At 50.2% G+C, this 115,343-nt stretch carries 97 protein-coding genes, 7 tRNA genes, 6 rRNA genes and 1 riboswitch (2 of these 111 cut by a window edge); of the genes, 48 read left to right on the forward strand and 62 right to left on the reverse strand.

Annotated elements, in window-relative coordinates:
- The 4 genes in view from K6Q96_RS15735 to K6Q96_RS15750 are tightly spaced (at most 29 nt apart) and all read left to right on the forward strand, a layout consistent with a single transcriptional unit that may run on beyond the window.
- On the forward strand, positions 1-130 hold the end of the coding sequence (locus K6Q96_RS15735; RefSeq protein ID WP_251876776.1) for a homogentisate 1,2-dioxygenase. The gene continues 1,010 nt to the left of window position 1, outside the view; the window shows 130 of its 1,140 coding nt (coding positions 1,011-1,140); its start codon lies beyond the left edge, outside the window; it ends in the stop codon at positions 128-130.
- 29 nt (positions 131-159) lie between these two features.
- Positions 160-1,140 carry a fumarylacetoacetate hydrolase family protein gene (locus tag K6Q96_RS15740; protein ID WP_251879662.1) on the forward strand — a complete coding sequence of 327 codons (981 nt, stop codon included), beginning with the start codon at positions 160-162 and terminating at the stop codon, positions 1,138-1,140.
- A 17-nt stretch (positions 1,141-1,157) separates the two neighbouring features.
- Positions 1,158-1,778: a maleylacetoacetate isomerase gene (gene maiA / locus K6Q96_RS15745; RefSeq protein WP_251876777.1), complete on the forward strand. Its 621-nt coding sequence runs from the start codon at positions 1,158-1,160 to the stop codon at positions 1,776-1,778.
- Between the two features lie 8 nt (positions 1,779-1,786).
- Entirely contained in the window at positions 1,787-3,742 is a 1,956-nt protein-coding gene (locus K6Q96_RS15750; protein ID WP_251876778.1) for an acetoacetate--CoA ligase, read from the forward strand.
- Positions 3,743-3,965: 223 nt separating this feature from the next.
- Here K6Q96_RS15750 and K6Q96_RS15755 read toward each other — a convergent pair whose 3' ends face one another.
- Positions 3,966-4,478, reverse strand: coding sequence for an FxsA family protein (locus K6Q96_RS15755; RefSeq protein ID WP_251876779.1), 513 nt, complete (start codon positions 4,476-4,478; stop codon positions 3,966-3,968).
- 418 nt (positions 4,479-4,896) lie between these two features.
- Here K6Q96_RS15755 and aspA point away from each other — a divergent pair, with 418 nt between their 5' ends.
- The 8 genes from aspA (at position 4,897) to K6Q96_RS15795 (ending at position 14,201) form a co-directional block, all read left to right on the forward strand.
- Positions 4,897-6,357 (forward strand): aspartate ammonia-lyase, encoded by a 1,461-nt coding sequence (gene aspA / locus K6Q96_RS15760; RefSeq protein ID WP_251876780.1) that lies wholly within the window; start codon positions 4,897-4,899, stop codon positions 6,355-6,357.
- A gap of 211 nt (positions 6,358-6,568) precedes the next feature.
- Positions 6,569-7,876: an anaerobic C4-dicarboxylate transporter gene (locus K6Q96_RS15765; protein ID WP_251876781.1), complete on the forward strand. Its 1,308-nt coding sequence runs from the start codon at positions 6,569-6,571 to the stop codon at positions 7,874-7,876.
- Between the two features lie 127 nt (positions 7,877-8,003).
- Positions 8,004-9,818, forward strand: a complete 1,815-nt coding sequence (locus tag K6Q96_RS15770) for a protein-disulfide reductase DsbD (protein ID WP_251876782.1) — start codon at positions 8,004-8,006, stop codon at positions 9,816-9,818.
- A gap of 135 nt (positions 9,819-9,953) precedes the next feature.
- Entirely contained in the window at positions 9,954-10,592 is a 639-nt protein-coding gene (locus tag K6Q96_RS15775) for a response regulator transcription factor (RefSeq protein WP_165018290.1), read from the forward strand.
- Positions 10,593-10,733: 141 nt separating this feature from the next.
- Entirely contained in the window at positions 10,734-11,366 is a 633-nt protein-coding gene (locus K6Q96_RS15780) for a MarC family protein (protein WP_251876783.1), read from the forward strand.
- A gap of 192 nt (positions 11,367-11,558) precedes the next feature.
- Positions 11,559-11,831 carry a DUF4212 domain-containing protein gene (locus K6Q96_RS15785; RefSeq protein WP_062710233.1) on the forward strand — a complete coding sequence of 91 codons (273 nt, stop codon included), beginning with the start codon at positions 11,559-11,561 and terminating at the stop codon, positions 11,829-11,831.
- A gap of 12 nt (positions 11,832-11,843) precedes the next feature.
- Entirely contained in the window at positions 11,844-13,571 is a 1,728-nt protein-coding gene (locus K6Q96_RS15790; protein ID WP_251876784.1) for a sodium:solute symporter family protein, read from the forward strand.
- 138 nt (positions 13,572-13,709) lie between these two features.
- Complete coding sequence (locus tag K6Q96_RS15795; protein ID WP_251876785.1) at positions 13,710-14,201, forward strand: hypothetical protein; 492 nt, start codon at positions 13,710-13,712, stop codon at positions 14,199-14,201.
- Between the two features lie 25 nt (positions 14,202-14,226).
- Here K6Q96_RS15795 and K6Q96_RS15800 read toward each other — a convergent pair whose 3' ends face one another.
- The 3 genes from K6Q96_RS15800 to K6Q96_RS15810 form a co-directional block, all read right to left on the reverse strand.
- Positions 14,227-14,445: a hypothetical protein gene (locus K6Q96_RS15800; RefSeq protein WP_251876786.1), complete on the reverse strand. Its 219-nt coding sequence runs from the start codon at positions 14,443-14,445 to the stop codon at positions 14,227-14,229.
- Position 14,446: 1 nt separating this feature from the next.
- Entirely contained in the window at positions 14,447-17,896 is a 3,450-nt protein-coding gene (locus K6Q96_RS15805) for a PAS domain-containing hybrid sensor histidine kinase/response regulator (protein WP_251876787.1), read from the reverse strand.
- A 109-nt stretch (positions 17,897-18,005) separates the two neighbouring features.
- Positions 18,006-19,172: a 3-phenylpropionate MFS transporter gene (locus tag K6Q96_RS15810; protein WP_251876788.1), complete on the reverse strand. Its 1,167-nt coding sequence runs from the start codon at positions 19,170-19,172 to the stop codon at positions 18,006-18,008.
- A gap of 183 nt (positions 19,173-19,355) precedes the next feature.
- Here K6Q96_RS15810 and K6Q96_RS15815 point away from each other — a divergent pair, with 183 nt between their 5' ends.
- The 3 genes from K6Q96_RS15815 to acs all read left to right on the forward strand — a co-directional run bounded on the left by K6Q96_RS15815 (position 19,356) and on the right by acs (position 23,966).
- Positions 19,356-21,158, forward strand: a complete 1,803-nt coding sequence (locus tag K6Q96_RS15815; RefSeq protein ID WP_251876789.1) for a DUF294 nucleotidyltransferase-like domain-containing protein — start codon at positions 19,356-19,358, stop codon at positions 21,156-21,158.
- Between the two features lies 1 nt (position 21,159).
- A complete protein-coding gene (locus K6Q96_RS15820) occupies positions 21,160-21,780 on the forward strand; it encodes a 3'-5' exonuclease (protein WP_251876790.1) in 621 nt (206 codons plus the stop codon).
- 236 nt (positions 21,781-22,016) lie between these two features.
- A complete protein-coding gene (gene acs, locus K6Q96_RS15825; RefSeq protein ID WP_251876791.1) occupies positions 22,017-23,966 on the forward strand; it encodes an acetate--CoA ligase in 1,950 nt (649 codons plus the stop codon).
- Positions 23,967-23,993: 27 nt separating this feature from the next.
- Here acs and K6Q96_RS15830 read toward each other — a convergent pair whose 3' ends face one another.
- Complete coding sequence (locus K6Q96_RS15830) at positions 23,994-24,554, reverse strand: cytochrome b (protein WP_251876792.1); 561 nt, start codon at positions 24,552-24,554, stop codon at positions 23,994-23,996.
- Positions 24,555-25,194: 640 nt separating this feature from the next.
- Between K6Q96_RS15830 and aroQ the strand changes: the two genes are divergently transcribed.
- The 9 genes from aroQ to K6Q96_RS15875 all read left to right on the forward strand — a co-directional run bounded on the left by aroQ (position 25,195) and on the right by K6Q96_RS15875 (position 33,161).
- Positions 25,195-25,650, forward strand: a complete 456-nt coding sequence (gene aroQ, locus K6Q96_RS15835) for a type II 3-dehydroquinate dehydratase (protein ID WP_039850575.1) — start codon at positions 25,195-25,197, stop codon at positions 25,648-25,650.
- A gap of 26 nt (positions 25,651-25,676) precedes the next feature.
- Positions 25,677-26,141: an acetyl-CoA carboxylase biotin carboxyl carrier protein gene (gene accB / locus K6Q96_RS15840; RefSeq protein WP_046303621.1), complete on the forward strand. Its 465-nt coding sequence runs from the start codon at positions 25,677-25,679 to the stop codon at positions 26,139-26,141.
- A gap of 12 nt (positions 26,142-26,153) precedes the next feature.
- Positions 26,154-27,500, forward strand: coding sequence for an acetyl-CoA carboxylase biotin carboxylase subunit (accC, locus tag K6Q96_RS15845; RefSeq protein ID WP_002542000.1), 1,347 nt, complete (start codon positions 26,154-26,156; stop codon positions 27,498-27,500).
- A 152-nt stretch (positions 27,501-27,652) separates the two neighbouring features.
- Positions 27,653-27,934, forward strand: a complete 282-nt coding sequence (locus K6Q96_RS15850; RefSeq protein ID WP_251876793.1) for a YhdT family protein — start codon at positions 27,653-27,655, stop codon at positions 27,932-27,934.
- Positions 27,927-29,381, forward strand: a complete 1,455-nt coding sequence (gene panF, locus K6Q96_RS15855) for a sodium/pantothenate symporter (protein ID WP_251876794.1) — start codon at positions 27,927-27,929, stop codon at positions 29,379-29,381. Before K6Q96_RS15850 ends, panF begins: the two co-directional genes overlap by 8 nt.
- 126 nt (positions 29,382-29,507) lie before the next feature.
- The gene (prmA, locus tag K6Q96_RS15860; protein ID WP_251876795.1) at positions 29,508-30,392 is read left to right on the forward strand and encodes a 50S ribosomal protein L11 methyltransferase; all 885 of its coding nucleotides are present in this window, start codon (positions 29,508-29,510) and stop codon (positions 30,390-30,392) included.
- Positions 30,393-30,539: 147 nt separating this feature from the next.
- Complete coding sequence (gene dusB / locus K6Q96_RS15865; RefSeq protein ID WP_251879663.1) at positions 30,540-31,505, forward strand: tRNA dihydrouridine synthase DusB; 966 nt, start codon at positions 30,540-30,542, stop codon at positions 31,503-31,505.
- A gap of 22 nt (positions 31,506-31,527) precedes the next feature.
- Positions 31,528-31,824: a DNA-binding transcriptional regulator Fis gene (gene fis, locus K6Q96_RS15870; RefSeq protein WP_002542007.1), complete on the forward strand. Its 297-nt coding sequence runs from the start codon at positions 31,528-31,530 to the stop codon at positions 31,822-31,824.
- 182 nt (positions 31,825-32,006) lie between these two features.
- Positions 32,007-33,161: a glycosyltransferase family 4 protein gene (locus K6Q96_RS15875; RefSeq protein WP_251876796.1), complete on the forward strand. Its 1,155-nt coding sequence runs from the start codon at positions 32,007-32,009 to the stop codon at positions 33,159-33,161.
- Positions 33,162-33,217: 56 nt separating this feature from the next.
- Here K6Q96_RS15875 and K6Q96_RS15880 read toward each other — a convergent pair whose 3' ends face one another.
- Positions 33,218-33,523: a carboxymuconolactone decarboxylase family protein gene (locus tag K6Q96_RS15880; protein ID WP_062710280.1), complete on the reverse strand. Its 306-nt coding sequence runs from the start codon at positions 33,521-33,523 to the stop codon at positions 33,218-33,220.
- Between the two features lie 135 nt (positions 33,524-33,658).
- Complete coding sequence (gene ppnP / locus K6Q96_RS15885) at positions 33,659-33,937, reverse strand: pyrimidine/purine nucleoside phosphorylase (protein ID WP_251876797.1); 279 nt, start codon at positions 33,935-33,937, stop codon at positions 33,659-33,661.
- A 255-nt stretch (positions 33,938-34,192) separates the two neighbouring features.
- On the opposite strand from ppnP, the gene tpx reads away from it, so the two are divergent.
- Positions 34,193-34,696 (forward strand): thiol peroxidase, encoded by a 504-nt coding sequence (tpx, locus tag K6Q96_RS15890; protein ID WP_251876798.1) that lies wholly within the window; start codon positions 34,193-34,195, stop codon positions 34,694-34,696.
- Between the two features lie 58 nt (positions 34,697-34,754).
- Here the strand turns inward: tpx and zntR are convergent, their stop codons facing one another.
- Entirely contained in the window at positions 34,755-35,165 is a 411-nt protein-coding gene (gene zntR / locus K6Q96_RS15895; protein ID WP_251876799.1) for a Zn(2+)-responsive transcriptional regulator, read from the reverse strand.
- A 179-nt stretch (positions 35,166-35,344) separates the two neighbouring features.
- Between zntR and purH the strand changes: the two genes are divergently transcribed.
- On the forward strand, positions 35,345-36,937 hold the full coding sequence (gene purH / locus K6Q96_RS15900) for a bifunctional phosphoribosylaminoimidazolecarboxamide formyltransferase/IMP cyclohydrolase (RefSeq protein ID WP_251879664.1): 1,593 nt from the start codon (positions 35,345-35,347) through the stop codon (positions 36,935-36,937).
- 53 nt (positions 36,938-36,990) lie between these two features.
- Entirely contained in the window at positions 36,991-38,280 is a 1,290-nt protein-coding gene (gene purD / locus K6Q96_RS15905; RefSeq protein WP_251876800.1) for a phosphoribosylamine--glycine ligase, read from the forward strand.
- 78 nt (positions 38,281-38,358) lie between these two features.
- On the opposite strand, the gene K6Q96_RS15910 is transcribed toward purD, so the two are convergent.
- Both K6Q96_RS15910 and hupA read right to left on the reverse strand, forming a co-directional pair.
- Positions 38,359-39,039: a DUF1481 domain-containing protein gene (locus K6Q96_RS15910; RefSeq protein ID WP_251876801.1), complete on the reverse strand. Its 681-nt coding sequence runs from the start codon at positions 39,037-39,039 to the stop codon at positions 38,359-38,361.
- A gap of 41 nt (positions 39,040-39,080) precedes the next feature.
- A complete protein-coding gene (gene hupA / locus K6Q96_RS15915) occupies positions 39,081-39,353 on the reverse strand; it encodes a nucleoid-associated protein HU-alpha (RefSeq protein ID WP_002542017.1) in 273 nt (90 codons plus the stop codon).
- Positions 39,354-39,588: 235 nt separating this feature from the next.
- Here hupA and K6Q96_RS15920 point away from each other — a divergent pair, with 235 nt between their 5' ends.
- Positions 39,589-40,767 carry a hemolysin family protein gene (locus K6Q96_RS15920; RefSeq protein ID WP_251876802.1) on the forward strand — a complete coding sequence of 393 codons (1,179 nt, stop codon included), beginning with the start codon at positions 39,589-39,591 and terminating at the stop codon, positions 40,765-40,767.
- Between the two features lie 61 nt (positions 40,768-40,828).
- On the opposite strand, the gene K6Q96_RS15925 is transcribed toward K6Q96_RS15920, so the two are convergent.
- Positions 40,829-41,416: a YjaG family protein gene (locus K6Q96_RS15925; RefSeq protein WP_251876803.1), complete on the reverse strand. Its 588-nt coding sequence runs from the start codon at positions 41,414-41,416 to the stop codon at positions 40,829-40,831.
- Between the two features lie 93 nt (positions 41,417-41,509).
- Here K6Q96_RS15925 and K6Q96_RS15930 point away from each other — a divergent pair, with 93 nt between their 5' ends.
- Positions 41,510-42,415, forward strand: a complete 906-nt coding sequence (locus tag K6Q96_RS15930) for a D-2-hydroxyacid dehydrogenase (RefSeq protein WP_251876804.1) — start codon at positions 41,510-41,512, stop codon at positions 42,413-42,415.
- Positions 42,415-42,999, forward strand: coding sequence for a uracil-DNA glycosylase family protein (locus tag K6Q96_RS15935; protein ID WP_251876805.1), 585 nt, complete (start codon positions 42,415-42,417; stop codon positions 42,997-42,999). Before K6Q96_RS15930 ends, K6Q96_RS15935 begins: the two co-directional genes overlap by 1 nt.
- 366 nt (positions 43,000-43,365) lie before the next feature.
- On the opposite strand, the gene hemE is transcribed toward K6Q96_RS15935, so the two are convergent.
- Together hemE and K6Q96_RS15945 are read right to left on the reverse strand one after the other, a co-directional pair.
- Positions 43,366-44,430 (reverse strand): uroporphyrinogen decarboxylase, encoded by a 1,065-nt coding sequence (gene hemE / locus K6Q96_RS15940; protein ID WP_251876806.1) that lies wholly within the window; start codon positions 44,428-44,430, stop codon positions 43,366-43,368.
- 231 nt (positions 44,431-44,661) lie between these two features.
- Positions 44,662-46,548 (reverse strand): sigma-54-dependent Fis family transcriptional regulator, encoded by a 1,887-nt coding sequence (locus tag K6Q96_RS15945; RefSeq protein ID WP_251876807.1) that lies wholly within the window; start codon positions 46,546-46,548, stop codon positions 44,662-44,664.
- 309 nt (positions 46,549-46,857) lie between these two features.
- Here K6Q96_RS15945 and K6Q96_RS15950 point away from each other — a divergent pair, with 309 nt between their 5' ends.
- The 4 genes from K6Q96_RS15950 to K6Q96_RS15965 are packed head-to-tail and all read left to right on the forward strand — an operon-like array spanning position 46,858 to position 51,024.
- A complete protein-coding gene (locus K6Q96_RS15950; protein ID WP_251876808.1) occupies positions 46,858-47,910 on the forward strand; it encodes an ATP-NAD kinase family protein in 1,053 nt (350 codons plus the stop codon).
- Positions 47,907-48,896 (forward strand): thiamine pyrophosphate-dependent dehydrogenase E1 component subunit alpha, encoded by a 990-nt coding sequence (locus K6Q96_RS15955; protein WP_251876809.1) that lies wholly within the window; start codon positions 47,907-47,909, stop codon positions 48,894-48,896. Before K6Q96_RS15950 ends, K6Q96_RS15955 begins: the two co-directional genes overlap by 4 nt.
- A 14-nt stretch (positions 48,897-48,910) precedes the next feature.
- Positions 48,911-49,924, forward strand: coding sequence for an alpha-ketoacid dehydrogenase subunit beta (locus K6Q96_RS15960; RefSeq protein ID WP_251879665.1), 1,014 nt, complete (start codon positions 48,911-48,913; stop codon positions 49,922-49,924).
- Positions 49,921-51,024: an acetoin dehydrogenase dihydrolipoyllysine-residue acetyltransferase subunit gene (locus K6Q96_RS15965; protein ID WP_251876810.1), complete on the forward strand. Its 1,104-nt coding sequence runs from the start codon at positions 49,921-49,923 to the stop codon at positions 51,022-51,024. Before K6Q96_RS15960 ends, K6Q96_RS15965 begins: the two co-directional genes overlap by 4 nt.
- Before the next feature lie 37 nt (positions 51,025-51,061).
- Here the strand turns inward: K6Q96_RS15965 and nudC are convergent, their stop codons facing one another.
- Complete coding sequence (gene nudC / locus K6Q96_RS15970) at positions 51,062-51,820, reverse strand: NAD(+) diphosphatase (RefSeq protein WP_251876811.1); 759 nt, start codon at positions 51,818-51,820, stop codon at positions 51,062-51,064.
- 142 nt (positions 51,821-51,962) lie between these two features.
- Here nudC and rsd point away from each other — a divergent pair, with 142 nt between their 5' ends.
- Positions 51,963-52,442, forward strand: coding sequence for a sigma D regulator (gene rsd / locus K6Q96_RS15975; RefSeq protein ID WP_251876812.1), 480 nt, complete (start codon positions 51,963-51,965; stop codon positions 52,440-52,442).
- A 223-nt stretch (positions 52,443-52,665) separates the two neighbouring features.
- Here rsd and rpoC read toward each other — a convergent pair whose 3' ends face one another.
- The 13 genes from rpoC to K6Q96_RS16040 all read right to left on the reverse strand — a co-directional run bounded on the left by rpoC (position 52,666) and on the right by K6Q96_RS16040 (position 66,515).
- Entirely contained in the window at positions 52,666-56,880 is a 4,215-nt protein-coding gene (gene rpoC, locus K6Q96_RS15980) for a DNA-directed RNA polymerase subunit beta' (RefSeq protein ID WP_251876813.1), read from the reverse strand.
- A gap of 142 nt (positions 56,881-57,022) precedes the next feature.
- Complete coding sequence (gene rpoB, locus K6Q96_RS15985) at positions 57,023-61,048, reverse strand: DNA-directed RNA polymerase subunit beta (RefSeq protein ID WP_251876814.1); 4,026 nt, start codon at positions 61,046-61,048, stop codon at positions 57,023-57,025.
- A 228-nt stretch (positions 61,049-61,276) separates the two neighbouring features.
- Positions 61,277-61,645 carry a 50S ribosomal protein L7/L12 gene (gene rplL / locus K6Q96_RS15990; RefSeq protein ID WP_251876815.1) on the reverse strand — a complete coding sequence of 123 codons (369 nt, stop codon included), beginning with the start codon at positions 61,643-61,645 and terminating at the stop codon, positions 61,277-61,279.
- A gap of 60 nt (positions 61,646-61,705) precedes the next feature.
- Complete coding sequence (rplJ, locus tag K6Q96_RS15995) at positions 61,706-62,194, reverse strand: 50S ribosomal protein L10 (RefSeq protein WP_002542041.1); 489 nt, start codon at positions 62,192-62,194, stop codon at positions 61,706-61,708.
- A gap of 233 nt (positions 62,195-62,427) precedes the next feature.
- Positions 62,428-63,132 (reverse strand): 50S ribosomal protein L1, encoded by a 705-nt coding sequence (gene rplA / locus K6Q96_RS16000; protein WP_251876816.1) that lies wholly within the window; start codon positions 63,130-63,132, stop codon positions 62,428-62,430.
- A gap of 4 nt (positions 63,133-63,136) precedes the next feature.
- Entirely contained in the window at positions 63,137-63,565 is a 429-nt protein-coding gene (rplK, locus tag K6Q96_RS16005; protein ID WP_002542045.1) for a 50S ribosomal protein L11, read from the reverse strand.
- A 124-nt stretch (positions 63,566-63,689) separates the two neighbouring features.
- Positions 63,690-64,235, reverse strand: a complete 546-nt coding sequence (gene nusG / locus K6Q96_RS16010; RefSeq protein WP_002542046.1) for a transcription termination/antitermination protein NusG — start codon at positions 64,233-64,235, stop codon at positions 63,690-63,692.
- 10 nt (positions 64,236-64,245) lie between these two features.
- Positions 64,246-64,617 (reverse strand): preprotein translocase subunit SecE, encoded by a 372-nt coding sequence (secE, locus tag K6Q96_RS16015; protein WP_002542047.1) that lies wholly within the window; start codon positions 64,615-64,617, stop codon positions 64,246-64,248.
- Between the two features lie 220 nt (positions 64,618-64,837).
- Positions 64,838-66,022, reverse strand: a complete 1,185-nt coding sequence (tuf, locus tag K6Q96_RS16020) for an elongation factor Tu (protein ID WP_251876817.1) — start codon at positions 66,020-66,022, stop codon at positions 64,838-64,840.
- A gap of 110 nt (positions 66,023-66,132) precedes the next feature.
- A tRNA-Thr gene (locus K6Q96_RS16025) sits at positions 66,133-66,208 on the reverse strand.
- Between the two features lie 10 nt (positions 66,209-66,218).
- Positions 66,219-66,293 (reverse strand) — tRNA-Gly (locus K6Q96_RS16030).
- A 40-nt stretch (positions 66,294-66,333) separates the two neighbouring features.
- A tRNA-Tyr gene (locus tag K6Q96_RS16035) sits at positions 66,334-66,418 on the reverse strand.
- A gap of 21 nt (positions 66,419-66,439) precedes the next feature.
- A tRNA-Thr gene (locus tag K6Q96_RS16040) sits at positions 66,440-66,515 on the reverse strand.
- A gap of 208 nt (positions 66,516-66,723) precedes the next feature.
- Here K6Q96_RS16040 and coaA point away from each other — a divergent pair.
- Positions 66,724-67,659 (forward strand): type I pantothenate kinase, encoded by a 936-nt coding sequence (gene coaA / locus K6Q96_RS16045; protein ID WP_251876818.1) that lies wholly within the window; start codon positions 66,724-66,726, stop codon positions 67,657-67,659.
- A 1-nt stretch (position 67,660) separates the two neighbouring features.
- Here coaA and birA read toward each other — a convergent pair whose 3' ends face one another.
- Positions 67,661-68,626 carry a bifunctional biotin--[acetyl-CoA-carboxylase] ligase/biotin operon repressor BirA gene (gene birA / locus K6Q96_RS16050; RefSeq protein ID WP_251876819.1) on the reverse strand — a complete coding sequence of 322 codons (966 nt, stop codon included), beginning with the start codon at positions 68,624-68,626 and terminating at the stop codon, positions 67,661-67,663.
- Positions 68,614-69,654, reverse strand: coding sequence for a UDP-N-acetylmuramate dehydrogenase (gene murB / locus K6Q96_RS16055; protein WP_251876820.1), 1,041 nt, complete (start codon positions 69,652-69,654; stop codon positions 68,614-68,616). Before murB ends, birA begins: the two co-directional genes overlap by 13 nt.
- 81 nt (positions 69,655-69,735) lie before the next feature.
- Between murB and K6Q96_RS16060 the strand changes: the two genes are divergently transcribed.
- The 3 genes from K6Q96_RS16060 to K6Q96_RS16070 all read left to right on the forward strand — a co-directional run bounded on the left by K6Q96_RS16060 (position 69,736) and on the right by K6Q96_RS16070 (position 72,262).
- Positions 69,736-70,173: a GNAT family N-acetyltransferase gene (locus K6Q96_RS16060; RefSeq protein ID WP_251876821.1), complete on the forward strand. Its 438-nt coding sequence runs from the start codon at positions 69,736-69,738 to the stop codon at positions 70,171-70,173.
- 108 nt (positions 70,174-70,281) lie between these two features.
- A complete protein-coding gene (gene pssA / locus K6Q96_RS16065) occupies positions 70,282-71,631 on the forward strand; it encodes a CDP-diacylglycerol--serine O-phosphatidyltransferase (protein WP_251876822.1) in 1,350 nt (449 codons plus the stop codon).
- A 10-nt stretch (positions 71,632-71,641) separates the two neighbouring features.
- On the forward strand, positions 71,642-72,262 hold the full coding sequence (locus tag K6Q96_RS16070) for a nicotinamidase (protein WP_251876823.1): 621 nt from the start codon (positions 71,642-71,644) through the stop codon (positions 72,260-72,262).
- 210 nt (positions 72,263-72,472) lie between these two features.
- Here the strand turns inward: K6Q96_RS16070 and rrf (K6Q96_RS16075) are convergent.
- The 9 genes from rrf (K6Q96_RS16075) to K6Q96_RS16115 all read right to left on the reverse strand — a co-directional run bounded on the left by rrf (K6Q96_RS16075) (position 72,473) and on the right by K6Q96_RS16115 (position 83,320).
- Positions 72,473-72,588: ribosomal RNA gene (gene rrf / locus K6Q96_RS16075) — 5S ribosomal RNA — on the reverse strand.
- Between the two features lie 92 nt (positions 72,589-72,680).
- A 23S ribosomal RNA gene (locus tag K6Q96_RS16080) occupies positions 72,681-75,568 on the reverse strand.
- A 296-nt stretch (positions 75,569-75,864) separates the two neighbouring features.
- Positions 75,865-75,940 (reverse strand) — tRNA-Glu (locus K6Q96_RS16085).
- Between the two features lie 62 nt (positions 75,941-76,002).
- Positions 76,003-77,555: ribosomal RNA gene (locus K6Q96_RS16090) — 16S ribosomal RNA — on the reverse strand.
- Positions 77,556-77,949: 394 nt separating this feature from the next.
- Positions 77,950-78,065, reverse strand: a 5S ribosomal RNA gene (gene rrf, locus K6Q96_RS16095).
- A 92-nt stretch (positions 78,066-78,157) separates the two neighbouring features.
- A 23S ribosomal RNA gene (locus K6Q96_RS16100) occupies positions 78,158-81,045 on the reverse strand.
- A gap of 314 nt (positions 81,046-81,359) precedes the next feature.
- Positions 81,360-81,435: transfer RNA gene (locus tag K6Q96_RS16105), tRNA-Ala, on the reverse strand.
- 104 nt (positions 81,436-81,539) lie between these two features.
- Positions 81,540-81,616 (reverse strand) — tRNA-Ile (locus K6Q96_RS16110).
- A gap of 151 nt (positions 81,617-81,767) precedes the next feature.
- Positions 81,768-83,320: ribosomal RNA gene (locus tag K6Q96_RS16115) — 16S ribosomal RNA — on the reverse strand.
- The 16S, 23S and 5S rRNA genes sit together here with 3 tRNA genes alongside, the layout of an rRNA operon.
- Before the next feature lie 720 nt (positions 83,321-84,040).
- On the opposite strand from K6Q96_RS16115, the gene K6Q96_RS16120 reads away from it, so the two are divergent.
- Entirely contained in the window at positions 84,041-84,490 is a 450-nt protein-coding gene (locus K6Q96_RS16120; protein WP_062667491.1) for an RNA recognition motif domain-containing protein, read from the forward strand.
- Here the strand turns inward: K6Q96_RS16120 and murI are convergent.
- The 4 genes from murI to K6Q96_RS16140 form a co-directional block, all read right to left on the reverse strand.
- Complete coding sequence (murI, locus tag K6Q96_RS16125) at positions 84,468-85,256, reverse strand: glutamate racemase (RefSeq protein ID WP_251876824.1); 789 nt, start codon at positions 85,254-85,256, stop codon at positions 84,468-84,470. The genes K6Q96_RS16120 and murI overlap by 23 nt on opposite strands.
- Before the next feature lie 65 nt (positions 85,257-85,321).
- A complete protein-coding gene (locus K6Q96_RS16130; protein WP_251876825.1) occupies positions 85,322-85,984 on the reverse strand; it encodes an adenine nucleotide alpha hydrolase in 663 nt (220 codons plus the stop codon).
- A gap of 48 nt (positions 85,985-86,032) precedes the next feature.
- A complete protein-coding gene (btuB, locus tag K6Q96_RS16135) occupies positions 86,033-87,844 on the reverse strand; it encodes a TonB-dependent vitamin B12 receptor (protein ID WP_251876826.1) in 1,812 nt (603 codons plus the stop codon).
- 47 nt (positions 87,845-87,891) lie between these two features.
- A riboswitch (cobalamin riboswitch) is annotated at positions 87,892-88,100 on the reverse strand.
- Positions 88,101-88,153: 53 nt separating this feature from the next.
- Entirely contained in the window at positions 88,154-88,681 is a 528-nt protein-coding gene (locus K6Q96_RS16140; protein WP_251876827.1) for an ATP--cob(I)alamin adenosyltransferase, read from the reverse strand.
- Between the two features lie 149 nt (positions 88,682-88,830).
- Between K6Q96_RS16140 and trmA the strand changes: the two genes are divergently transcribed.
- Complete coding sequence (trmA, locus tag K6Q96_RS16145; RefSeq protein ID WP_251876828.1) at positions 88,831-89,937, forward strand: tRNA (uridine(54)-C5)-methyltransferase TrmA; 1,107 nt, start codon at positions 88,831-88,833, stop codon at positions 89,935-89,937.
- A gap of 56 nt (positions 89,938-89,993) precedes the next feature.
- Here the strand turns inward: trmA and K6Q96_RS16150 are convergent, their stop codons facing one another.
- Together K6Q96_RS16150 and fabR are read right to left on the reverse strand one after the other, a co-directional pair.
- Complete coding sequence (locus K6Q96_RS16150; protein ID WP_251876829.1) at positions 89,994-90,377, reverse strand: YijD family membrane protein; 384 nt, start codon at positions 90,375-90,377, stop codon at positions 89,994-89,996.
- Positions 90,378-90,382: 5 nt separating this feature from the next.
- Positions 90,383-91,027 (reverse strand): HTH-type transcriptional repressor FabR, encoded by a 645-nt coding sequence (fabR, locus tag K6Q96_RS16155; RefSeq protein ID WP_251876830.1) that lies wholly within the window; start codon positions 91,025-91,027, stop codon positions 90,383-90,385.
- Positions 91,028-91,287: 260 nt separating this feature from the next.
- Here fabR and sthA point away from each other — a divergent pair, with 260 nt between their 5' ends.
- Complete coding sequence (sthA, locus tag K6Q96_RS16160; RefSeq protein WP_062708773.1) at positions 91,288-92,703, forward strand: Si-specific NAD(P)(+) transhydrogenase; 1,416 nt, start codon at positions 91,288-91,290, stop codon at positions 92,701-92,703.
- Between the two features lie 74 nt (positions 92,704-92,777).
- On the opposite strand, the gene cysQ is transcribed toward sthA, so the two are convergent.
- The 14 genes from cysQ to gspC all read right to left on the reverse strand — a co-directional run bounded on the left by cysQ (position 92,778) and on the right by gspC (position 105,386).
- Positions 92,778-93,593, reverse strand: a complete 816-nt coding sequence (cysQ, locus tag K6Q96_RS16165; protein ID WP_046305057.1) for a 3'(2'),5'-bisphosphate nucleotidase CysQ — start codon at positions 93,591-93,593, stop codon at positions 92,778-92,780.
- A gap of 62 nt (positions 93,594-93,655) precedes the next feature.
- Positions 93,656-94,207 carry an ADP compounds hydrolase NudE gene (nudE, locus tag K6Q96_RS16170; RefSeq protein ID WP_251876831.1) on the reverse strand — a complete coding sequence of 184 codons (552 nt, stop codon included), beginning with the start codon at positions 94,205-94,207 and terminating at the stop codon, positions 93,656-93,658.
- A gap of 21 nt (positions 94,208-94,228) precedes the next feature.
- Positions 94,229-94,978, reverse strand: a complete 750-nt coding sequence (locus K6Q96_RS16175; protein ID WP_251876832.1) for a type II secretion system protein N — start codon at positions 94,976-94,978, stop codon at positions 94,229-94,231.
- Between the two features lies 1 nt (position 94,979).
- Entirely contained in the window at positions 94,980-95,465 is a 486-nt protein-coding gene (locus K6Q96_RS16180; RefSeq protein WP_251876833.1) for a type II secretion system protein M, read from the reverse strand.
- Complete coding sequence (gene gspL / locus K6Q96_RS16185) at positions 95,462-96,667, reverse strand: type II secretion system protein GspL (protein ID WP_251876834.1); 1,206 nt, start codon at positions 96,665-96,667, stop codon at positions 95,462-95,464. The genes K6Q96_RS16180 and gspL overlap by 4 nt, the downstream gene beginning before the upstream one ends.
- Positions 96,639-97,649: a type II secretion system minor pseudopilin GspK gene (gene gspK, locus K6Q96_RS16190; RefSeq protein ID WP_434802172.1), complete on the reverse strand. Its 1,011-nt coding sequence runs from the start codon at positions 97,647-97,649 to the stop codon at positions 96,639-96,641. Before gspK ends, gspL begins: the two co-directional genes overlap by 29 nt.
- A complete protein-coding gene (gene gspJ / locus K6Q96_RS16195; protein ID WP_251876836.1) occupies positions 97,649-98,290 on the reverse strand; it encodes a type II secretion system minor pseudopilin GspJ in 642 nt (213 codons plus the stop codon). The genes gspK and gspJ overlap by 1 nt, the downstream gene beginning before the upstream one ends.
- Entirely contained in the window at positions 98,274-98,636 is a 363-nt protein-coding gene (gene gspI, locus K6Q96_RS16200; protein WP_062667462.1) for a type II secretion system minor pseudopilin GspI, read from the reverse strand. Before gspI ends, gspJ begins: the two co-directional genes overlap by 17 nt.
- On the reverse strand, positions 98,633-99,190 hold the full coding sequence (gene gspH, locus K6Q96_RS16205) for a type II secretion system minor pseudopilin GspH (protein WP_251876837.1): 558 nt from the start codon (positions 99,188-99,190) through the stop codon (positions 98,633-98,635). The genes gspI and gspH overlap by 4 nt, the downstream gene beginning before the upstream one ends.
- 3 nt (positions 99,191-99,193) lie before the next feature.
- Entirely contained in the window at positions 99,194-99,631 is a 438-nt protein-coding gene (gene gspG / locus K6Q96_RS16210; RefSeq protein WP_062667459.1) for a type II secretion system major pseudopilin GspG, read from the reverse strand.
- A 44-nt stretch (positions 99,632-99,675) separates the two neighbouring features.
- Positions 99,676-100,896: a type II secretion system inner membrane protein GspF gene (gspF, locus tag K6Q96_RS16215; protein ID WP_251876838.1), complete on the reverse strand. Its 1,221-nt coding sequence runs from the start codon at positions 100,894-100,896 to the stop codon at positions 99,676-99,678.
- Positions 100,896-102,419 carry a type II secretion system ATPase GspE gene (gene gspE, locus K6Q96_RS16220; protein WP_434802173.1) on the reverse strand — a complete coding sequence of 508 codons (1,524 nt, stop codon included), beginning with the start codon at positions 102,417-102,419 and terminating at the stop codon, positions 100,896-100,898. Before gspE ends, gspF begins: the two co-directional genes overlap by 1 nt.
- 10 nt (positions 102,420-102,429) lie before the next feature.
- A complete protein-coding gene (gene gspD, locus K6Q96_RS16225; RefSeq protein ID WP_251876839.1) occupies positions 102,430-104,448 on the reverse strand; it encodes a type II secretion system secretin GspD in 2,019 nt (672 codons plus the stop codon).
- A 23-nt stretch (positions 104,449-104,471) separates the two neighbouring features.
- Positions 104,472-105,386 (reverse strand): type II secretion system protein GspC, encoded by a 915-nt coding sequence (gene gspC, locus K6Q96_RS16230; RefSeq protein WP_251876840.1) that lies wholly within the window; start codon positions 105,384-105,386, stop codon positions 104,472-104,474.
- 275 nt (positions 105,387-105,661) lie between these two features.
- Between gspC and hslR the strand changes: the two genes are divergently transcribed.
- The 4 genes from hslR (at position 105,662) to K6Q96_RS16250 (ending at position 111,004) form a co-directional block, all read left to right on the forward strand.
- Positions 105,662-106,072: a ribosome-associated heat shock protein Hsp15 gene (gene hslR / locus K6Q96_RS16235; RefSeq protein WP_251876841.1), complete on the forward strand. Its 411-nt coding sequence runs from the start codon at positions 105,662-105,664 to the stop codon at positions 106,070-106,072.
- An 18-nt stretch (positions 106,073-106,090) separates the two neighbouring features.
- The gene (hslO, locus tag K6Q96_RS16240; RefSeq protein WP_251876842.1) at positions 106,091-106,966 is read left to right on the forward strand and encodes an Hsp33 family molecular chaperone HslO; all 876 of its coding nucleotides are present in this window, start codon (positions 106,091-106,093) and stop codon (positions 106,964-106,966) included.
- A gap of 311 nt (positions 106,967-107,277) precedes the next feature.
- Positions 107,278-108,909: a phosphoenolpyruvate carboxykinase (ATP) gene (gene pckA / locus K6Q96_RS16245; protein WP_251876843.1), complete on the forward strand. Its 1,632-nt coding sequence runs from the start codon at positions 107,278-107,280 to the stop codon at positions 108,907-108,909.
- A 205-nt stretch (positions 108,910-109,114) separates the two neighbouring features.
- Complete coding sequence (locus tag K6Q96_RS16250) at positions 109,115-111,004, forward strand: AsmA family protein (protein WP_251876844.1); 1,890 nt, start codon at positions 109,115-109,117, stop codon at positions 111,002-111,004.
- A 12-nt stretch (positions 111,005-111,016) separates the two neighbouring features.
- Here K6Q96_RS16250 and K6Q96_RS16255 read toward each other — a convergent pair whose 3' ends face one another.
- The 3 genes from K6Q96_RS16255 to K6Q96_RS16265 are packed head-to-tail and all read right to left on the reverse strand — an operon-like array spanning position 111,017 to position 113,344.
- Entirely contained in the window at positions 111,017-111,961 is a 945-nt protein-coding gene (locus K6Q96_RS16255) for a bifunctional GNAT family N-acetyltransferase/hotdog fold thioesterase (RefSeq protein ID WP_251876845.1), read from the reverse strand.
- A 33-nt stretch (positions 111,962-111,994) separates the two neighbouring features.
- On the reverse strand, positions 111,995-112,429 hold the full coding sequence (gene dtd, locus K6Q96_RS16260) for a D-aminoacyl-tRNA deacylase (protein WP_251876846.1): 435 nt from the start codon (positions 112,427-112,429) through the stop codon (positions 111,995-111,997).
- A gap of 21 nt (positions 112,430-112,450) precedes the next feature.
- Positions 112,451-113,344 (reverse strand): virulence factor BrkB family protein, encoded by an 894-nt coding sequence (locus K6Q96_RS16265; RefSeq protein ID WP_251876847.1) that lies wholly within the window; start codon positions 113,342-113,344, stop codon positions 112,451-112,453.
- A gap of 42 nt (positions 113,345-113,386) precedes the next feature.
- Here K6Q96_RS16265 and K6Q96_RS16270 point away from each other — a divergent pair, with 42 nt between their 5' ends.
- Positions 113,387-114,022 (forward strand): DUF2959 domain-containing protein, encoded by a 636-nt coding sequence (locus K6Q96_RS16270; RefSeq protein ID WP_251876848.1) that lies wholly within the window; start codon positions 113,387-113,389, stop codon positions 114,020-114,022.
- Positions 114,023-114,178: 156 nt separating this feature from the next.
- A complete protein-coding gene (locus K6Q96_RS16275; protein WP_251876849.1) occupies positions 114,179-114,427 on the forward strand; it encodes a GlsB/YeaQ/YmgE family stress response membrane protein in 249 nt (82 codons plus the stop codon).
- A 72-nt stretch (positions 114,428-114,499) separates the two neighbouring features.
- On the opposite strand, the gene typA is transcribed toward K6Q96_RS16275, so the two are convergent.
- On the reverse strand, positions 114,500-115,343 hold the final stretch of the coding sequence (typA, locus tag K6Q96_RS16280) for a translational GTPase TypA (RefSeq protein WP_251876850.1). It continues 986 nt past the right edge of the window; only the last 844 of its 1,830 coding nucleotides appear in the window; its start codon lies off the right edge, out of view; the stop codon is at positions 114,500-114,502.

Raw genomic sequence — 115,343 nt, forward strand, 5'->3', positions numbered from 1 at the left:
CAAAAAAGAAACTGATGAAGTCGCGGTGATGATTGATACCCGAATGCCGCTCGATTTGGGCGAGGCAGCGAAACAAACCGAGCTCGATGATTACGTCCTGTCCTGGCGCACACCGCCTCGTGGCGAATAGATCGCAGACATTAGATTAAGGAATAGATGATGAAACTGGCTTCCCTAAAACACCGCCGAGACGGAAAACTCATTCTGGTCTCACGTGATCTGACTCAGGCAGTAGATGCTTCTGATATTGCACTCACCCTACAGGATGCACTGGATGAGTGGGATACCCTCTCGCCGCTTTTACAGGCTCGCTATGACGCTTTGAATGATAATAATGTCGGCGAGCGCTTTCCTTTTAATCCCGCTGACTGTGAATCTCCTTTACCACGCGCATTCCAGTGGGCGGACGGCAGCGCTTACGTGAATCACGTCGAACTGGTGCGTAAAGCCCGTGGGGCGGACATGCCGGAAAGCTTCTGGACTGATCCTTTGATGTATCAGGGTGTTTCTGACAAATTTATCGGCCCACGCGATAGCATTGAACTTTGCGATGAAGCCTGGGGCTGTGATTTCGAAGCCGAAGTCGCCGTGATCACTGATGATGTCGCCATGGCGACGCCAAGTGAAAAGGCTGGTAGCCACATCAAACTACTGATGCTGGTGAATGACGTCTCGCTTCGAAACCTAATCCCAAGTGAGCTTGCCAAAGGATTTGGTTTCTTCCAATCCAAACCGGCCTCTTCATTCTCCCCTGTGGCGGTGACACCCGATGAGCTGGGTGAAAGTTGGCAGGAAAACAAAGTGCACCTGCCACTGGAAGTATTCCTCAATGGCGAACAATTCGGCGCACCCAATGCCGGCGTGGACATGACGTTTGATTTTGCAGAACTCGTTGCCCACGCAGCCAAAAGTCGTTATTTAAGCGCGGGCACTATTATTGGGTCAGGGACGGTATCAAACCTTGATCGATCAAAGGGTTCCTGTTGCATTGCAGAGAGACGAATGTTGGAAATTCTGGATCTTGGGTCACCGAAAACGCCGTTTCTACTCTATGGTGATAAGGTCAGTATCGAGATGCATGACAAGGAAGGTCGTTCAATCTTTGGCAAGATTGATCAGGAAGTTGTCCCGTATAGGTAATAAAGGGAACGCACGCAGTGAAGCTTTATGACTACAGTAAATCCTCGGCGTCATACCGTGTTCGCATTGCGCTGAATCTCAAGGGGCTGAATTATCAATCACAAGCCGTCTCTTTGCTGGACGGCGATCAACGTGGCGACAATTATCTGGCCCTGAACCCTACCGGGCTGGTACCGACACTGGTTGATAACGGTCAGGTTCTGACCCAGTCGCTGGCCATCATCGAGTATCTGGAGGAGGTCTACCCTTCTCCTTCGTTGTTGCCTGCGGACCATGCAGCCCGGGCGAAATGCCGTGCCCTTGCGCTCGACATTGCCTGCGACATCCATCCGCTCAACAACCTTCGGGTACTCAAACACCTCACCGGTTCCATGGGCCACAGTGAGGAAGAAAAACTGGACTGGTATTTGCACTGGCTGAAAGCCGGATTAGCGGCGGTCGAAAAAAAAGTGGAAAGCACACAAACGGATTTCTGCTGTGACGACATTCCCACCCTTGCTGATATTTGTCTGGTCCCTCAACTGTTTAACGCCCGCCGGTTTTCACTCGATCTGACTCCTTACCCGACACTGAAAGAAATAGAACAGCGCTGCCAAGGGTTACCCGCCTTTGAGCAAGCGCACCCAGACAATGTTTAGGAGACAGCATGTCAGAGCAGCCTCTTTGGCGACCCAGCGCATCGCGTATCGCCAATGCTAACCTCACTGACTTTATCAATGAGGTCAACAGACAGTACGCGCTAAGTCTGACCAACTACGACCAGCTTTATGACTGGTCGGTCAAACACAGTGAAGCATTTTGGGAAACACTGTGGACCTTTGCCAGCGTGGTCGGTGAACGCGGAGAGCGTGTTATCAGCCGCCCGGAAAACGACCCGAATAAAAACAGCATCTGGTTCCCGGATGCCGAAGTCAACTTTGCAGAAAACGTGATGCAATGGGTGAAAGACATGCCCAAAAAAGACGCCATCGTATTTTCTGGTGAAGACGAATCCGCAGTTCGTCTGTCATGGGCAGACCTTGAACATCAAGTCAGCTGCATCGCAGCCTACCTAAAAGAATGCGGCGTGGAAAACGGCGATGTAGTAGCAGGGTATCTGCCAAACATCGCAGAAACTGTGGTCGCCATGCTGGCGACGTCTTCCCTTGGGGCAATTTGGACCTCGACCTCGCCGGATTTTGGTATCGATAGCGTGCTCGACCGTTTCGGTCAGACTCAACCCAAAGTACTGTTCACCACCGATGCTTACCACTACAACGGCAAAACCCACGATAACCTAACCAAAGCGCGCGCGGTGCGTGAAGGCGTGGAAAACATCACCCACATGGTGGTGATCCCGTATGTAGGCGGCACAGCGCCCAACAGCGATGAAACCTGCTGGAAAGCCATCATTTCACAGCCAGCTGAGCCACTGACGTTTACCCGCGTGGGCTTTAACGAACCGATGTACGTATTGTATTCGTCTGGCACCACAGGCAAACCAAAGTGCATCATCCACAGTGTCGGTGGCATGTTGCTCAACCACCTTAAGGAGCACCAACTCCATTCTGACGTGAAATGCGGCGACAAGGTTTTTTACTTCACGACCTGTGGCTGGATGATGTGGAACTGGCTCGCCAGCGGCCTTTTAAGCGGCGCGACGCTGGTGCTGTTTGATGGTTCACCGTTTTATCCTGATGCCGGCGTACTCTGGCGTTTAACCGATGCACAAAAAGTGACACTTTTCGGCACGTCCGCCAAATACCTCGAAGCGCTGGAGAAGCAAGAATACAGCCCCATGGACGAACACAGCTTGTCGTCGCTCCGTGCACTTTGCTCAACTGGCTCAGTGCTGGCACCTGAGCAGTTCGACTGGACCTATAGCCATGTCAAACAAGACCTGCAACTGAGTTCCATCGCGGGCGGCACGGATATTTGTGGCTGTTTCGTGCTCGGTAGCCCGATTTCCCCCGTTTACCGCGGCCAAAGTCAGGTTCGAGGGCTGGGGCTGGATGTCGAAGTCTTCAACAATGAAGGCAATCCGGTTCAGGGTGAGAAAGGCGAATTGGTGTGCTGTAACAGCTTCCCCAATCAGCCGGTAGGATTTTGGAATGACAACGACGGCACCCGTTACCACAAGGCTTATTGGGACAAGATTGAAGATACCTGGTTCCATGGGGATTATGTCGAGCTCACCCACGAAGGCGGTATGGTGTTCTTCGGACGTTCAGACGCAATCCTCAATCCAGGTGGCGTGCGCATCGGTACCGCAGAGATTTACCGTCATGTGAATCAGCTTGATGAAGTGATCGACTCAGTCGTCATTGGACAGGATTGGATGAAGGATGTCCGCGTAGTACTGTTTGTAAAACTCAAGCCGGGTGTCGACCTCAACGACAATCTGGAGCGCAAAATTCGCAGCACTATCCGCACCAGTTGTACGCCGCGCCATGTGCCGGCAAAAATTATTCCTATCACAGACATTCCGCGCACCAAATCAGGAAAACTCGCCGAACTGGCAGTTCGCGATGTGGTTCATGGCCGCGCGGTCGCTCAGCTCAGCGCGCTGGATAACCCAGAATCGCTGGAACAATACAAAGAGCGTCCTGAGCTGCAGGAATAATACCAATCACAGTAAGTAGCTGTTCAGAAATAGCGCAGGAAAATGCTCGAGAACAAGGCGGAAAATTTCGATAAGTAGTTATTCTACAATCAAATTTTTCAACGCAGTTATCGAGCATTTTAACAAGCTAGGATGAGCAGATATTTACTACGATTGGTATAAGCCAAGCGCACAACGCAAAACGCCATCCTCAAGGATGGCGTTTTTCATGAATTCCATAGCATCAGTTCAAGCGATCGCGATCTTCATCTTTTCGCTGATATTCACCTTCGAAGGTGTTGCCACCATCATTCGAACCTTGGTGAGGACCGCGGTTAAACGGGTCTTGTCCACCAAATGGCCCCTGACCTGGTTGACCACCAAACCCTCTTTGAAACCCCGCCACTTTTACCTTACTCATAAACTGTTTTGCCAACCATGCTCGCGGCCAAGGCAATAACACAGCCATGCCCATAGCATCAGTCATAAAGCCTGGGGTCAGAAGCAGCACACCTGCCACTGCCAGCATCACACCTTCAATGATTTGCTGTGCTGGTAACTCGCCTTGATTCATGCGCTGCTGCACTGTCATTAAGGTTTGCAGTCCCTGACTGCGCACCAAGGAAGCCCCCACCACAGCGGTCAGTAAAATCAGCGCTACCGTAGGCCAAAGTCCCAACACGCCACCGACCTGAATAAACAGAGCAATTTCAATCACAGGGACGGTAATGAACATCAACAGCAAGATTGGAAACACAGCAAAACCTCATATTCGTGTCGAACCATCATAGTAACACTGGACTCAATGATTGCATCGACAGCGTCGTTATTTCCCCTCATTAAAGGAGATTGGTTCGTAGCTTGGTTTTAAACAATGTACGCGGATATTGTACAGAATTTAACTGTATCAATACTTTTCAACTTACAGATAAAACAATAGGAAACAAAGACAAACAAGCTGTCTAACGATCCGGATCACAGTTCTATGCAAATCGTTCCACTTTGGTTTGATTGGTGATCTTTCTCATGTTTTTACCGCAACGGAGGAGTAGAATCATCCAGCATAAACCGGGTGTAAAATATCGATCACCCAGCCAAAATCTCTGATGAATGGACTCTACAGCGAAATTATTGGCTACAGAATAACCAATATAAATTTCATTTAGGGCCAAATCATGTCTCAGACGATTGATTTCGAAAATAACCTGACCAACCCTCTTTTAGCGACCCGTATCGAGGAAGACTTGCTTGGCGAACGCCATGTGCCGTCTGATGCGTATTACGGTATTCATACCCTTCGCGCTGTTGAGAACTTCAATATCTCCCGTACCACGATTTCTGATGTACCAGAATTTGTGCGTGGCATGGTCTTCACCAAGAAAGCCGCTGCGATAGCGAACAAAGAGCTGGGTGTTATCCCTGCTGAAGTGGGCGACTACATTATCAAAGCATGTGATGCGATTCTGGAAACCGGCAAATGCATGGATCAATTTCCATCGGATGTTTACCAAGGCGGCGCAGGCACTTCCGTGAACATGAACGCGAACGAAGTGATCGCGAACCTGGCACTGGAACTGATGGGTAAAGAAAAGGGTGACTATGACGTTGTTAACCCTAACGACCACGTAAACAAGAGCCAGTCGACCAACTGCGCTTACCCGACCGGTTTCCGTATCGCGGTCTACAACAGCATCCTGCAGCTGATCGAATCCATCGATTACCTGCAAAACGAATTCAATGGTAAAGCAACCGAATTCAAAGGTGTGCTGAAAATGGGTCGTACCCAGCTTCAGGACGCAGTGCCTATGACAGTAGGTCAAGAATTCCACGCGTTTGCAGTGCTTCTGAAAGAAGAAGTGAAGAACCTGAAATACACCGCGGAACTGCTTCTTGAGGTGAATCTGGGCGCGACGGCGATCGGTACTGGCCTCAACGCTGCAGCAGGTTACCAACAGCTGGCAGTTCAGCGTCTGGCGGAAGTGACGGGACTGAACTGCACCCCAGCAGAAGACTTGATTGAAGCGACTTCTGACTGCGGTGCTTACGTGATGGTTCACGGCGCACTGAAGCGCTTAGCAGTGAAACTGTCGAAGATCTGTAACGACCTGCGTCTACTGTCTTCTGGTCCACGCGCGGGCTTCAACGAAATCAACCTGCCGCAAATGCAGGCGGGTTCTTCTATCATGCCAGCAAAAGTCAACCCGGTGATCCCAGAAGTGGTTAACCAAGTTTGCTTTAAGGTGATCGGTAACGACACCACGGTGACTTTCGCGGCGGAAGCCGGTCAGCTGCAGCTAAACGTGATGGAGCCAGTAATTGGTCAGGCGCTGTTCGAGTCTATCGAAATCCTGTCTAACGCCTGCGTAAACCTGGGTAAGAAGTGCATCAACGGCATCACGGTTAACAAAGAAGTCTGTGAAGCCTTCGTTTACAACTCCATCGGCATCGTCACTTACCTGAACCCGTTCATTGGCCACCACGAAGGTGACATCGTCGGTAAGATTTGTGCGGAAACCGGTAAGAGCGTCCGTGAAGTGGTCTTGGAAAGAGGATTACTGACGGAAGAGCAACTCGATGATATCTTCTCCGTCGAAAACTTGATGCATCCGCAATATAAAGCGAAGCGCTATAACTAAGCGTCGAAAGAATGGGTACTCACGATGAGTACCCTTTTTTAATTTTCTGCCCAGCTGTTTTGAACATCTGGGCTTTAAAGCCCAAACGTAGGTACTTTTTACATTCACTGCGCCCTAAAAACCCTAGTTTTTACAAGGCAATGAACCCCAAGAGACAGTGACTCCGTTTGGTTTTTATTTTTTGTATTAATAATCTGAACAGGAGTTACCTATGGTTGCAGTGGAGTTGTTCGTCGTTCTTGCGTTCATCTATCTGGGCGCACGGATTGGAGGTATTGGTATCGGCTTGGCCGGTGGCGCAGGTGTTGTTGCTCTGTCCTTATTCTTGGGAATGCCAACCTCGCAAAGCTATATCCCTATCGACGTTATCTTGATCATCATGTCTGTGATCACCGCAATTGCAGCGATGCAGGTTGCTGGCGGTATGGACTGGTTGGTTGAGAAAGCCGAAGATTTTCTTCGTAAGAATCCTAAACAAATTACCTTCTACGCACCGATCGTCACTTATCTGATGACGCTGATGGCGGGTACCGGCCACACTGCGTTCTCAACCCTTCCTGTCATTGCAGAAGTGGCGAAAGAGCAAGGCATTCGTCCATCACGCCCACTTTCTATCGCGGTTGTTGCCTCTCAAATCGCAATCACGGCATCTCCGATTTCTGCTGCTGTGGTGTTCTTTTCTGGCATCCTTGAACCACTGGGTATCGGTTACCTGACTCTGCTGGCTATCTGTATTCCAACCACGTTCGTTGCCTGTATGGCAGGCGCATTTGTGGCGAACTTCCTGGGTTGTGAGCTAAAAGACGATCCGGTTTACCAGGAGCGTCTGGAAAAAGGTCTGATCAAACTGCAGGGCACTACCAAGCGTGAAATCGCTCCTACCGCGAAGAAAGCAACATACATCTTCCTGGGTGCCATCGTGCTGGTCGTGGCTTACGCCGCAGCGATTTCCGGTTCAATCGGCCTGATTGAAAACCCAACGCTGGGTCGTAACGAAGCCATCATGACCTTCATGCTGGCGGCGGCGGCGCTGATTGTTGCAACTACCAAAATCGACGCATCGAAAATCGCATCTGCACCGACTTTCCGCTCAGGTATGACAGCGTGTGTGTGTGTACTGGGTGTGGCTTGGTTAGGTTCAACCTTTGTGAACGCGCACGTTGAAGGCATCAAAGAAGTCGCGGGCACCTTGCTGTCTGACTACCCATGGATGCTGGCTATGGTGCTGTTCTTTGCTTCGATGCTGCTCTACTCACAAGGTGCGACGACGGTTGCCCTGATGCCTGCGGCGCTGGCAATTGGCGTTGCCCCTATGACAGCGATTGCTTCATTTGCGGCAGTGAGTGCGCTGTTCGTTCTGCCAACTTACCCAACACTGTTGGCCGCGGTTGAAATGGACGATACAGGTTCAACCCGTATTGGTAATCTGGTCTTCAACCACCCGTTCTTCATTCCAGGCGTGGTCACCATCGCCACTGCTGTTGTGCTGGGCTTTGTGGTAGGCGGCATTGTGCTGTAAGCCAAAGTAAGACGATGAAAAAGGACGCTTTGGCGTCCTTTTTTATTATGCGATCTTCGTTGGAAACGAATTCGGGCTTTCCCGGTCTCAGTGATATAGTTCATTCAATTTTTAAGAAACCGTTTTGATGAAGGCTATGTCCAAAATAGGCTCACGACTTTTTGCGATTTTTGCGCTGGCGCTGATAAGTGCTCTTCCCGCCAAGGCGGAATTTACCCTTTTCAATTCTCCGATACCGGCAGCGGGTAGTGCGCCTGCGTTCGTTCCGGTGGATCAGGCTTTTCCTTTCAACTTTACCCAGCAAGGCGATCGGGTTTATCTCGATTGGCAGGTTCTGCCTGGGTACTACCTCTATCAGGACAAGATAGAAGTTATTCCCAGTGAAGACGCCAGAATTGGCGCGCTGGATATGCGTCAGGGACAGCCCTACGAAGACGAGTTCTTCGGTGAGGTCTCGATTTACAAAGAGCCGCTGACGGTGTCAGTTCCTTTGCTTGAAGCGACGGATAACTCGCTGCTGAGAGTGACCTACCAAGGCTGTGCAGAAGCGGGCTTCTGCTATCCGCCAGAAACCGTCACCGTCCCATTAATCGCAGTAGCCGCTGGCAGTGAAGCGCCACCAGCATCTGTTGTTAGCGCTCCTGTTGAACCCGCAAAGCCAGCCTCCTCTGGCTCAAGTTCGTCTTCCACAGAAGTGAGCAGCCTTGCCGATAACTGGTGGCAGCCTTTACTGTTTTTGGGCTTGGGCATTGGTTTGGCTTTCACGCCATGTGTACTGCCGATGTACCCGATTTTGACCGGTATCGTGTTGGGTGGCGGTAAGAAAACTCAGGGGCAGACCTTCCGACTCTCCATGCTTTATGTACAGGGTATGGCGCTGACTTACACCCTGCTAGGACTGGTTGTCGCCTCGGCTGGCTTACAATTTCAGGCAGCTTTCCAACACCCTTATGTGTTGATTGGCTTGAGTGCGCTCTTTGTGCTGCTGGCACTGTCGATGTTTGGCGTGTTTAACCTGCAACTTCCGGCCAGTCTTCAAACCAAACTAAGTGAAATCAGCAACCAGCAAAAAGGCGGAAGCAACCTTGGTGTATTCACCATGGGCGCGATTTCCGGGTTGATTTGCTCGCCATGCACCACAGCGCCGTTATCCGGAGCACTTTTGTATGTCGCTCAAAGCGGTGATCTGCTAACAGGCGCAGTTACACTCTACGCGCTCGCATTGGGTATGGGCATTCCGCTCATCATCGCAGCGATGTTTGGCAACAAACTACTACCAAAAGCTGGCGGCTGGATGGACAGAGTCAAAGTCTTCTTCGGTCTGGTGCTCTTGGCTGCGCCTATCTTCCTGCTGGAGCGTCTGCTGCCTGAAAGCGTCAGCGTATGGCTGTGGGCAGCATGGATGTTGGTATCACTGGGTTGGCTTTACCATATCAGCCGTACACTCCAACCTGGCAAGCTCGCTAGCGCACTCGGAATTATCGCGATCCTCGGCTTGAGTGGTGGTGCGGCTTACACTTATAACGCCGTATTTGCGCCTGCTGCGAAAGCCGAAGTGCCATCGGTCGAGTTCATTAAGATTGCTAATATCGACGATCTGAATCGAGAACTCGCGGCAGCCAAATCCGCAGGCAAACCAGTGATGCTGGATTTCTATGCCGACTGGTGTGTGGCGTGTAAGGAGTTTGAGAAGTACACCTTCCACGATGCGAACGTGGCACCGGAGCTGAAAAACTTCGTTTTGCTTCAGGCTGATGTGACGGCCAACCGCCCGCAAGACATCAAAATGCTAACTTCCCTTAACGTGCTGGGCTTACCCACTATCGATTTTTGGGATGCCAACGGGAATCCACTTCCTGATGCCCGTTTAACCGGATTTATGGAAGCTAAACCCTTCCTTTCCCATCTTGAGCAAAATCAGTTGATTAACAAACAAGGCTGATTGCACACAAACTTGATCGCCCCGACATTGCCCACAAATGACGGGGGATCAAGCTCTTACTTCCCACCTATGCAAATTGATCAATCCCTACCCCGGTGTTAGCGTTTTTGCTAAAGAGGTATTAACGAAATCGCCATGGACGCTCAATACACCATTGTCATCGCTGACGACCACCCTTTGTTTCGCAATGCACTGTTTCAATCTGTGCATATGGCGATCAGTGGTGCCAATTTGCTGGAAGCAGACTCATTAGACAGTCTGACTGCCCTGCTGGAAAAAGAACCCGACATTGATTTGTTGCTGCTGGATCTGAAAATGCCCGGCGCTAATGGCATGTCAGGTCTTATCCACCTTCGCGTCCAATACCCAGAGCTTCCCATCGTGGTGATTTCAGCCAGTGAAGAGGCCAGCGTAGTCCGTCAGGTGAAAGCCAATGGCGCGATAGGTTTTATTCCGAAATCCAGCGACATGCGCGAGTTGATAAACAGCCTCAACCACGTGCTTGAAGGCGAGACGTGCTTCCCTTCCGGGATTGATTTCAGTGATGACAGCGATGAAGAGTCACTGATGGATAAGATCTCTTCTCTCACACCACAACAATACAAAGTGCTCAACATGCTCAATGATGGTCTGCTGAACAAGCAGATTGCCTATGAGTTGGATGTGTCAGAGGCCACCATCAAAGCGCATATGACCGCGATCTTCCGCAAACTCGGGGTGAAAAACCGTACTCAGGCGGTCATCCTGCTGCAGCAAATGGAATCTGACGCCTAGCTTCTTTCCTCAACACTGTTTTGTGTTTTCATATCCGCCTTTCAGGCGCGGTTCAGCCAATACGTCTATAATCGCGCCTCATGGCTCGGCGCATGTCGAGCCCCGACTGACCTTCTCTTACCCACTATCAGGAGGCCAAGTTTGCTTAGCGCGCTTATCACTCAATTTGTTGTTCTCTGGGCTGTCATCGACCCGATTGGCTCAGTCCCCGTTTACCTCTCCCAAACCAGTCACATGACAGAAAAGCAGCGTCGTATCGTGGCATTTAAAGCCATTTTGATTGCGACCATGATTCTGCTGTTTTTCCTGGTGGCCGGGCAATTCCTGCTGGAAGCTATGCAAATTCCTCTCCCAGCATTTCAAGCGGCTGGCGGCTTAGTACTGCTGCTTTTTGCCCTAACTATGATTTTTGGGGAAAGTAAGCCAGATCAGGAAACCAAAATGTGCAGTGATTCGCTGTCCAAATCTGATCTGTCTGCCACCGCCGTGTTTCCATTAGCGGTGCCGTCCATCGCATCTCCAGGTGCCATGATGGCGATAGTCATGCTCACTGATAATCACCGTTTTGCCATCACAGAGCAAGCCATTACCGCATGCATTATGTTGGTGGTTTTAGCGGTGACTTTGTTGCTGTTACTCAGTGCTAATTTTATCCATCGAATCATTGGTCATGTGGGCGCTTCTATCATAAGCCGCGTTATGGGTCTCATCCTTGCAGCCGTTGCAACAAGTAATTTGCTTCAAGGCATACTCGACTTTTACACCTTAGCCTAAAGCCTATTAGACCTTGGTCTAGCTTAACATTTCTTTAACACGACACTTTCTTGTCTCAAATCACAGAAACCCCCTAATAGCAGGGGGGTTAGCTTCATTTTTCAATCGACTAAAGTTGCAGTGTCTCCTTGTACCTTGGCTGCTATTGTCGAATCGTAACAATCCGTTAACTCGTCACTTAAGGAGATGGTGATGTCTGAGGAACAGAAACAAGATAACGCCAAAGCCTATTGGCAAAAGAACGTCAGGCTGATGATTTATCTGCTTGCTGTTTGGTTCGTGGTGTCGTTTGGATGCGGCATCCTGTTTGTTGATCAACTCAACGAAATTCGTATCGGCGGCTACAAGCTAGGCTTCTGGTTCGCACAACAGGGGTCAATTTATACCTTCTTGGCCATCATTTTTGTTTACGCCTTTCAGATGCGCAAACTCGATAAAGAGTTTGGCGTAGATGATGACGAGTAAGGAGCAGTAGTCATGGATTTGAAAACCGTTACTTACCTTGTCGTAGGTTTCACGTTCGTTCTCTACATCGGGATCGCAATTTGGGCCCGCGCAGGTTCAACGAAAGAGTTCTATGTTGCAGGCGGTGGTGTAAACCCTGTTGCAAACGGCATGGCAACGGCAGCGGACTGGATGTCTGCAGCTTCGTTTATTTCAATGGCAGGTCTGATTGGCTTTATGGGATACGGCGGTTCTGTATTCCTGATGGGCTGGACAGGCGGCTACGTACTTCTGGCACTGTTGCTTGCGCCTTACCTGCGTAAGTTCGGTAAGTTCACTGTTCCAGAGTTTATCGGTGAGCGTTTCTATTCGAACACAGCCCGTGTGGTAGCAGTTATCTGTCTGATCATCGCATCGGTGACTTACGTTATCGGTCAGATGAAAGGTGTGGGCGTGGCATTTGGTCGCTTCCTGGAAGTTGACTACGCAACGGGCCTTTACATCGGTATGGCGATCGTATTCATGTACGCAGTACTTGGCGGCATGAAAGGTATCACCTACACGCAAATTGCTCAGTACTGTGTTCTGATCCTGGCATACACCATTCCAGCTATCTTTATCTCACTGCAACTAACTGGCCACCCTCTGCCACAAATTGGTTTGGGTAGTACCATGTCCGGCACGGATACCTATTTGCTCGATCGGCTCGATCAGGTGGTCTCTGAACTTGGGTTCAGTGAATACACCACATCAGTCCGCGGTGACACCCTTAACATGTTCGTTTACACCATGTCACTGATGATCGGTACTGCAGGTCTACCACACGTCATCATCCGTTTCTTCACGGTACCAAAAGTACGTGATGCACGTATCTCTGCAGGTTGGGCACTGTTCTTCATCGCGATTCTGTACACCACTGCACCCGCAGTTGCAGCAATGGCGCGCCTGAATCTGATGGATACAGTTAACCCTGCACCAGGCCAGCACCTTGCTTATGATGAGCGTCCTGACTGGTTCAAGAACTGGGAAAAAACCGGTCTGCTTGGCTTTGATGACAAGAACAACGACGGCAAGATCAACTACACCTCTGACAAAGCAACGAACGAGCTGAAAGTTGACCGTGACATCATGGTTCTGGCGAACCCTGAAATCGCGAAACTGCCTAACTGGGTTATCGCGCTGGTTGCAGCGGGTGGTCTGGCAGCGGCACTATCAACAGCAGCAGGTCTGCTTCTGGCTATCTCGTCGGCGGTATCGCATGACTTGTTGAAAGGGGTCTTCAGGCCTGACATTTCAGAGAAGAATGAGCTCATGGCGAGCCGGATTGCTATGGCGGTGGCGATTGCCTTCGCAGGTTATCTCGGTCTGCATCCACCGGGCTTCGCAGCCGGTACGGTCGCCCTCGCCTTTGGCTTGGCCGCCTCGTCAATCTTCCCTGCACTGATGATGGGTATCTTCTCCAAGTCCATCAACAAGGAAGGGGCGATTGCCGGTATGATCGCAGGTATCAGTGTGACACTGTTCTACGTATTCCAGCACAAAGGCATCCTGTTCATCGCGGACTGGAAATACCTGGAAAGCTGGGGCAGCAACTGGTTCCTGGGCATTGAGCCAAACGCGTTCGGTGCTATTGGCGCGCTCGTGAACTTCACGGTTGCTATCGCGGTTTCCCGCGTTACTGCAGAAACCCCACAACACGTTAAAGATCTGGTTGAGCACGTTCGTATCCCTGGCGGTGCGGGTGAAGCGCAAGACCACTAATCAACAACGCTGAGCACTTAGATAAGAGCGTCACGTTAACGCTAAAAAGCCCCGCTCAGGGGCTTTTTTTATCCTCGAGGGACTACCGCACTATGGTATGTTACCCCTTAGCCCAAGGACGAAAGCGAACTCTTTATCATGTTAAAAAACAAACACGTAATTGCCGCTATGCTGGTAGCCCCCATTCTTGCATTGATTGCCTACTTTGGCGTTGATTTGGCGGTCAGTGAAAAGCCTCAAGCAGCCAAAGAAGGGGAAACCTACAAACTCGCTGCTGACTCAAACTGTCGATATACCAGTGGTATTTGCTCGCTGGAAAATGGCGACTTCAAACTCAAACTGCGTTCAGAAAGTCTGTCTGACAGTGAAGTGGTATTGAAGTTGACGTCAGAGTTTCCACTGGAAGGCGCAAAAATCAGTCTGATTCAGAAAGAAGGCGATCGTTCAAATCCGGTCGATATGGATGTTAACGGTGCAAACACGAAAGAGTGGTGGGTTGACCTGCCAGCGCCAAATTCGGAAGACAGTGAAATCCATCTGGTTGTAAAATCAGACGGCACCTTATATTACGGTGAAACAACTGCCGTTTTCGTTGAATACAAAACCCTGCTCAACGAGGAGCAGCAATAAGCTGCTCCAAAACTCATCAGTAGGCTTATTGGGTAACGAGGTAGAGTTTGGTGGCGGTAAGAATTTCCGTCACTCTCGCTTCGTGCTCTTGCTCTGAGAGCCAAAAAGTCACGTCCACCCAACCGTCTGTTCCCATCTGATCAATCTCAACCAGTTGGATTTCTCCGGTCACTGGATCCCAGGTCCCCTCGACCCGAACCAAGCCCACATCGGTGTCTAATCGGGGAATCGTAAACGCTTCCATATCAGCTTACCCCTTGTTGAAGCAACGCTCTTAATTTCAGCGGTTTCACAGGCTTGGCGATATAACCAAAGCCGAGCTCCCGCACCAGATTTCGTGTTTCTTGTGTTCTGTCGGCAGTAATCACTGCACCGACGAAATCATCACCCAGCATTTCACGGCAACGTTGCAAAACGTCGAGCCCCGTGAGTTCTGGTGCCAAATGATAATCGCTGAGGATGGCATCGGGTCTCAGGCCTTGATCAATCAACGCAACCACGCCATCGAGATCTTCTGCTACATCAACCTGACATCCCCAACGCGTCAACAAACTTTCCATACCCGCAAGGATGTCTCTTTCATTATCTACACAGAGCACGCGAACCCCAGCAAGTGGCTCACTATTTTTGTCCTTTTCTTCACGCTCAACGCCAGTGTCACAAACCTGAGGCGCACTTTCGATACGTGCGGTAATGGAGAAAACCGTCCCCTCTCCCGGCCAGGAACGTAGGTTGAGAGGCTGGTTGAGAATACGGCTTATCCCGCGGGCAATCGCCAGGCCAAGCCCTAATCCGAGTTCTGCACCTTTACGATCAATGCGGGTAAATTCATTGAATATGTCCTGCTGCATCTCTTGGGGAATGCCAGGACCGTTATCCCACACCTCGATGCGGCACTGCGAACCATGACGACGCACGCCCAACAGCACCCGGCCATTCGGGTTGTAGCGGAAAGCATTGGTGAGGAAGTTCTGCAATACGCGGCGCAGTAATCGCCTGTCAGAGCGAATGCGAAGTCCGGTGTGTTGAACCCGAAAATCGATACCCTGCTCATTGGCGATCACACCAAATTCTGCAGCCAGCGTTGAGAAGACTTCATCAAGTTCGAAGTGGGTGATTTTGGCCTTCATCTTGCCCGATTCAATGCGGGAGATGTCCAACAAATCGCCGATAAGATCTTCAGCAGCTCCCAAGGCACTCTCGATGTGGCCCGCCATCTTTTGGGTTTCTTTCTCTTCCGCCATTTCGTTCAGAGAGGAAGCAAAAAGGCGCGCGGCATTCATTGGCTGCATCAGGTCATGACTCACTGCCGCCAATAGCCGACTTTTCGATTGCGAGGCCTGCTCGGCTTTGGCGGTGGCACTGATAAGGCGACGGTTCAAGGTTTCAAGCTCTTTAGTCCGCTCAATAACCCGCGCTTCCAGTGTTTCATTGGATTGCTTCAGCGCTTCTTCGGCGTCACGGAACGCGGTGATGTCGGTAAAACTCATGACGAATCCACCACCCGGCATCGGATTACCCTGCACCTCAATCACCCGGCCATCAGGGTGGACACGGGAAGAGGTATGCGGCGAGCCCTTACGCAAATAGCCCACACGTTTTTTTACGTGCTCTTCAATATCACCCGGACCACACAAACCGCGCTCGGCATTGTAGCGAACCACATCCGCAATCGGCCTGCCGACCTGAATCAAATCAGGCGGGAAATTGAAAAGCTCCACATAACGCTGGTTCCAAGCAACCAGCCTGAGTTGTTTATCAACAACAGAAATGCCCTGACTGATGTGCTCGATTGCGCCTTGAAGCAAGCCACGGCTGAAATCGAAGAGCTCAGAAGCTTCATCCACAATGGTGGCGATTTCCTCAAGCTGCATGTTCCTACCCTGTAGGGCAGAGGTCAGTACCAGCTTGGCGGAAGACGCACCGAATACACCAGCCAGAACGCGTTCAGTGTGACGAATGAGCGCAGCACTCGCCTGCTGCTGCGGCAACAGAACTTCACCACGTTGCTCGCCGAAGGTGCGAAACGTTTGACGCATGCGGGTGCGGCCGACAAAACGGGCGGCCAGCATTTCAAGCTCTGCCACGGTCACACGGCTTTGATACAGGCTGGAATCATCCCCTTCTGGGAGCGGCGTGCCCACAAAACTCGCTGCTTGCAGACGTTCACTGAGCGAAGGTCGGGTCGCCATCGACACCAGCACAAAGCAGAAGGTGTTGACCATCACACTCAGGATCATGCCCCAGTTCACCGGGCTTAATGACTGGAAGAACGGGATATCTGGCGGTGCCAGAATCCAAAGCACCAGGTTGGTATCTTCGTTCCCTGCCAACATGCCCGTCTGCATCATCAAGGTCATCAGCCAGACAATGAAACCGGCGAAGAGCCCGGCATACACGCCTTTTTTATTGGCCTGACGCCAGTAGATTCCCGCGACCAGTGGCGGCGCGAACTGGGCAATAGCAGCAAAGGAGAGAAAACCAATCGCCGAGAGCGACGGCACTTCCAGGATCAGTTGATAGAAGCCCCAAGCCCCGATCAGCAAGAGGAAGATCAGCGCACGGCGAACGTTCAGCAAAAGGCCTGAAAACTGAGTAAAGTTGCGATTCGACACCCGCATGCGGCGCAGCAGTTGCGGCAACACCAGATCGTTCGACACCATGATTGCAAGGGCGATGGTCGACACAATCACCATGCCGCTTGCCGCCGATGCGCCACCCAAAAATGCCAGCAGCGCAATGCCTTCATTCCCGGTGGATAGCGGCAGTTGTATAACGTGGGTTTCAGCAGACACATTCGGCAGGAAAGCTTGCCCTGCATACGCTAACGGCAGAACAAAAATGCCCATCAATAGCAGATAAAGCGGGAAAACCCAGCGGGCGGTATGTAAATCCTGCGCACGGGCATTTTCCACCACCATGGTATGAAACTGGCGGGGTAAACAGATAATCGCTGCCATGGTCAGCAGAGTATGTACCAGCAATGCCCCCCAATCCGGAGAACCAACAACATTGGCTTCTTTTAATGTCGGCAGCGGTCCTGGTGCATCCAGCAGCAAGCCCACAGCAAAGAAGCCCACGACCAAGAACGCCACCAGCTTGACGATTGACTCAAAGGCCACCGCCATCATCATGCCTCGGTGGTGCTCGGTAGAGTCGATATGGCGAGTCCCAAACAACACGGTAAACATCGCCAGTGACATACACACCAACCAGGCAATTTGCCCTTCATTGAGCCCAGCACTCTCACCGATATCCGGCGCAATCACATCCAGCCCCATGGTGATCCCACGAAGCTGCAGCGCTATGTAGGGCAAAATACCAACCACCGCAATCACTGTGACCATCACCGCCAAGCCTTGGGATTTCCCATATCTGGCCGCGATAAAGTCGGCAATCGAGGTGATGTGTTCGCGCTTGGCAATCAGAATAATCCGGGCGAGAAACCGCCAGCCAATGGTAAAAACAAGAATCGGCGCGAGATAAATAGGCAGGAACGACCAAGGCTGACTAGACGCCTGCCCGACGGTGCCAAAGAAGGTCCAAGAGGTACAATAAACGGCGATAGAAAGACTGTATATCCACGGACGCCAGCCACGTAGCCAGCGCGGTCGACTATCTCCATACCAGGCGATAAGAAACAAAACGCCCAGGTATGCCAGTGCCACCGGCACCACTATCCATCCCGCCGACATAATCCCTTCCATGACAAACTTTTAACTAGAGTCTGTTTACCATGCTCTCAGTTGTACAACAACGCGCCACTTTATCTCCGTGAGCGAGCTCTAAATGCGTACCGCAAATTCAGGGCCTTACGGCTTCTCCCGCAGTGTCGGTCTTCAATGTCAGCAGGAGAACAGGAAGGCCAAGAAGCGCCATGGCGTAAAAGCTGTCTCCGTCTAACTGTTCATAGAGCTCACCGGCGACCACAGTCAGAAGTGCCATGACCACCCCCATGGGGATTGCGCTGTACAATGCCTGCAACGCCATAACTTTATCGCTTGCCTGCTGCTGGATGTAGCGCATCGCGGCGATATGGGCGACACCAAAAGTCAGGCCATGAAGTGATTGCGCCGCAAACAGCACACTGAGATCGGTGCTCCACCCAGTCAAACACCAACGCAGAATAACCGCCAGTGCTGCCAGTCGAAACATTGATTGCACCCGCCAATTTCCGAATAACTGAGCGGCCAGTGCAAACATCATCACTTCCACCACCACACCAAAGCTCCACAGGTAGCCAACCATCGCATCGGAAACACCTGCCTGGGTCCAATGAATGGCACTGAATGCGTAATAGGCTGCGTGACTGCCCTGAATAAAAGAGACGATAGCAAGAAACACCAACACGGATTTCACGCGAAGCACTTGGAGTAAAGGCGTCCTGACCATCGCCTGTGTCTCCTCTTTAGCGGGTAACGCCCGCGGTGAAGACAGGCTCCAACACCAGGTCAGCAGTAACGAGCCTGCTGCAAGCGGCACGATGATTTGCGGCCCAAAGCGCTCAACCAAGGTGCCCGCCATCATGGAACCCACCACAAACGCCAGCGAGCCCCAGAGCCTCGCCCGCCCATAATCAATAAGCTTCCGGCGGTTGTAATGATTGGCTAAAGCATCTGAAACGGGAATGGATGGCCCTATCACGCTGTTAATCGCAATAGAAAGCGCGGTTAGCCAGAGTAAATCAGGCGTTGCCATCAAATGCAGAAAACCAATCACTGTGGCTAAAAAGGACAACCACCGAATAGCGGGAAGCAAATGCTCCGGTAAGTGAAAACGAGGCGTGAGGGTCAGGTTCACCACAAAGCGCGCCATAACGCCTGCGCCCAATACGATACCGATGTCATCTGCAGAGAGGCCAAGCCACGCCAGCCATACTGACCAAAAAGGCAGATAAACCCCGAACGCAAAGAAATAGGTGCCGTAATAAATAGATAGCCAATGGTAGGGGGTGGGACGGGGGTAACTCATTCTGGCGCATCCTTTCTGCCGCAACGAGGATGGCTATTTTGACAGCGATTCATCCAAACTTACAGTCTCAACTTAGCATGGATTAATAGACTAAAGTCGGCTGGCAAGGTGGATTGCCGTACGACACACTGAGAGTTGCAAAGACACGCTAAGCGCGTGGTTAATAACACGGAGTTTGCCGCCATGCCTGAACCGTTAGACACTTACTCGCCCCCGTTTGACCGCCTTGATGCCAAGCAAGCCAAGCATCTGCTGTCTTCATTGGATGTCGCCTATTACCGCCGCGGTGATGTCCTGATAGAAAAAGGGGGAGGCAATGATGCTCTTTATATCGTCATTAAAGGACGCGTTCAGGAAGTTAACCCTGATACCAAGGAAGTGCAGGCGCAGTATATTAAAGACGATCTGTTTGATGCCCGTGCACTGCTGAAAGGCCATGCACACCACAGATACCGTGTGGTGGAAGACACGCTTTGCTATGTGCTGCCCAAAACCGTGTTTCTCGAGCTCTATGACCAAAACCAGTCGTTTGCAGACTACTTCAATACCAGTTTCAGTAAACGAAAACGCATGCTGGAAAAGGCGCAACAACAGCAGAACCTTGCCGAATTCATCCTAACTCAGGTGGATGAAACCAACATTCAGCCCATCATGACCATGCCCCATGGCACCTCGATTCAGGATGCCACGTTAAACCTTCGCCGCGAACGTCAGGACTGCGCGCTGGTCGCCCTCGAAGGAAAACTGCACGATATCGGCATCATTACCCGAACCAACTTGCTGCACGCATTGGTTGAGGATGGCTGCACCTTAGAATCTCCCATCGGTGAAGTCGCCACCTCTCCGGTCATCAGCGTCGAGATGGGCGAGTATCTTTTCAACGTGATGATCCTGATGACCCGCGATCGGGTAAAACGGGTGCGCGTCACTAAAGATGGTGAGACGGTCGGCATGCTGGATATGACTCAGGTGCTGAGTCTCTTTTCCACGCACTCTCACGTACTCACGCTGCAAATAAACCGCGCACACTCGATTGAGGAACTCGCGCTCGCAGCCAATAACCAACATCAGCTCGTCGCCAATCTCACCAACAACGGCATCCACACTCAATTTGTCATGGAACTGATTTCCGCCGTTAACGAACAGATCATCGAAAAGGCCTTCCGTCTCACCATTCCAGAAAGCTTCCAAAATCAATGCTGCCTGTTTGTGATGGGCTCGGAAGGTCGCGGTGAACAGGTACTGAAAACCGATCAGGATAACGGGCTCATTCTCGCTGACGATGCCGATTGGCCCGACGTTCAACATTACATGGAAAGGTTTAGTGAAGTGCTGAGCCGTCTAGGTTATCCGCCCTGTCCCGGCAATGTCATGGTTAATAATCCGCGCTGGGTGAAAACCCAATCTGAGTGGATGAAAGAAATGATCACCCTCAGTAAGATTTCTGACGAACGCCCCCTGATGGACCTGGCCATCATCGCAGACAGTCATGCGGTAGCTGGTAACAAGGCGTTACTGGAACCTGTGATGGAAGAGCTCCATGCCACGTTCAAAAACAACATGCTAACGCTCAATACCTTCGTCCGCCCCTGCCTTGCGTTCCGTGTTCCCCTCACGCTTTTCGGCAGCTTAAAGACGGATAAAGAAGGATTGGATGTCAAAAAAGGCGGTATTTTCCCGCTGGTGCATGGCGTTCGCACCTTGGCGCTGGAAAAAGGACTCACCGAGACCAATACCTTTGAAAGACTGGATGCGCTGGTCGAATGCAAAACACTGGATCAGGAAACCGCCAATAACCTCTCTGAAGCACTAAAGCTTTTCGTGAAAGTGCGCTTGAAACAGCAACTCGACAGCGATGCCAGCACAGGCAACCAGCTCGATGTCACCCAGCTTTCACGTACAGAACGGGATTTGCTTCGAGACTGCCTCGGCGTGGTGAAAAAGTTCAAAGAACGGCTGGCTTCGCACTATCAGGTAAGGGACTAGCATGAACCTGGTGGAAAGGCTCTGGCTTAGGTACAAATGGCGCCACAGCGAGTATGCGCCCTTATTTTCTTCGCCCAGTGATGAAGAGTTGGTTTCATTGGATTGCGAAACCACCAGCCTGGACCCACACAAAGCCGAGCTGGTCACCATCGCAGCCACCAAAATCCGCGGCAATAAAATTGTCACCAGCGAGCCTTTCACCATTTCCCTTCGCGCGCCCAACTCACTGAGCGCCCAGTCGGTGAAAATTCACGGCATCCGACATCAGGATCTGAGTGATGGCGTCTCAGAAAAAGAAGCCATGCTCAAGCTGATCGAGTTTATTGGTAACCGACCGATTGTGGGTTACTACATCCAGTACGACAAAGCGATACTTGACCGCTATTCCAAAAAGCATCTTGGCTTCAAACTGCCTAACCGCACGATAGAAGTGAGTGACATATACCGTCGCAAGCTGGAACATATTTTGCCGAATGCCTACTACGACCTGAGTATGGAGGCGATAGGACACCACCTCGACCTGCCCCTTTCCGGGCGGCATGACGCACTCGATGATGCCATTAGTGCGGCGCTGATCTACGTTCGACTAAAGTACGGGGATGTATCAATGCCCACTTATTGATAATTTCCCCGCAACCCGCTGCATGTAAATGAGAGCAACACCTCAGTGTGATTGTCCAAAGGTCACAAAACCCAGAGAAAACGGCCTCTTCATCCTAAAGTCTAATTGTCGAGAATCCCTAACTATCCGACCTTAATGGAACAAGACCGTTAGACCGTACCTTATATACTAGTTTGTCGTGGTCGAATATTTGACGATGCCAGACAGCATCACGCAGGAACACAAGGAGAAAGATAATGAGTGAGGTTCACCTGCATCCGGTTATGCCGGAAATCGAAGCCAAAGCGCACGCAAACAACGACACTTATCGCGAGATGTATCAGCAGTCTGTTGTTAACCCAGAAGGATTCTGGCGTGAGCATGGCCAGATCGTAGATTGGATTAAACCTTTCACTAAGGTGAAGAACACCTCTTTTGACACCGGCCATGTCGACATCAAATGGTTCGAAGACGGTACGCTAAACGTTTCTGCCAACTGTATTGATCGCCACCTTGAGACAAAAGGCGATGAAGTTGCCCTGATCTGGGAAGGCGACGATCCGAACGACGACAAAACCCTGACTTACAGAGAACTGCACACTGAAGTGTGTAAGTTTGCCAATGCCCTGAAAGGCCAAGGTGTGCGCAAAGGCGACGTCGTGTGCCTTTACATGCCAATGGTAATGGAAGCCGCGATTGCCATGCTGGCATGTACTCGCATTGGTGCCGTTCACACCATCGTATTCGGTGGCTTCTCTCCAGAAGCACTCGCAGGCCGCATTGTTGACTCCAACGCGAAAGTGGTAGTCACTGCCGATGAGGGTGTACGTGGCGGCCGCGCAGTACCTTTGAAACAAAATGTGGATGCAGCGCTTGCAAACCCTTCGGTCACGTCAGTTGAAAAAGTCGTTGTTTACCAACGCACTGGTAACACTGTGGAGTGGAATTCTGGCCGTGATGTATGGTGGCACGAAGCAACCGCAGTCGTGTCTGATAACTGTGAACCGGAAGAGATGAACGCAGAAGACCCACTGTTCATCCTTTACACCTCAGGTTCAACCGGTACGCCAAAAGGTGTTCTCCACACCACAGGTGGTTACCTGGTTTATGCGACCATGACCTTCAAGTACGTCTTCGACTACCAGGAAGGTGAGGTCTTCTGGTGTACCGCGGACGTGGGTTGGATCACCGGTCACAGCTATCTGATCTACGGACCACTGGCGAACGGTGCCAAAACCATCCTGTTCGAAGGCGTACCTAACTACCCATCAACTGCCCGAATGAGTGAAGTGGTTGATAAACATCAGGTCAACATCCTGTACACCGCCCCAACCGCAATCCGCGCCCTGATGGCGAAAGGTAACGAAGCGGTTGAAGGCACCAAGCGTGATTCGCTACGCATCATGGGTTCAGTGGGTGAGCCAATCAACCCAGAAGCGTGGGAGTGGTACTACAAGACTATCGGCGACAGCAAGTGTCCTATCGTGGATACCTGGTGGCAAACTGAAACCGGCGGCATCTTGATCACTCCACTGCCAGGTGCAACGGCACTGAAACCAGGTTCTGCGACCCGTCCATTCTTCGGTGTGCAACCAGCACTGGTTGATAACATGGGTAACATCATCGAAGGCGCGACCGAAGGTAACCTGGTCATGCTGGATTCTTGGCCGGGCCAGATGCGTACCGTTAATGGTGACCACGAGCGTTTCGAGCAGACTTACTTCTCAACCTTCAAAGGCATGTACTTTACCGGTGACGGTGCACGTCGCGACGAAGACGGTTACTACTGGATCACTGGCCGTGTAGATGACGTACTGAACGTTTCCGGTCACCGCATGGGTACTGCAGAAATCGAATCCGCACTGGTGGCATTCGACAAGATTGCAGAGGCGGCAATTGTTGGTGTTCCACACGACATCAAAGGTCAGGCTATCTACGCTTACATCACGCTGAATGCTGGCGAAGTGCCAAGTGCAGAACTGACAAAAGAAGTCAAAGGCTGGGTACGTAAGGAAATCGGTCCTATCGCGACACCGGACTTCATCCACTGGACAGACGCACTGCCGAAAACCCGCTCAGGCAAAATCATGCGTCGTATCCTGCGTAAGATTGCAACCGGCGATACTGGCAGCTTGGGTGACACTTCTACCCTAGCGGACCCAAGCGTGGTCGACAAACTTATTGCAGAGAAATCCAGCGTGGTATAACCACCAAGGTTTGATCCCGAAGGGCCGCTATACGCGGCCCTTTTTTTGGCTGAAATGCATGACCACAGGTTTGGGTGGCATCAATCGCGCTAACAGGTTATCACGCAGCCAGAACTGGTGATACAAAGCGGCACCGATGTGCATGACCACGACAATCCCCAACACAGCACAACTTGCCCGGTGAACAAAGAAGAAGAAATCATTAATGACCATATCAGTGACCGGATTAGGTATCTTCACCAGCCAGAAGAACCAGTAAGGCTCTTTTAGCATCAAATAACCGGAAACAAACACCAAAAACATTAAAAGGTAGATAACACTGTGGATGAACTTGGCGATGTTTTTTTCAAACGTAGTCGTTGAGTTAACCGACTCAACCTTTGGGCGAAAATAACTCCAAACCCATCGCATGATGAACAAGACAGTACCTATCGTTGCAAATGACATGTTCAGCACGGATAGCACATCAAACGCCATTGTCCCCACCACCAAATGCATGACATAACCCGCCACCGTCGTATAAATGATGATGGCAGCCATACTCCAATGTAACAGTCGACTCAATGAGTCATAGCGCTTCTGAATCATATTCCCCTCCCAATAATCTTGGGGCTCGCACCCAATGACGCTTGCTAAAGCGAGGTGTTGCAGCACCTCAATGCCTTAATTATCGTACAAGTGAATCATTTATTGAGCGCTTAATTGATTAGTTTTCAGATAGTGCGGTATCGCTTCCGTAAACAGAACGACATTCCATTTAAAAACTTAAAACCCCGCTACATTGAGCCAGAAATAAAAAAATAGTGGATTAAATGGCATGAAAATTGAGCCTAACTGCTCACCTTCACTAACTATTTCATCCTTAAGCCGCTTCGATTTAATGTCTTAATAATAAGACAAAAAGAGCATCAAAGAGGTCGGTAAGATGAGTAGCGTAAAACAGTGCGTTTAAAACGCTGGATGAGATCTGCCTAACAGATTCACCCTCCTAACTGGTCATTTCGTGAACTACTGCCACGAAATGCCTGTCATATCTGCGTAGTCTGTACACTGGATTGTCAGATTTTGTCTGATAAGACCAGTATTTTGCTGCCATTTGCGGTGAATTCTCTATAATTGCGAATCAGCAAATGGCTGGAGTGCCATTTTTCAGGTTCTCGCACCCTTGGGTGCTGAAAAGCAGAAGTTAACGCCTTTTCGCAACAAGAACAGGAATAAAGCGATCAATATGACGACAAATCGCAAAGTTTTACTTATTAATGGTCCGAACCTGAACATGCTTGGGGTTCGCGAACCAGGCCATTACGGACAGCAATCGTTAGATCAGATCGTCGCCGATCTGACGACACTAGCAGCATCTTTCAATATCCAACTTGAACACGTGCAGTCCAATGCGGAGCACGTCCTGATTGATACCCTCCATCAGGCCATGGGAAAGGTTGATTTTATCATTATCAACCCAGCTGCGTTCACGCACACCAGCGTGGCGTTGCGAGATGCCATTCTCGCTGTCGGCATTCCCTTTATTGAGGTGCACCTTTCAAACGTTCACGCCCGTGAGCCATTCCGCCATCACTCTTACTTCTCTGATAAAGCGGAAGGTGTGATTGTAGGACTGGGCGCTGACGGTTATGAATTTGCTCTACGTGCAGTCGCCAAGCGTCTGCAAGCAGAGAACAACTGAACAATAATTTCAAAGAGATAGACATCATGGATATTCGTAAAATCAAAAAACTGATTGAGCTTGTTGAAGAATCTGGCATCGCTGAGCTGGAAATCTCTGAAGGTGAAGAGTCAGTACGCATCAGCCGCGCAACTGCGCCAGTTGCCACTCAGGTTTACGCAGCACCAGCAGCCGCTCCTGCTCCAGTAGCGGCACCAGCAGCTCCTGCGGCGGCTCCGGCAGCAGCAGAAGCCCCAGCAGTTGAAGCAGAAGTTGCGGGTCACCAGGTTCTCTCTCCAATGGTGGGTACTTTCTACCGCTCTCCAAGCCCAGAAGCGAAGTCTTTCGTTGAAGTGGGTCAATCAGTCAACGTTGGCGATACCCTTTGCATCGTTGAAGCGATGAAAATGATGAACCAAATCCAAGCAGACAAAGCGGGTGTAGTGAAAGCTATCCTGTGTGAAGACGGCCAAGCAGTAGAGTTTGACCAAGCTCTGGTCATCATCGAGTAATCGAGGACAGCTATGTTAGATAAAATTGTCATCGCTAACCGCGGTGAAATTGCGCTTCGCATCCTTCGTGCGTGTAAAGAGCTTGGCATCAAAACGGTTGCCGTTCACTCCACCGCCGATCGCGATCTGAAGCACGTATTGCTGGCAGACGAATCTATCTGTATCGGTCCTGCATCAAGCGTTGAAAGTTACCTGAACATCCCACGTATCATCAGTGCCGCAGAAGTGACTGGTGCGGTGGCTATCCACCCAGGTTACGGCTTCCTGTCAGAAAATGCAGATTTTGCAGAGCAGGTAGAGCAATCAGGCTTCATTTTCGTTGGTCCTCGCGCTGAAACTATCCGCCTGATGGGCGACAAAGTGTCTGCCATCAACGCGATGAAAAAAGCGGGCGTACCTTGTGTACCAGGTTCTGATGGTCCACTTGACGACGACGAGTCCAAGAACAAGGCTTTCGCAAAACGCATCGGCTACCCTGTGATCATCAAAGCATCCGGTGGTGGTGGTGGTCGCGGTATGCGTGTGGTTCGTTCTGAAGCAGAACTGACCGACGCTATCGCCATGACCCGCGCAGAAGCAAAAGCTGCCTTCAACAATGACATGGTTTACATGGAGAAATTCCTTGAAAACCCACGCCACGTTGAAGTGCAGGTTCTGGCTGATGGCCAGGGCGGCGCGATTCACTTGGGTGAGCGTGACTGTTCGATGCAGCGCCGTCACCAGAAGGTTGTTGAAGAAGCGCCAGCGCCGGGGATCACTGCAGAAATGCGTAAGTACATCGGTGAACGTTGTTGCCGCGCATGTCTGGAAATCGGCTACCGCGGTGCAGGTACGTTTGAGTTCCTGTACGAAAACGGTGAGTTCTACTTCATTGAGATGAACACCCGTATTCAGGTTGAACACCCTGTGACCGAAATGGTAACCGGCGTTGACCTGATCAAAGAACAGCTTCGTATTGCCGCTGGCCAGCCCCTGTCATTCACGCAAGATGACATCCAAATCCGCGGCCACGCGATTGAGTGTCGTATCAACGCGGAAGACCCAGAGCGCTTCCTGCCAAGCCCAGGTAAGATCGATCGCTTCCATGCGCCAGGCGGCATGGGTGTGCGTTGGGAATCTCATGTGTACTCAGGCTATTCAGTACCACCACACTATGATTCCATGATTGGTAAACTGATCTGCTTCGGTGAAAACCGTGACGTAGCGATTGCGCGTATGCGTAACGCCCTGCAGGAAACCATCATCGACGGCATCAAAACCAACATTCCTCTTCAGCTGGAAATCATGAAAGATGAGAACTTCCAGCATGGTGGTGCAAACATCCACTACCTGGAGAAGAAGCTGGGCATTCAGAAGTAATTCTGAGCCAAAGCCAAAAGGTCGCGCTTACGCGGCCTTTTTTGTTTTTCGCGCCCAAACCCTGCGCGTATAAATCTGTCACATTCTCCGTGGTTTTGTCACAATAAGCGCCTTATCAACACTCTCTTATCGCGTTAAGTAAGAAGGCTCTAATGAAGACACTTAGCAGCCGATACCGCCAGGCTCACAAGGAAGCCAAATGGGCGATTGCACTCGCACTCGCGTATTTTGCATGGTGGTACGGATTTGCCTATGGTCTGGCCCCAGAAGGAATTGAACAGACTCCCCCGACGCTCTATTTCGGTTTGCCACTTTGGTTTTTAATGGCATGCGTTATCGGCCCCCTTTTATTTACCCTGCTGTGCGCACTGATGGTGAAATTCCTCTACAAAGACATGCCACTCGACATCGAAGAGGAAGCGTCCGATGAATAATCAGCTTCTTATCCCGATGGCGTTGTATCTGGTCGCTGTATTTGCGCTGGCCATTTATTCGCGCAAACAAGGGGATCGCAGTGGCGGATTCCTGAATGAATACCTGCTTGGCAGCCGAAGCATGGGCGGATTTGTGCTGGCGATGACTCTCGCGGCCACCTATGCCAGTGCGAGTTCTTTTATCGGTGGGCCCGGTGCGGCTTACAAAATGGGACTCGGCTGGGTGTTACTGGCGATGATCCAGTTACCTGCTGCATGGCTGACGCTCGGTGTGCTCGGGAAGAAGTTCGCCATTGAGTCCCGTCGCCACAATGCGCTCACCCTGAATGACATGCTCTATGCGCGTTACAAAAACCGCGCTGTGGTAATTTTCGCCTCTCTGGCACTATTGCTGGCATTTTTCGGCACCATGGTGGTTCAGTTCGTTGGTGGCGCACGCTTGCTGCAGACTGTCACTGGGCTTTCCTATACTCACGGTCTGATGCTGTTTGCCTTGACGGTGGGCGTTTACACCACCATCGGCGGATTTCGCGCTGTAGTCATGACCGACACCGTGCAGGGCATCATGATGATCATCGGCACTATTGCGTTGCTGGTTGGCATCATCCACGCCGGCGGTAGTCTGGGAGAGATGATCACTGAGCTTCATGCTATCGATCCTGCACTGGTCACGCCTTACGGGCCGAATAACTTCCTGTCAGAACCGTTTATGTTGAGCTTCTGGGTGTTGGTCTGTTTCGGTGTGATTGGCCTTCCCCATGCGGCGGTGCGTTGCATGTCTTACAAATCCAGTAAATCGCTGCATAAAGGCATGGTGATCAGTACAGCGATGGTCGCGCTATTGATGCTTGGCATGCATTTGGCTGGAGCGCTGGGGCGTGCGATTGTTCCGGAAATTGATAACCCGGATCAGATCATGCCGACCCTGATGATGACGGTTTTGCCCCCTGTCGTTGCCGGTGTGTTTCTGGCAGGCCCAATGGCGGCGATTATGTCGACCATCGACTCACAGCTCATTCAGGCGTCAGCGACGCTGCTGAAGGACTTGTACCTCAACTACATCAATCCTAATGCCGCCAATGCGCCGGATGCAGAAAGCAAATTACCCAAACTCTCTTTGTGGGTAACAGGTATCTTCTCACTGCTGGTATTTGTCGCGGCTACTAACCCGCCTGACATGATCATCTGGCTGAACCTGCTCGCCTTTGGCGGTATGCAGGCGGTGTTCCTGTGGCCGCTGATACTTGGCCTTTACTGGAAGAAAGCCACCGCTTCAGGCGCGTTAGCATCCATGATTACTGGCCTTGGCAGCTATGCCGCGCTTTCGACCTTTAAACCGGACATGAGCGGCATACACGCCATTGTGCCTTCACTGGCCATCAGTCTGTTTGCCTTCCTGCTTGTTAGCGGAATGCAGTACAGGAAGACACGCCCAGCAACCGCATAACTTCTCAGGGCAGCATTCGCTGCCCTTTTTCTTCCTTTTCTTGACCGTGATGCTATGCGGTCTGACTACTTTTTATGCTAGACTCCGCGCCTTAAAATCGTCGTTAAACGAAGAAGTGAAGAAACCATGCCTTGGATTCAAATCAAACTGAACGCAACCGCTGAAACCGCTGAAGCCATTGGTGACATGCTGATGGAAGAAGCTGGTGCGTTGTCAGTCACTTTCCTTGATGCCAAAGACACCCCAGTGTTTGAACCTATGCCGGGTGAAACCCGTCTGTGGGGCGAAACCGACATCGTCGCACTCTATGACGCAGAAACCGACATGGATGCAGTGGTGGCTATCCTGAAAAACAGCCCGCTGCTGGATGAAAACTTCACGCACAAAATTGAACAGTTGGAAGACAAAGACTGGGAACGCGCCTGGATGGATAACTTCAAGCCGATGCGTTTTGGTCAGCGTCTTTGGGTTTGCCCAAGCTGGTGCGATGCACCAGAGCCAGAAGCCGTCAACATCATGCTTGATCCTGGCCTGGCGTTCGGTACCGGTACTCATCCAACGACAGCACTCTGTCTCGAGTGGCTGGATGGCCTGGACTTGTCTGGCAAGACAGTGATCGACTTCGGTTGCGGCTCAGGCATTTTGTCTCTGGCAGCGCTTTTGCTGGGCGCTGAGAAAGTTATCGGCATCGATATCGACCCACAAGCACTGCAAGCCTCTAAAGCTAATGCAGAGCGTAATGGCGTCGCAGATCGCCTTGAGCTTTACCTGCCTCAAGATCAACCAGAGAACCTGCAAGCAGAAGTCGTGGTTGCCAACATTCTGGCGGGTCCACTTCGCGAGCTTTCTCCAATCATCAAAAGCCTGATCGCCCCGCAAGGTGTACTGGCGATGTCCGGTGTATTGGATAGTCAGGCTGAGTCTGTTGCCGACTGCTACCGCGATGAACTCAGCGTTGACGCGATTGTCGAAAAAGAGGAATGGTGCCGCATCACTGCGTGCAGAGCCTAACCCAGTGATAATTGAACAATTTTTGTACTAAAAAATTGAATTATCTGGATTTTTAAAAAATCAAGGCAAAACGCTCAAATATTGGCCTTTTCAGAGCAGGAAAAAATGCGTAAAATGCGCGCCCTTGCTGACATAGAAGGTATCCCCTTGCAGATCGGACCATACAAACTGGAAAACCAACTTATCGTGGCGCCTATGGCAGGCGTGACTGACAGACCTTTCCGCGAACTCTGTTTGCGCTACGGGGCTGGCATGGCGGTAAGTGAAATGATGTCTTCCAATCCGGCGATGTGGCACACGGCCAAATCAAGAAACCGGATGGTTCATCTCGATGAGAAGGGGATCCGTTCTGTTCAGATCGCTGGCGCTGAGCCAGCACTGATGGCAGATGCCGCACGCTTCTGTGTTGAAAACGGCGCGCAAATCGTCGACATCAACATGGGTTGCCCGGTAAAGAAGGTCAATAAGAAACTGGCTGGCTCAGCACTGCTGACCCGACCGGATATCATTGAGCAGATCCTGAAAGCAGTGGTTTCTGCGGTAGACGTTCCCGTCACGCTGAAAACCCGGACAGGCTGGGATCCGGACAACAAGAATTGTGTCCAGATCGCCAAAATGGCCGAAGACTGTGGCATTCAAGCGTTGGCCCTTCACGGTCGCACACGCGCTTGCATGTATAAAGGGGAAGCTGAGTACGACAGCATCAGAGCGGTCAAAGAAGCTATCTCTATCCCGGTTATTGCCAACGGGGATATCGATTCGCCTCAGAAAGCCAAATTTGTGCTGAATTACACAGGTGCCGATGCCTTAATGATTGGCCGCCCTGCACAAGGGCGTCCTTGGATTTTCCGTGAAATCCAACATTACCTTGCCACGGGTGAAGCACTCGATGCGCCACCGATGGAAGAGGTAAAAGCAATTTTGTTGGGCCATGTTCAGGGGCTTCACCAGTTTTATGGTGAGCTAAAAGGACTGCGAATCGCGCGTAAGCACGTGAGCTGGTACCTGAAAGAACATGACCAAATTGGCGATTTTCGCCAGACTTTCAACGCAATCGAAGACGCTCACGAGCAGATCGATGCGCTGCAAGATTACTTCGAAAACGTTGCATAAATACGAGAAGAGCTGACAGAGTATGTTCGAACAAAACCTGACTTCAGAAGCATTGACAGTGACTACTGTGACTTCACAAGATCAAATCACCCAGAAGCCACTGCGTGACTCAGTAAAAGCCTCCCTGAAAAACTACCTAGCGCAGTTGAATGGCCAGGAAGTCAATGACCTGTACGAGCTGGTACTGGCAGAAGTTGAGCAACCACTGCTGGACACCATCATGCAATACACTCGCGGTAACCAAACCCGCGCAGCAACCATGATGGGTATCAACCGTGGTACTCTGCGTAAGAAACTGAAAAAGTACGGCATGAACTAAGTTCCGCTAACTTAACAGTTTTCAGTAAAAGCCAGGCTGCGAAGTCTGGCTTTTACGTTTTCAGCCTCCACACATAATCGCGCTTCCCCTCTGATGCATCTTCAGGTTGTTTGGATATATACTCCCTGCTGACTTTGCAGCTTTTTATCTAGCCGCATGATATACTTTTTCGGGAGAACACCATGGCTCAGGCTAACGCCTCAACGAGTACCTCAGACAACAAACCGGGCATTTTGCATATTTGCCTGTCAACGGGCTGGGGCGGCCTGGAGATGTACCCATCGCGTATGGGCAAAGAGTTTATCGATAAAGGTTACCGCGTCTTTGGCCTTGCTTCGGAAAACTCCCGTGTAGCCAATGCGATGAAAGATGCCGGCATAGACGTTTTTACCGTGCCGAAGAAAGCTGCGCTTTTCGGTCCAACACTCTTCAGCCTCAATAACTGGCTAAAAGCGAACAATGTACAGATTGTGCATTGCCACAAATCCGGCGACATCCTGATTTCTGCACTGCTAAACTTGCTGACCCGTCGCTACACCCTGTTTACCGAACACATGGGTGTGAAACGTCCTAAGAAAGACATCTATCACCGCTGGGTTTATCGACACGTTGATCAGGTACTGTCTATCAGCAACGAAACCTATCAACGTAATATCAAGGCACTACCCGTAGCAGAAAGTAAAATCGAGCGCCTGTGGCTTGGCACCTACATCGAGCAAAAGCAGTTTAACGAAGACAATCGCCCGCACCTGTTAGCTGATGAATATGGCCTGCCGCAAAACACCACTTTGATCGGCTCCGTAGGGCGCATTTGTGATGGCAAAGGCCAGGCCGATTTGCTGGCAGGATTTGAACTTATCGCTGCCGATTACCCTCACGCACATTTAGTATTGATTGGTGGATTGAACCCTGATGAAGGTGCAGACGAAACCTTTTCAAACCAACTACAGGAAAGGGCGAAAGCCTCGCTTTTTGCTGATCGAGTGCACCTGGCTGGTTACCGCAAAAACGTACCTACTTTGTTGGAAGAAATTCAAATTGTCTGTCTGCCGTATTGGAACGAGGCTTTTGGTCTGACGGCCATTGAAGCCATGGCACAGCACTGTGCTTTAGTGGTTTCCAACACTGGTGCACTACCAGAGATACTGGAAGAGACAGGGGTTTACTGCACACCTCAGGATGCCGAATCAATCGCTGCAGGACTCAAGCGCTATCTGGATGACGAGTCATTGCGCGTATCAAACGCTGCCAATGCCTATCAACGCGCGCTGGAGCATTTTTCCATGCAGGGGCATGCGGATAAGCTAGAGAGTATTTACCTTTCTAGCCTCTCTTAATCGGATATCTCAGTGACGGACAAACCTATCCAAAAAGTGTTTGTCCGTCACTGACATCAGTCCTCGAACAAATGGGTACCGTGCGTTAAAGCTCCACCAGCACGAATAGCCGCTGTTAGTAGGACAACTTCAGCAAACTCTTCTTCGGTCGCCCCCGCTTTTAGAGCTGCATTCTTATGCGCTTCAATGCAATAGGCGCATTGGGTCGTTAAGCCAACAGCAATAGCCATAAGTTCTTTATATTTTTTAGGGATAACACCATCAGCAAGTGCAAGGTTGTCATATGCCCAAAAGGCATCAGTGGTTGGTTTGGCGTGGTCTTTTAGCTTAGATAACTTCTTCAGGTTTTCCATCTTGTGCATGGCACATCTCCTTCTAGCGACGAGCGAACGTTCCTACAGACATTTCGCCAGTGTGAATGTCCAGACACGTTACGCCAGAGAGGAAGATGTGACCACGAGGTTTAATTTTACAAAACAGAAAGGTTTTATTTATCGCTACAGATATTCGCAGAAATACGCGGTATTTTGCTCAACTTTCACCTGGAATGATGACTCACCTGGGACTTCGAAGTCATCGCCAGCACCGTAGGTTTCCCAATCGATATGACCTGGCAGCTTTACCGTCAATTCGCCTTTCACCACGTGCATACGCTCAGGAGCTGCGGTACCGAAGGTGTATTCACCGACTTCCATCACGCCAATGCTCAGTGGGCCTTTGTTTTCAAAGCTGATGGACTTTACGCCACCGTCAAAATATTCGTTTACCTTTAACATCTTTGTCCTTTATTACTTGTGATGTACCCAGTCGGCAGCAAGATGCTTGTTTTCAAGGCCCTGAAGCCGAGGGACTTATCCTTTCGATTTCCCTGACGCTATCACACTCTTATCACGTTCCCAAACCTTATTTTGGCATCCACTGGTCGCCATAGCCGGTTTGTACGTATTCCCGTTTTCGAACATGGATTTAGTGCGCGCCTGTGCCACACTTATAGCCAGTTCTGACTATCGACGTAAATTAAGGAGAGAATAATGTCGCAGATCCTGTTTAAGGGAGAGCCTATCCAACTCGTTGGCAACTTACCGAAAGTCGGTGACCAAGCGCCGGATTTCTCACTCGCTGCTGGTGATTTGTCTGAGCTCACGCCAGCTGCTCTTCGTGGTAGTAAGGTAGTTCTGAATATCTTCCCAAGCATTGATACCCCAACCTGTGCTGCCAGCGTTCGCGCATTCAATGAGAAAGCAGCATCAATGAAAAACACCAAGGTAGTATGTGTGTCCGCCGATCTGCCATTCGCAGCGAGCCGTTTTTGCGAACTGGAAGGCTTGGAGAACGTCCAACATGCATCGACGTTCCGAGACCCATCCTTTATGAGAGACTATGGCGTGGCGATTGCTGAAGGGCCTTTGGTTGGCTTGACTGCCCGCTCGGTAGTTGTGCTCAATGAAGAAGGTGTGGTGCTACATGTTGAGCTGGTGAATGAGCTCTCTGACGAGCCTGACTATGCGGCAGTGCTTGCAGAACTGGCGCAGTAAAACAAACAAGAAGAAGGCTCCATGCCTTCTTCTTTATTCCTCGCACCTCTATGGCTATTTACTCCGAAGCTAACGCCTCTAGAATTGAACAGTGGCTGGCATCATCATCCACATGCCCACAGCAAGCATCATTGAGCTTTTTTAACGCAGCGCGGATCTCAGTCAGCTCAGCGATTTTATCATCCAGCTCATCCAGCTTCTTCTGAGTGATTCCCTTCACTTCTGCGCAGCTGTGTTGAGTGGCCTCTACACGGATTTCCAGCAGCTCCTGAATCTCTTCCAACGTGAGTCCAATGCGTTTGCCTTTCATAATAAAGTGCACGCGCGATACCGCATCCTCATCGTAAAGACGATAGCCACTTTCACTCCGGGAGGATGGTTGCAACAAGCCAACTTTTTCATAAAACCGCAGCGTATCGCCCGACACGCCTGAGTGCTTGGCTAACTGCCCGATTTGTAACATCTTCATGGATCCCCTCTCGCGTATTTTGTGACAAAACCACAAAAGCAATCGATTGCGTCAATAAATTAGGTTAGAATATGCGCCGATTCAATCAAGGCTTCGCCGTAGCGGGTATTTGGCAAAGCGGCTCTCACAGCGGCGGTTTTGCCAAATATCCTATCCCCACATTTAAAGAGATGGTAGCAATGGAAAACGCTCGTCCTATTCGTCGCGCATTGATTAGCGTATCTGACAAAACCGGCATTGTAGAATTTGCCAAAGCTCTCGCAGAAAAAGGTGTCGATATTCTGTCGACTGGCGGTACCGCTCGCCTGCTGGCAGAGCAAGGTCTGGCAGTGACTGAAGTATCAGACTACACCGGTTTTCCTGAGATGATGGATGGGCGCGTAAAAACCCTGCACCCGAAAGTACACGGTGGCATCCTGGGCCGTCGTGAAACTGACGATGCAGTGATGAACGAGCACGGTATTTCGCCAATCGACATGGTTGTTGTCAACCTGTACCCATTCGCAGAAACAGTCGCAAAAGAAGGCTGTACGCTGGAAGATGCGGTTGAAAACATCGATATCGGTGGCCCAACCATGGTTCGCTCTGCGGCGAAAAACCACAAAGACGTGACCATCGTGGTGAATGCATCAGATTACGACCGCGTGCTGGCTGAGCTGGATGCCAACAACGGTTCACTGACACTGCAAACCCGTTTTGATCTGGCTATCTCTGCATTTGAACACACTGCCGCATACGACGGCATGATCGCCAACTACTTCGGTACCATGGTGCCGTCTTATGGCGACAACAAAGAAGGCGATGAGGAGTCGAAATTCCCACGTACTTTCAACCAGCAGTTCATCAAAAAACAGGACATGCGCTACGGCGAGAACAGCCACCAGGCTGCGGCTTTCTATACCGAAGCTAACCCGGAAGAAGCGTCTGTCTCTACAGCTACCCAGCTTCAGGGTAAAGCACTCTCTTACAACAACATCGCAGATACCGATGCTGCACTTGAATGTGTGAAAGAGTTCATCGATCCGGCATGTGTGATCGTTAAGCACGCCAATCCATGTGGTGTAGCACTGGGTGATAACATCCTTGAAGCTTACGACCGCGCTTACAAGACTGACCCAACCTCCGCGTTTGGCGGCATCATCGCGTTTAACCGTGAACTGGATGCAGAAACTGCCCAAGCCATCGTTGACCGTCAATTCGTAGAGGTCATCATTGCACCGAGCGTGTCAGATGCCGCGGTAGAAGTGGTTAGCGCGAAGAAGAATGTTCGCCTGCTGGTTTGCGGCGAGTGGAGCACTCAGACCACTGGCTTTGACGTGAAACGCGTTAACGGCGGTCTGCTGGTTCAGGATCGTGACCAAGGCATGGTCTCTCTGGATGACCTGAAAGTGGTCTCCAAGCGTCAGCCTTCTGACGAAGAACTGCGTGATGCGTTGTTCTGCTGGAAAGTCGCGAAATACGTGAAATCCAACGCGATTGTCTACGCGAAAGGTAACATGACTATCGGTGTAGGTGCAGGCCAGATGAGCCGCGTTTACTCGGCGAAAATTGCGGGTATCAAAGCCGCTGACGAGAGTCTGGAAGTGGCAGGCAGCGTGATGGCGTCTGATGCATTCTTCCCATTCCGCGATGGTATCGATGCCGCTGCAGAAGCTGGCATTACCTGTGTTATCCAGCCAGGCGGTTCAATGCGTGATGACGAAGTGATTGCCGCTGCTGACGAACACGGCATGGCGATGGTCTTCACTGGCATGCGCCACTTCCGCCACTAAGCATTTTTCACAGCCCAGAGCTACTCTGGGCTGCTTTGATTGAAGGATTCAAAATGGACGTATTGGTTATTGGCAGCGGCGGCCGTGAACACGCTCTGGCGTGGAAAGTCGCACAGTCTGCAAAAGTTGAGACCGTTTTTGTCGCGCCGGGCAATGCAGGTACCGCGCTGGAGCCAAAGCTGGAAAATGTCGCCATTGGCGTCGAAGACATCGCAGCGCTGGTCGCTTTTGCTCAGGATAAAAATATCGGCCTGACCATTGTCGGTCCAGAAGCCCCACTTGTGATTGGTGTGGTTGATGCTTTCCGTGAAGCGGGCTTGCCTATCTTCGGTCCAACCGAAGCTGCTGCACAGCTGGAAGGCTCAAAAGCCTTCACCAAAGACTTCCTTGCCCGCCACCAAATCCCGACAGCCGAATACCAGAACTTCACCGAGATTGAGCCTGCACTGGCGTACGTGCGCGAGAAAGGTGCACCTATCGTCGTGAAAGCTGACGGTCTGGCAGCAGGTAAGGGCGTTATCGTTGCAATGACCCTGGAAGAAGCGGAAAACGCGATTCGTGACATGCTGGCAGGCAATGCCTTTGGTGATGCTGGAAGCCGTGTGGTTATCGAGGAATTCCTTGATGGCGAAGAAGCGAGCTTTATCGTCATGGTTGACGGTGAAAACGTCTTGCCAATGGCGACCAGCCAGGATCACAAGCGTGTCGGTAATGGTGATACTGGCCCAAATACCGGTGGTATGGGCGCGTACAGCCCGGCACCTGTTGTAACCGCAAACATTCACGATCGCGTGATGAACGAAGTGATTTACCCAACCGTTCGCGGCATGGCGTCGGAGGGTCACCCATACACAGGCTTCCTCTATGCAGGCCTGATGGTGATGGCTGACGGCACACCGAAAGTGATTGAATACAACTGCCGCTTTGGCGACCCAGAAACCCAGCCAATCATGCTGCGTCTGCAATCTGATCTGGTTGAACTGTGTGAAGCGGCGGTAGCCGGTAAGCTGGATACCGTGGAGTCCAAGTGGGACCCACGCGCATCAATCGGTGTTGTACTGGCAGCGGGCGGCTACCCTGCGTCTTACAACAAAGGCGATGTCATTTCTGGCTTGCCAACCACTGAACTGGATGCTGCGAAAGTGTTCCATGCAGGGACGGCAGAAAAAGACGCAAATGTTGTGACTGCTGGCGGTCGTGTGCTGTGTGCGACTGCGATGGGTGACACTGTTTCAGAAGCGCAAAAACGTGCTTACGAATTGGCCACACAAATCAGTTGGGATGGCATGTTCCACCGTGATGACATTGGCTACCGTGCGATTGCACGTGAGCAGGGCGAATAATCCCTCAAGCTCAAATGCTGCACTAAAACCTCAAAACGCGCCACTCGGCGCGTTTTTTCTTTCAGGGAGAAGCGAACTTTAGAATTCCGGTCTTTCGAAACAATCTGCGCTGTCATTATCCAGCACGATAATGGTTTCTGCCGTATTCGTGTTACGGCCGACTTTGCCGACAGCGGCGATGAAATTATCTGCTTTCTTCAGCCTGTGCAGTATGTAATCTGGAAACTCTGCACCAAATTTCAGTGTTTTTACATCACCAGAACCACACTCTTCAAACACCCCTTCGTTCCAATAGCCCTGAAAGAAGTTTTTGCTGTTCTTTCCAAGTGCCTGAGCGGTTTCTAAAGCTTTTTCTGCCTGTTTGTAATAACGCACCAGCTCAGTACTCCTAATGGGTAACAAGGCACCATCCAGACGATACTGCTGGTATACCGCCTGCCCTTCCGAATCATAACGAATCAGCACCGACTGGTGTTTCAACTCGCCATCAATCAAGATATTTCCTTCGCGCTGAATTTCACGCACCACGCCCTTGCGCCAGCGATATTCAGACGAATACTGGACATTGTCACCCATCATCACAAGTTCAGTGAGAGTTTCAGGAAAGCGTTGACGTTCATCGAGCCAGAAAATACTGGTGGCATCACCTTGCACAGTGGCAGTGACGGTTTGAACAGGAGGTTGGATTTTCTCTGTCGAGCTACAGCCCGCCAAAGTAAGAATAAGAGATGAAACAAGAAGAGACGCTTTAACGCGCATAAATATCCGCCAAAACAAGAACTGCTTTGGCGGAGTATAACTTACTTAACTGCGTCTTTAAGCGCTTTGCCTGCAACAAACGCTGGAACGTTTGCAGCTGCAATTTGGATTTCCTGACCAGTTTGTGGGTTACGGCCAGTGCGCGCAGCACGGTGGTTAACTTTAAACGTACCGAAACCGATCAGTTGAACCTGGTCACCGTCTTTCAGTGCACCTTCGATACCCGCTAGAGTTGCTTCTAGTGCAGCTTTAGCTTGTGCTTTAGACAGGTCTGCTTTTTCAGCAATCAGGTCGATCAAGTTGGTCTTGTTCATTAGGTCTTCCCTTCTTAGGTTTTCTTGAGACAAGTGAACTCTAATTCAAAAGAAGCCCGACTGGCAAAGGTTTGTGGCGCTACAAGTGACTGTATGCAGAGTCTTTAACCACAAACTGAGCGCATCCTCACAAAATATTGGGTATATTTTGGCGGCAACTCTTGTATTTACTGCCCTCAGACCCGATCTTTGGCGCTACTATTGGCCCTGTTTATTACATTTACGCTGGAAAACGATGATCCTGCTATTCATGTTTGTGGCACTTTCTATAGGTGTCTCATTTATCTGTTCGGTGCTCGAAGCGGTGCTTTTGAGTATTACCCCAAGTTATCTCGCCCAAATGCGACAGCAAGGTCACCCGGCCGCCGGACGTCTGTCTTCACTGAAAGATGATATCGACCGTCCATTGGCTTCTATTCTGACCCTGAACACGATCGCTCACACCGTGGGTGCAGCAGCATCCGGTGCACAAGCAGCAAAAGTCTTCGGTGATGCCTGGCTGGGTGTCTTCTCCGGTGTGCTGACGCTAGCGATTCTGGTGTTGTCTGAAATTGTGCCAAAAACCATTGGTGCGACCTACTGGCGTCAATTGGCTCCGGGCGCAGCGACCGTTTTGCGTTGGATGGTTTGGGCACTAACCCCTTTCGTTTGGGCTTCTGAGCAACTGACCCGTCGACTGGCGCACGGTAAAGAACAACCAAAGCTGCGTGATGAAATCTCTGCGATGGCTATGTTAGCGAAAGAAAGTGGCGAGCTGGAAGATGACGAGTCCACTATGCTGACTAATCTGCTGAGCCTTCGCGACGTGCCGGTTACCAAGCTGATGACACCTCGTCCTGTTCTGTTCCGTGTTGATGCCACCATGACCATTGAGGACTTTCTGCGTGAGCACCACGACACGCCGTTTTCCCGCCCGCTGGTTTATGCAGAATCACGTGACAATATTCTGGGCTTTGTACACCGTCTTGAGCTGTTTTCCGCCAGCCAGCACGGCAAAGGTCAGAAGCAACTTGGCAGCCTGATGCGTCCAATCCCAGTGGTTCATGATTCCACTATCGTGCCGAAAGCGTTTGACCGCCTGATGGCTCAGCGCTCTCAACTGGCGCTGATTGTTGACGAGTATGGCGACGTTCAGGGCATCATCACACTGGAAGATATCTTTGAACACTTGATGGGCAAAGAAATCATGGACGAGGCAGACAAGACCTCTAACATGCAGGCGCTTGCGCATGAACGCTGGGAAGACTGGAAAGAAGCCCACGGCGTGATTGAAAGCAAAGATGATGACGAGGAAGAAGCGGAAAAAGCGGCTGAAGAATTAGTGGAAGCCTCAGAAAAAGAAGAGGTCACTGAAAAGAACAGCGAGGACGGGAAATCGATCTCACTGAACGATGAAGAAAAAACCTCAAAGTAATCGACACCAAAAGAAAACGGGCCATCAGGCCCGTTTTTTATTTTATCTGTGCCATGCTGGCTTAGAGTGATAAACCGAGGTTACTCACGCCTTCTTCACGCAATTCATTGCGAATGCCGCGAATCATCTCAACATCACGATCTTCTGCTTCTTTCAGTGCACGGAAGATAGCCCACTGCATATCCCACTCAGCACACACAGATTCCATTTCTTTCTGGTTCTCGTTCGTCACTTCAACGCCGGTTTGCGCTTCTTCAAGCTGTGCCACACTCGCCACTGATTGCTGGCTGACTTTCAGCACAGACTCTAGCAACAAGTCGCGGTCCAGCAGCGTGTGGATCAGCGTCGACATCGACACACAGGCATCAATCGCTGGGTAAACCAGATAAATATCGAATTCTTCCGTGGTCGGGATAAGCTCTTCCAGCTTCTCCAGTTGACGCTCAAAGTTGATTTTGGCGTTCTTAACCGTCAACACTTCCCAAACTGCATCCAAAAGCTGGCGGAATGCCTGAGGCTCCGCAAACTCAGTTTGTTGGCAAAAAGCCGCGTAGTTGGGATACATGCGCTCCACCAGCGCCGTCATAAAAGTGATATGCTGCCATGAGTCGAGTTTTTCGAGTCGCAGCTGGATCGGATTCTGTAACATGGTCTGCCGTCTACAGTGATTGCCGACGTGTAATGCCGGATAGGATTTCCGCGCAAGTGTACTTTATATACTGCAATAGCAAAAGGAACAGATTTGAACCATCTTTATCTTTGCTCAGCCCAACAAAAACGTTATCTGGCGTTATTGGAAGACGCCGCCCTACCTGATCTGCAAATCACCGAAGATATCAGCAAAGCCAATATCATCCTCGCCGACCCGCCGAAATTCGCGCCCGAGCTTGAAAAGGCAGAGAATCTTCAATGGTTGCAGTCGACCTTTGCGGGTTGTGACGCCCTGTTTGCCAAACCAAGAACTGACTACCAGCTCACCAATGTGCGTGGGATTTTCGGCCCCTTGATGTCGGAGTATGTTATCGGTCAGCTTCTGACATTAACCCGCCATTTTGCCCATTACCGCGATGCACAGCTTGAAAGTAGATGGTCACCAGTGCCTTATCAGGGCCTGACCGGAAAATGCATGGTGATACTTGGAACAGGCTCGATTGGTGCGCATGTTGCTAAGACCGCACGTCACTTTGGGATGCAGGTGATGGGTGTGAGCCGCTCAGGAAAAGCCGTAGAAGGGTTCGATAACGTCATCACCAACGCCAAGATGACAGAGGCTTTTTCCAAAGCAGATGTGATTGTCTCAGTGTTACCTTCCACGCCGGAAACCAGAGGCTTACTCAACCGGGATACGCTATCTGCTTGCAAACAAGCCATTCTGTTTAACGTTGGCCGCGGACCTGTGCTGGAAGAAGAAGGTCTCCTCGACGCTATCAAAGACGGAAACATCCAGCATGCGGTGTTGGATGTATTCAGCAAAGAGCCGCTCGCACCTGAGCACCCGTTTTGGACGCATCCTTTCATTACGGTAACTCCTCATATTTCTGCCGAGAGTTTCCCGGAACAAGTGTTTGGTATTTTCGTCGACAACTACACGCGCTGGCAAAATGGCGAGCCATTAAACTATCAGATGGACTTCACGCTGGGGTATTGATGACAAACACGCCTTTAGGAATCTTGTTGAAAGAGGTGCAAGAGTGCCACCACTGCGAAGCCCATTTACCATTGGGTCCGCGTCCTGTGGTGCAAGCTGAGTATTCCGCTAGGTTGCTGATTATTGGTCAGGCACCAGGAACCCGCGTGCATGAAACGGGGATTCCGTGGAATGACCCCAGCGGTGATCGGCTGCGTGAATGGCTTCAGATGGATAAAGAAAGATTCTATGACCCTGCTCAGGTCGCCATCATGCCGATGGGATTTTGCTATCCGGGTCGAGGTAATTCTGGCGATCTGCCGCCAAGACCCGAGTGCGCACCCAAGTGGCATGCAGCGATTAAGTCGCATCTTCCCAATGTGGAACTGACCCTTCTGATTGGCGATTATGCGCAGCGCTATTATCTGGAAGGGAAGCCCAAAACCCTGACTGAAACGGTGAAAGCCAACGCTAACTGGTCACCGGACTTTATCGCGCTACCCCACCCCTCTCCCCGTAATAACCTGTGGTTGAGGAAAAATCCGTGGTTTGAAGCGGAGATCCTGCCTATCTTGAGAAAAAGCACTGATCAGCTTTTCTCATGACAATCAGCTTTTTTCTGAACATTAAGTCACACTGAATAGTTATTAAACTTTAATAACTTGATTTATAAGAATTTAATTGTTTCGTACAGCTTTGCGAGGAATTTTCCCGGTGAACCTAACTGATAAGATTTTGGTAAAATAACGAAGAAAATTCGTTCCTCAATAATTCGCTCAGCATTTAGCAAGTCAAACAGCTTTAACCTGTACACCATTTTTAAAACGAAAGAGCGAACTATCTAATCATTTGTTTTTAAATGAAATAGATGTCATGTACAGCTTTCTTAGGAAAATTCCTGATGAACCCTGTACAGGACGATAGAAACGAAAAAGGCCAGCATCTGCTGGCCTTAATAAACGTATACTGTGTTACTTGTGGTAAGGCTTGGAAAGCTCGTGTACCGCATCCACAAACACGCCTGCATTTTCAGGCGGTACGTCCAAGTGAATGCCGTGACCCAAATTGAACACATGGCCAGTACCATCACCGAAACCTTCCAGAATCGTCGCCACTTCCTGACGGATACGCTCTGGTGATGCGTAAAGCATGGATGGGTCCATGTTGCCTTGCAGCGCAACTTTGTCACCGATACGCCGCTTAGCGTCTACCATATCAATGGTCCAGTCCAAACCCACACCATCACAGCCTGTTGCGGCAATTTTCTCTAGCCACATACCGCCGTTTTTGGTGAACAGGGTGACCGGTACACGACGGCCATCGTTTTCACGGATCAGGCCATCAACAATCTTGTGCATGTATTGCAGCGAGAAGTCGTTGTAATCACGTGGGGTCAGCACACCACCCCAAGTATCAAAGACCATCACTGACTGCGCACCCGCTTTGATTTGTGCGTTCAGGTAGTCAATCACACTGTCTGCCAACTTATCCAGCAACAGATGCAGGGTTTGTGGTTCGGCGTACATCATCTTTTTGATTTTGGTAAAGGCTTTTGAGCTGCCGCCTTCAACCATATAAGTCGCCAATGTCCATGGGCTGCCAGAGAAACCAATCAGCGGCACTTTACCTTCCAGACCTTTACGGATAGTACGAACTGCATTCATCACGTATTGCAGTTCACCTTCCGGATCTGGCAGACCGATTTTTTCCACGTCAGCTTTACAGGTGATTGGGCGCTCGAATTTCGGGCCTTCACCGGTTTCGAAGTAAAGACCCAGACCCATCGCATCTGGAATGGTCAGAATATCGGAGAACAGGATAGCCGCGTCCAGATCGTATCGGCGCAGTGGCTGAAGGGTCACTTCACAAGCCAGTTCAGCATTTTTACACAATGACATAAAGTCGCCAGCTTCAGCGCGGGTTGCCTTGTACTCAGGCAGATAGCGGCCAGCCTGACGCATCATCCATACCGGTGTGTAATCTACCGGTTCCTTCAACAGCGCACGCAAATAACGGTCATTCTTTAGTTCTGTCATTGTCTACATCCTGCAAGTTTGGTGGCGGTATTGTACCACCCTCTGAGGACAACAAAAGACACCCTTTGTGGAGGCGATCATAAATATTGTCTCTAGTGATACCGTACATTTGCCGGATCTTTAATGACATGTTAAATATTTGCACAAATAACAAAATGTCTGACAGACACTACCCATAATCGCATCTTACTCCCGCCTCCCTACGGCGGGTTTTTTTTGCTTGTTTTCGACTCAATCCGTGTCATATCGGCGCTTAATACCCGCTTTTTTGATTCGCCGATGTACCGTTGAGCGATCGACACCCATTACTTTCGCCGCTTTCGAAATGTTCCAACCACAGGCTTCGAGTACCTCAAGCGTTCCTCCGGCAGATTCAGCTTCCCTAAAAGTCAGGCGCTTTGCGTTTAACAACTGCTCAGGAAGGTGTTCAGGCAACAGCTCATTTCCCTCACAAAAGGCCAGCGCAAACTGCAGCATATTTTCCAGTTCTCGAATATTGCCTGGCCAGTCATACCGCTCAAGTATGTGACCGGCAGAGACTGAAACACAGACAGTGCGATCAACCAGTTTGGTGATCAAGATTTCTGCAAGCCAGAGAATATCGCTTCGCTCTCTGAGCGAAGGAATCGTAAGGGTGGCACCATTGATACGATAGAAAAGGTCTTCACGAAAACTGCCGTTTTTCACCAGTTCAGGTAAGGATTTATGTGTTGCCGCAAGCACCCGGAAAGAGACAGGGATAGCCTTGGTTGCGCCGACGGGCAGCAATTCCCTTTCTGCTAAAACACGAAGCAATCTGGCCTGAAGCGACAAAGGCATATCCCCAATTTCATCCAAAAACAGGGTGCCGTTGTTGGCCTGCTCAATCAGCCCTCTTTTGCCTTTGCTGCGCGCGCCGGTAAAGGCACCGTCTGCATAACCAAAGAGCTCACTTTCAATCAGACTTTCAGGGATGGCCGCACAATTAATAGCAATGAAAGGGCCGGATTTACGTGACGAACTCTCGTGAATGGCTTTGGCCAAAAATTCTTTCCCAGTACCGGTTTCCCCGTTCAGCAGAAGTGGCAAATCCGACATTGATAGCGTGGTCGCTTTGATTGCCAAATCCGCCATCTTGGCATCATCACCATAAAGCGATGCCAAGCTGCCACTCACGACTTTTTTACGCCGCCGTATTGAAGAAGGCTGCGGGGCTATAGCATGGGCAAACCACAAATCACCATGAATGGTAGCCAGCAATCTTTCTTCCGTGGGAAGTGCTCGACTGAGCGCGGGAAGCTCGTTGATATCGAGATTGAAAAAGTCCGACAGCGAACAACCCAATAGTGCGCGTGGTTGCCGCCAGTCATTGCCTTTAATCCGTGAAAGCAGGCGTTGGGTACTATGTGTCATTCCAATGATCCTTCCTTCGGCATCTACCGCCATGGCACATTCAGGATCCACATCTAAAAACGCGGGAGATTGGCTGAGCCGGATGACCCATTCCTTCCGGAAGGTATTCATCAGTGCCGCCATTTCAATGCGACGAGTGCAGGAAGTGACGAGTTGCAAGGTTAGCGCCTGACTGGCTTTGGGTTCGGGGCTATGGAGCGCAGAGATATCCAACACCGCTGCTAATGAACCATCTACATCGTAAATCGGTGCTGCTGTGCAGGAAAGTGGCGAATGCGTAGCATCAAAGTGATCACTCTGATGTACAGTTAACGCTTCACCAGTATAGATGCAAGAACCGACTCCGCAGGTGCCCGCCCGCGCTTCAGACCATTCTGCCCCGAGGTAGAGCCCAGCTTTTTTCAGCTCCCAGGTGAGTGATGCATCTCCCTGATAATCGACCGTCACGCCCTCAGCATCTGTCAGCATCAACACATAACCGTGATCCGCCACCTGATGATACAAAGCATCGAGCCCGTACTTTGCCGTGCGAATTAGCTTATCGAGCCGTTCACGATGTTCCTTGAGCTGGGTATGGGGAACAATATATGCCTCCTGCATCACGACAGGATCAAGATGATAATCGTCGATACACCTTGTCCAAGACGTGGCAATAACATCGTCACGGGATGTTTGACTCCCCTCAATAACGCTTTGCACTTCCTTGATGTGTTCACTGACTCGCATAGTGACTGCCGTATGCTACCGCCCCTGTCATTTGATCAATTATTAATCAACAACAAAACAGTCATACAACTCTGTACAACGGTAAAGCCGACTTTCCTGCTCCTATTTCTCACTCACAACACAGAATTTATTTTCCTGTGACATCCACTACCTGATCACGCCACACCTGTTGCACGCCGGGGCATCAGCGCCACACATCACCACAAAAACAAAAACGATAGGGTCATGATATTTATGAATATTTTCCGCATCACCACTTGGCATGCATCTTGTTCAGTCCCTTCCACCAGCCAAGAGTGAGGATTAACTGTGACTGGATTGACGGTAGGGATCATTGCCAATCCCATTTCTGCCCGCGACATTCGCCGGGTGATCGCCAAAGGCGCCAACCTGCAGCTCACTGACAGAGCAAACATGGTGCTGCGAATTCTGGCAGGACTCGCGCAGGGTGGTGTTGATCATGTGGTAATGATGCCGGAGAGGGCAGGCCTTAGAACGCATATAGAACGTGGACTAAATCAGGCTTCTCTGGATAACTTTCGGATGCCAGATGTCCGTTGGCTCTCCATGCCTGTTTCATCCACGGCGCAGGATACCCTTGATGCCAGCCATGCCATGCGCGACCTTGGTGTTTCCGCGATTGTCGTTCTTGGCGGTGACGGTACTCACCGTCTGGTGGTCAAAGCCTGCGGAAACATTCCCATCTCTGGCGTTTCCAGCGGGACCAATAACGCCTTTCCTCCGCTGACAGAACCAACCATCACTGGCATCGCTACAGGTCTTGCAGTGTCAGGAAAAATTCCTCCATCACAGGCATTTGAAGCTAACAAACTACTGGAAATCATGGTCAACGAGACCCGTGATATAGCCCTTGTCGATGCAGCCGTCGTTCAAGAACGTTTTATCGGTGCCCGCGCCGTCTGGCGACCAGAAAGCCTTCGGGAGCTGTTTGTGACCTTTGCCGCCCCCTCACTGATTGGGCTTTCTTCCATTGCCGGATTAATCCAACCCATCACCCGAAAAGCACCTGTAGGCATGCGCCTTACGTTTACCAGCCCACAAGACGCAATTTATTCCGTCAATGCACCACTCGCTCCGGGATTACTGACGCCAGTTCATATTGGGCACAGCCAGCTTTTTGAACCCGATTTACTCATTACGCCTGTCAACCAGCAGGGCTCTTTCGCCCTCGACGGCGAGCGGGAGCTGCCATTTGGCCCTGACGATCAAGTTTCGGTCACCCTCAAACATGACGCTTTCAACACAGTCGATGTGCCGCGCTGTATGGCCTTTGCCGCTGAGCATGGCCTGCTTCGCTTCCCCTCGACACACACAACGACAACATCAAGGAGAAACTCATGAGTGATAATCCATTTCCACTCTCTCGTGAACAGTTGCTGGACGCATACCGGATGATGAAAACCATCCGTGATTTCGAAGAGCGCTTGCACGTCGACTTTTCCCGTGGCGACATCCCGGGTTTTGTCCACCTCTATGCGGGTGAAGAGGCCACGGCCGTTGGCATCATGATGCATTTGAATGACAACGACCGCATAGCCTCGACCCACCGCGGGCATGGCCACTGCATCGCCAAAGGCGTCGACGTACACGGCATGATGGCGGAAATCTATGGCAAGGAAACCGGCTCCTGTCGCGGCAAAGGCGGTTCAATGCACATTGCGGATTTATCCAAAGGCATGATGGGCGCCAACGGCATTCTAGGTGCTGGCTCCCCATTAGTATGTGGCGCTGCCCTTGCCGCAAAACACCTTGGCCATGGCGGTGTGGGCATCAGCTTTACCGGTGATGGCGCATCCAACCAGGGCACCTTTCTGGAAAGCTTAAACCTTGCTGCCGTCTGGCAACTTCCCACCATTTTTGTGATTGAAAACAACGGTTATGCGGAATCAACCTCCGTGGATTGGGCAGTAGCCTGTGACTCCTATGTCGACCGCGCAACTGGCTTTGGCCTGCCGGGCGTCACTGTCGATGGCACGGATTTCTTCGCTGTTTATGAAGCCGCAGGAGAAGTCATCAAACGCGCCAGAAACGGCGGTGGCCCTTCGATGCTGGAATGCAAAATGGTGCGCTTCTTTGGCCACTTTGAAGGGGATGCCCAGACCTACCGCGCTGACGGCGAAGTGGAAGATATCCGCACCAACCGCTGCTGTCTGAAACTCTTCCGCCAACGTGTGGAAGAAACTGGCCTTATCAACGCTGACGAATTCAACGCCATTGATGGCGAAGTGGCCGCACTTATCGAAGATGCCGTTCTCGCAGCGATTGATGCGCCACAACCACCAGCCAGTGCCCTACTGACCGACGTTTACGTCAGCTATTCAGAATAACAAGGAGAGTGATGATGGCCAGAACACTATCAATTAAGGATGCAATTAACGAAGCGATCGACCAGGAAATGTCCCGCGATCCTAACGTTATAATGATGGGCGAAGACATTGTCGGCGGTACCGGCGCACCAGGTGAAGACGATGCCTGGGGCGGCGTACTCGGGGTGACCAAAGGGCTTTATGCCAAACATCCCAACCAAATGATGGATACGCCCCTGTCGGAAAGTGCCTATGTGGGTGCTGCCATTGGTGCTGCTACCTGCGGGCTCCGTCCGATCGCAGAGCTGATGTTTATCGATTTTATGGGCGTCTGCTTCGATCAGATTTTTAACCAGGCCGCCAAGTTCCGCTATATGTTTGGCGGGAAGGCAGAAACGCCAGTTGTTATCCGCGCCATGTGCGGCGCTGGCTTTAGAGCTGCAGCACAACACAGCCAGATGCTCACGCCTCTTTTTACCCATATTCCCGGGCTAAAGGTGGTTTGTCCGTCGAATGCCTATGATGCCAAGGGGCTGCTTATCCAGTCCATCCGAGACAATGACCCAGTGATCTTCCTCGAGCATAAAAACCTCTATGCCACCGAATCTGATGTGCCGGAAACGCCTTATGCCATACCCTTTGGCGAAGCCAATGTGCTTCGTGAAGGTAAAGACGTCACCCTGGTCTCTTATGGCCTGACGGTCAACCGCGCTCTGGAAGCGGCTGAACAACTGGCCAAGCAAGGCGTGCAATGTGAGGTGATTGACTTGCGTACTCTCTCACCGCTGGATATCGATACGGTCTTAGAAAGCGTTGAAGAGACGGGCCGCTTGGTGTGTATCGACGAAGCCAGCCCACGCTGCTCAATCGCTGCGGACGTTTCTGCACAGGTGGCTGAGTCGGCCTTCTCGTCGCTAAAAGCACCGATTGCCATGGTGACCCCTCCCCACACTCCCGTGCCTTTCTCTCCATCACTGGAAGACATCTATGTACCGACCGTTGACGACATTGTCAGCGCGGCAAACCGAACGATGGGAGCGAATACATGAGTGAGAAAATCATACCTGTGGTGATGCCCAAATGGGGACTTTCCATGAAGGAAGGTACCCTCACTGATTGGCATGTCGACGAAGGGGACACCATTGAAGTCGGTCAGGTGATCATGGATGTGGAAACCGACAAGATTGCCAGCGAGGTGGAAGCGCCGGATGCCGGGCTCCTGAGACGCAAGGTCGCTGAGGAAGGTGACGTCTATTCAGTTCAAGCTCTACTTGGTGTACTTGCGCCACCAGAGGTGACAGACGAAGAAATCGATGCCTATGTCGCCGCCTTTGTTCAGCCCTCCTCCGAAGAAGGAGACGAGGAAGAAGCGGCCTCAGCCTATGCTTTTATCGACACTGATGCTGGCAGTATTCGCTACAGTCATTTGAATGCAGACGCCTCTGGGACGCCTTATGTACTGATACATGGCTTTGGTGGCGACTTGGACAACTGGCTGTTTAATCTGGATGCCCTTGCCGAAAAAGCCCCTGTGCTGACGCTTGATCTTCCAAACCACGGGCAGTCAGCGATTTCAGCAGATGTGCAGTTTAACGACCTCATCAACACCGTCGTGACTGTGATGGACAAGCTCGATATTGAGAGAGCCCATCTGGTCGGTCATTCGATGGGCGGGCTTATCAGTGGTGAACTCGCAAGGCTCCATCCCAATAAAGTCGCTTCGCTGACTTTGATTGGCAGCGCAGGCCTTGGGAAAGACATCAACAACAACTACATCCGCGGCTTTGTCGATTCAGAAAGCCGGAAAACCCTAAAACCTGTCTTGCAGCTGCTTTTTGCAGACAGCAGTTTGGTCACGCGTAATCTGGTCGATGATGTGCTCAAATACAAACGGCTTGATGGAGTCAAAACCTCACTGAACACGCTCGCCGATCAACTTTTTGTTGATGGCACCCAAAGCGTTGCGCTGGACTCAGATACGATTCCGTCACCGCTTGTGATTTGGGGCGAGTCAGATGCGGTAATCCCTGCTTCGCACGCTTCAAACATCAGCAATGCAGAAGTGCACGTTCTCGCAGGGGCTGGGCATATGGTGCAGATGGAGCAAGCAGTAGCAGTCAATGCCCTCATCCTTTCCCACACCCAATAGGTTTCGGTAACCACTAAAAAGGGATGTTCTGCATCCCTTAATTCTGCACCTTGACCGCTTCAATTAAGCGTCTGGCAATGGTCCCTTCCGGTGCCACCAGCGGCAAGTCATCGACATCAAACCACTGCGCGTCCGTAAGCTCTTCATAGTCCGGATTAATCTCACCGCTCTCATAGTCTGCGACAAACCCCATCATCAGATTGGAAGGAAAAGCCCAAGGCTGGCTGTCAAAGTAGCGGATGTTACTGACTTCTATTCCTGTCTCTTCCTTCACCTCACGGGCAACACATTGCTCCAGCGTCTCTCCCACTTCGACAAACCCGGCAATCACTGTGTACATACCGTTTTTATGGCGTGGATGATGGGCCAGCAGAACTTGATCACCCTTTTTCACAGCCACAATCACACAGGGTGAAACCCGTGGATAATGAACCGTCTTACAGGCATCACATACCATCGCCGGATGAGACGGCTCAAAGCGGTTCTTACTGCCACAGCGACTGCAAAACACCTGAGAATCACGCATGTAATCAATCTGAATCGCACGCCCAGCGAGATTGAACAGCTCCCCGGGCAGGTGTAACAAAGACCTCAACCCGTCCAACTCAGTTTCAAATGCATTGTGGTGCTTATGTGCATACACAACCTCATGCCCATCAAAGTGTCCTATGGCATAGCTTGCCTTTACCCATTTATCCAATTGATTTTTAGCAATAAGTGGCAGGTTGTGATCCGTCAGCCAGAGTTTTCCGTCGATTACACAACACAGATATACAAGATCTTTTTGATCAGACATAACAACACTTCGATCCTTGCTTGGCCGCGCGATTTGAGGCACTCTAAAATCAGTAACCTGATGTTAGACAATTGATGGCCTGATTGATATGGCTGTAATCCTATAAAAGCGCTCAGGTGCGCTGATCATGAGGAACGTGGTCATGCTTAATAAACTCGAAAAAGCACAACAACAGTGGGGCGGTTACAGTGATGTGATCGATTACTGGTTAACGTTAAGACAGGAACTGCTGGTTCAGTACTGCAAAGTAGCTGGCCTTTCTGGCAACAATAAAAACTGTCTGCCAACCGAAGAAGAATTGAATCGATTCTGTGAAGCCTTGGTGGACTATATCTCCGCCGGTCACTTCAAAATCTATGACATGGTTATGGAGCGTTGGAAAGCCACTGGTTTCTCAACCAACGAAGAGATTGATGGTCTCTACTTACACATAGTAGAAACGACAGAGCCCCTTCTGAACTTCAATGACAAGTACAGTGGATTTGTCTTAGATGACGACAATTTCGCGGGTTTTGACAGCGACATTTCTACTGTTGGTGAAATTATGGAAGTGCGCTTCGAAAAAGAAGACATGCTGATCCAGCTGATTGCGGACAGCTTAGCAATTCCTCCCGGCGCTTAATATCTAACGTTTCCAGGCCTTCCGGTTGATGTTATTTCGTCAGCCGGTTTTCCAGACTCCGCTTCTCGCTTCTCGCTTCTCGCTTCTCGCTTCTCGCTTCTCGCTTCTCGCTTCTCGCTTCTCGCTTCTCGCTTCTCGCTTCGCAAATAGTCTCTGACTTATTGAAAATAAGGCAATAAAAAAGGCACCCCGAAGGATGCCTTTTATCAGTCATGACGCGAGATTAGTTCTCGTCGCTCAGACCTGCATTCAGCAGTGCTGCCAGATCCTGAGATGCTTGTTCAGCATCGATTTGCGGAGCTACTGGTTCTTCTACCACGTTGCGACGCGCTTGGCGCGACTTGTGGTAAGCAAAACCGGTACCCGCAGGGATAAGACGACCAACGATTACGTTCTCTTTCAGGCCGCGCAGTTCGTCGCGCTTGCCAGATACAGCTGCTTCGGTCAGTACGCGGGTCGTTTCCTGGAACGACGCCGCAGAGATGAACGATTCAGTTGCCAGAGACGCTTTGGTGATACCCAGCAGATCACGCTCGAAGCTTGCAGGCTGTTTGCCTTCTGCTTCCAGCATACGGTTCGCGATAGTTACGCGAGAGTATTCTACCTGCTCGCCTTCCAGGAACTCAGAGTCGCCTGAAGACAGGATAGTTACTTTGCGCAGCATCTGACGAACGATAGTCTCGATGTGCTTATCGTTAATCTTAACGCCCTGCAGACGGTAAACGTCTTGTACTTCGTTAGTGATGTACTCAGTTACCGCACGCACGCCACGAAGACGCAGAATGTCGTGTGGAGATTCTGGACCATCGGCGATGACGTCGCCTTTCTCAACCTTCTCACCTTCAAATACGTTCAGCTGACGCCACTTAGGAATCATCTCTTCGTATGGAGAACCGTCAGTTGGCGTGATGATCAGGCGGCGTTTACCTTTCGTTTCTTTACCGAAGGAAACTGCACCCGTGATCTCTGCCAGAATTGCAGGCTCTTTAGGCTTACGAGCTTCGAACAGGTCCGCAACGCGTGGCAGACCACCGGTGATATCTTTCGTACCGCCAGATTCCTGAGGAATACGAGACAGAGTATCACCCACGCCTACGTTTGCACCGTCTTCAAGCTGGACAATTGCTTTACCAGGCAGGAAGTATTGTGCAGGCATATCAGTACCTGGGATCACCACAGCGTTACCAGATGCATCAAGCAGTCGAACGGTAGGACGCATGTCTTTACCCGCTGACGTACGCTCTGCAGCGTCCAGAACAACCATTGAAGACAGACCGGTCAGTTCATCCGTTTGACGTTGAACGGTTACACCGTCAATCATGTCAACGAACTCGATACGACCTTCTACTTCAGTGATGATCGGCATGGTGTGCGGATCCCAGTTAGCCACTGTTTCGCCCGCGTTAACTGCATCGCCATCCAGCTTGTTCAGTACACAACCGTAAGGCAGCTTGTAGCTTTCCTTGGTACGGCCGAACTCATCAACGATAGTCAGCTCAGATGCACGTGAAGTGATCACCAGCTTGCCAGCGTTGTTGGTAACGAACTTCGCATTGTGCAGGTGCATAGAACCGTTGTTCTTCACCTGGATGCTGCTTTCTGCTGCCGCACGAGATGCCGCACCACCGATGTGGAACGTACGCATCGTCAACTGGGTACCTGGTTCACCGATTGACTGTGCCGCGATAACACCAACAGACTCGCCGTGGTTAACAATGTGACCACGAGCCAGGTCGCGACCGTAACAGTTTGCACAACAACCGAAGTCAGTTTCACAGGTTACGACAGAACGCACTTTCACCTGGTCAACAGAGTTTTGCTCCAGGATGTCACACCACTTCTCATCAAGCAGGGTGTTGCGTGGCGCCAGTACTTCATCAGTACCTGGCTTGAGTACGTCTTCTGCAACCACACGGCCCAGAACACGCTCACGCAGTGCTTCTTTAACGTCACCACCTTCGATAACTGCCATCATGTTGATACCTTCTGAGGTACCACAGTCAGTTTCAGTAACCACAACGTCTTGAGCTACGTCTACCAGACGACGGGTCAGGTAACCGGAGTTCGCAGTCTTCAGTGCTGTATCCGCAAGACCTTTACGTGCACCGTGCGTCGAAATGAAGTACTGAAGTACGTTCAGACCTTCACGGAAGTTTGCGGTGATTGGCGTTTCGATGATCGAGCCATCTGGTTTCGCCATCAGACCACGCATACCCGCCAACTGACGAATCTGTGCAGCAGAACCACGAGCACCTGAGTCGGCCATCATGTATACGCTGTTGAACGACTTCTGCTCTTCTTCTTCACCATCACGGTTAATCACGGTGTCAAAAGACAGGTTATCCATCATCGCTTTAGCAACTTGTTCGTTCGCTGCAGCCCAGATATCGATAACTTTGTTGTAACGTTCGCCAGCAGTAACCAGACCAGACTGGAACTGCTCCTGGATCTCAGCAACTTCAGCTTCTGCTGCTTCGATCAGGTCGTATTTCGCCTGTGGGATAACCATGTCGTCGATACCAACAGATACACCAGACAGTGCCGCATAAGCGAAACCGGTGTACATGATTTGGTCAGCGAAGATAACGGTATCTTTCAGACCCAGTGCACGGTAACAGGTGTTCAGCAGAGCAGAGATTTGCTTCTTGCCCAGCGCCTGGTTAACGATGCTGTATGGCAGGCCTTCAGGCACGATTTGCCACAACATTGCACGACCGACAGTGGTGTCCACCAGCTCAATTTTCTCAGAGCGGTTACCCATTTCGTCGAACAGCACTTCTTTGATACGAACCTTAACGCGTGCGTGCAGTTCTGCGCTGCCAGTACGGTATGCTTTTTCAGCTTCCGCAGGGCCAGACAGGTAAAGTGCTTCACCTTTCGCGTTAACTTTCTCACGGGTCATGTAGTACAGACCCAATACAACGTCCTGAGAAGGTACGATGATTGGATCACCGGACGCAGGAGACAGGATGTTGTTGGTCGACATCATCAGAGCACGCGCTTCTAGCTGTGCTTCCAGTGTCAGAGGTACGTGAACAGCCATCTGGTCACCATCGAAGTCGGCGTTGTATGCCGCACAAACGAGTGGGTGCAGTTGGATTGCTTTACCTTCAATGAGCACTGGCTCAAACGCCTGGATACCCAGACGGTGAAGTGTCGGCGCACGGTTCAGCAGTACTGGGTGTTCACGGATAACTTCATCCAGAATATCCCATACGACAGCTTCTTCGCGCTCTACCATCTTTTTAGCCGCTTTGATGGTGGTCGCTAGACCACGAGCTTCCAGCTTGCCGTAGATAAATGGTTTGAACAGCTCAAGTGCCATCTTCTTAGGAAGACCACACTGGTGCAGACGCAGGTATGGACCAACGGTGATTACCGAACGGCCAGAGTAGTCTACACGCTTACCAAGCAGGTTCTGACGGAAGCGACCTTGCTTACCTTTGATCATGTCAGCCAGAGACTTCAGAGGACGCTTGTTCGAACCAGTAATGGCACGACCACGACGACCGTTGTCCAGCAGGGCATCAACTGACTCTTGCAGCATACGTTTTTCGTTACGTACGATGATGTCAGGTGCAGCCAGATCCAGCAGGCGCTTCAGACGGTTGTTACGGTTGATAACACGACGGTACAGATCGTTCAGATCTGATGTCGCGAAACGACCGCCATCCAGTGGTACCAGCGGACGCAGATCCGGCGGCAGTACTGGAAGAACAGTCAGGATCATCCACTCAGGATTGTTTCCAGACTGCAGGAATGCTTCAACAAGCTTCAGGCGCTTGGTGATTTTCTTGCGCTTGGTTTCAGAGTTGGTTTCTTCCAGCTCTTCGCGCATCAGTTCAGCTTCAGCTGTGAGGTCCATGTTCGCCAGCAGGGCTTTCACTGCTTCGGCACCCATACGAGCGTCGAATTCATCACCCCATTGCTCCAACGCGTCCAGATACTGTTCTTCAGACAGCATTTGGCTACGCTCAAGATCGGTCATGCCTGGTTCGATCACAACGTATGATTCGAAGTACAGAACACGCTCGATGTCACGCAGAGGCATGTCCATCAGCAAACCGATACGGCTAGGCAGTGATTTCAGGAACCAGATGTGGGCAACAGGTGAAGCCAGCTCAATGTGACCCATACGCTCACGACGTACTTTGGTCTGAGTAACTTCAACACCACATTTTTCACAGATCACGCCACGGTGCTTCAGGCGCTTGTATTTACCACAAAGACATTCGTAGTCTTTTACCGGGCCAAAGATACGTGCACAGAACAGACCGTCACGCTCAGGCTTAAAGGTACGGTAGTTAATGGTTTCTGGCTTTTTCACTTCACCGAAAGACCATGAACGGATCATGTCTGGTGAAGCAAGACCGATTTTGATTGCATCAAATTCTTCGGTCTTGTGCTGTGCTTTCAGAAACTTAAGTAAGTCTTTCACATTCGGCTCCTGTGAGGAGTTGACCCATAAAAGTGCAGACACTCTGCACTTTCATATTGATACCGGAAATTCCCTTTGTATTTGAGATGCAGCCTTATTGCTGCATCTCGTTTTACGCTGGGAAGTGCAAACAAGCCTAGGCTTATTCGTCTTCCAGCTCGATGTTGATACCCAACGAGCGGATTTCTTTCAGCAGTACGTTGAAAGATTCCGGCATACCCGGTTCCATGCGGTGATCGCCGTCGACGATGTTCTTATACATCTTCGTACGACCGTTCACGTCATCCGACTTAACAGTCAGCATTTCCTGCAGGGTGTATGCTGCGCCGTATGCTTCCAGCGCCCACACTTCCATCTCACCGAAACGCTGACCACCGAACTGAGCTTTACCACCCAGCGGCTGCTGAGTAACAAGGCTGTAAGAACCGGTAGAACGGGCGTGCATCTTATCGTCAACCAAGTGGTTCAGTTTCAGCATGTACATGTAACCAACAGTTACAGGACGCTCAAACTTCTCACCAGTACGACCGTCGAACAGGTTCAGCTGGCCAGATTCTGGCAGGTCACCCAGTTTCAACAGTTCTTTGATTGCCGGCTCTGGTGCACCATCGAACACAGGGGTTGCGATTGGCAGACCGCTTCGCAGGTTCTTGATCAGCGTATGCACTTCTTCGTCAGTCAGCGTACTGATGTCCACTTTCTGACGCGTGTCACCCAGATCGTAAACCTTCTGCAGGAACTCACGGAATTTCGCCAGTTCTTGCTGCTCTTTGATCATCTTGTTGATCTTGTTACCAATACCTTTAGCCGCCAGGCCAAGGTGGGTTTCAAGGATCTGACCGATGTTCATACGAGACGGTACACCGAGTGGGTTCAGTACGATATCTACTGGCTCACCGGTTTCGTCATACGGCATGTCTTCAACAGGGTTGATCTTAGAGATAACACCCTTGTTACCGTGACGACCCGCCATCTTATCACCAGGCTGGATGCGACGTTTAACAGCCAGGTATACCTTAACAATCTTAAGGACGCCCGGTGCCAGATCGTCACCCTGAGTGATCTTACGGCGTTTGGTGTCGAACTTCTTATCGAAGTCAGCTTTCAGTTCGTCGTACTGCTCAGCCAGTTGCTCCAGCTGAGTTTGCAGTGCTTCGTCGTCAAGAGTCTGAGAAAGCATCGCCTGACGATCCATGTTCGCCAGTTTGTCTTGGCTGTAACCAGCATTTGCCAGTACGCCACGAACACGAGCTACCAGACCACCTTCTAGAATAGAGAACTCTTCTGTCAGGTCTTTCTTGGCTTCTTTCAGCTGCATTTCTTCGATTTCAAGCGCACGCTTGTCTTTCTCTACACCATCACGGGTAAATACTTGTACGTCGATAACCGTACCAGATACGCCGTTAGGAACACGCAGAGAAGAGTCTTTCACGTCAGACGCTTTCTCACCGAAAATTGCACGTAGCAGTTTTTCTTCTGGAGTTAGCTGAGTTTCGCCTTTAGGCGTCACTTTACCTACCAGAATGTCACCGCCTTTCACTTCCGCACCGATGTATACAACACCAGATTCGTCAAGCTTAGACAGCGCAGCCTCACCCACGTTAGGGATGTCAGCAGTAATTTCTTCGCTACCCAGTTTAGTATCACGCGCCACACACTGTAATTCCTGGATGTGGATAGTAGTCAGGCGGTCTTCCTGTACTACACGCTCAGATACAAGGATGGAGTCCTCGAAGTTGTAACCGTTCCAAGGCATGAACGCGATACGCATGTTCTGGCCAAGTGCCAGTTCACCCAGGTCAGTCGAAGGACCGTCTGCCAGTACGTCACCGCGCTGCACAGGCTCGCCTGGCATCACACATGGACGCTGGTTGATACAGGTGTTCTGGTTAGAACGGGTGTACTTTGTCAGGTTATAGATGTCGATACCCGCTTCGCCTGGTACCAGCTCATCTTCATTAACCTTAATAACGATGCGTGATGCGTCAACGGACTGAACCATACCACCGCGTTTCGCAACAGCTGTTACGCCCGAGTCAACCGCTACTGCACGTTCAATACCAGTACCTACCAGCGGCTTATCAGCGCGCAGAGTTGGTACTGCCTGACGTTGCATGTTCGCACCCATAAGTGCACGGTTAGCATCGTCGTGCTCAAGGAACGGGATCAGAGATGCCGCCACAGATACAACCTGGTTGGTTGCAACGTCCATGTACTGAACATGGTCACGTGGGTGCAGGCCTGATTCACCTTTCTGACGAGCAGTGATCAATTCGTCTGTGAAAGAGCCGTCTTCGTTCAGCGCGGCGTTTGCCTGCGCGATAACGAACTGACCTTCTTCAATCGCAGATAGGTAGTCGATGTCATCGGACACTTTACCGTCAACAACTTTACGGTAAGGCGTTTCCAGGAAGCCGTACGGGTTAGTACGCGCAAACGCTGAAAGCGAGTTGATCAGACCGATGTTTGGACCTTCAGGCGTTTCGATAGGACATAGGCGACCGTAGTGGGTTGCGTGTACGTCTCGAACTTCAAAGCCTGCGCGTTCACGCGTCAGACCGCCTGGACCCAGTGCAGAAATACGACGCTTGTGCGTGACTTCTGACAGCGGGTTGTTCTGGTCCATAAACTGTGACAGCTGAGAAGAGCCAAAGAACTCTTTAACCGCCGCAGAGATAGGCTTAGCGTTGATCAGATCCTGTGGCATCACGTTGTCGAGATCGCCAAGGCTCAAACGCTCTTTAACCGCACGCTCAACACGCACCAGACCTACACGGAACTGGTTCTCAGCCATTTCACCAACAGAACGGATACGACGGTTGCCCAGGTGGTCGATATCGTCCACCTCACCGATACCGTTACGGATATCGATCAGCTTGCGCATTACTTCAATGATGTCATCGTGGCTCAGTACGCCCGGACCGGTCATTTCTTCACGAGTCAGGGAGCTGTTGAACTTCATACGGCCTACCGCAGACAGATCGTAACGATCTTCTGAGAAGAACAGGCTTTCGAACAGCTGTTCTGCTGCTTCACGCGTTGGTGGCTCACCAGGACGCATCATACGGTAGATTTCAACCAACGCGGTCAGACGGTCAGTCGTGCTGTCGATACGCAGGGTATCAGACATGTACGGGCCGTGATCCAGATCGTTGGTGAACAGGGTTTCGATCTGCTTGTGACCAGCCTGAGACAGAAGCGCCAGAGTTTCCAGACTCAGCTCTTGGTTAGCACCCGCGATGATCTCACCGGTTTCCTCGTTGATGTAGTCACGTGCAGCAACTTTGCCGACGATGTACTCAACAGGGACGTCAATTTGTTTCACGCCGTCTTTTTCGAGCTGGCGAATGTGACGCGCAGTGATGCGGCGACCTTGCTCGATGTATACCTTACCGTCAGCTTCAATATCGAAGCTCGCAGTTTCACCACGAAGACGATCAGGTACCAATTCCATTACCAGTGACTTGCCCTGAACTTCGAAAACAACTTTCTCGAAGAACATGTCCAAGATCTGGTCGGTAGTGTATTCCAACGCACGCAGGATGATCGATGCAGGCAGCTTACGACGACGGTCAATACGTACGTACAGCAGGTCCTTAGGATCGAATTCAAAGTCCAACCATGAACCACGGTATGGAATGATACGCGCGTTATACAGCACTTTACCTGAGGAATGGGTTTTACCCTTATCGCTGTCGAAGAAGACGCCCGGGCTACGATGCAGCTGGGATACGATAACCCTCTCAGTACCGTTAATAACAAAGGTACCATTGTCCGTCATGAGTGGAATTTCACCCATGTAGACTTCTTGCTCTTTGATGTCTTTTACGGTGCCAGCAGGTGCATCTTTGTCAAACATCACCAGGCGCAGTTTAACGCGCAGTGGTGCAGAGTAAGTTACGCCACGGATCTGACATTCTTTAACATCGAAAACTGGCTCACCGAGACGATAGCTAACGTATTGCAGCTCGGAATTGCCGTTGTAGCTCTGAATCGGAAAGACAGAGCGAAAGGCAGCTTCAAGACCGTATTGCCCTTCTGGATCCTGCTCGATAAACTTTTCAAAAGAATCAAGCTGGATCGACAGCAAGTATGGCACGTCCAGAACTTGAGGACGCTTACCAAAATCCTTACGGATACGCTTTTTCTCGGTATAAGAGTAAACCATAGGGTTCCTCAGCTCGCTGATAAGTGACCCAAACTGTCCAGACTGAGGGACAGTAACTAATAACCACCGTTTACTGTAGGAACATCAGAGGGTTAATTCCGATGTATTTGCATGGTCAGCAGTGACTAAACGGGGTGCAAAATTCACCACTGCCCTACAGCGCAAAAAGGCCGGTGGCTATTTAGCCACCAGCCATTAGCCTTTTCAGGCTAAGAAGCTAAGCAATAATTACTTAACTTCAACAGAAGCACCAGCTTCTTCCAGATCTTTCTTCAGAGCTTCTGCTTCTTCTTTAGAAACAGCTTCTTTCAGAGGTGCTGGAGCGCCGTCAACAACTGCTTTCGCTTCTTTCAGACCCAGACCAGTCGCGCCGCGAACTGCTTTGATTACTGCAACTTTGTTTGGACCAGCAGCAGTCAGGATTACGTCGAATTCAGTTTGCTCTTCTGCAGCTTCACCAGCAGCTGCGCCGCCAGCAACAACTGCTGCAGCAGCAGAAACACCGAACTTCTCTTCCATAGCTTCGATCAGTTCAACAACTTGCATTACAGACATTTCTGCAACTGCGTCTAGGATTTGCTCGTTAGTGATAGACATAACAATTCTCTTTAAAGTCAACAATTAGTTTAAATAGCAACCAGTAAAAAGCAATGCGAATTACGCAGCTTCTTTCTGATCGCGAACAGCCGCGATAGTGCGAACCAGCTTGCCAGCAGACGCTTCTTTCATGCACATCATCAGACGTGCGATAGCTTCGTCGTAAGTTGGCAGCGTTGCCAGTACGTCAGCGTTAGTCAGCGCGCCTTCGAATGCAGCAGCTTTGATCTCGAAATCTTTGTTCTCTTTCGCGAAGTCTTTAAAAAGACGCGCTGCAGCACCTGGGTGCTCAGTAGAGAACGCAATCAGTGTAGGACCAACAAAAATGTCTTTCAGACATTCGTAGTCAGTACCGTCTACTGCACGACGAGCCAGTGTGTTACGAACAACTTTCATGTAAACACCCGCTTCACGCGCTTGTTTACGAAGAGAAGTCATCGCGCCAACTGTTACGCCGCGAGAATCAGCTACAACTGCAGACAGGGCACCGCTGGCAGCTTCGTTGACTTCAGCAACAATTGCTTTTTTGTCTTGAAGATTTAATGCCATTTGGATTTGCTCCTGGATTGTTTTTACACCACTCGCTGCTTCACAGCAGGAGAGTAATTACGGCGCAGATCCAAGAAAGAAATATATCTATCATGTTCCTGGCACCGTCTACGTAGGTAACGATTAAGTCTTACTTATGTAAGACGCCTACGGTCTTGGACGAAGTTCAGCAAGCCGAACTTAGCCATAAATTTGAAGCGACGAATTGTACAGCAACTCATCGCCTCAAGCAATTAGTTTGATTGTGCGTCCAGAGTGTTCTGGTCAACCGCAACACCTGCACCCATAGTGGTAGAGATGCTTACTTTCTTGATGAAAGCGCCTTTTGCTGAAGAAGGCTTAGCTTTCTTCAGAGCTACCAGCAGAGCTTCCAGGTTACCTTTCAGCTTGTCAGCGTCGAAGTCAACCTTACCGATGGTGGTGTGGATGATACCGTTCTTGTCGTTACGGTAACGAACCTGACCAGCTTTAGCGTTCTTAACTGCTTCAGCAACGTTAGGAGTTACAGTACCAACTTTCGGGTTTGGCATCAGACCGCGAGGACCCAGGATAGTACCCAGTTGACCTACAACGCGCATTGCATCTGGAGATGCGATAACTACGTCGAAGTTCATTTCGCCTTTCTTAACTTGCTCAGCCAGGTCTTCCATACCAACGATGTCAGCACCCGCTTCTTTAGCAGCTTCAGCGTTCGCACCTTGAGTGAATACCGCTACGCGGATGTCACGGCCAGTACCGTGTGGCAGTACAGTTGCGCCACGAACGTTTTGGTCTGATTTACGTGCATCGATGCCCAGGTTAACAGCAACGTCTACACTTTCAACGAATTTAGCAGTAGCCAGTTCTTTCAGAAGAGCAACAGCTTCGTTGATGTCGTACTCACGAGTCACATCAACTTTCTCGCGGATTACGCGCATGCGCTTAGTCAGTTTTGCCATTGTCTTAACCCTCTACTACCAGACCCATTGAACGAGCGGTACCAGCGATTGAGCGTTTCATCGCTTCAATGTCTGCACCAGTCATGTCTTTCGCTTTAGTTTCAGCGATTTCCTGGATCTGAGCGTCGGTAACAGTACCAACTTTCTCAGTGTTAGGACGGCCTGAACCAGACTTAATACCTGCTGCTTTCTTCAGCAGAATTGCTGCAGGTGGAGTCTTCATTTCGAAAGTGAAAGAACGGTCGCTGTATACAGAGATAACTACTGGAGTTGGCAGACCTTTCTCTAGAGATTCTGTACGTGCGTTGAACGCTTTACAGAATTCCATGATGTTCACGCCGTGCTGACCCAGAGCTGGACCAACTGGTGGACTTGGGTTAGCCATACCAGCTGCAACTTGCAGCTTGATGTAAGCTTCTACTTTTTTAGCCATTACTAAATACCTAAATTTGGGTTCAAACGTCTACTTTCGACAAGCAGACTCCCCGTTTAACAAAAGGGCGCGAAATTGTATTCAAATTTCGCGCCCCTCGCAACTGTTACCGAGCAAAAAATGATCAGGATTTTTCTACTTGGCTGAATTCCAGTTCTACCGGTGTTGCACGGCCGAAGATAGAGACAGATACCTTCAAGCGGCTCTTTTCGTAATCGACTTCTTCTACCACACCGTTGAAGTCCGCAAATGGGCCTTCAGTAACACGGATAACTTCACCCGCTTCATACACAGTTTTGTGTACTGGCGATTCGCTCGCTTTCTCCAGACGGTTCAAGATAGCGTCTGCTTCTTTATCAGAAATCGGCGCTGGGCGATCTGGTGTACCGCCGATGAAGCCCATTACACGTGGTACGCTACGCACCAGGTGCCATGACTCATCGTTCATCAGCATCTGAACCAAAACATAACCTGGGAAGAACTTACGCTCGCTCTTGCGACGCTGACCTGCGCGCATTTCAACTACTTCCTCGGTCGGTACCAGTACCTCACCAAAGAAGTCTTCCATCTCGTGCATTTTGATATGTTCTTTCAGCGACTTCGCTACACGGCCTTCAAAGCCAGAGAAAGCCTGAACAACATACCAACGTTTTTTTGGAGCTTCGCTCATGTAGTTAACCTCACACGCCAGTGAATAGGCGGACCAGACGGACCATGATTCCGTCGATGCCCCACAGGATGAGCGCCATGACGACAGTGACAGCCAGAACGATGAGAGTGGTCTGCAAAGTTTCCTGGCGAGTAGGCCATACCACTTTACGCACTTCCATACGCGATTCACGTGCAAAGGTGATCGCTGCTTTACCTTTGGCAGTCAGTGCGGCAACACCACCAGCGGCGGCGACCAACACAACTACAGCTGCAGCTCGTAGCACGACAGACATATCACTGTACAGGCTATTTCCCACTACCGCTACGGCCAATAAGGCAAAGACCACAACCCATTTCAGGGCGTCCATTGACCCGGTTTGGGCTTCAGCATTCGCTTTCATACATTCTACCTGTAACTAGTCTACTTCATAGACGACAACAACCTCGCGTCAGCGAGGTAAAAGAACAAGGAAAATAGCTTTAGATTCATATGATCGTCTATTTTCTTATCCCTAAAACAATGTTCACTGCGGCAAATCGGTGAAAAAAAGTTCAATCCAAAGATTTGGCGCAGAAAAAGGGCATCAAATGATGCCCTTTTTGCTAGTCCGTCGTCAAATCTTATTCGACGATTTTAGCAACAACGCCCGCACCAACAGTACGGCCGCCTTCACGGATTGCAAAGCGCAGACCTTCGTCCATCGCGATTGGTGCAATCAGAGTTACAACCATTTGGATGTTGTCGCCTGGCATTACCATCTCAACGCCTTCTGGCAGTTCGATAGTACCGGTCACGTCAGTCGTACGGAAGTAGAACTGTGGACGGTAGCCTTTGAAGAACGGAGTATGACGGCCGCCTTCGTCTTTAGACAGAACGTATACTTCTGACTCGAAAGTTGTGTGAGGAGTGATAGAACCAGGCTTAGCCAGTACTTGACCACGCTCAACTTCGTCACGCTTAGTACCACGCAGCAGAACACCAACGTTCTCACCTGCACGGCCTTCGTCAAGAAGCTTACGGAACATCTCAACGCCAGTACAAGTAGTAGTGGTAGTCTCTTTGATACCTACGATAGCAACTTCGTCACCTACGCGAACGATACCTTGCTCAACACGACCCGTTACAACAGTACCACGGCCTTGGATTGAGAATACGTCTTCGATTGGCAGGATGAATGGCTTGTCGATCGCACGCTCTGGCTCTGGGATGTATGAATCCAGTGCTTCTGCCAGCTCAACGATTTTCGCTTCCCACTCAGCTTCGCCGTTCAGTGCACCCAGTGCAGAACCTTGAATAACTGGGCAGTCGTCGCCTGGGAATTCGTACTCAGACAGCAGTTCACGAACTTCCATCTCAACCAGCTCAAGCAGCTCTTCGTCGTCAACCATGTCACACTTGTTCATGAATACAAGGATGTATGGAATACCAACCTGGCGACCCAGCAGGATGTGCTCACGAGTTTGTGGCATTGGACCGTCAGTTGCCGCAACAACCAGGATACCACCGTCCATTTGCGCAGCACCGGTGATCATGTTTTTAACATAGTCAGCGTGTCCTGGGCAGTCTACGTGTGCGTAGTGGCGAGTTGGAGTATCGTACTCTACGTGTGAAGTAGAGATAGTGATACCACGCTCGCGCTCTTCTGGCGCGTTATCGATTGATGCGAAGTCACGCGCTGAACCGCCGTAAGTTTTAGACAGTACAGTACAGATTGCTGCAGTCAGAGTGGTTTTACCGTGGTCAACGTGGCCGATAGTACCAACGTTAACGTGCGGTTTCGTACGTTCAAATTTTTCTTTAGACATGACAGTCCCTCTAAGCACGGTATTTTGGTGGTTTAACGACCACACATACAACAAACGGATTTTTGTTGAGTATATGACAAATGGCTTGAAGTAACTTTGGGGAGAAAGAGTGGTGCTGATACCCAGATTTGAACTGGGGACCTCACCCTTACCAAGGGTGCGCTCTACCAACTGAGCTATATCAGCACTATAAGATTGGAGCGGGCAGCGGGAATCGAACCCGCATCATCAGCTTGGAAGGCTGAGGTAATAGCCATTATACGATGCCCGCTTTCAGTTTCTCGTAGAGCTATTCAAACTATTTGAAATAATGGTGGTGGGAGAAGGATTCGAACCTTCGAAGGCGGAGCCGTCAGATTTACAGTCTGATCCCTTTGGCCACTCGGGAATCCCACCAAATTGTTTTTTTTGTCGTAATGGTGCCGGCTGCCGGAATCGAACTGGCGACCTACTGATTACAAGTCAGTTGCTCTACCAACTGAGCTAAGCCGGCGACAAGTGCTGCGCATTCTATTCAATGATTTTTAGCGTTGCAATAGGTAAATTGAAAATTTCACCTAAATAAGATCTTATGGAGCATTAATTCACCAATTTTCTCCGTTTTTTAGCTAGATGGCGCAGCGTTAAATTCCCTCCATACTTCCACAAAACGCATCGATAAGGTATTGTCGCTCTCCTTAACACACAGATTCATCCAGAGCATGAGTGATTTACTAACTCCATATTTGTCGTTCGACCGTGAGCAATGGTCAGAATTGCGCGACTCAGTGCCAATGACGCTTGACGAGGCCGATCTCGAAAAGCTCCGTGGTATTAACGAGCATTTAACGATGAATGAGGTGCGGGATATTTACCTCCCACTTTCGCGATTGCTGAATTTGTACGTCAAGGCACGAAAAGGCCGCACCCAAGTCCTTGAGCACTTTTTGGGGCAAAAAGACAATAATGTTCCGTATGTGATTGGTATTGCTGGCAGCGTAGCGGTCGGAAAAAGTACAACTGCACGTTTGCTAAAAGCACTACTGGAACGCTGGCCTGAGCACCCAAAAGTCGAGCTCATCACCACTGATGGTTTTCTTCATCCCAACAAGATCCTCAATGAACGTGGATTAATGAAGAAAAAAGGGTTCCCAGAGTCTTACGATATCCGAGGTCTGGTGCAGTTCGTTGCAGATGTGAAATCAGGGAAATCGCGGGTCGAAGCACCCGTCTATTCGCATCTGGTCTATGACATTACTGAAGATACCAAAGTCGTCCAACAGCCGGACATTTTGATCGTGGAAGGTCTGAATGTATTGCAAAGTGGTATGGATTACCCGCACGACCCTCATCGCGTTTTCATCTCAGATTTCTTAGATTTTTCTATCTATGTTGATGCCGACAGCGAACTGCTGAAAACCTGGTATATCGAGCGCTTTATGGCGTTCCGTAAAGGTGCGTTTCAGAACCCAACGTCCTATTTCCACCACTACACCAAGCTTTCGCATGATGAAGCGGTGCAGACAGCATCAGGTATTTGGGAAGAGATTAACGGCAAGAACCTGGAAGAGAACATTCTCCCTACGCGCGAGCGTGCTGGCTTAATTCTCCAGAAAGGAACCAACCACGCTGTTCAAACCGTTAAAGTTCGGAAATAGCTTAGTCGTCAGCGCGCAAACTGATTTCTCCGCCGAGATATGGGGTAATGCCATTTTCGGTTTCGAGCAGCAAAGCCCCTTGCTCATTGATCCCGCGCGCAATACCCTTAACCACTCGTTCACCCAGCAGTAATTTCACCGCACGACCCTGGAAGTTGTCATAGCTGTCCCAGAGTGTCACAAAGCCTGCCATTCCAGTTTCTTCATATTGCTTCAGCGCTTCTGTTACGCCATTTATCAAAGTGGCTGCCAAAGCATTTTTGTCGGGAAGTGGATGGCAAGCATCCTGAAGATTTGCCCAGCTTTGATCCACCTCATCTGTTTCAGGCATTGACACATTCAGTCCCATACCGATAACCAAATGAGCGGCATCGCCAGCCTGGCCTGTCATTTCTACCAAAATGCCGGCAAGCTTCTTGTCATTCCAATAAAGGTCATTTGGCCACTTGACCTTAACCCCTTCGGCTCCCAGATTCTGCAAGGTTTCAGCCATGGAAACACCCACAACAAGGCTTAATCCCATCGCAGCAGCCATCCCTGCATCTAATCGCCAATACATGGAAAGGTAAAGGTTGGCACCAAACGGAGAAAACCACGCTCTGCCACGGCGTCCACGGCCTGCCTGTTGATACTCGGCAAGACAGGCGGAACCGGACTCCAACTGACCTACGCGATCCAGAAGATGCTGGTTTGTAGAATCAATCACGGGGATAAGCTCAAACGCAGGCACACTCAGTTGTGTTTTCAATGCCTTTTCATCGAGGAGATTCAGTGGCGCAGGCAAGCAATAGCCTTTACCTTGGACGCGGAACACATCCACACCCCATTGTTGCAATACTTTGATGTGTTTGCTGATTGCTGCGCGGCTCATACCGAGCTCTTCACCCAACTTTTCACCCGAGTGGAACTGGCCGTCCGCGAGCATTTTTATAAGTGCCAGGCGGGGCGTGTTATCTAGCGCTGGCATACTGCCTCCAATGTGATTTCTTGTGTCGCCCCCATAAAGCGAACCTCGTGTTCAAGCAATACTCCAAACCGTTGGTAAACGGTATCAACCACTTCTTTCGCGAGAGTCACCACATCGCTGGCTGTAGCACCACCACTGTTTACCAGCACCAATGCCTGTTTATTGTGAACAGACGCGCCACCGACGCTTTTGCCCTTTAAGCCACATTGATCGATTAGCCAGCCCGCAGCGAGCTTCACTTCTGAACTCGATACTTCAAACGAAGGCATCTTTTCATTATCAGCTAAGAGAGACTTTACCTGTGTCTTAGGCACAACGGGGTTTTTAAAGAAGCTTCCGGCATTTCCTAACAGATTAGGATCAGGCAGCTTTTCACTTCGAATTTCGCAGACTTTATCAAACACCTCTTTGGCAGAAACGTCATTCTCACTCGCCAAATCGCCCAGAGCACCGTAACCTATCACGGGCTTCCAAGCTTTCGATAACTGGAAGCCTACAGCAAGAATAATGGCTTTATCTTTGAGTTCACGCTTGAATACAGAGTCCCGGTAACCAAATTCACAGGCCCCCGGCCCCATGCGGACGACCTCACCAGTTTCAAGCATCAGGACATCGACATACTCACAGCGCTCATTTAGCTCAACACCATAAGCGCCAATGTTCTGAATAGGTGCCGAACCTACAAGGCCAGGGATAAGCGCAAGGTTTTCGAGACCAGGCATACCCTGTTCAATCGTCCATTTAACCAATTGGTGCCAGTTTTCCCCGCCAGCCACATGAAGGTGCCAATGCGAAGCTGTCTCTTCAACATCAACACCCTTTAGGCGATTTAGAACCACTATCCCTTCAAAATCTTCACAGAACAGAAGATTACTGCCTTCGCCAAGGACGATCTTTGGCTCGTCAGCACGATCACGCCAGATCGTGATAAAATCGTTCGCGCTTTGCGCTTCAATAATGGCTTTGGCCTGAACATCAATACCAAAGGTGTGAAATGGTTTTAGCGATGTAGTAGACAGGGTATTCATTCGGATCGCAGTTTAGTTTTGATAAAGTCTTAGCGATGTATACTACCCCATCCGCCTTGAATTCACAGTGATTTGATAACCATGGCCGACACACGATATGCCCACCTCGACCCACTCCGTTTTCCACTGGTGGTTCGTTTTTATAAAACACATTATCCAGCAGGGAAGCCTAAAAAAGATGAAATCATTTGGACGGCAGAAAACAACAGCGGCCTTCTTGGTTCAGTCAGATTCAGGCAGTTTACTGACTTCCAACTTCTGACCGGTATGCTTATTGCCCCCGAGCAACGGGGGAAAAAGCAGGGAGAAGCTTTCCTCAATGCCGTTCAAACTCAGATTCAGACCAAGGCTTGTTATTGTCTTGCGTATCGCTATTTAGAAAACCTCTACAAAAAGGCTGGATTTGAAGTGATCGAGGTCAGTAATCTGCCCGAAGAATTACGTGGCCGATACAAAAGCTACTGCAACAGTGGTAAAGATCTTATCCCTATGGGTCACAACTCAATGTCACAGTTGTAAATCGAGATAGCTGACACATCGATATCGCTGGAAATTGCACAATTTCTGGTACAATACAGGGTTTGATTTGCGTTAACACGACCCAGTGTCGAACTTAATGAGGCAACAATGGTTTCAGCTACTGCCAATAAGCAGTTGATCGATCAGCTCCCGAAAATTGCGCACCGTCCAGACCAGCTAGAGACGCTGCTCGATGCGAGTACCTTCAGGGAGCGCCTGCTTCACGAGATAGCAAACGCTAAACATCGTATCTACCTTGTTGCGCTTTATCTGCAAGACGACGAGGCAGGGCGTAATATTCTTGACGCGCTCTATGAAGCAAAACAAAAGAACCCAGTTTTAGATATTAAAGTGCTGGTTGACTGGCACAGGGCTCAACGTGGCTTGATTGGCGCAGACAAGTCTGACGGGAACGCGGCACTCTACCGCGAATATGCAGAGAAATACCAATACAAGATTGATGTCTTGGGTGTGCCGGTCAGAAACCGGGAAGTCTTTGGCGTGCTGCACCTTAAGGGCTTTGTCTTTGATGATACAGTTATTTACAGCGGCGCAAGTCTGAATGATGTGTATCTTGCCCAGCATGACCGCTACCGTTATGACCGCTACCATGTCATCAATAGCAAAACACTAGCCGACTGCATGGCAGGCTTTATCGGAAACACCTTGGCGGCCAGTTCAGCAGTCACATGCCTTGCACAGCCTAACCGCCCGGAAGTAAAAGCACTCAAGCCAGCTATCCGCGAATTACGCGCAAGACTGCAGGCAGCCAGCTATCAGTTTATTTCGCAACATATCAATGACGATCAAATTGGCCTCACGCCAATGGTGGGACTGGGTAAGCGTAAGAATTTCCTGAACATTCAGATTTGTCGTTTAATCGCCAGTGCTGAGAATGAACTCATCATATGCACGCCTTACTTTAACCCTCCGCGCAGTGTGACTCGTGAAATAAGACTTGCCTTGCGTAGAGGTGTGAACGTCACCATTATCGTTGGCGATAAAACAGCGAATGACTTCTACATTCCTCCTAGTGAGCCGTTCAAAACGATTTCAGGTTTACCTTATCTTTATGAAATGAACCTGCGCAATTTTGCACGTCGTAATGAAGCCGCTATCGCTAAGCGTCAGTTGAAAATCCACCTTTGGAAGCACGACGACAACAGTTTTCACCTCAAAGGGATTTGGGTAGACAGATCCTACATGCTACTAACGGGTAACAACCTCAACCCTCGAGCATGGAAGCTGGATCTTGAAAATGCCATCTTGCTTCACGACAAACGTCGTTTGATGGAAGCGGAAGCTCAAAGGGAAATCGATACGATTTTGGAGCACACTCAGCTGATTGGCAGCTACAAGCAAATAGAAAAGCTGGAAGTTTACCCACCTCAAGTACAAAGATTGCTCAAACGTATCAAGCGCATCAGGGCAGATCATCTGCTTAATCAGATACTTTAAGGAGTCAGACGTGATTGCTTCTATCGATGTGGATCCACAGAAAACCTTTACACCGATCTGCCCAGGCGAATTACCTGTGCAAGGCGGAGATAAGATTGCTCCCGCGCTTAATGAACAGGCCCAAAAGGCACAATTCCGCGTCCTCACAAAGGACGCTCATCCTGTCAATGCGGTTTGGGTGGTCGACAGTCACGATAAGATGTTAGCGCCTTTGGAACATGCCAATGCAGACCTTACTTGGGTGTCCCATGCAGTTCCTGGCACTGAGGGCTTTGAAACTATTCCAGAGCTCCCTGAAGTGACTGAATATGATCATGTCATTTGGAAAGGTGTAGAGCCTGACTTGCATCCATATGGGGCATGTTTTCACGATATTCAGGAGAAGCTCAGCACTGGTCTTATTGAGTGGCTGAAAGCAAAAGAAGTCACCACTGTAGTAGTCGGTGGTCTCGCCACCGACTACTGCGTTAAAACCACTGCCATGCAGTTAAAACTGCATGGTGGATTTGATGTTTGGGTTAACCTGGAAGCTTGTCGAGGCATTGCTGAAGAAACAACAGAAACAGGCTGCGCTGAAATGCGTGATGTCGGTATCCACGTTATAGAAACGCTGGAAGAGTTCAGGGCATAACTCACTAAATGAACCCCAACAGCACCACCTGAGAAGGTGGTGTTTTTTATATCTATTATTTGGAATCTCCAGCGCTTTATTTACCAAGAGCTGAGTGCGTGTATGGTTGTTGTCTGTAATTGAGGTTAAAAACCGGAGAGGTCGTAGATATGGAAAGATGCAGATGCAAAAAAGCCCTGACCGTCAGGTCAGGGCTTTTTTAAATTGGAAGCCTGGCGATGTCCTACTCTCACATGGGGAGACCCCACACTACCATCGGCGCTGTTACGTTTCACTACTGAGTTCGGCATGGAGTCAGGTGGATCCATAACGCTATGGTCGCCAAGCAAATTCGTTAAAATCTTGGAAAGCTGTTTTTAATTCTCGTTCTACACATTCAAGGTTCTCTTCGAGTCCGTCAAAACCCCTTGGGTGTTGTATGGTTAAGCCTCACGGGCAATTAGTATCAGTTAGCTCAACGCCTCGCAGCGCTTACACACCTGACCTATCTACGTCGTCGTCTCCAACAACCCTTTAGAGGGCTTAAAGCCCTAGGGATGACTCATCTTGAGGCTCGCTTCCCGCTTAGATGCTTTCAGCGGTTATCGATTCCGAACTTAGCTACCGGGCAATGCCACTGGCGTGACAACCCGAACACCAGAGGTTCGTCCACTCCGGTCCTCTCGTACTAGGAGCAGCCCCTCTCAATCATCCAACGCCCACGGCAGATAGGGACCGAACTGTCTCACGACGTTCTAAACCCAGCTCGCGTACCACTTTAAATGGCGAACAGCCATACCCTTGGGACCGACTTCAGCCCCAGGATGTGATGAGCCGACATCGAGGTGCCAAACACCGCCGTCGATATGAACTCTTGGGCGGTATCAGCCTGTTATCCCCGGAGTACCTTTTATCCGTTGAGCGATGGCCCTTCCATTCAGAACCACCGGATCACTATGACCTGCTTTCGCACCTGCTCGAACCGTCATTCTCGCAGTCAAGCGGGCTTATGCCATTGCACTAACCTCACGATGTCCGACCGTGATTAGCCCACCTTCGTGCTCCTCCGTTACGCTTTGGGAGGAGACCGCCCCAGTCAAACTACCCACCAGGCACTGTCCTCAACCCCGATAAGGGGCCTAAGTTAGAACATCAAACATACAAGGGTGGTATTTCAAGGTCGGCTCCACACAAACTGGCGTCTGTGTTTCAAAGCCTCCCACCTATCCTACACATGTAGGCTCAATGTTCAGTGCCAAGCTGTAGTAAAGGTTCACGGGGTCTTTCCGTCTAGCCGCGGGTACACAGCATCTTCACTGCGATTTCAATTTCACTGAGTCTCGGGTGGAGACAGCGTGGCCATCATTACGCCATTCGTGCAGGTCGGAACTTACCCGACAAGGAATTTCGCTACCTTAGGACCGTTATAGTTACGGCCGCCGTTTACCGGGGCTTCGATCAAGAGCTTCGACCGAAGTCTAACCCCATCAATTAACCTTCCGGCACCGGGCAGGCGTCACACCGTATACGTCATCTTTCGATTTTGCACAGTGCTATGTTTTTAATAAACAGTTGCAGCCACCTGGTATCTGCGACTCTCAATAGCTCCATCCGCAAGGGACTTCACCGTCGAGAGCGTACCTTCTCCCGAAGTTACGGTACCATTTTGCCTAGTTCCTTCACCCGAGTTCTCTCAAGCGCCTTGGTATTCTCTACCCGACCACCTGTGTCGGTTTGGGGTACGGTTCCTGATAACCTGAAGCTTAGAGGCTTTTCCCGGAAGCATGGCATCAATGACTTCATCACCGTAGTGACTCGACATCGTGTCTCAGTGTATAGCGTCCCGGATTTGCCTAAGACACCCACCTACGCACTTGAACCTCGACAACCGTCGCGAGGCCCACCTAGCCTTCTCCGTCCCCCCATCGCAGTTATCAGCAGTACGGGAATATTAACCCGTTTCCCATCGACTACGCCTTTCGGCCTCGCCTTAGGGGCCGACTTACCCTGCCCCGATTAACGTTGGACAGGAACCCTTGGTCTTCCGGCGAGGAGGTTTTTCACCCCCTTTGTCGTTACTCATGTCAGCATTCGCACTTCTGATACCTCCAGCAGCCCTTACAGACCACCTTCAACGGCTTACAGAACGCTCCCCTACCCAGATATAAATATCTGCCGCAGCTTCGGTGTATCGCTTAGCCCCGTTACATCTTCCGCGCAGGCCGACTCGACCAGTGAGCTATTACGCTTTCTTTAAATGATGGCTGCTTCTAAGCCAACATCCTGGCTGTCTGAGCCTTCCCACATCGTTTCCCACTTAGCGATAACTTTGGGACCTTAGCTGGCGGTCTGGGTTGTTTCCCTCTCCACGACGGACGTTAGCACCCGCCGTGTGTCTCCCGGATAGTACTTACTGGTATTCGGAGTTTGCAAAGGGTTGGTAAGTCGGGATGACCCCCTAGCCTTAACAGTGCTCTACCCCCAGTAGTATTCGTCCGAGGCGCTACCTAAATAGCTTTCGGGGAGAACCAGCTATCTCCGAGTTTGATTGGCCTTTCACCCCTAGCCACAAGTCATCCGCTAATTTTTCAACATTAGTCGGTTCGGTCCTCCAATTGATGTTACTCAATCTTCAACCTGCCCATGGCTAGATCACTCGGTTTCGGGTCTACGTCATGCAACTCATTCGCCCAGTTAAGACTCGGTTTCCCTACGGCTCCCCTATGCGGTTAACCTTGCTACATAACGTAAGTCGCTGACCCATTATACAAAAGGTACGCAGTCACCTAACAAGTAGGCTCCCACTGCTTGTACGTACACGGTTTCAGGTTCTATTTCACTCCCCTCACAGGGGTTCTTTTCGCCTTTCCCTCACGGTACTGGTTCACTATCGGTCAGTCAGGAGTATTTAGCCTTGGAGGATGGTCCCCCCATCTTCAGACAAGATAACACGTGTCCCGTCCTACTCGTTTTCACGTTAAATAAGCCGTCGTGTACGGGGCTATCACCCTGTATCGCGCCACTTTCCAGAGGCTTCCACTAACTCATAAAACGCTTAAGGGCTAATCCGGGGTCGCTCGCCGCTACTGCCGGAATCTCAATTGATTTCTTTTCCTTCGGGTACTTAGATGTTTCAGTTCCCCGAGTTCGCCTCCACACACCTATGTATTCAGTGTGGGATACTGGCTGATGCCAGTGGGTTTCCCCATTCGGACATCCCAGACTCAAGCGGTTGTTACTACCTAATCTGGGCTTATCGCAAGTTACTACGTCCTTCATCGCCTCTGACTGCCAAGGCATCCACCGTGTACGCTTAGTCACTTAACCATACAACCCCAAGAGGTCTCGTATGTTCAAACAACCAAGGTGTTCTTTAAAAGAACAGGTTCATCTTTCGATGAACGATTTCGCCGGACTCAAATATTGTTCATCACTTCCTAAGAAGGATGAAACCAAGAACACTTGAATGTGTTTGGTGTTAACTCCGTAGAGTCAACATTTGAGAACTTTTACAAACAAACTCATTGAGTTTGTTTAGTCAGCTTTCCAGATTTTTAAAGAGCAATGCGATGTTCTTTCGAAGCACCACTTTCTAATCACACTCAATGAATGCGTTTAATAAGTGGCGTCCCATAGGGGAGTCGAACCCCTGTTACCGCCGTGAAAGGGCGGTGTCCTAGGCCTCTAGACGAATGGGACACATCGTTTCTTTACATTTCGACCGTAGCAATCTGTGTGGACACTAGCATCAATAGTATCGTTAAGGAGGTGATCCAGCCCCAGGTTCCCCTAGGGCTACCTTGTTACGACTTCACCCCAGTCATGAACCACACCGTGGTAAACGCCCTCCCGAAGGTTAAGCTATCTACTTCTGGTGCAGCCCACTCCCATGGTGTGACGGGCGGTGTGTACAAGGCCCGGGAACGTATTCACCGTGGCATTCTGATCCACGATTACTAGCGATTCCGACTTCATGGAGTCGAGTTGCAGACTCCAATCCGGACTACGACATACTTTCTGGGATTCGCTTCACATCGCTGTCTCGCTGCCCTCTGTATATGCCATTGTAGCACGTGTGTAGCCCTACTCGTAAGGGCCATGATGACTTGACGTCGTCCCCACCTTCCTCCGGTTTATCACCGGCAGTCTCCCTGGAGTTCCCGACATTACTCGCTGGCAAACAAGGATAAGGGTTGCGCTCGTTGCGGGACTTAACCCAACATTTCACAACACGAGCTGACGACAGCCATGCAGCACCTGTCTCAGAGCTCCCGAAGGCACCAATCCATCTCTGGAAAGTTCTCTGGATGTCAAGAGTAGGTAAGGTTCTTCGCGTTGCATCGAATTAAACCACATGCTCCACCGCTTGTGCGGGCCCCCGTCAATTCATTTGAGTTTTAATCTTGCGACCGTACTCCCCAGGCGGTCTACTTAACGCGTTAGCTCCGAAAGCCACAGTTCTAGACTACAGCCTCCAAGTAGACATCGTTTACGGCGTGGACTACCAGGGTATCTAATCCTGTTTGCTCCCCACGCTTTCGCATCTGAGCGTCAGTCTTTGTCCAGGGGGCCGCCTTCGCCACCGGTATTCCTTCAGATCTCTACGCATTTCACCGCTACACCTGAAATTCTACCCCCCTCTACAAGACTCTAGCCTGCCAGTTCAAAATGCGGTTCCCAGGTTAAGCCCGGGGCTTTCACATCTTGCTTAACAGACCGCCTGCATGCGCTTTACGCCCAGTAATTCCGATTAACGCTCGCACCCTCCGTATTACCGCGGCTGCTGGCACGGAGTTAGCCGGTGCTTCTTCTGCCGCTAACGTCAAACACTGCACGTATTAAGTACAATGCCTTCCTCACGGCTGAAAGTGCTTTACAACCCGAAGGCCTTCTTCACACACGCGGCATGGCTGCATCAGGCTTGCGCCCATTGTGCAATATTCCCCACTGCTGCCTCCCGTAGGAGTCTGGACCGTGTCTCAGTTCCAGTGTGGCTGATCATCCTCTCAAACCAGCTAGGGATCGTCGCCTTGGTGAGCCTTTACCTCACCAACTAGCTAATCCCAACTGGGCCCATCCGGTAGCGAGAGGCCCGAAGGTCCCCCTCTTTGGTCCGTAGACATCATGCGGTATTAGCCACCGTTTCCAGTGGTTATCCCCCTCTACCAGGCAGGTTCCCAGCCATTACTCACCCGTCCGCCGCTCGCCGCCCAACAAATTACCCGAAGGGTCAATGTTGTCGCTGCCGCTCGACTTGCATGTGTTAGGCCTGCCGCCAGCGTTCAATCTGAGCCATGATCAAACTCTTCAATTAAAGTTTTTGGCTCGATGAAATACTGTTGTGTTCTAACTCCTCTCTACAAAGTAAAGAAAGAGCAGAACGAATTGACTGTGCCGATATAACCGAAGTTATGTCGTTTGGTCACTCAGTAAACATCGATAAATTTTTTGTCTATCAATCACGAGTGCCCACACAGATTGCATTGGTCAAATTGTTAAAGAACGTTGACTTTCATGGCTTTAGCTTATTCCGCTTCAGCAAGTCAGGCCGCGTATCTTACGCGATTCTGATATCGAGTCAAGAAAAAACTTTCATCTTTTTTCATCCAAAGATGAAGAGTAAAAATCTTTTTTTGACCTCGCTCACATTACAATCAAAAGAGCGAAAGAAAAGCCCGTTGCACTCAACGGGCTTCTTCAAATTGGAAGCCTGGCGATGTCCTACTCTCACATGGGGAGACCCCACACTACCATCGGCGCTGTTACGTTTCACTACTGAGTTCGGCATGGAGTCAGGTGGGTCCATAACGCTATGGTCGCCAAGCAAATTCGTTAAAATCTTGGAAAGCTGTTTTTAATTCTCGTTCTACACATTCAAGGTTCTCTTCGAGTCCGTCAAAACCCCTTGGGTGTTGTATGGTTAAGCCTCACGGGCAATTAGTATCAGTTAGCTCAACGCCTCGCAGCGCTTACACACCTGACCTATCTACGTCGTCGTCTCCAACAACCCTTTAGAGGGCTTAAAGCCCTAGGGATGACTCATCTTGAGGCTCGCTTCCCGCTTAGATGCTTTCAGCGGTTATCGATTCCGAACTTAGCTACCGGGCAATGCCACTGGCGTGACAACCCGAACACCAGAGGTTCGTCCACTCCGGTCCTCTCGTACTAGGAGCAGCCCCTCTCAATCATCCAACGCCCACGGCAGATAGGGACCGAACTGTCTCACGACGTTCTAAACCCAGCTCGCGTACCACTTTAAATGGCGAACAGCCATACCCTTGGGACCGACTTCAGCCCCAGGATGTGATGAGCCGACATCGAGGTGCCAAACACCGCCGTCGATATGAACTCTTGGGCGGTATCAGCCTGTTATCCCCGGAGTACCTTTTATCCGTTGAGCGATGGCCCTTCCATTCAGAACCACCGGATCACTATGACCTGCTTTCGCACCTGCTCGAACCGTCATTCTCGCAGTCAAGCGGGCTTATGCCATTGCACTAACCTCACGATGTCCGACCGTGATTAGCCCACCTTCGTGCTCCTCCGTTACGCTTTGGGAGGAGACCGCCCCAGTCAAACTACCCACCAGGCACTGTCCTCAACCCCGATAAGGGGCCTAAGTTAGAACATCAAACATACAAGGGTGGTATTTCAAGGTCGGCTCCACACAAACTGGCGTCTGTGTTTCAAAGCCTCCCACCTATCCTACACATGTAGGCTCAATGTTCAGTGCCAAGCTGTAGTAAAGGTTCACGGGGTCTTTCCGTCTAGCCGCGGGTACACAGCATCTTCACTGCGATTTCAATTTCACTGAGTCTCGGGTGGAGACAGCGTGGCCATCATTACGCCATTCGTGCAGGTCGGAACTTACCCGACAAGGAATTTCGCTACCTTAGGACCGTTATAGTTACGGCCGCCGTTTACCGGGGCTTCGATCAAGAGCTTCGACCGAAGTCTAACCCCATCAATTAACCTTCCGGCACCGGGCAGGCGTCACACCGTATACGTCATCTTTCGATTTTGCACAGTGCTATGTTTTTAATAAACAGTTGCAGCCACCTGGTATCTGCGACTCTCAATAGCTCCATCCGCAAGGGACTTCACCGTCGAGAGCGTACCTTCTCCCGAAGTTACGGTACCATTTTGCCTAGTTCCTTCACCCGAGTTCTCTCAAGCGCCTTGGTATTCTCTACCCGACCACCTGTGTCGGTTTGGGGTACGGTTCCTGATAACCTGAAGCTTAGAGGCTTTTCCCGGAAGCATGGCATCAATGACTTCATCACCGTAGTGACTCGACATCGTGTCTCAGTGTATAGCGTCCCGGATTTGCCTAAGACACCCACCTACGCACTTGAACCTCGACAACCGTCGCGAGGCCCACCTAGCCTTCTCCGTCCCCCCATCGCAGTTATCAGCAGTACGGGAATATTAACCCGTTTCCCATCGACTACGCCTTTCGGCCTCGCCTTAGGGGCCGACTTACCCTGCCCCGATTAACGTTGGACAGGAACCCTTGGTCTTCCGGCGAGGAGGTTTTTCACCCCCTTTGTCGTTACTCATGTCAGCATTCGCACTTCTGATACCTCCAGCAGCCCTTACAGACCACCTTCAACGGCTTACAGAACGCTCCCCTACCCAGATATAAATATCTGCCGCAGCTTCGGTGTATCGCTTAGCCCCGTTACATCTTCCGCGCAGGCCGACTCGACCAGTGAGCTATTACGCTTTCTTTAAATGATGGCTGCTTCTAAGCCAACATCCTGGCTGTCTGAGCCTTCCCACATCGTTTCCCACTTAGCGATAACTTTGGGACCTTAGCTGGCGGTCTGGGTTGTTTCCCTCTCCACGACGGACGTTAGCACCCGCCGTGTGTCTCCCGGATAGTACTTACTGGTATTCGGAGTTTGCAAAGGGTTGGTAAGTCGGGATGACCCCCTAGCCTTAACAGTGCTCTACCCCCAGTAGTATTCGTCCGAGGCGCTACCTAAATAGCTTTCGGGGAGAACCAGCTATCTCCGAGTTTGATTGGCCTTTCACCCCTAGCCACAAGTCATCCGCTAATTTTTCAACATTAGTCGGTTCGGTCCTCCAATTGATGTTACTCAATCTTCAACCTGCCCATGGCTAGATCACTCGGTTTCGGGTCTACGTCATGCAACTCATTCGCCCAGTTAAGACTCGGTTTCCCTACGGCTTCCCTATACGGTTAACCTTGCTACATAACGTAAGTCGCTGACCCATTATACAAAAGGTACGCAGTCACCCAACAAGTAGGCTCCCACTGCTTGTACGTACACGGTTTCAGGTTCTATTTCACTCCCCTCACAGGGGTTCTTTTCGCCTTTCCCTCACGGTACTGGTTCACTATCGGTCAGTCAGGAGTATTTAGCCTTGGAGGATGGTCCCCCCATCTTCAGACAAGATAACACGTGTCCCGTCCTACTCGTTTTCACATTAAATAAGCCGTCGTGTACGGGGCTATCACCCTGTATCGCGCCACTTTCCAGAGGCTTCCACTAACTCATAAAACGCTTAAGGGCTAATCCGGGGTCGCTCGCCGCTACTGCCGGAATCTCAATTGATTTCTTTTCCTTCGGGTACTTAGATGTTTCAGTTCCCCGAGTTCGCCTCCACACACCTATGTATTCAGTGTGGGATACTGGCTTATGCCAGTGGGTTTCCCCATTCGGACATCCCAGACTCAAGCGGTTGTTACTACCTAATCTGGGCTTATCGCAAGTTACTACGTCCTTCATCGCCTCTGACTGCCAAGGCATCCACCGTGTACGCTTAGTCACTTAACCATACAACCCCAAGAGGTCTCGTATGTTCAAACAACCAAGGTGTTCTTTAAAAGAACAGGTTCATCTTTCGATGAACGATTTCGCCGGACTCAAATATTGTTCATCACTTCCTAAGAAGGATGAAACCAAGAACACTTGAATGTGTTTGGTGTTAACTCCGTAGAGTCAACATTTGAGAACTTTTACAAACAAACTGAATCAGTTTGTTTAGTCAGCTTTCCAGATTTTTAAAGAGCATGTGATGTGTTCTAGCGAACAACCACTTTTTAAGAACACTCACCATTCTCTGTTTGAAGAGAAGTGTGCTTAGAGAGTGGTGGAGCTATGCGGGATCGAACCGCAGACCTCTTGAATGCAAATCAAGCGCTCTCCCAGCTGAGCTATAGCCCCACATCGATACTTAGCTATTGACCAACTGCTTTCAAAACAAGGCGTGAAAGGAGGACGTTTAGTTCGCTAAACGACGAGTTTCACAACGCAGTGTTGAAAGTTGTTGGTGGGTCTGAGTGGACTTGAACCACCGACCTCACCCTTATCAGGGGTGCGCTCTAACCACCTGAGCTACAGACCCATTTCTGTTTCTTTGGACTTGAACCACCGACTTCACCCTCTTTTACCAAGGGATTGGGGTGCTCACCACCAAAGCAACAAATACATCTAAGTATGTTCTTTATCTTTTTGACCGTAGCAATCTGTGTGGACACTAGCATTAATAGTATCGTTAAGGAGGTGATCCAGCCCCAGGTTCCCCTAGGGCTACCTTGTTACGACTTCACCCCAGTCATGAACCACACCGTGGTAAACGCCCTCCCGAAGGTTAAGCTATCTACTTCTGGTGCAGCCCACTCCCATGGTGTGACGGGCGGTGTGTACAAGGCCCGGGAACGTATTCACCGTGGCATTCTGATCCACGATTACTAGCGATTCCGACTTCATGGAGTCGAGTTGCAGACTCCAATCCGGACTACGACATACTTTCTGGGATTCGCTTCACATCGCTGTCTCGCTGCCCTCTGTATATGCCATTGTAGCACGTGTGTAGCCCTACTCGTAAGGGCCATGATGACTTGACGTCGTCCCCACCTTCCTCCGGTTTATCACCGGCAGTCTCCCTGGAGTTCCCGACATTACTCGCTGGCAAACAAGGATAAGGGTTGCGCTCGTTGCGGGACTTAACCCAACATTTCACAACACGAGCTGACGACAGCCATGCAGCACCTGTCTCAGAGCTCCCGAAGGCACCAATCCATCTCTGGAAAGTTCTCTGGATGTCAAGAGTAGGTAAGGTTCTTCGCGTTGCATCGAATTAAACCACATGCTCCACCGCTTGTGCGGGCCCCCGTCAATTCATTTGAGTTTTAATCTTGCGACCGTACTCCCCAGGCGGTCTACTTAACGCGTTAGCTCCGAAAGCCACAGTTCTAGACTACAGCCTCCAAGTAGACATCGTTTACGGCGTGGACTACCAGGGTATCTAATCCTGTTTGCTCCCCACGCTTTCGCATCTGAGCGTCAGTCTTTGTCCAGGGGGCCGCCTTCGCCACCGGTATTCCTTCAGATCTCTACGCATTTCACCGCTACACCTGAAATTCTACCCCCCTCTACAAGACTCTAGCCTGCCAGTTCAAAATGCGGTTCCCAGGTTAAGCCCGGGGCTTTCACATCTTGCTTAACAGACCGCCTGCATGCGCTTTACGCCCAGTAATTCCGATTAACGCTCGCACCCTCCGTATTACCGCGGCTGCTGGCACGGAGTTAGCCGGTGCTTCTTCTGCCGCTAACGTCAAACACTGCACGTATTAAGTACAATGCCTTCCTCACGGCTGAAAGTGCTTTACAACCCGAAGGCCTTCTTCACACACGCGGCATGGCTGCATCAGGCTTGCGCCCATTGTGCAATATTCCCCACTGCTGCCTCCCGTAGGAGTCTGGACCGTGTCTCAGTTCCAGTGTGGCTGATCATCCTCTCAAACCAGCTAGGGATCGTCGCCTTGGTGAGCCTTTACCTCACCAACTAGCTAATCCCAACTGGGCCCATCCGGTAGCGAGAGGCCCGAAGGTCCCCCTCTTTGGTCCGTAGACATCATGCGGTATTAGCCACCGTTTCCAGTGGTTATCCCCCTCTACCAGGCAGGTTCCCAGCCATTACTCACCCGTCCGCCGCTCGCCGCCCAACAAATTACCCGAAGGGTCAATGTTGTCGCTGCCGCTCGACTTGCATGTGTTAGGCCTGCCGCCAGCGTTCAATCTGAGCCATGATCAAACTCTTCAATTAAAGTTTTTGGCTCGATGAAATACTGTTGTGTTCTAACCCCTCTCTACAAAGTAAAGAAAGAGCAGAACGAATTGACTGTGCCGATAACTCCGTAGAGTTTTCGTTTGGTCACTCAGTAAACATCGATAAATCTTTTGTCTATCAACCACGAGTGCCCACACAGATTGCATAGGTCAAATTGTTAAAGAACGTTGACTTGAAGAAGCGTCGCTTCTCACCGTCAGGGCTGCGAATTTTACGCTGCCGGGCGATGAAGTCAAGAAGAAATTTTGAGATTTTTCAGCGTTGCTTTCGCAACCTTCAAAACACCTTATTGACTTGCCTCTTGGGGTGAATTTCCCTTCGAAGCGGGCGGCCATTTTACTGATTCGAAACAGCGCGTCAAGCGTTTATTTCAACTCAATTTTTGAGGCCTTCGCCGTACCGATTTGAGTGGGCGTTTCCGCAGTGGAAGCCGCTCTCCGTGTCGGTGAAGCGGCATTATAGAGACTAGGATCACATTGGCAAGGGAATTTATTGGTTTTTTTTCCGATCGAACACAATTCAACCTAAACTTTGAAAAACACAACAAATTGCAACATTAGATAGCCGTCACATTCACTTACTAGCAATAAGAACTCAATATCCGTAATATCAACCCGACAATTGTATTTATTTTAGTCAGCATTGATTTCGATTCTTCATGCTATTTCTTCTAACCGACGTTTACTTTAGACGATTATGAAAACATCTATCAGCTTGCTTATTACTGCAGCCATCGCATTGCTTGGTGCATTGCTTTTAAACAACTCTACTTTAATTGCCAGTACTGGTTATGCATTCGCTCTTGGTGCTATTACAACAGGTATTGCCATTTCTCTTTTTTCCACTAAATCTTCAGGCGATATTTCAGACTCTACTCCTTCCACCAGCAAAACCATCTATGTAGGTAACCTTCCTTACCGCGCTAACGAAAACGACGTAAAGGAATTGTTCTCTAAACATGGTGAAGTATTTGCCGTGCGTTTGATGAAAGATAAACGTACAGGGAAGCGACGTGGTTTTGGATTTGTCGTGATTGCAGCGGGAGATGCCCCTGAAGCAATAGAGGCATTAAACAACAGTGAATATGGAGAAAGGACGCTAAAAGTTAGAGAGGCGAATGATCCTAGAAAATCGGAGCGCGGTTAATAGTTGCAAACCCCAACTTTTCCAGCTCTTGATTTAGCGCTTCCTCTTCTTTAACTGGAGCGCTGCTAAAAACAAAATGTTTAGCTTTACTGAGGGAGGTCTTTTGATCTCCCTCTTTTAATAATGTCACTACACGATTTGCTATTGCGCTTCCTGAATCAATTACCAGACACTGCTCGCCCAGAATGTCTTCAATTTCTTCTTTGAGTAATGGAAAGTGCGTACAACCCAATACAATGCAGTCTGTTTTATTAATAAACGGTGTCAGCACTTGTTTTAATAATTGTTTATCGATTGGCGTACCACGTAATTTTCCCTCTCCCATTTGTACTAGCTCTGTTGAGCCAACCATTTCTACCTGGCAATCGGGCGCAAATTCTTTAACCAGTTGGTGTGTATAGGATCGCCTTACTGTTGCCGGCGTCGCTAAAAGGCCAATACATTTGGATTTGCTTAGCGTAGCGGCTGGTTTAATAGCGGGGACAACACCAACAACCGGAATACTCAGTAATGAGCGGAGATGCGGAAGCACCAGAGTACTGGCCGTGTTGCAGGCGATAATCACGAGTGCAATATCATGCTCATTACAAATGGCTGACACCATGCCACACACACGTTGGACAAGAACATCGTCCGCCAGCTCTCCATAAGGAAAGGCTTCGTTATCGAAGGCATAGACAACATGCTGTTCCGGCAATACCTGAGCCACTTCCTTATAAACAGAAAGCCCACCCACACCAGAATCAAAAATCAGCACACTCTTCACGCTATAACCCTTCGTTATCTACTTGCGACGCAATCATACTTTGCACGCCATCGAATTTGAATCTTTCAACTAACGAGATGATAGCTGAGGTGATGGAATCTCCCCTCTCGCTGAAAGCCTGTGATCTCGATATCGAGTGGGTATTGAAAGCAAGGTGCATCCGTGACAATAGTGTGGAACTCTCCATCTTCACCGCAAGGATCACAACCCAAAGGTAAGTTAGCAATCAATGCTGAGTTGTAATCTCTTCCGAGGTACTTTCCGTCCAACTGAGATGTATCAACAGTCGACAGTGTCGTCTTGATTCCGGATGAAATGATTTCGTTTGCAAGCATGATGCTTTCCTCTCCCAACAAAGGAAAAATGCATTGCCAGCTTTGAGGTTCAATATAGCTTCTGCGGTATTCTTCTATGCCATTGCAGAACATATCGCCAAACGCCACTGCATCGACATTTAGCCCACTACTGCGTATACCTTCGACGACCATCTTCTGATAAACATCATTAGGAGGAAAGACTTCATTGAGTTCAATAAGCACCAGGGGTAGTCCAATGCTTTCTGCCTGAGCTTTAACAACATCGATTGGCGTTGCTTGGAAAGGAACTGTGCCTGCTACGTAAGTGGTATAAAGCCCGACGACTTGATATCTATCGTCTTCCAGCAGTCGGCACAATGTCAGGGTTGAATCCTTACCGGATGACCAACTGACAATGATGCGTTTTTTCATAACTGTGCCTGAGAGTAAAAAGCCGCCCGTAGGCGGCTATAGTAAAGCTTAGAAGCGGTAGTCCATGCTGACATAAAACGTGCGTTCTGGTGCAGGGTAACCAATCACCATCTCATATTCTTTATCGAGCAGGTTGTCTACACGAGCATTCAAAGTAACGCTCTCTGTAGCGAAGTAGTTAACGGATGCATCAAGTAAGCTGTAAGAGCCAAGCTTAGTTCCTGAATTTTCACGCTTACCAATGTATTGGTAACCCAGTGACAAATCGAATTCATCAAAGTAAGCAATAGCATTGTACTTATATGATTTCTTAGCACGATAAGGAAGCAGATTGCCTTCTTCGTCTTTAGGGTCTTTAAAGTCAGCACTTAGCTGATGAGACAAGAATCCGGTATCAAATTCAGCGGTCAATTCAACACCTTTCAGTGTGCTCTCACCATCCAAGTTATGATAAGTAAATGTGCTAAAATCGTATTCGATCAGGTCATCAATCTTAGTGTTATAACCTGTCACAGACCAGTAGATGCCTTGCACTGCACCATTCAAAGATAACTCAGCTGATTTCGCAGATTCAGGCTTTAATTTCGCGTTACCTATTGAGCTATATAATTGATACAAATTAGGCGCTTTAAACGCTGTGCCATATGACATCTTAAGAACCAACTCTTCCGTCAGTCGGAAACCGGCTCCAAAGTTGTAAGTCGTTTCTGAACCAAACTGCTCGTTGTCGTCTAAGCGGGCGCCCAGCTCGCCAAATACATTTTCAAAGTCAACAAGTGCAATACCATAGAACGCTAAGTTGTCGCGATCGTAGTCAGAATTTGAAGCGTTGACTATGAATGTTTCTTTTCGATAGTCCGCACCGCCTCCAATTGTAACAACTTCACTGAGTTCGTATTGATTGTTCCACTGAAGATTAAGCTGCTCCAAATCCTCAGGTTGCGTAGACCCCTTGCCATCCTTTTTCTCATAGTCATAGTCAGATTGATCTTGCCAGCTAACCTGAATCTGACTAGACAACAATTCGGATTCATAGTTGACACCACCAGCGAAGGAGTAATTTTCAACTGTTGACTCTTTATACGAATAAGTTGTATTCCAAGAACCATCGTACTGGTAAACATTTTCAAAAGCGCGAGCGTTGGCAAAGACTGTCCAGTCTTGGTTTAGTTTTGAAACATATCCAATAAGGCCATTTTTAGTTTCAAACCCATGCTTGTCATCATCATTCAACCCTTGGATAGGATGAACGTTATAGCCGTCGTCACTTTCGTATCCTAAAGCCACATTCAGTTGGCCATTCTCACCTACTTTGAATCCACTCGAGCCTGAGGCTTCAACATAATCTCTGCTTCCAACCCCTGCAGTTAAACGAGTAGCTCGATCAGTGTCGTTGTTTGCACGTGTGATGATATTGATAACGCCGCCAATAGCCTCAGAGCCGTAAACAGAAGCTCTTGCACCACGCACGTATTCTATGCGCTCAACAAAAGTCAGCGGCAATTGGCTAAAGTCGACAGTACCCTTAACAGCTCTTGTAAAACGAATGCCATCAATCAACACAAGTACTTGGTCAGAGTTAGCGCCACGAACCATAAGAGTGGCTAGTTGGCCTCGGCCACCATACTGAGAAACTTGAATCCCAGTCATTCGGCGGAAAACATCTGTAAGCGTTTTCGCCTGCATGCGATCGATATCTTGACGAGTAACAATCTCTACTTGGGCAGTCAGCGATTGCGTACTTTGTTCAAATCGGGAAGCAGTAACGACCATAGTGTCGTCAACAGAGGAAGTAGTAGATTCGGCGTGCGCAAACGCAGCCCATGGCAGCATACCTGCTGCAAGTAGCTTTTTAGACATATCAGATCCAAATATCGCGTGTATCCAATGATGTCAGGAGATCCTGAAACCATATTGTGACCCAGCTGATATTCGGACTTAGAGACGGCCTACAGTGACGACTTCCCACATTTAAATGCAGTGTCTGGCCTTCGCCATGTCACTTTCGTTTCTCTTTACCGCTGCGCGCCAGTTCCGGATTCTCACCGGATTCCCAGCTGGAGTGAAAGCGCGCAGATTATAGAGAAATCAGCGCGCTATTGATACATAGATATTGAGAACTTAATTTCATTCGTCTGGGAAATGGGTGAATTGTGCTTGACAGCACATTCAGTAACTGAGGCTGACAAACTCCACTTCTTCCACATCTAACTTCATCTTGATGTACACCGTCAGTACAAAGAAGAAGTTAGCAAGCAGGTTAGCAAAGCGTGGAAGCTCTGGCTCAAAGGTTACGCCTGATTCATCTAAGCGGTGAAGTAAGCGCACGGTTTTCTTTGAGCCCGTGCGGCACTGATGCAGCGCCATTACACCAACCGGACCTCTTGGCAGCACAAAGCGGTTAATACGGCCACGGCTCAGTTCGTTGTAGTAATCATATCTGGCATGCAGCCATTCCAAGTCTTCATCAAAGATGGCTGTCTTCCCACGCACTGAACCATTGAGGTGATAAATTTTTGGATGCAGAGTTTCCAGATCTTCCCGCACATCATCAAAGCCTTCCGGCAAAGTTGCCAGTGCCATTCCCACCAGACTGCAAAGCTCGTCAGTGTGGATTTCATAGTCGCAGGTCAATGCCGATTCATAGATAAACGGATAACAAATCTCTTTGCGGTTCTTTGGTTTTCGAAAGCTCATGACAAGGCTCGGTATGATTAAAGTGTGCCAATATTATCCCAAGACTCTGGTTTACGCTTCTACTGGCGAAAAAGTCAGCGAAAAGGCTGGACAATATGGTTCCGCTACTTACAATTTGCGCTCATTTTTAGTTATGCAGGTTAGGTAATATGAGCAATACCCTGATTGACACCACCCAATATCAGGCGCAGTTGGACGAGAAAATCGCGCGTATGCAAGGCGCGTTTGCCGAGTTCAATGCCCCTGAGCTGGAAGTGTTTCCGTCTCCAGACAAACATTACCGCATGCGTGCGGAATTCCGTGTCTGGCATGAAGGGGATGACCTCTATTACATCATGTTCAATCAAGAGACCAAGCAGAAGTACCGTGTGGATCAGTTCCCGCAGGCAAGCCGTATAATCAACGATCTGATGCCACTGCTGGTTGACGCTATCCGTCCGATTGAAAGTCTGCGTCGCAAACTGTTCCAGGTGGACTTCCTGTCCACCCTGAGCGGTGAAGTGTTGGTTTCGATGCTTTACCACCGTCAGCTTGACGAAGAGTGGGAAGCGAATGCGCGCATGTTGAAGCAACGTCTGAATGATGAGGGCTTCAACCTGAACCTGATTGGCCGCGCGCGTAAGCAAAAGATCGTGATTGACCGCGATTACGTGGTAGAAAAGCTAAGCATTAATTACCGTACCCTAACTTACCAGCAAATTGAAAACAGCTTCACCCAGCCAAATGGGAAAGTGGCAGAGAAGATGCTTGAGTGGGCAGTGGATTGCACACATGACAGCACTGGCGATCTGTTGGAGCTCTACTGCGGTAACGGTAATTTTTCGTTGGCACTGGCGGACAACTTCGATCGCGTGCTGGCAACAGAACTGGCTAAGCCTTCTGTTGAATCTGCGCAGTGGAACATTGCAGTGAACAAAATCGACAATGTCCAAATCATTCGTATGTCTGCGGAAGAATTCACGGAAGCGATGGAAGGTAAACGCGAGTTCCGCCGCTTGCAGCAAGCTGGCGTGGTTCTGAAAAGCTACAACTGCAACACTATCTTTGTCGATCCGCCGCGTTCCGGTATGGACGAAGGTACGTGCCGCATGGTGCAGGCATATGACCGCATTCTGTATATCTCCTGTAATCCGGATACACTGAAAGAGAACCTGGATATTCTGTCAGAAACACACCGCATCACACGTTTTGCGCTGTTTGACCAGTTCCCTTACACCCACCACATGGAAGCGGGTGTTCTACTCGAGCGCAAATAAAACGCTGAGAAAAGAAAAGGCGCCTAAGGCGCCTTTTTTTGTTTTTGTTTCCAGTACTACTCTTCGACTGGCGTTTCTTCTTTCTTGCTGCCAACACTCAGCCAGCCCATCTTGAACGCCACCCAGAATATCAACAACATGGTCACGATGATGGAGAAGAAGTTACCACCCAGTTCTGGTACCTGCATGCGCACAAACGCCGAGTAACCAAACGCGCCCACCAGGAAACAGGCAAACGCGATGAGCGGTGTGCCGTCGGTCAGCGGTTGAGTGACATGCTGCTGATAGAAGCAGTACACAGCCAGAATGAAGGCGATGATGGGGAAAACGGAGAATGCAACGCTGTCGATGAAAAGCGTTGCCAGTGATGCGCTACCACATAAACCTGCGATCACTGCGAGAAGGAGAAATTTACGCTCTGATTGGTGATTCTGTTCCATATTACTTACCTGCCTGAAGACAACTTATCCTTGAGAGCATTGCGTTCGCGTTCTTTGCGGTACCAATATGCGCCTTTCGCGATAATGCGCAGTTGGGTCACCAGACGTTCCGCGAGTTCAGCACGTGCGCGTTTGTCCAAATCCAATGCTTCTGCACCGGAGCTGAATACCAAAGTCACACATGCCTCTGCCTGATTATAGGCTTCATCTCGGGTCGATCCGCCTGTCGCCTGGAAATATTCCGTTAGCTCAGCGATAAAGTGTTGAATTTCACGTGCGACTGCTGCACGAAAAGCCGTAGAGGTACCGGAACGTTCACGCAATAGCAGCCTGAATACGTTGGGGCTGCTTTCGATAAATTCCATAAAGGTTTCGACTGACGTTCTGACAACGCTACCCTCGGTGGCGATACGTTGGCGAGCCTGTCTCATCAATTGACGCAACAACAAGCCTCCCTCATCCACCATGGTCAGGCCAAGTTCGTCCATATCTTTGAAGTGGCGGTAAAACGACGTCGGTGCAATACCGGCTTCACGTGCCACTTCGCGTAAGCTGAGACTGGAAAAGCTTCGGTCTGCGCTGAGTTGGCTAAAAGCCGCATCAATCAGCGTTCGCCGGGTTTTTTCTTTCTGTTGAGCTCTAATTCCCATCGTCAGTGTTTTACCTCATGAAATCTAACCGCAGACTATACTCGGTTTTTATAGCGAGTTCAGTGCTTATACTCCACTTTCCGAAAAGCGATATCAGATCACCTGTGTTTCGTGCAATTAGCATCATAAACGGCCTGTTTTTACGTTAAGTAGCGTGATCACCTACGCTGAATAGAGGTGAGTTGATTCTCGCCACGCCCTGTGAGCGCTACACTTAGCCCGCAATCCTTAACATAATGAAAACAAAAGGCCATACGGACATGAGCAAAGCGACCCCTACATCGTCTAACCATTTTGATGTCATCGTAATAGGTAGTGGACCCGGCGGCGAAGGTGCTGCCATGGGCCTCACCAAGGCGGGCTTACGCGTCGCGGTGATTGAAAAAGAAGGTACCGTTGGCGGCGGGTGTACCCACTGGGGCACCATTCCATCCAAAGCGTTGAGACACACTGTCAGCCGTATTATCGAGTTCAACCAGAGCCCGATTTATACCGGCGACAACAAGCAGGTACACAGTACCTTTTCTGCCATTCTTGGCCATGCCCAATCGGTTATTGGCAAACAGACCCGCATGCGTCAGGGCTTTTACGATAGAAACCTCTGCAGCATCATTCACGGCAGCGCCAAGTTCAGTGGCACGCACGAAATTGAAGTGAAAGCGGCAGACGGCAGCGTCGACAAATACACGGCCGACAAATTCGTGATCGCAACCGGTTCACGCCCATACCGTCCAAAAGATGTCGATTTCAGACATCCACGAATCTACGACAGTGACTCAATCCTCTCGCTGCAGCACGACCCTCGCCACGTCATCATCTACGGAGCGGGCGTTATCGGCAGCGAATATGCGTCTATCTTCCGTGGTCTTGGTATCAAAGTGGATTTGATCAATACCCGTGACCGCTTGCTTTCCTTCCTTGATAACGAAATGTCAGACTCGCTTTCCTACCACTTCTGGAACAGCGGCGTTCTGATACGTAATGATGAGACCTACGAGAAAATCGAAGGCACCAAAGACGGCGTTATCCTTCATCTGCAGTCCGGCAAGAAGATGAAAGCTGACTGTATTTTGTTTGCCAATGGCCGTACCGGTAATACTGATGCGCTGAACCTGAAAGCCGTCGGTTTGAAGGCAGATTCACGTGGCCAGCTGAAAGTGAACGATAACTACGGTACCGAAGTAGAGCACGTTTATGCTGTTGGTGATGTGATTGGTTATCCAAGCCTTGCGAGTGCAGCTTACGATCAGGGTCGAATCGTTGCTCAGGCAATGGTGGAAGGTCAGGCCAAAGGCCGCCTTATTGACCATATCCCAACCGGGATTTACACCATTCCAGAAATCAGCTCAGTGGGTAAAACCGAGCAGGAGCTGACCGCGGCAAAAGTGCCTTATGAGGTGGGACGCGCACAGTTTAAGCATTTGGCGCGTGCACAGATTGCTGGCATGGATGTGGGAAGCCTGAAAATCCTGTTCCACCGCGAAACCAAAGAGATCTTGGGGATCCACTGTTTTGGTGAACGTGCGGCGGAGATCATCCACATCGGCCAGGCGATCTTTGAGCAAAAAGGCGAAGGGAATACGTTGGATTACTTTATCAATACCACCTTCAACTACCCGACCATGGCAGAAGCCTACCGCGTAGCAGCATTGAACGGCCTTAACCGTCTATTCTGATTTGCTAACAGGCAATAAAAAACGGAGCTTCTGCTCCGTTTTTTGTCTCTGGACGATGGCGAAAACCGGTTGTGTTAACCTTCCAGTCTCACAATCTGTCGCCAAGGCAGTTCGGTATCACCCAGTACAATGAAATTCGGGTTTTCCAGTGAATCCCGCTCGTTGTAGGACAGCGGTGAAAGCGTCATATCCAGAATACGCCCGCCCGCTTCTTCCACGATGCATTGGGTTGCCGCCGTGTCCCATTCGCCGGTTGGACCAAGGCGAAGATAACAATCCACCGCCCCTTCTGCGACTAAACAAGACTTGAGCGCTGCAGAGCCTAAAGGTACCAAGTCATAGTTGCGGCTTGGCTCAAGGCGGTCAGTGATAGCTTTGATGTCCTGGCGGCGGCTGATCGCAATCGATAGGGAAGCCAATTCGTCTTCATGCTTGAGGATAGACAGACGGTGTTTTTCACCATCAGGCATCACCTTCCAGGCACCATGACCTTTAGCTGCGTAGTAAGAGACCCCTGATACAGGACCATACACCACGCCCATCACCGGCTGGTTGTTTTCCACCAGTGCAATAATGGTGGCGAAGTCACCACTTCCAGCAATGAATTCCTGGGTGCCATCCAGTGGATCCACCAGCCAGTAGCGCTCCCAATTACCTCGTTCAGCAAAGGGAATCGACGCGTCTTCTTCTGACAACACAGGAATATCAGGGGTTAGCGCACTCAGGCGCTCAGTCACCAGCTTATGCGCCGCGAGATCGGCACTGGTCACCGGTGTGTCATCGCTTTTGATGTTCTTTTCAAATTCACCACGCTGATAGATATCCAGGATCACCTGACCGGAAGCCCGGGCAATCTCTATCACGGGTTGAAGCAGTTGTGACAGCTCCATGTAACACTCCTCTTGGGCTCTCACACTACGACTTTGTCCAATGGTCTTTGGTCACGAAGTGATCAACGGCCGGAAAGCTCTCTCAAGGCCAACAGTAATGCGGTAATACTGCGCGCTTCCCCAAAATCGACGTGAGATAACAATTCTTCTGCCTGTGCAACGGGCCAACGGACCAATTCCAACGGCTCAGGTTCATCGCCCTCGAGCTTCTCTGGATAAAGGTCCTGCGCCAGCAACAGGGTCATTTTGCTGGAAAAGTAAGACGGTGCGAGCACCACTTCTTTCAGCGGGTACAATTGATGGGCACCGAAACCAATTTCTTCTTTGAGTTCTCGGTTTGCCGCTTCTAAGGCGGTCTCACCCGGATCAATCAGCCCCTTTGGAAAGCCTAGTTCATAACGTTCAGTTCCGGCAGCGTATTCGCGTACCAGCAGTAAATCGCCGTTTTCTGTTACCGGCACCACCATCACCGCATTGCGGCCGCTTGGCTTCATTCGCTCGTAAGTGCGCTCTTCACCGTTACTGAACCTTAAATCCAGAGCTTCAATCTGAAACAGACGCGACTTGGCAACGACCTTGGCGTCAAGGATTTCAGGTGGAATGTGCTTTTTCATGCTTACTCTCCCGAAAAGGCGTTAACCGCTAAAACTGAGGCGATAACGGCCTTCACTGTCCGGATTGCCCAAAAAGCCAAGTTGGCCACGCATGCCTTCCGGAAAATCGTCGCCCGGGGCAAACCAGCCATTAAGGCTGTAGCGTTGATCCGGTGACAACGAGATATTGAATTCGGTTTCAATCGCATCAGACGCACTGTCACCATCCAGCACCAGCTGTCCTTCATTACAAGACAGCTGCGCTACCACCAATCCCGGCTCAATCGTACCGATGGGTGAAGCAACATTGCCCTGAGACCATGCTAGGTTGCCCGCGAGCACTTCGCAGAAAGGCTGCTGGGCAAACAGGTAATCCCGTACGGTTAAATCAAACTGTCCCGACAGACTAACAGGCAATGGATATGGAATAAACGACTGCACGATATTGGCTGATGCGGATAAAAGCAGGTTATTGGCGTAGATACCACCCAAGCTGTAACCCACGTTTCCACGGGCAGATAACCCCGGCGTCCCCGAAAGACGCAGATCGACATCCGCCTTACCGGTGAAGAGTTTCAGTGGATTGAACTGCCACTTTAGCGTGCCCATCGGTTGACCTTGCCAGGAAAACTTCGCGGCAGAGCCATTCCATAATGTGCCGGAAACACCACTGAGCTCCAGCCCCTGAATCGGTGGAAGCTGGCGTAAGACCAGGTTGGCAGGAATATGAACAACCGCACTACCTACCAGAACCACAAGGAAAAGAAAGCTCCAAAGGATCACTCGTTTCATTTTACCCTCTTCCCAACTGCAGTCGTTTTACTTCAACAACACCCTGGGTGTCGGTTTTGCCAACATCAATAAATTTCACTTCCACACCGTGATTGGTGGAAAGGAAATCGAGCCAGCTGATGAGTGAATTGAAAGGCATCGGTTTCAGCCAAACCTGAATTTCTTCTCGTTGTGGCTGTAAGCGAACGATTTCCAAGTTGTAGCGCTTCACCGTTGTCGTCACGGACTGGTTAAGTGGTAGGGCGCTCACCTGACCGCTGTTTCCAGCTGCGCGGCGCAACGCTTGGATTTCGGCTGCTTTGCCATTCACCCAAGTCAACAGATTACGTTCACTAACTAAACGTTGTTGCGCCTGCTCCGCGCGAACCTGGAGCGGACTCACGACACCCCAGTAAAGGGCACCCAAAACCAATACCGCAGTTGCTACACTTAGCAAGCGCTGTTCGCGACGAGACAGTCCTTTCCAATAAGCTATCAATGCTTTCATGATTGCTCCTTACGCAACACAAAAGCGCCGGTCACGGTTTGCTGGTCACGGCTTAACTGCCCGAGCTCTGTGTTGTATTTGGTCGACAAAGCTTCACGCAACTTCTCAAAATCCCCAAAGTCTTTGCCACGCGCATTCAGGCGAAGCTCACCCCGATCCTGATCGAATCTCAGTGCATCAAGCTGGATACCTGGCGCTGATTCTAAGAGCGGGCCTAGTTCTGACATCCACACCATCACACCCGATTGATTGCCACCACCGGAGAGTCTGCTCAATTCCCCTTCTATGATACGGCGCATGTAACTTGTGGTCGGAATACGCTGGTTTTGCGGCAAAAGCTTACGTACTTTGGCTTCACTTTGTTCGCGATATTGTGCGGCTTGCGCTTCCATCTGATAGATATCTGCGACCTTTTCACCCCCCAACACTGCTAGCAATACCGCAGCGGCAATCGCGGCACCACGCCAAGGTTTAAGGTGCTTGTAGATTTGGTTTTGCGGTTTGTAACGCCCTGCCAGAAGGTTGTGACGGCTTTGCATCGCCTGCTGCGCCAGCAACAACATCACCAGTTCGCAAGGCTCAGCTTTCCAATTATCACCCATATCTTCAGGTATATTCGAATAGCTATAAACCGTTTTAATATCGTCTTCTTCCTGTGCACTATTCAGGCTTTGCAACCAAACAGGCAACCAACCTTCTTCCGCTGAACTACCCTCAAGTTCATCGGTGCGCACCAGCCAGCGATGATTGAGCTTTGCCGCACTGTAGCCGTCATCATGCAGAGGCAGGCACAAACAATCCGGCACCAGTTTGCGAACATGCAGGCCGGCATCAGCCAAGTCGTCCAGCCAACGTTCCAGCAACTTATGCTCAATCACTGCCACATTGGCAAGTTCACCGCTTTTACCCAGTAAAGTGATATGAACCTGATCGACATCCTGTGCCAAATCATCTTCTAAAAGGAAAGGTAAAACCGTGTCGAGCTGGCGCTCGCTACCGGCTGGGATCATCGCCGTGGTCAGCGTCATTGCAGCACTGTCAGCCAATGCAACTACGTCCCGGTCAGCCCCATAATCTGTCAGCTGTGACAAGCTTTCGGCTTCGCCGGAAGCAATCACTTCCTGCTGTGCTGGTGACCAGACCAGCCAAGGGATCGGCTCCTGCGGATCACTGTTAAGCCTGATTGTCAGGATCTCGCTCACTCATTCCTCCAAAGCGACGACGGATAACAGTTACCGCGCCGTTATCATCCCTCTGCAGCAAAGAACGCAGTCTTAGCGTTACGCTGTCGAGGGTAATTTCTGTGTCTAATTCAAAGTAGCGGCTGCGCACATCCAGATATGGCTGCAATCGCTCCCTTTCTTCTTGTTCAATACCCGCCAGTATTGGCTCGGCCAAAAAGCTGGCCACATCTGGCCAACCATCAACTGCATTTCTTCCGTTGATCAACTCTTTTGCCTGATCCTCAGAAAGGTTCGGGTGGAAGATAGCGCTCAAGATAGGAGCATCTTCCTCAGTCAGCGTGTTGACGTTCACCACCAGTTTGTCGTTGGGAACAGCACAAAGCAGAGGGCTGACTTTATCGAATATTTCCTGTGTCACACCATTGATCGCACGCCACTCGGAAATGTCCGCAATAAAACTGTTGGGCGCCACATGCGGCTGCGGTCGCGCTTCATATTCACTGTCTTCCACACCAAGAGGCGACTGCACATTGGTGTCGGTGTCGATAAACTCCCAGGTTGCTGCAGCTGCCGTTTCTGCTTCGAAGCTATCGATGCCCTGCGATTCAATCAATTGCTGAAAAGACACCACCAGTTTCGGATTGGTGCCGTTTTCCGTCGGTTTAACACTGCGGAGTCCATTAACGTTAAAACACGCCTGTTGGTCGAAAACGTTACCTGTCGCCTGTCCGCCTTCAAGCGGATAAACCTGACCGCGCACTGCCCAGGGTTGGCTCAATGTCACTGTGTCTTCGCTGTCGAAACTTTCTTCAATACCGAAGCGTGCCAGTGATTCGACCGACTGTGCAAACCAGTAAGCCTGCTGGTAACGCACCTGACTTTCTGCACGGTTAAAGTTCACAAACATGCGACCTGACATGCTGACCGCAACCGTCGTCATCAATGCCATGATGAGCAGCACCACCAGAAGCGCCACACCGCGCTGAGATTGACGACGCATCATGGCGTGTTCACCACAGGCGGTGCGATGGTCTGTCCCGGCAGCAAATACACACGGGTCAGTTCACCATAACGTTCTGTTTCCATCACCACCCGAATCGCTTTTGGCATTTCAAGCGGTGTGTCCCAATCCTTTTTCCAACCATCACTGCCTTGCACTTCAAAGCGGATACCTGTGACCCCTTCCATCAGGGGCATCGATGCAGGCTCGGCTGCTGAGCTGTCGTCTGGGTACATCCAGCGGATGCGCTCTAGAGTCTCATCCTTAATGCGGTAACCCACTTTCACCACTTCCCCTCGGGGAAAAAGCTGTTGAGGGTTAATCCAGCCACCACGGACAAAGCGGATTCCCTGAGATTCGGAGTCTAAAAAATCATCACCGAATTCCAGCAAGGTTTCTTTCGCTTCGTCACCACCATTTCGGTACTGACGTGCCAGCATCTGGCGAAAATCACTGTCCATGATGAGAAGTGTTCGTTGCAGGCTTTTCAGCGCATTGCCCACTTCTTCTGTCTGTATATTGCTATTGATAACATTACGGAAAATTTGGTTTGCCGCCACACTAAGGGTGGCAAAAATCATCAGGGCCAATAGTACTTCAATCAGGGTAAAGCCCTTGGTTTTTTTAGTTCGCTGGTACATAGGTCCTCACCGTCACCAGAGAGCTTTGTCTACGTTCATCTCGCCAGACAATGACATCAACTGCGCGCAGCAGGTTGTCCGAGGTTGCAATGGGTTTGACCGTCCAAAACCACTCCCGTCCTGCCATTTCTGATTTGCCGTTTTTCGCCGATGAAAGCGGTTTGTCTTCCAACACAAACAACGCCAATTGGTTATCCGCCACCATGGATGCGAAAGTTTTTTCTTCCAGCGCACCTAGCGAATTTACGTGCTGGCCGGTCGCATTGAGCACCGCCATGGCCGCCACAGCAAACACAGCCATTGCCACCAAGACTTCAATCAGGGTAAAGCCGCGATGCTTTCTCACTCTTTACCCTCATTCAAGTTCTTAACTTCAAATGTTGCCACATCATTGCCTTTGACCTGCCACAGGCGCTTGTCATCCGCCACAATAGTCAGGGTAAAAGGAATGATTTCACCGTTCCCCATGAGCACAACTTGCGGTTGAGGCGGCTTATTTTCCTCTTCAGCAAACATCTCTTCATCAAACAGGCTTTCTCTGTCAAACAAGCGATCCTCTTCCGCCACAAAGCCACTGACTTCCAAATCGAGCTCTAATCCTTCCGGCAATGTCACTGAGGTGATGTTGCGCTCTTTCTCCGCAGGCACCCAATCGTCACGGGTCAGACGGAGGAGCTGATAGCCATCTTTATCGACATTGAGCCCAAAGGTTTGACCTGTCAGCAAAGACTGCTCAGTCCAAAGCTGAATGAGCTGAAAGAAGCGCTGAGCTTCTTCCTTGGCATCATCATTTTTGTTCTGCGGAAGGTTGGGCACCACGATCACTGCGCTGATAGACAGCAGCACTAACACCAGCAGGATTTCCAGCAATGTAAACCCGGACGGGCGCCCTCTTCTCATCGATTACTTGATGTCCAGCATGTTCCAGTTGCCGATATCCTGGTTCACACCCTCACCACCTTCCTGGCCATCTGCACCCAAGGTAAAGATATCCACAGTGCCATGCTCACCTGGATTCAGGTATTGGTACTCGTTACCCCAAGGATCCTGTGGCAGACGTTTGATGTAACCATCTTCACGGTAATTACGTGGTTCTGGAGAAGAACTTGGCTTTTTCACCAGCGCGTCCAAACCCTGATCGGTAGTTGGGTATACGCTGTTGTCCAGACGGTACATGTCCAGTGCGCCTTCCAATGCACTGATATCCGTCACCGCTTTTTGCTGATCGGCTTTGTCTTTGTTCCCCAACAGGTTTGGAACCACCAAACTTGCCAGTACACCCAAAATGACGATAACAACCATGATTTCCAGCAGGGTGAAGCCCTGTTGACGACGTTGCATTTTCTATCTCTCCTGAAAAAACGCTGCTTAGCAGCTAGTTGGGGTTATACGCCCACAATATTGTTGAGCTGGATAATTGGCATTAAGGTTGCCACGACAATAAACAGTACGATACCGGCCATCGCGATGATGAGGGCAGGACCGAAAATACCCAGTGCGATGTTGACCTGGGATTCAAAATCACGGTCCTGATTGTCTGCGGCGCGGGTCAGCATCTGTTCGAGCTCACCACTTCGCTCACCACTAGCAATCATGTGCAGCATCATTGGTGGAAAAAGTTTCGATTTTTCCAACGATACCCTGAGACTCGCCCCTTCACGGACGCGATCCGACGCTTCCAGTACTTTGCTCTTTACCCAGGTGTTGGTCATCACATCTGCCGCGACCTTCATGCCATCGAGCAGAGGGATAGCACTGGAAGTACAAATCGACAGTGTGCGGGCAAAGCGCGAGGTATTTAGCCCCCGGGCAACCCGTCCAACCACCGGCATATTTAATACACTTCTGTCCCAGCCAAGGCGCCGGCTTTCGTTCCGAAGCAGCGCCCGGAAAAGCACAAACAACGCAAGGCTGACACCCAAAACCAACAGTCCCCAATTGGTGACGAAATCACTGGCTGCCAACAGTACTTTGGTAATGTTTGGCAGCTCCGCACCGGTTTGTAGGAATTGGCCCACAATGTCCGGCACAACGGTCGCGAGCAAAAAGGCTACGATGCCAATAGCCGCGACAGTCAGCACCATGGGATACACCATGGCCTGGATAAGCTTATTTTTGACCTGCTGGCGATTTTCTACGTAATCAGCAAGACGTTCCAGCACAGGGCCTAAGTGACCGGATTTCTCACCGGCAGCAACCATGGCGCGGAACAGCTGATCAAACACATGGGGATAATCACCAAGGCTATCGGAAAGGGTGTAGCCTTCTACGACCCGAGCGCGTACACCAGTGAGCATGTTCTTCAAGCGCTGCTTTTCTGATTGCTCAGCAACAGCCTTGATACACTCTTCCAGTGGCATACCCGCTTGAACCAGCGTCGCGAGCTGGCGGGTCAATAGCGCCAGTTCATTGGTGCTGATGCCGCGCTTAAAGCCAACAGAAGCGGATTGCTTTTGCTGCTCTTTTTCATGCGTCTGAGCCACTTCCATTGGCACCAGCGATTTTTCACGAAGCATCTGACGCGCCTGACGGGCTGTGTCAGCTTCAATAACGCCTTTAACGGTGCGGCCTTTGGCATTTAACGCTTTGTATTCAAACGCTGCCATCAGCCCTCCCTGGTCACACGCAGGACTTCTTCGAGCGTGGTCTCACCCCGACGCACTTTCATCAAGCCATCAGCGCGGATGCTTGGGGTAGACTCGCGAACATAACGCTCAATCGCCTGCTCACCCGCTTCGTTATGGATAAGCTCTTGCACTTGAGTATCAACCACAAGAAGTTCGTGGATACCGGTACGACCGCGATACCCTTTGTGGTTGCACTTCTTACAGCCTTTAGCTTTATAAAGTGTCAGCGATTCACTTTCCGGCATTTCAAACCAGGCTTTGCTCTGGGCATCCGCTTCATAAGGTTCTTTGCAGTCTGGGCACAAGGTACGAACCAATCGCTGCGCCAGCACGCCAAGAAGTGAAGAGGATACTAGGAACGGCTCAATGCCCATGTCACGAAGACGGGTCACGGCACCGACTGCGGTATTGGTGTGAAGCGTCGACATCACAAGGTGACCCGTCAACGATGCCTGCACCGCAATTTGCGCAGTTTCAAGGTCACGGATCTCACCAACCATCACCACGTCCGGGTCCTGACGCAAGATAGCACGAAGGCCACGGGCAAAGGTCATATCAACTTTGGTATTCACCTGTGTCTGGCCGATGCCATCGATATCAAATTCGATAGGGTCTTCGACCGTCAGAATGTTTCGCTCCGCACTGTTAAGCTCGGTCAGGCCAGCATAAAGCGTGGTCGATTTACCCGAACCAGTCGGACCGGTCACCAGCAAGATACCGTGCGGACGCTTGATAAGATGCTGGAAGTTGTCATGCACCGCTGGGGTCATGCCCAAGCTTTCTAGATCAAGCTGGGTTGCGTTTTTATCGAGAAGACGCAGTACCACGCGCTCGCCGTGGGATGACGGCATAGTCGATACACGCACATCAACAGCACGGCCACCAATGCGCAGCGAAATACGACCATCCTGAGGCACGCGTTTTTCCGCAATATCCAGTCGCGCCATGACCTTGATACGTGATACCAAAAGCGGAGCCAGTTTGCGACTAGGGCTCAATACCTCACGCAGCACACCATCCACGCGGAAGCGGATAGACAGACTCTTCTCGAAGGTTTCAATATGGATATCCGAGGCTGTTTCTTTGATCGCCTCACCGAGCATGGCGTTAATAAGTTTGATGATCGGCGCATCGTCTTCTGACTCCAGCAAGTCCTCACTCTGTGGCAGCTCTTCTGCCAGCGCAAAGAAGTCGTCACTGTCTGCACCGATGTCTTCCATCAGCTGTTGAGCTTCTGATGAATCACGCTGGTAAAGCTGGGTCAGCTTTGGCTCAAAGTCTTCCGAACGCAGTTGAACTGGCGTGAAGCCATGACCCAAAACCCGACGCACTTCATTGAGCACAGCAGGCTTTGGCTGATCGCGGTAGTAGAGTAGAAAACCGTTCTCTGTTCGCTCCACCACGACGCCATGGCGCTTGGCAAAGCCAAACGGCAGCCGTGTGACTGCCATTGGGACATCAAGGTCCTGAACCAGTTCTGCTTCCGTTTCCTGAGACAGCATTTCCATGGCCTTACCTCAGCTCAGCCATGATGGCGCGCACTTCCGCAGGCATGGTCAAATCAGAGCCAAACTCCGGTAATACTGGCGTTGTCACGCCCGGCATCAACTTCACCTCTTCCTGCGCACGGAAAATCTGCTCTGCACGGATGTAGTTGTATTTGCGTTGCGTGATGCCATCTGCGGTCAGACCGGTGCGGATGATAGTCGGCTTGATAAATAGCATCAGGTTACGCTTGGTTTTTCCTGACGATGTAGATTTGAACAGGTGGCCAAGAATTGGGATATCACCCAGCAAAGGTACCTTCTGCTCGCTCTCGTTGGTTTGCTCGTCAATCAGACCACTCAGTACAATCATCTGCTGATCAGCAGCCAATACCGAGGTATTGATTTGACGCTTACCAAAGCGGATATCGACGGCGCCGCTTGCACCCAATACGTTCGAGATTTCCTGTTCGATGTTGAGCTGTACGGAATCACCTTCGTTGATTTGCGGGGTGATCTTGAGTTTCACACCGACATCTTTACGCTCAACCGTCTGGAATGGGTTGTCGTTGTTGGAACCTGTGGCAGAGCCAGTCACAACCGGTACTTCCTCACCCACGATGAACGAGGCTTCTTCGTTATCCAATACCATCAGGCTTGGCGAAGAGAGGATGTTGGAATCACTGTTGGTTGATACTGCAGTCACCAAAGCAGTCCAGTCACCAAACACCACACCAGCAGCCAAGCCACTTACACCGCCCAGCACTTCAGCAATCGCCGTAGGGTCGCCGGATTCTGTGATTGGCACTTCCACCAGATTGTTGTTGTTGTCAAAGCGCGATTCTGTGGTCGTGGTGTCTTTCGCTTCTTCCTGCGCAGCCAAGTAGTTAGTGATGGGTACGCCGGTATTACCAAACTGGATACCACCACCGTCCAGTGACCCCCACTGAATACCGAGATTTGCACCGTCGCTTTCTGACATTTCGACGATCATGGCTTCAATCAGAACTTGGGCACGGCGAATATCCAGCTGCGAAATCACACCTTCCAACGCACGCATAATGTCTGGTGGCGCAGTGATAACCAATGAGTTTGTGCCTTTATGCGCAGAAATCTTTACGTCGCCACCCACGCTGGTAGCAGCCTTCTGACCGCCCTGTTTCTCAGCAATCAAGTTTTCAGATACGCCCTGAAGCACATCAACCACGTCTTCGGCCTTGGCGTAACGCAGATAAATAACGCGGTTGTTACCAACGGTTGCCATTTCACGGTCAAGCTGGGAAATCAGACGGCGGATGCGATCGCGCACTTGAGGCTCACCGGAGATCAGTACGGAATTGGTACGCTCATCTGCAACAAAACTCGGCTGCAATAGCGCTGGGGTGTTCTTGCCGTCGCCTTGCTTATTCAGGCTTTCAACAATACGCACCATTTCTGACGCCGAAGCATGCTTGAGGTTAACGACCTCAACTTCTTTGTTACCCGCTTGGTCAACGCGCTCAATGATGTTTGCCAAACGATTTACCACCGCTGCACGGCCCGTGATCATGATGACGTTGGCTGGGTCATAGTGAACCACGTTACCGGCACCTGCGTTATCAATCAGCTGACGCAGCAACGGAGACAGTTCACGCACAGAAACGTTTTTCACTGAGACAACGCGGGTGACAACCGCATCGCCCTGAATGTTGTCATTGTCGCCCACGACCGGAATCGCCGATTGCTTGGCGTCTTTGTCACGTAATACTTTCAGCACGCCATTTTCCATTTCAACCACAGCAAAGCCATAAACTGACAGTACGTTGAGGAAAAACTGGTAGTACTGATCTTCATTCAGAACGTCGTAGCTGCGCACGTTCACTTTACCGCGCACTGCTGGGTCAACAATGATGGTCTTCTCGAGGTTGCGTCCTACAATCTCGATAAATTCCTGGATATCTGTTCCCTTAAAACTGGCACTGAACTCGGCAGCCCAAGCTCCCATGCTCTGCATGGCAAGCACACCTGCAACTAACCAGGTTGTTTTACGTTTTTTCCACGTATTCACTTCGTTCTCCGTTTCCAGTCCAGTTATAGACCGATATAAATTTCGTGCAACTGACCGCCACGCTGGACGGTAAGGCTGATCTCAGAGGCATCAGACAAACTTTGCCAGATACGGTTCATTTCTGCTGGGTTGGTCAAATCTGCCCCATTAATCCCTACAGCAATATCACCGGACTGAAGACCCGCCTGTTCAAACAGTCGACTGTCTCCGCCAGGGCCCAAGCGGTAACCCACTAGCCCTTCTTCATTTCTTTCCTGCGACAGGGTGATGTATTTCAGCAGCGATTGCGGGTTATTCAGGATTTCCGCTTTCACATTGCTCAAATCTGCCTGTCCTGTGTTACGGGGAATATTCGGCTTGGTTTGCGCTCGGGTCGGCGCAGGGGCGGAGTTGGACTTGTTATAATCCACACCCGCCAGCATCAAAGCTTCATCACGGCCGTTATTTCTGAGGATAACGCGATCATTGAGTACCTGTCTGAGGATAACGCGCGTTCCCTCTATCGCTTCACCAATGCCGTAGGTTTTTTGCGAGCCACGGTTGGCAATAACAGCTAATCCGCGATCAGGTTCAGAGCTCGCGACCAGCCCCACCAAAGTCAGGTTCAAACGTGTGCGGGGAGCATCAACAACCGGTTCAGGCTTCTTCTCAACAGGTGCAGCTTTGGCACTGTATCGGCCAAAGAAATGACGATTAACCAATTTATCGAGTTGGTAGGCGGGACCCTGTGCACTGACACTAGCCACCGCTGCGGGGGTCTCAGAAACAGCCTCAGGTGTGGCGTTTGGTACCCAAACCCACACCAGTCTTCCCAGCGTCCAAGCCAGTATAAGAACCAGTAAAAGCGTCACCCACTTCGCAAGAGTGGCCGGAAACGCTTTTCCAAGTTGCGGTTGCGCCCAAACGGGTAAGCGCTTTATCCCAAAATTCGCAGACATGCTTTTCCTGTTACAAACATCGGCATTTCATTGCCATTCAGTCAATTGCCGCATTTGGTACCTGATGGCACCTTTATATAAGAATATGAAATTGACTGTCCAATTTACCTGTTTTCTTTTCCCTTGCCGATAAGTGAGAACCGATTTTTGTCTGAATGATTCCATTGCGGCTTGAAAGTTAGACGAATGGACACCATATAAGAGCTCTAATTGTGATGCTGATCGTATTCAGCAAACGTGATAAGTTTAGCCCCCCGAATGTAAAGGAGTGTCTAGTGGGCTCGAAACACAACGATTTTGATCAAGATTTGCAGGTAAGGCTGGATAAATGGCTTTGGGCTGCGCGTTTCTATAAAACGCGTACTACGGCGAGAAACATGATTGATGGTGGCAAGGTTCACTACAATGGTCAGCGCTCAAAACCGAGCAAACTGGTGGAAATTGGTGCCGAGATCAAACTGAGACAGGGCTTTGATGAGAAAATCATCATCGTCGAACAGCTTAGCGAGCGGCGCCGCGGTGCGCCCGAAGCTCAGGCCCTTTACCGGGAAACTGATGAGAGTCTGTCGCGTAGGGAACAACGAAGCCTTGAACGTCAGATGAATGCACACAATCCAAGTCCAGATCGTCGTCCTGACAAAAAGCAGCGACGCGATATTATCAAATTTAGAAACAGTAACGATTAACGCCGGAGAAGTTATCCCATGGCACAAGACAGTCTGCACCGTTATTTGTTCGATGGCGTCTCTGTACGCGGCGAACTGGTTCAACTTTCTGATTCATTCCAACAGCTGACCGGCAGCAAAGACTACCCGGCGGTAGTTAAAGATCTGCTGGGCGAGCTGATGGTTGCAACCAGCCTACTGACAGCAACGCTGAAGTTTGAAGGCAGTATTACGGTACAAATCCAAGGTGATGGCCCTGTGTCACTTATCGTTATCAACGGCAATCACGATCAGGTACTGCGTGGCACTGCGCGCTGGAATGGCGATCTGCCAGAAGCAGCAACTTTGCCAGAGCTGATGGGCAAAGGTCACATCGTGATCACTATCGAGCCAGACCAAGGCGAGCGCTACCAGGGCATCGTTGGTCTGGAAGGTGATACGTTGCAGGAATGTCTGGAAGACTACTTCGCACGTTCTGAGCAATTGAAGACCCGCCTGTGGCTGCGTGCTGGAAAAGTAGACGGCGAATCGAAGGCGGCTGGTATGCTGCTGCAAATCCTACCAGATGACATCGGTAATGAGGACGATTTCGACCATTTAGCGAAGTTGACCGAAACAGTTAAAGATGAAGAGCTCTTCAATCTTGAAGCAGAAGAAGTGTTATACCGTCTTTACCATCAGGAAAATGTGAAAGTCTACGAACCGAAAAATGTGACATTCAACTGTTCATGCTCGCGTGAGCGCAGCGCTTCTGCGATTGCTGCGATTGAACGTCAGGAAGTTGAAAAAATGGTCGCAGAGACCGGAAATATCAAACTTCACTGCGACTATTGCGGCGCTGACTATGAATTTGATTCCGTTGATATTTCAGCAATTTTTGACCAAAGCGGCCCTTCATCAGAAGCCATACATTAATAATTTTCTTAAATAATTAATGGTTAAAAATCCATCAAAAACCGGCCTTTAAGCCGGTTTTTTTGTCAATTATCTCCCTTTTCCCAAAAAAAATACGCCACACTCTAACTGCTTAATTTTGTACAAATAATAATCACTTCCGTGTGGCACATACGCGCAACATGGCGGTAATATTATAGGTACAAACTAGTTAAGACTATTAAAATCCCTTAATTTGTTTGTGGTTATATTTTGAGTTAACTCTCTGAATTGGCTAATTCAGGTTGCTAGCATGGACGACAGTTACATTACATCTTACCCAAGGAGCACCTATGACTGTCATGAACGTCGAAAAAAAGGTTGCAAATAATATCGATTTGTCAAAACACGGCTTACACGATGTTAAAGAGATTATTCGTAACCCTACCTACGAACAACTTTTCGTCGAGGAGACCAAGCCGGAGCTGGAAGGATTTGAGAGAGGCACTGTCACGGAGCTGGGTGCAGTGGCTGTTGATACCGGAATTTTTACCGGTCGTTCTCCCAAAGACAAATACATTGTGCGCGACAATACAACCCAAGACACCATATGGTGGTCAGATCAAGGGACTAACGATAATAAACCTATCGACCAACATGTCTGGGATGACCTAAAAGCCCTCGTTACCCATCAACTGTCGGGCAAACGCGTGTTTGTGATTGATGGTTACTGTGGTGCCAACCCTGATACCCGCCTGAGCATCCGCGTTATCACCGAAGTGGCTTGGCAGGCGCACTTCGTGAAAAACATGTTTATCCGCCCAACAGAAGAAGAGCTGGAAAACTTTGAGCCTGATTTCGTGGTCATGAACGGAGCAAAGTGCGTCAATGAAAAGTGGCAGGAGCATGGTCTGAACTCCGAAAACTTCACAGTCTTCAACCTAACTGAGCGTATGCAGCTCATCGGCGGTACCTGGTATGGCGGTGAAATGAAAAAAGGTATGTTCGCCATGATGAACTACTTCCTGCCGCTCCAAGACATTGCATCTATGCACTGTTCCGCCAATATGAACAAAGATGGTGAAGTGGCGGTTTTCTTTGGCCTGTCTGGCACAGGTAAAACCACCTTGTCTACCGACCCGAAACGCGCACTTATCGGCGATGATGAGCATGGATGGGATGATAACGGCGTTTTCAACTTTGAAGGCGGCTGTTACGCGAAAACCATCAAGCTGTCTAAAGAGGCCGAGCCGGATATTTACAACGCGATTCGCCGCGATGCACTGCTGGAAAATGTCACCGTTCGCAACGACGGCTCCATTGATTTCGACGACGGTTCTAAAACAGAGAATACCCGTGTTTCTTACCCGCTTTACCACATTGAAAACATTGTGAAGCCGATATCGAAAGGCGGCCATGCTAACAAAGTAATTTTCCTGTCTGCGGATGCGTTCGGTGTACTTCCTCCGGTATCCAAGCTGACACCGGAGCAAACTAAGTACCACTTCCTGTCTGGCTTTACCGCCAAACTGGCGGGTACTGAACGCGGTATCACTGAACCAACCCCAACCTTCTCTGCTTGCTTCGGTAACGCGTTTCTGACGCTGCACCCAACCAAGTACGCTGAAGTGCTGGTAAAACGCATGGAAGCGGCAGGTGCGGAAGCGTATCTGGTCAACACTGGCTGGAACGGCTCCGGTAAGCGCATTTCCATCAAAGACACCCGCGCGATCATCGATGCGATTCTGGATGGTTCGATTGAAAAAGCGGAAACCAAAGTGGTTCCAATCTTCAATCTGGAAGTGCCTGTCAAACTGCACGATGTTGATCCGGATATTCTAGATCCACGTGATACTTACATTGACCCTCTTCAGTGGGAAAGCAAAGCAGAAGGCTTAGCGAAACGCTTTGTCGACAACTTTGCGAAATACACCGACACGCCAGAAGGTGAAGCATTGGTGAAAGCCGGCCCTCAGCTTGGCTAAACCATAGACACCAAGAAGCAAAGCCCCCAATTTTGGGGGCTTTTAGTTTTTCGGTTTGCAGGACAATCTCTAAATTCCTTTACTGCCTTGGCGCTTAAACGGATTACTGCTTGAATAACGTTGATTTTTACGCCAACCTCAACAGAATCGCGGCGTAATACGCTGCCTTTTCCGCATCAGATAACTGAAGAGAGAAGATCGCCAAATGCGTTTCCTTGCCAAGCTGCTCGCCTCGCTTGTCATTATTATCATTGTCGCATTGGGTGCGCTTCTCATCGTGCTCAGCACCAATTACGGCCTGCCTTTGGTACAAAAAGCGGTCAGCACTTTTACTCCCTACTCTCTGCGCGCAGAATCTCTGGATTACGAGCTTCTAACGCCTCTTTCACTGGCCTTAAAAGAGCCAAAGCTGATTGAGCAAGAGACCGAGACCAGCATTTATCGAGCCGGATATGCCTCAGTCACATTGTCAGTGTGGGATTCACTTAATGGTGCACTTGCCTTGCAAAGCGTGGTGGTACGCAGAGCCAACATTGACCTGGCTGACAAAGCCACCTTACCGACATCACTTTCTATCAAACATCTGGCATTGGACGATGTGGCTTACCAAAGCAATAGCTTTGCTTTCGACCACGCCGATATTCAGGTTTCCAATTGGCGCAACACAGAAGACAAATGGGGAAGTTGGCAAGGACAGTTCCAGTTTTCTACGCCTTCACTTTCAATAGATGGTCAAACGCTTTCCAACCTCTTGCTCGATAGCGAACTGACTGACGAAAAGTGGGAAATTTGGGGACTATCATTCAACAGTGAGTTTGGTAACGTGACTGGCAGCGCCACAGTTGAAAACAAAGAAGTGTTGCTCCACCAGCTCACATTGAGTGATGCCCGTATCGAACGCTCTAGCAACCTTGCCAATCTCACTGCGATGTGGGGTTCATTAAGCGAAGATTACGACATTGCTATCAACCGCCTCGATTTATTAGATGTGAGCGCATCAGTGGATGACTTCACACTCGAACACCTTAACCTTTCTGCACAGTCAGTAAATCTTCGCAATGGCGAGCTGGTATGGGCGGCCAACGATGCCTCTTCACTCTTGTCATTCAATGCCAACCTTATCAACTACGATACGTGGCTGCTGACCGATGTGCTGGCAGAGATGTCGCTTTCCCCAGCGCGCATCGAGGTTGGCGCTTTCTCTTCCAAGATTGATGACGAAGGCTACATTTCATTTGCCGGAGACATAACGCCCGCTTCGTTGTCGTTGCGGTCACTGGTGCTTAATGGTCTGACACTGGAAGTAGAAGGTGAGCTTTCAAAGACGCTTTCCTCACATTGGAAACGCTTCGATAATATTCGCGTCGGCAGCCTGTCTGTCAAACACACCAATGTGACTATGCCTGACCCTACATTTCCGCTTCAAGTCATTGGATTGAATCTTAAAGGTAAGGATTTACTACTTAGGCATGCAAGTCATGATGGCATGTGGCTGGGGCAACTGACTGGCAGTGCGAAGGCAGCCAGCATTAACCGCATTCCGGTTTCCTCACCTTACGCTGCAATGAAAGTTGAAGAGGGAATGTGGCAGCTCGACCCTCTCAGCCTCACTTTCAAGCAAGGGCAGCTAGCCGCAAAAGCGACAGCCAACCTAAATAACCCAAGTCGACCCTGGACGCTGGAAGGGACAGGGCTCAGCCTTCCAATGTCTATTTACTCACGTTGGCTGGGTCTGAACTTGCCCCTTGACGGTGAACACGATCTCGACGTGCAAGTCTCAGCGCTTGGCGGTGACGAAGACAGTCTGGCTTACAGCCTAACAGGTGCTCTTAAAGCCACGCCGCACCGCACTGTCATGCAAGTAAGGGAAGACGAATCCTTCAGTCAGTCTTTGATGATGCTGTTTTCAGATACGCGTGGAGACGCAGAACGCAACCCTCTCCCTATCAGTGTCGGAGAAGTGAATATTACTGCAGACCGCGGCCGGATCAGCTTGGCTCCGCTCAGTCTGGTGCAGGAAGAAAAACGTTCAACCTTGTCTGGACAGTGGGACTTAGTCACCGGTGGAGGCAATCTCTCCCACACCAGTCAATGAGAAAACTCGGAATCAGCCAAACAGCAATGTCTGGCTCTCAATAGTGTCAGCAGCCTGCTCCTGCTCCGGCACCAGCATGTAAGTGCCCGTGAAGGTTCCTGCCACATCATCGCCACTGTAGAAGGTCACTTCCAGTTTCACACGTGCTTTACGGCCATTTTCAAGGCGATCGAGGTCACCACTAAGTCCATCCAGTGATACAACGGCCCGCGGACGCTCCATAATAGGCTGGCGATAACGAATATGACTGTCTGCCAGCACAATGCTCGCAGAGAGCTGGCGTTCCTTCATTAGTAGCCACACCATGCCCCAGCCCGCCAGGGTGGCCATGCTGAACACACTGCCGGCAAACATGGAATCATGAGGGTTGAGGTTGGCATTCAAAAGCGCACAAATTTCAAAGCGGTAACCGGTAAACTGGCTGATGCGAATGCCCATTTTGTCGCTGATTGGAATTTGCTGTTGCCAGCGCTGCTGAAGCTCATGACACCATTCAGGACGACGTACCACATCGGACATCATATCGAGGGTTTTCAGCATTTGCTGATGGCGGACAGGGCCTCGCTCTTCACTCAGTTCACCCTGATTGACAAAACCGTGCTGACTATAAAAACCAATGGCGTCTTCACGAGCATTACAGACCAACCGCTTCGCCCCCTCCTGGCGCGCGAGCGATTCCAACGTCATGAGAATGAGTGCGCCCAAACCACGCTGGCGATACTGGGGAGCCACGGCCATATAGCGAATTTGGCCGTCGTTGTCGGGGGTAAGATAGAGGCGGCCGATGGCAATCGGCTCACCTTTGGCGTCAACAATCATGCGGTGATGAGAGCCAACATCATAAGCGTCGCGCTCAGAGCCTTCCGGCTGACGCCATGGCTCACGAAGCATCTTCCAGCGAAAATAAAAGTACGCCTGAAGTTCATCATCCTTGGTAGGGGTGATTAGCCGAAACATCCCGTTTCTCTCCTCGTGAACCCAATTGAGTAATTAAACCTGCAGCCAGAAAGTCACCGGGCCGTCATTCACCAGGCTGACTTTCATGTCTGCTGCAAATACACCATTTTCTGTTTTGACACCGCTTTCGCGACAATATTGCGAAAACAGCTGATAAAGACGATCGGCTTCCGTTGGAGGCGCGCCGTTAAAACTGGGACGCATCCCTTTGTTAGTGAGAGCTGTCAGCGTGAACTGGGAAACCACCAGTACCTCTCCGCCAGCCTGTTGCACGTTCAGGTTCATCTTGTCGTTTTCGTCACTGAACACGCGGTAACCCAGAACCTTCTCATGCAGGCGGTGCGCTTTCTTATCGTCATCGCCTTTTTCTACACCCAGCAGCACCAACAGCCCTTTGCCAATCGCGCCGACAGTCCGACCGTCAACCACCACACTGGCTTCGCTGACTCGCTGAATAAGCGCAATCATAACAGCTCCTTTCTTATCATCTTAATTATCAATAAGTTGTTCAGGCTCTGTCACTGGCGGAACATCCCACACCTGACGCTCACCGAGCGATGCGGTAATTTCTGCACCAATCAACACGATACACCAGCTGAGGTAGACCCAAACAAAAAGCAAAGGTACCACAGCCAGAGCGCCATATATCAACTCATAAGATGGGAAATTCGTAGCATAGAAAGCAAAGCCCTTTTTGCTGAACTCAAACAGCAGCGCCGCCGATACCGCTCCCGCCGCGGCATGGGCGAGACGCACCCGGCAATTTGGGACCAAGGTATAAAGTCCCAGAAAGGCCAGTGCAGTCAGCAGAAATGGTAACCACTTCAACAGTGTTGGTGCCCAAACATCTGCACCATCCAGCTCCAACAGATTCAGCGAGCCAAGGTAGGAGCTGACACCCAAACTACTGCCCACCAGCACCGGACCCAGTGTCAGCACCATCCAGTAGATAGAAAAAGACACCACAGGCGCGCGCTTGTGTTTGATTCGCCAGATGTAATTCAAACTCTTATCGATAGCCGAGATCAGCATCAGAGCCACCACAAACAGGAATGCCACCCCGACAGCGGTCATCTTGCCCGCGTTGGCAACAAACTCATTAAGGTATTGCTCAAGAGCATCACCGGAGGCAGGCACAAAGTTATGCAACACAAAAGTGCGGATTTGGTCACCGGCCTCAGCGAACCCAGGGATTAGCGATAATGCTGACAGCACCACAGTGATCAGTGGTACCAGTGAGAGTAAAGTGACATAAGCCATATAACCGGCAGTCACTGTCAGGCGGTCATGAATAACACGACGGATAAGATGCCTTGCGAAGGCGAACAGAATTTGCCCAGCCCTGGGCAATGAATGCTTGAGTCGTTCCAATGCTTCAACCATAGTCTTTATTGAGAAAATTAATCATACACGAAGGAGTGTACCGTGCGCCTCATCTCCACCCTGCTTTTGCTCTTTACACTGGCCGGCTGTCAGTCGGCTTACTACGCCACCATGGAAAAGGTCGGTGTGCACAAGCGTGACATCATGGCCGATCGCGTTGAGGCTGCTTCTGATGCTCAGCAGGAAGCCAGCGAGCAGTTTACCAGTGCGCTTGATGCACTCACCACTCTGACCAACTTCGATGGCGGAGAGTTACAAACAATGTACGATACTATTAACGACCAGTACGAAGACAGTGATGCAGCCGTAGAAAATGTACGCGAGCGCATCGAAGCCGTTGAAGATGTGTCTGATGCTTTGTTCGATGAATGGCGTGAAGAGCTTTCCCTCTATTCCAGCGCTGCACTCCGTCGCGACAGTGAGCGTAAACTCAAGGACACTGAGCGCAGCTATGGTCAAATGCTGTCTGCGATGAAAAAGGCAGAGAGCAAAATGGAACCCGTTCTCGACACACTTCGTGATAACACTCTTTACCTAAAGCACAACCTCAATGCTGCTGCAATTGGTGCTTTGAAAGGTGAGTTCGCGGGGTTGGAGCAAGAAATTAACCGTGCAATCAAGGACATGCAAACCGCTATTGCAGAGTCGGAACGCTTCTTAGCCACACTAAAGAACTAGATTTAACACTCTAACTGTCTCAATGACTTTCTCGAGGTTGAAACAGACGATGTGAGACAAACTGCCGTAATGTGTGCCCAGGCAATTTACTGCCTGCATTCAACGGTATTGGTAAATCCATAAGTATTTACCGTCTCTCAACTTGGAGGAGAACACATGAGCATTATTTCTTGGATCATTCTTGGCTTACTCGCAGGTATTCTCGCGAAGTGGATCATGCCAGGAAAAGACGGTGGCGGTTTCATCATCACCACCCTGCTGGGTATTGCAGGCGCCGTGGTGGGTGGCTGGGTCAGCACACTGCTGGGCATTGGCACCACAACCGGTCTGAGCATTGGCGGTATCGTGATGGCAACAGTGGGCGCACTTATCTTGCTGTTTGTTTATAACAAGTTCCTCAAATAACGAAGAAAAACAAGAGCGATAGAGACAAAAAAGCCTCCCAACCGGGAGGCTTTTTTACGTTCCTAAGAAGGCTTACTTGCTGCCGCGGCTTGCGCGCTTACGGTCAGTTTCTGTCAGCAGTTTCTTACGGATACGGATGCTTTCAGGAGTCACTTCTACCAGTTCGTCGTCATCGATGAACTCCAGTGCCTGCTCAAGCGTGTACTTGATTGGTGAAGTCAGCACCTGTGCGTCATCAGTACCTGATGCGCGTACGTTAGTCAGCTGCTTACCTTTCAGGGCGTTGACTGTCAGATCGTTGTCACGGCTGTGAATACCGATAACCATACCTTCGTAAACTTCAACACCGTGACCGATGAACAGACGACCACGCTCCTGCAGGTTAAACAGGGCATTAGTCAGGGCTTTACCTGCTGCGTTCGCAATCAGTACGCCATTGTTACGCTGGCCAATGTTACCGCCTTTGTGAGGACCGTAGTGGTCGTAGGTGTGGTACATCAAACCTGAACCAGAAGTCAGGGTCAGGAACTCAGTCTGGAAGCCAATCAGGCCACGAGATGGCATGATGAAGTCCATACGAACACGGCCTTTACCGTCTGGAGACATGTCTTTCAGCTCGCCTTTACGCAGGCCGATTTTCTCCATGATGCCGCCCTGGTGCTCTTCCTGAACGTCAATGGTCACGGTCTCAAACGGTTCCATCAGCTGGCCATCTTCTTCTTTCAGAATAACTTCTGGACGCGATACAGCAAGCTCGAAGCCTTCACGACGCATGTTTTCGATCAGGATAGACAGGTGCAGTTCACCACGACCTGAAACGCGGAATTTATCCGGGTCTTCTGTTTCTTCAACGCGCAGTGCAACGTTGTGAACCAGTTCTTTCTGCAGACGCTCAAGGATGTTACGTGAAGTCACG

Origin of the sequence: Grimontia kaedaensis (assembly GCF_023746615.1) — a bacterium.
GTDB lineage: Bacteria > Pseudomonadota > Gammaproteobacteria > Enterobacterales > Vibrionaceae > Enterovibrio > Enterovibrio kaedaensis.

Bases quoted from the DNA above. Each gene is read 5' to 3' on its own strand.
- accB (WP_046303621.1), top strand. From the start codon at position 25,677: ATGGATATTCGTAAAATCAAAAAACTGATTGAGCTTGTTGAAGAATCT.
- rplL (WP_251876815.1), bottom strand. From the start codon at position 61,645: ATGTCTATCACTAACGAGCAAATCCTAGACGCAGTTGCAGAAATGTCT.
- ppnP (WP_251876797.1), bottom strand. From the start codon at position 33,937: ATGTTAAAGGTAAACGAATATTTTGACGGTGGCGTAAAGTCCATCAGC.
- K6Q96_RS15955 (WP_251876809.1), top strand. From the start codon at position 47,907: ATGAGTGATAATCCATTTCCACTCTCTCGTGAACAGTTGCTGGACGCA.
- K6Q96_RS15785 (WP_062710233.1), top strand. From the start codon at position 11,559: ATGTCTGAGGAACAGAAACAAGATAACGCCAAAGCCTATTGGCAAAAG.
- aspA (WP_251876780.1), top strand. From the start codon at position 4,897: ATGTCTCAGACGATTGATTTCGAAAATAACCTGACCAACCCTCTTTTA.
- hslO (WP_251876842.1), top strand. From the start codon at position 106,091: ATGGCACAAGACAGTCTGCACCGTTATTTGTTCGATGGCGTCTCTGTA.
- hemE (WP_251876806.1), bottom strand. From the start codon at position 44,430: ATGACAGAACTAAAGAATGACCGTTATTTGCGTGCGCTGTTGAAGGAA.
- btuB (WP_251876826.1), bottom strand. From the start codon at position 87,844: ATGTCTAAAAAGCTACTTGCAGCAGGTATGCTGCCATGGGCTGCGTTT.
- K6Q96_RS16250 (WP_251876844.1), top strand. From the start codon at position 109,115: ATGCGTTTCCTTGCCAAGCTGCTCGCCTCGCTTGTCATTATTATCATT.
- K6Q96_RS16275 (WP_251876849.1), top strand. From the start codon at position 114,179: ATGAGCATTATTTCTTGGATCATTCTTGGCTTACTCGCAGGTATTCTC.
- gspE (WP_434802173.1), bottom strand. From the start codon at position 102,419: ATGCTGTCTCAGGAAACGGAAGCAGAACTGGTTCAGGACCTTGATGTC.
- K6Q96_RS15765 (WP_251876781.1), top strand. From the start codon at position 6,569: ATGGTTGCAGTGGAGTTGTTCGTCGTTCTTGCGTTCATCTATCTGGGC.
- acs (WP_251876791.1), top strand. From the start codon at position 22,017: ATGAGTGAGGTTCACCTGCATCCGGTTATGCCGGAAATCGAAGCCAAA.
- secE (WP_002542047.1), bottom strand. From the start codon at position 64,617: ATGAAAGCGAATGCTGAAGCCCAAACCGGGTCAATGGACGCCCTGAAA.
- zntR (WP_251876799.1), bottom strand. From the start codon at position 35,165: ATGAAGATGTTACAAATCGGGCAGTTAGCCAAGCACTCAGGCGTGTCG.
- K6Q96_RS15910 (WP_251876801.1), bottom strand. From the start codon at position 39,039: ATGCGCGTTAAAGCGTCTCTTCTTGTTTCATCTCTTATTCTTACTTTG.
- K6Q96_RS15750 (WP_251876778.1), top strand. From the start codon at position 1,787: ATGTCAGAGCAGCCTCTTTGGCGACCCAGCGCATCGCGTATCGCCAAT.
- K6Q96_RS15820 (WP_251876790.1), top strand. From the start codon at position 21,160: ATGAACCTGGTGGAAAGGCTCTGGCTTAGGTACAAATGGCGCCACAGC.
- nudE (WP_251876831.1), bottom strand. From the start codon at position 94,207: ATGAAAAAGCACATTCCACCTGAAATCCTTGACGCCAAGGTCGTTGCC.
- K6Q96_RS15740 (WP_251879662.1), top strand. From the start codon at position 160: ATGAAACTGGCTTCCCTAAAACACCGCCGAGACGGAAAACTCATTCTG.
- panF (WP_251876794.1), top strand. From the start codon at position 27,927: ATGAATAATCAGCTTCTTATCCCGATGGCGTTGTATCTGGTCGCTGTA.
- K6Q96_RS16150 (WP_251876829.1), bottom strand. From the start codon at position 90,377: ATGGAACAGAATCACCAATCAGAGCGTAAATTTCTCCTTCTCGCAGTG.
- aroQ (WP_039850575.1), top strand. From the start codon at position 25,195: ATGACGACAAATCGCAAAGTTTTACTTATTAATGGTCCGAACCTGAAC.
- K6Q96_RS15800 (WP_251876786.1), bottom strand. From the start codon at position 14,445: ATGGAAGCGTTTACGATTCCCCGATTAGACACCGATGTGGGCTTGGTT.
- accC (WP_002542000.1), top strand. From the start codon at position 26,154: ATGTTAGATAAAATTGTCATCGCTAACCGCGGTGAAATTGCGCTTCGC.
- rsd (WP_251876812.1), top strand. From the start codon at position 51,963: ATGCTTAATAAACTCGAAAAAGCACAACAACAGTGGGGCGGTTACAGT.
- K6Q96_RS16255 (WP_251876845.1), bottom strand. From the start codon at position 111,961: ATGTTTCGGCTAATCACCCCTACCAAGGATGATGAACTTCAGGCGTAC.
- trmA (WP_251876828.1), top strand. From the start codon at position 88,831: ATGAGCAATACCCTGATTGACACCACCCAATATCAGGCGCAGTTGGAC.
- fabR (WP_251876830.1), bottom strand. From the start codon at position 91,027: ATGGGAATTAGAGCTCAACAGAAAGAAAAAACCCGGCGAACGCTGATT.
- coaA (WP_251876818.1), top strand. From the start codon at position 66,724: ATGAGTGATTTACTAACTCCATATTTGTCGTTCGACCGTGAGCAATGG.
- dtd (WP_251876846.1), bottom strand. From the start codon at position 112,429: ATGATTGCGCTTATTCAGCGAGTCAGCGAAGCCAGTGTGGTGGTTGAC.
- K6Q96_RS16140 (WP_251876827.1), bottom strand. From the start codon at position 88,681: ATGAGCTTTCGAAAACCAAAGAACCGCAAAGAGATTTGTTATCCGTTT.
- purD (WP_251876800.1), top strand. From the start codon at position 36,991: ATGGACGTATTGGTTATTGGCAGCGGCGGCCGTGAACACGCTCTGGCG.
- K6Q96_RS15925 (WP_251876803.1), bottom strand. From the start codon at position 41,416: ATGTTACAGAATCCGATCCAGCTGCGACTCGAAAAACTCGACTCATGG.
- gspG (WP_062667459.1), bottom strand. From the start codon at position 99,631: ATGCAACGTCGTCAACAGGGCTTCACCCTGCTGGAAATCATGGTTGTT.
- K6Q96_RS15795 (WP_251876785.1), top strand. From the start codon at position 13,710: ATGTTAAAAAACAAACACGTAATTGCCGCTATGCTGGTAGCCCCCATT.
- K6Q96_RS15850 (WP_251876793.1), top strand. From the start codon at position 27,653: ATGAAGACACTTAGCAGCCGATACCGCCAGGCTCACAAGGAAGCCAAA.
- sthA (WP_062708773.1), top strand. From the start codon at position 91,288: ATGAGCAAAGCGACCCCTACATCGTCTAACCATTTTGATGTCATCGTA.
- cysQ (WP_046305057.1), bottom strand. From the start codon at position 93,593: ATGGAGCTGTCACAACTGCTTCAACCCGTGATAGAGATTGCCCGGGCT.
- rplJ (WP_002542041.1), bottom strand. From the start codon at position 62,194: ATGGCATTAAATCTTCAAGACAAAAAAGCAATTGTTGCTGAAGTCAAC.
- gspH (WP_251876837.1), bottom strand. From the start codon at position 99,190: ATGAGAAGAGGGCGCCCGTCCGGGTTTACATTGCTGGAAATCCTGCTG.
- K6Q96_RS15920 (WP_251876802.1), top strand. From the start codon at position 39,589: ATGATCCTGCTATTCATGTTTGTGGCACTTTCTATAGGTGTCTCATTT.
- K6Q96_RS16120 (WP_062667491.1), top strand. From the start codon at position 84,041: ATGAAAACATCTATCAGCTTGCTTATTACTGCAGCCATCGCATTGCTT.
- hupA (WP_002542017.1), bottom strand. From the start codon at position 39,353: ATGAACAAGACCAACTTGATCGACCTGATTGCTGAAAAAGCAGACCTG.
- K6Q96_RS15810 (WP_251876788.1), bottom strand. From the start codon at position 19,172: ATGAGTTACCCCCGTCCCACCCCCTACCATTGGCTATCTATTTATTAC.
- tuf (WP_251876817.1), bottom strand. From the start codon at position 66,022: ATGTCTAAAGAAAAATTTGAACGTACGAAACCGCACGTTAACGTTGGT.
- K6Q96_RS15880 (WP_062710280.1), bottom strand. From the start codon at position 33,523: ATGCACAAGATGGAAAACCTGAAGAAGTTATCTAAGCTAAAAGACCAC.
- K6Q96_RS16130 (WP_251876825.1), bottom strand. From the start codon at position 85,984: ATGAAAAAACGCATCATTGTCAGTTGGTCATCCGGTAAGGATTCAACC.
- K6Q96_RS15805 (WP_251876787.1), bottom strand. From the start codon at position 17,896: ATGTCGGCGGGATGGATAGTGGTGCCGGTGGCACTGGCATACCTGGGC.
- nudC (WP_251876811.1), bottom strand. From the start codon at position 51,820: ATGTCTGATCAAAAAGATCTTGTATATCTGTGTTGTGTAATCGACGGA.
- rplA (WP_251876816.1), bottom strand. From the start codon at position 63,132: ATGGCAAAACTGACTAAGCGCATGCGCGTAATCCGCGAGAAAGTTGAT.
- K6Q96_RS15775 (WP_165018290.1), top strand. From the start codon at position 9,954: ATGGACGCTCAATACACCATTGTCATCGCTGACGACCACCCTTTGTTT.
- birA (WP_251876819.1), bottom strand. From the start codon at position 68,626: ATGCCAGCGCTAGATAACACGCCCCGCCTGGCACTTATAAAAATGCTC.
- gspC (WP_251876840.1), bottom strand. From the start codon at position 105,386: ATGTCTGCGAATTTTGGGATAAAGCGCTTACCCGTTTGGGCGCAACCG.
- gspF (WP_251876838.1), bottom strand. From the start codon at position 100,896: ATGGCAGCGTTTGAATACAAAGCGTTAAATGCCAAAGGCCGCACCGTT.
- K6Q96_RS15875 (WP_251876796.1), top strand. From the start codon at position 32,007: ATGGCTCAGGCTAACGCCTCAACGAGTACCTCAGACAACAAACCGGGC.
- K6Q96_RS16175 (WP_251876832.1), bottom strand. From the start codon at position 94,978: ATGAAACGAGTGATCCTTTGGAGCTTTCTTTTCCTTGTGGTTCTGGTA.
- fis (WP_002542007.1), top strand. From the start codon at position 31,528: ATGTTCGAACAAAACCTGACTTCAGAAGCATTGACAGTGACTACTGTG.
- K6Q96_RS16265 (WP_251876847.1), bottom strand. From the start codon at position 113,344: ATGGTTGAAGCATTGGAACGACTCAAGCATTCATTGCCCAGGGCTGGG.
- pssA (WP_251876822.1), top strand. From the start codon at position 70,282: ATGGTTTCAGCTACTGCCAATAAGCAGTTGATCGATCAGCTCCCGAAA.
- K6Q96_RS16180 (WP_251876833.1), bottom strand. From the start codon at position 95,465: ATGAAAGCATTGATAGCTTATTGGAAAGGACTGTCTCGTCGCGAACAG.
- gspJ (WP_251876836.1), bottom strand. From the start codon at position 98,290: ATGTACCAGCGAACTAAAAAAACCAAGGGCTTTACCCTGATTGAAGTA.
- pckA (WP_251876843.1), top strand. From the start codon at position 107,278: ATGACTGTCATGAACGTCGAAAAAAAGGTTGCAAATAATATCGATTTG.
- K6Q96_RS15935 (WP_251876805.1), top strand. From the start codon at position 42,415: ATGACAAACACGCCTTTAGGAATCTTGTTGAAAGAGGTGCAAGAGTGC.
- nusG (WP_002542046.1), bottom strand. From the start codon at position 64,235: ATGAGCGAAGCTCCAAAAAAACGTTGGTATGTTGTTCAGGCTTTCTCT.
- rplK (WP_002542045.1), bottom strand. From the start codon at position 63,565: ATGGCTAAAAAAGTAGAAGCTTACATCAAGCTGCAAGTTGCAGCTGGT.
- prmA (WP_251876795.1), top strand. From the start codon at position 29,508: ATGCCTTGGATTCAAATCAAACTGAACGCAACCGCTGAAACCGCTGAA.
- gspK (WP_434802172.1), bottom strand. From the start codon at position 97,649: ATGCGTCGTCAATCTCAGCGCGGTGTGGCGCTTCTGGTGGTGCTGCTC.
- K6Q96_RS15790 (WP_251876784.1), top strand. From the start codon at position 11,844: ATGGATTTGAAAACCGTTACTTACCTTGTCGTAGGTTTCACGTTCGTT.
- K6Q96_RS15770 (WP_251876782.1), top strand. From the start codon at position 8,004: ATGAAGGCTATGTCCAAAATAGGCTCACGACTTTTTGCGATTTTTGCG.
- murB (WP_251876820.1), bottom strand. From the start codon at position 69,654: ATGAATACCCTGTCTACTACATCGCTAAAACCATTTCACACCTTTGGT.
- purH (WP_251879664.1), top strand. From the start codon at position 35,345: ATGGAAAACGCTCGTCCTATTCGTCGCGCATTGATTAGCGTATCTGAC.
- K6Q96_RS15965 (WP_251876810.1), top strand. From the start codon at position 49,921: ATGAGTGAGAAAATCATACCTGTGGTGATGCCCAAATGGGGACTTTCC.
- K6Q96_RS15945 (WP_251876807.1), bottom strand. From the start codon at position 46,548: ATGCGAGTCAGTGAACACATCAAGGAAGTGCAAAGCGTTATTGAGGGG.
- rpoB (WP_251876814.1), bottom strand. From the start codon at position 61,048: ATGGTTTACTCTTATACCGAGAAAAAGCGTATCCGTAAGGATTTTGGT.
- K6Q96_RS15830 (WP_251876792.1), bottom strand. From the start codon at position 24,554: ATGATTCAGAAGCGCTATGACTCATTGAGTCGACTGTTACATTGGAGT.
- K6Q96_RS16060 (WP_251876821.1), top strand. From the start codon at position 69,736: ATGGCCGACACACGATATGCCCACCTCGACCCACTCCGTTTTCCACTG.
- K6Q96_RS15815 (WP_251876789.1), top strand. From the start codon at position 19,356: ATGCCTGAACCGTTAGACACTTACTCGCCCCCGTTTGACCGCCTTGAT.
- tpx (WP_251876798.1), top strand. From the start codon at position 34,193: ATGTCGCAGATCCTGTTTAAGGGAGAGCCTATCCAACTCGTTGGCAAC.
- K6Q96_RS15960 (WP_251879665.1), top strand. From the start codon at position 48,911: ATGGCCAGAACACTATCAATTAAGGATGCAATTAACGAAGCGATCGAC.